This is a genomic window from Nocardia sp. NPDC051929 (genome assembly GCF_044548645.1).
GTDB classification, from domain to species: domain Bacteria; phylum Actinomycetota; class Actinomycetes; order Mycobacteriales; family Mycobacteriaceae; genus Nocardia; species Nocardia sichangensis.
Window position 1 is genome coordinate 1 of record NZ_JBIUCG010000001.1, and the last position, 115343, is coordinate 115343.

Here is a 115343-nt window from a genome sequence, read left to right on the forward strand (position 1 = left end):
CCCGCGGCGTTCACCGCGTACATGCCGACCACCAGGTCGATCGAGCGGCGCATGCCCAGTGCCACATACGATTCCGGGCCGACGCCGTTGACCTTGAGCCAGCGCGCCAGTTGGTGCACCCGGCGGGCGAACTCGGCGTAGGACAGACTCGTCCCCTCGAACGTCACCGCGGGACTGTCCGGAGTGCGCGCGACCTGCGCCTCGAACAGCGAGACCAGGGTCGCGGCGGCGTCGCCGACCGGCGAGGTGAGCGCGGCGTCGACCGGGAATTCGGTGGCGTTCCAGCGCTCGATCACCAAGGCCCGCTCGGCGTCGTCGAGCAGGTCGATGTCGCCGACGGTGACCGACGGATCGGCGGCGATGCCGTGCAGCACGCGCACGAACCGCTCGGCGAACGTCCCGGCGAAAACGCCGTCGAACAGGTCGGTGGCATAGACGAGTTCGGCGTCCATCGCCGTCTCGGCCCCGGGGACCTCGCTGAGTGTGAGCTGCAGGTCGAACTTCGCCGTCGGCTGGTCGATGCCCAGCTCGGAGACGGTGAGACCGGGCAGTTCCAGCGCGGTGCGGCCGAGGTTCTGGAACGACAGCATCACCTGGAACAGCGGATGCCGCGCCTGCGAACGCGCCGGGTTGAGCACCTCGACCAGCCGCTCGAACGGCACGTCCGCGTGCGCGAACGCCTGCAGGTCGCGTTCGCGGACCCGGGCGAGCAGATCGGCGAACGGCTCGGCGGTGTCCACCTCGGCGCGCAGCACCAGGGTGTTGACGAACATGCCGACCAGATCGTCGAGCGCCTGCTCGCCGCGACCGGCGACCGGGATGCCGATGGCGATGTCCTCGGAGCCGCTCAACCGCGCCAGCAGCGCGGCGAAGGCGCCGTGCACCACCATGAACAGCGTGCTGCCGTGCGTCTGCGCGACCCGGTTCAGGTCTTCGATCAGCTCGCCCGGCACCCGGAACCGATAGGTGCCCGCGCCGTAGGAGGCGACCGCGGGCCGCGGACGACCGGCCAGGCGCAGTTCGTCGGGCAGCCCGGCCAGCGTCTCGCGCCAGTAGTCGAGCTGCTCGGAGATCAGCGAGGTCGGGTCGTCCTCGGAGCCGAGCGTGTCGCGCTGCCACAGCGCGAAGTCCACGTACTGCACCGCCAGCGGCGGCCAGCCCGGCTCAGCCGCCGAGGTCCGCGCCACGTAAGCGGTCATCAGGTCGCGCACCAGCGGACGCATGGAGAAGCCATCCGCGGCGATGTGGTGCACCACCACGACCAGCACGTAGTCGTCCGGGGCGAGCCGGTAGGCGCGCAGGCGCACCGGCGGCTGGGTGGTCACGTCGAAGCCGCGCTCGACGAACTCGTAGAGGACGCCGAGCAATTGCCCCTCGGCCACCTCGACCACGTCCAGCTCGGGAATCGCCCTGGTGGCGTTCAACACCCGCTGGTAGGCCACGCCGTCGCGAGACGGGTAGATGGTGCGCAGCGATTCGTGGCGCCCGACCACGTCGGCGACCGCGCCGCGCAGCGCGTCCAGATCCAGCGCGCCTTCCAGCCGCACCGCGGCCGGGATGTTGTAGGTGGCGGAGGCCGCGCCTGATGTGGTCGCTGCGCTCCCGATGTCGAAGCGGTTGAGGAACCACATGCGCTGCTGCGCCAGCGACAGCGGCGGGTGCTCGGGACGCACCTGTGCCGTGAGCGCCTGGCGCGCACCGCTTCCCGCGTGCGACTCGATCCGCGCGGCGAGCGCGCCCACGGTCGGGGCCTCGAACAACACGCGCACGCCGACCTCGGTGTTCAGCGCGGCGCTGACGCGGGCGGTCACCTGGGTGGCGACCAGCGAGTTGCCGCCGAGCTCGAAGAAGTCGTCGTCCACGCCGACGCGCGGCACGCCGAGCAGGTCGGCGAAGATCTCCGCGACGATCTCCTCGATCGGAGTCGAGGGCGCGCGGAACACCCTGGCCTCGAACACCGGAGCGGGCAGCGCCCTGCGGTCCAGCTTGCCGGAGGCGTTCACCGGGAAGGCGTCCAGCACGACCAGCGCGGCCGGGACCATGTAGCCCGGCAGCGCCGCGGCCAGCGCGGACTTCACCTCGTCGATGTCCACAGCCACATACGGTTCGCAGACCAGGTAGCCCACCAGCTGATCGCCCGCGTGCGCGTCGGAGCGCAGCACGACCACCGATTGCGCGATACCCGGCTGCGCCAGCAGTGCGGCCTCGATCTCGCCCAGCTCGATACGCAGACCGCGCAGCTTCACCTGGAAGTCGGTGCGGCCCAGGTAGTCCAGTTCGCCGTCCGGCGTCCAGGCCACCAGGTCACCGGTGCGGTACATCCGCTCCCCCGGCGCGCCGTACGGGTTGGCCACGAACCGGTCGGCGGTCAGGTCCGAGCGGCCCAGGTAGCCGAGCGCCAGCTGATCGCCCGCGAGATACAGCTCACCCGCGACACCCGGCGCGACCGGGTGCAGGCGGCTGTCCAGCACGAAGACGCGGGTGTTCCACACCGGGCGTCCGATCGGCACCGACACCGTGTCGGCCTCGGTCGCCTCGTGGTAGGTCACGTCGACGGCGGCCTCGGTCGGGCCGTACAAGTTGTGCAGCCGCGCGCCGGTCAGCTCGCGCAGACGCTGCGCCGTCTGCGCGGGCAGCGCCTCACCGGAGGCGAAGACCTGCCGTAGCCGCGGCGCGGGCAGTCCGTCGCCGTTCTCGTTGCCGAGCGTGGAGACGAAGACCGAGAGCATCGATGGCACGAAATGCGCCGTGGTGATCTGCTTCTCGGCGATGATCTGGGACAGGTACACCGGGTCGCGGTGCCCCTCCGGGCGCGCCACGACCAGCCTGGCCCCGGTCTGCAACGGCCAGAAGAACTCCCACACCGACACGTCGAACGTGGCGGGCGTCTTCTGCAACACCGCGTCGTCGCGACCGATCGGGTACTCGTGCTGCATCCACAGCAACCGGTTCACGATCGCTTCGTGGCTGACCGCGACACCCTTCGGGCGTCCGGTCGAACCGGACGTGAAGATGACGTACGCGGTGTTCTCCGGCCGCAGCGGGCGCGTGCGCTCGGCATCCGTGATCGGCGCGCCGCTGGTCTCGGCGAAACCGGGCACGCCCTCGATGCCTTCCACCGACAGCGCGGTCACCGCGGGCTGCGGGTCCAGGCCGAATCCGTCCGCCGAGCGGTACAGGATCATCCGCGGGCGGGCGGTCTCGATGATGTAGTTGATCCGGTCGGCGGGCTGATCCGGGTCCAGCGGCACGTAGGCCGCGCCGGTCTGCACCACCGCGTACATCGCGACGACCAGTTCGGTGGAACGCCGCAGCGCCAGCGCCACCAGCGATTCCGGGCCCACGCCCGCGCCGATGAGCTGGCGGGCGATGCGGTTGGCCCGCTCCTGGAACTGGCGGTAGGTCAGCCGCTCGCCTTCGAAGTCCAGCGCGATCGCGTCCGGCGTCGCCGCCGCCTGCGCGTCGAACAGCGAGACCAGCGTCGCGACCTGGTCCACCGGATGTCCGGTGTCGTTCCAATCGATCAGCACCCTGGCGCGTTCCTCGGACGCGAGCAGGTCGATGTCGCCGATCGGGACGTCCGGGTCGGCGGTCACGGCCGCGAGGATGCGGTCCAGGCGCCGGGCGAACGCCGCGACCGTCGGCTCGTCGAAAAGATCCAGGGCGTAGGAGAATTCGGCCGACATGCCCGCCGAATCGCCGTGGTCGTCCTGCGTCTCCGACAGGGTCAGCTGCAGGTCGAACTTGGCCAGCCGGGCGTCGTAGTCGATGCCGTTGACCGAGAGACCGGGCAGTTCCAAGCTGGCCTGCCGGGTGTTCTGGAAGGTCAGCATCACCTGGAACAGCGGATGCCGCGCCTGCGAACGCGCCGGGTTGAGCACCTCGACCAGGCGCTCGAACGGTACGTCCGCGTGCGCGAAGGCGTGCAGGTCGGTTTCGCGGGAGCGGGCGAGCAGGTCGGCGAAGCTCATCGCGCCGTCCACCTCGGTGCGCAGCACCAGGGTGTTGACGAACATGCCGATCAGGTCGTCCAGCGCGGCTTCACCGCGACCGGCGACCGGGGTGCCGATGGCGATGTCGCTGGTGCCGCTGGCGCGGGCGAGCAGGACCGCCAGCGCGCTGTGCAGCACCATGAACAGCGACGCGTTGTGCCTGCGGCCCAGCTCGATCAGGGCGCGCTGGGTCTCGCCGGAGATCACGAACGGATAGGTGCCGCCGCGGTAGGAGGCGACGGCCGGGCGCGGCCGGTCCGACGGCAGCGTCAATTCGTCGGGCAGATCGGCCAGTTCGCGCGTCCAGTACCGGATCTGGTTGGCGATCAGCGAACTCGGGTCGTCCTCGGAGCCGAGCACCTCGCGCTGCCACAGCGCGTAGTCGGCGTACTGCACCGGCAGCGCCGACCACGCGGGCGCCTCCCACGACGTGCGCGCGGCGTAGGCCACCATCACGTCACGGGCCAGCGGGCCCATCGACCAGCCGTCGGCCGAGATGTGGTGCACCACCATGCCCAGCACGTACTCGGTCTCGCTGATCTCGAACAGCCGGGCGTGCAGCGGCACTTCGCTGGTCACGTCGAACGCCATCGACGCCAGCTCGACCAGGTGATCGATCAGGTTGTGCTCGGTCACCCGCACCGGGGTCAGGTCCGGCACGATCTGCGCCGCGTCCAGCACCACCTGCACGGGGCCGGTCTTGGTCTCCGGGAACACCGTCCGCAGCGACTCGTGCCGGTCGATCACGTCGATGACCGCGACCTGCAACGCGGCGATGTCCAGATCGCCGGACAACCGGATCGCGACCGGGATGTTGTTGACCGCCGAGGAGGTGTCGAAACGGTTGAGGAACCACATGCGCTGCTGCGCCAGCGACAACGGCACCTGCTCGGGACGGTGCCGGGCCACCAGCGCCTTGCGCGCGCCGTCCCCGGCGTGCGACTCCACCCGCGCGGCCAGCGCCGCGACCGTGGACGCCTCGAACAGCATGCGCACCGGCACCCTGGTGTCCAGCGCGATGCCGAGGCGGGAGGCCACCTGGGTGGCGATCAGCGAGTTGCCGCCCAGCTCGAAGAAGTCGTCGTCCACGCCGACGCGGGAGATACCGAGTACCTCACCGAAGATCTGCGCGACGATCTCCTCGATCGGCGTGGTCGGAGCGCGGAATTCGCGCACCTCGAACACCGGCGCAGGCAGCGCCTTGCGGTCCAGCTTGCCGGAGGCGTTCAGCGGGAACGCCTCGAGCACCACGATCGCCGAGGGCACCATGTACGCGGGCAGCGTGCGGTGCAGCGCGTTCTTGATGCTGTCCAGGTCGACGGGACCGCCGCCGGTGACCACGTAGGCGACCAGCTGGTCGCCCGCGACGGTGTCCATGACCAGCACCACGGCCTGGGTGACGGCCGGATGGTCGAGCAGGGCGGTCTCGATCTCGCCGAGCTCGATGCGCTGACCGCGGAACTTCACCTGGAAGTCGGTGCGGCCGATGTACTCCAGTACGCCCGCGCTGCCCACCTCCGGATCGCGCGGACGCACCCAGCGCACCAGGTCGCCGGTGCGGTACAGGCGGGAGCCGGGCGGGCCGAACGGGTCGGCGACGAAGCGCTCGGCGGACAGGTCGGGACGCCCGTGGTAGCCGCGGGCGGTCTGCACGCCGCCGAGGTACAGCTCGCCGGGCACACCGACCGGAACCGGGGCCAGGCCCTCGTCCAGCACGTAGGTCTGCGCGTTCCACACCGGGCGGCCGATCGGCACCGACGTGGGCGCGACCTCGTTGAGCTGCCAGGCGGTGGCGTGCACGGTGAACTCGGTCGGGCCGTACAGGTTGTGCACCGCGGCGGTGGAGAACTGCCGGAACGCGGTGACGGTCGCGGGCGGCAGCGCTTCACCGGCGACCAGAACCGCGCGCAGCGAGGCGCATTCGGCGGTGTCGGCGGACCCGGCGAACACCGACAGCATGGACGGCACGAACGAGGTCATGGTGACCCGGTGCCGTCCGATGATCTCCGACAGGTAGATCGGATCGCGGTGACCGTCCGGCGCGGCGATCAGCATGCGGGCGCCGACGGCCAGCGTGCCGAACAGCTCCCACACCGACACGTCGAAGGTGACCGGCGTCTTCTGCAGGATCACGTCGGCCGGTCCGATCCGGTATTCGGCGGTGATCCAGGCGATCTGGTTGACCACCGACGCGTGGCTGACCGCGACGCCCTTGGGGCGGCCGGTGGAGCCGGAGGTGTAGAGCACGTAGGCGGTGTTCGCGGCGCGCAGCGGGGCGCGGCGCTCGGCGTCGGTGACGGGCTCGTCGCCGAATCCGCTCAGGTCCAGGGTGTCCAGCGTCAGCACCGGGATGTCGGCGGCGGTGACATTGTCGCCGGTGGTGGTGAGCACGCACACCGGAGACGAGCTGTCGAGCACGTATTCGGTGCGCTCGGCCGGGTGGTCGGGGTCGATCGGCACGTAGCCGCCACCGGCGGTCAGCGTGGCGTAGATCGCCACCAGCATGTCCACCGAGCGGCGAATGCCGACCGCGACCAACGTCTCCGGGCCGACGCCCGCGTCGATCAGCTTGCGCGCCAAGCGGTTGACCCGCGCGGCGAACTCGGCGTAGGTCAGCTCGATCGGCGCGCCGAACTCCTCCGCGCCGCGCGTGCCGCCGTCGAACAGGACGGCCGGGTCGTCCGGCCTGCCCCGCACCTGCTCTTCGAACAGCTCGAGCACGGTGGCGGCGGGCACGTCGTGCCCGGTGTGGTTCCACTCGGTCAGCACCCGGGCGCGCTCGGCCTCGTCGAGGATCTCGATATCGCGCACCGTGGTTCCCGGCGCGGCGACGGCCGCTTCCAGCACGCGCAGGTAACGGCGGCCGAACTCGGCGACGGTGGGCGCGTCGAACAGGTCGGTGGCGAAGGAGATGACCGCGCCCATGCCTGCGGGCTCACCGTTCGCGCCGCGTTCCTCGGTGACCGTCCATTGCAGGTCGAACTTGGCGATGTCGACCTCGAGCTCGTCGGCGGTGACCGAGAGCCCGGGCAGTTCCAGGGTCGCGTGCGACATCTCCTGGAACGACAGCATCACCTGGAACAGCGGGTGCCGCGCCTGCGAGCGGGTCGGGTTGAGCACCTCGACCAGCCGCTCGAAGGGCACGTCCGCGAACGCGAACGCGGCGAGATCGGTTTCCCTGGTGCGGCCGAGGAATTCGGCGAACGACTCGCTGCCGTCCACTTCCGAACGCAGCACGAGGGTGTTGACGAACATGCCGATCAGGTCGTCGAGCGCTTGCTCGCCGCGCCCGGCCACCGGGGTGCCGATCGCGATGTCGCTGGTGCCGGACAACCGGGCCAGCAGCACGGCCAGCGAGGCGTGCATGACCATGAAGAGGCTGACACCCTGCGCGCGGGCCAGCGCGACCAGCCGCCGGTGCAACTCGGCGTCGATGTCGAAACTCACCCGGCTGCCGTGGAAGCTCTGCACCGGCGGGCGCTGGCGGTCCGCGGGCAGGTCGAGCTGATCCGGCAGACCCGCCAATGCCCTACGCCAATAGGCGATCTCGCGCGCCGCCATGGACGCGGGATCGGATTCCGCGCCGAGCAGCTCGCGCTGCCACACGCTGAAGTCCTGGTACTGCACCGGCAGCGGCGCCCAGCTCGGCGCCTCGCCCGCGCTGCGGGACAGGTAGGCGGCGGCCACGTCGCGCGCCAGCGGGCCGAAGGAGAAGCCGTCGGCCGCGATGTGGTGCACGACGAACGCCAGCGCGTAGTCCGCCGCGCCGTTGCCACGCCCGCCGGTGACCGCGAAGACCCGCACCCGGATCGGCAGCTCGGTCGAGACGTCGAAGCCGCGCGCGGCGAATTCGGCCAGCGCGCCGTGCAGTTCGGCCTCGTCGATCGGCTGCACCTCGATGCCGAGATCGACTTGGTCGACCGGGAGCACCTGCTGGTAGCCGCCGTCGCCGGACTCGGGGAAGATCGTGCGCAGCGACTGCTGCCGCTCGACCACGTCCAGCAGCGCCGACTGCAACGCTTCCAGGTCCACCTGGCCGCGCAACCGCACCACGAACGGCAGGTTGTAGGTCGGCACGGTCGGGTCGAACTGGTTGATGAACCACATACGCTGCTGTGCCAGCGACAGCGGCACCCGCTCCGGCAACTGCTGGGCCACCAGCGGCGGACGCGATTCGCCCACGGGCGCGGCGTTTTCCGCGCGCGCGGCGATACCGGCGACGGTCGGGGTCTCGAACAGCGCCCGCACCCCGATCTGGGTGCCGAACGCGGCGCCGATGCGCGCCACCACCTGGGTGGCGACCAGCGAGTTGCCGCCCAGGTCGAAGAAGTTGTCGTCGATACCGACGCGGTCCTGGCTGAGCACGTCGGCGAAGATGCCCGCCACGATCTGCTCGGCCTGGGTGCGCGGCGCGCGGAAGTCGCCGGCGTCGGCGCTGAACACCGGCTCCGGCAGCGCCTTGCGGTCCAGCTTGCCGCTGGTGTTGAGCGGGAAGGCGTCCAGCACCATGATCGACGCGGGCACCATGTAGCTGGGCAGCTGCTCGGCGGCGAACCTGGTCAGCTCCACCGGTTCCACGCTGTGACCGGGAGCGGGCACGACGTAGGCCACCAACTGCTGACCGGTCGCGGTGTCCACCACCAGCACGACGGCCTGGCTGACCGCGGGGTGGGCGAGCAGATCGGTCTCGATCTCCCCCAGCTCGATGCGCTGGCCGCGGAACTTCACTTGGAAGTCGGTGCGGCCGATGTATTCCAGCGTGCCCGCTTCGTTCCAGCGCACCAGGTCGCCAGTGCGATACATCCGCTCACCCGTGCTCGACAGCGGGTTCGCGACGAAGCGATCCGAGGTCAAGTCGGGACGGCCGCGGTAGCCGCGGGCGAGCTGACGCCCGCCCAGGTACAGCTCACCGGGCGCGCCGATCGCGGCCGGGCGCAACCGCGAATCCAGCACGTAGACCTGGACGTTCCACTCCGGGATACCGATCGGCACGGTCACCGTGTCGGCGGCCGTCGCCTCCCAGTAGGTCACCGAGACCGCGGCCTCGGTCGGGCCGTATAGGTTGTGCAGCCCCGCGTCGGTGATGGCGCGGAAGCCCGCCGCGGTCTCCGGCGGCAACGCCTCGCCGATCACGAAAACCGCCCGCAGCGTCGCGCATTGGGCCTGCGTAGCGTGTGCGACGAACACCGTCAGCATGGACGGGACGAAGTCGGTCACGGTGACGCCGTGCCGGGCGATCATCTCCGCCACGTACAGCGGGTCGCGGTGCCCGTCCGGCGACGCGATGACCAGCTTCGCGCCCACCATCAGCGGCAGGAAGTAACCCCACAGCGACACGTCGAACGTGGTCGCCGTCTTCTGCAGGTACACGTCTTCCGCGGTCAGCCGGTACTCGTCGAGCATCCACAGCTGCTGATTGACGATCGCGTGGTGGGTGACCGCGACGCCCTTGGGGCGGCCGGTCGAACCCGAGGTGTAGATGACGTAGGCGGTGTTGTCCGGACGCAGCGGGGCCAGGCGGTCGGCGTCGGTCACCGGGTCGGCGGAGTACGCCGAGGTGTCCAGGGTGTCGATCTCCACCCGCCGCACCGCCTGCGGCAGCTCCAGCTCGTCGGCCGAGTGCGTCAGCACGCACACCGGCGCGGCGCTGTCGAGGATGTAGGCGGTGCGCTCGGCCGGATGATCCGGATCGATCGGCACGTACGCGCCACCGGCCTTCAGCACCGCGTGCATGCCGATCACCAGCTCCAGCGAGCGGCGCATGCCCAGCGCGACCAGCGACTCCGGGCCCACGCCGTCGGCGATCAGGAAACGAGCCAGCCGGTTGACCCGCGCGTCGAACTCCCGATACGTCAGCGTCGCGGAGCGACTCGATGAGGGGTGGTGGTCGGGCGACGGGTGGGCCAGCGTCGCGCCCTCGAAGTCGAGGGCGATGTTGTCCGGGGTCCGCGACATCTGCGCGTCCAGCAGCGCCGCGAGCGTGGTCTCCGGAACGTCCTGCTCGGAGTCGTTCCACTCCAGCAGCGTCCGCTCACGCTCCTCGGCGGTGGCGACCGGAAGCCCCCACACGCCGGCGTTCGCCTCGGCGGCGAGGAAGCGATCGAAGAACTCCAGGAACCGGCCGTGGTGGCGGCGCGCCTCGTCCTCGGTGTAGAGGTTGGGGTTGGTCTCGAAGTCGATGTGCGATCGCGTGCCCGCGACCGACTGGTAGAAGTTGACGCCGAGATCCTCGATGCTGCCGGTCGACAGCACGCTGAGCTGCCCGACCATCGGGCCGAGCGCGATCTCGTCACCGAACAGCATGATGTTGACCCACGGCCCGAAGAACTCCGTGGTCACCACACCGTCACCGGCCGCGTCGCGGCGGATGTCCTCGTGCCGGTACCGCTGGTGCCGCAACGCGCCGGACACCTCGATCGCCACCTGCTTGAGCAGCTCCGACACCGTCGTGTCGTGGCCCACGTGCAGCCGCAGCGGCACGATGTTCGACGACACGCCGCCCGAGCGGCGCATCGCCGCGGTAGTGCGCGCGGTCACCGGCAGGCTGAGAATGACGTCCTCGACGCCGTTCCACTGCGCCAGATACGCGGCGAAACCGGCCAGCAGCAGACCGGCGGGCGAGGAATCGTGCCGCGCGACCGCCGCGTCCAGCAGGGTGTTCTGCTCGTCCGACAGCGCGGCGCTGGCGATGCCGTTGATCGCGGCGGGCGGCGCGGAACGGCCGGTCAGGCTGGTGCCTTCCTCCAGCCCCGCCACCCGCTGCGCCCAATACTCCTTGTCGGAGGCGAAGCGGGAACTCTCCCGATAGGCGATCTCCTGCTCATACAGCGTGTGCAGGTCGGTCGCCTTGGAAACAGCCGGTTCGACCCCGTCGACGTAGGCGGTGTAGAGCTCAGCGATGCGATTCACATAGGTCATCGCGCCGAAGCCATCGAGCGCGACGTGATGCGAGCGGGAATACCAGTACCAATGATCGTCGGCCAGCTGCAGCGCCGCGACCTTGATCAACCGGTCGTTCAGCAGGTCGAACGGACGGCTGTACTCCGCGCGCATCCACGCCATCGCGGCGGCGGCCGGATCGGCCTCGCCGCGTAGATCGACGTACACCACCTTGTCGTAATCGGCGATCGAGTGGTCGACGAACTGCAGCGGCTCGCCATCGCGCTCGACGATCCGCAGGAACCCGGAACCCAACTCGTGCGACGCGTCGATGCTGGCCCGCTCGAGCACATCGACATCCAGCTCACCGTGCAGGTCGACGTACTGCGCGATCGTGACCGGCACCTGCGGGTCGACGTGCTGCGCGTACCAGATGCCCAGCTGAGCGGGAGACAACGGGAACGCACCCGACACCTCGGGTGCTACCCCAGACGCAGCGTGTGCCCGTTCGCTACCAGTTTCGCCGTTTCCGCCGAAATCCAGCCGGTCCAACCGTAACCTCGCTTCCGGAACACCACGCAAGCGCTCCCCGACCACACCCGGAGAGGGCGCTCCACCTATCCGAGCGTGGCGCCTGCGTCTCCAGGTTCAGTTCTCACATCAAATCAGGCAAAAATGTTCAATTGAACTATCTGTCCAACCGGCCGGGCTCGTTACATGGGCTCGCCCGTGCCCAGCACCCACCGACCGGCTCCGCCGGGACCTTCTTTGCGAATCACCGGATCAATCTACCGTCGCCCCCGGCAGCCGACCAACCAATCGTCATAGCCGCTGCACATCAACGCAGGTAGGTAGGTCGTAAGAGGTTTGCCAGGGGGATGTTGCGGTTCTCACATGCGTCACCCCCGCCCCAAACCGGCGCTTTCGCGCCGCGGGAGGCGGCCGCCTATGGCACCCGCCGTCACGACCCGCGCACCCGCGCCGGGTCATAGAGGTGGGATTCCGCGCACGACACCGCCGGCGTGAGCGCGCGGCCAACCAGGATCACCGCGGCCTGCCGCAGTCCGGCGGCCTCGACCTGGTCGGCGATGTCGGCCAGGGTCCCACGCAGGATCAATTGCTCGGGCTGGCTGGCGCGGTAGACGACAGCGACCGGGCAGTCCGGGCCGTACTCGGCGGCCAGTTCGGCGGCCGTCGCGCGGGTGCGAGTGACGGCCAGGTGCAGCGCGAGGGTGGCGCCGGTGGCGGCGAAATTCGCCAGCGCTTCGGACTCGGGCATCGCGGTGGAGCGGGCCTGCGCCCGGGTCAGCACGACCGACTGGACCAGCTCCGGCACGGTCAACTCCGCACCGAGCACCGCCGCCGCGGCGGCATAGGCGGGCACGCCCGGTGTGACATCCCACGGCACCCCGTGCGCGTCCAGCCTGCGGGTCTGCTCGGTCAGCGCCGAATACAGCGACGGGTCGCCCGAGCACAGGCGGGCCACGTCCTGTCCGGCCCGGTCCGCGCGCACCAGACGCTCGGTGATCTGGTCGAGGTCCAAGCGCTGGGTATCGACCAGCTCGGCGTCGGGCGCGCAGTACGCCAGCGCGCCGGGATCCAGATAGGTCCCCGCGTACAGGCACACCGGCGACGCGCGGAGCAACTCGACCGCGCGCACCGTCAACAAATCGGCCGCGCCCGGCCCGGCCCCGATGAAGTGCACGGTCATGCGCGCGAGTGTATTGACCCCCGCTCAGGCGGTGGCGTCGAAGTGGGCGATCACCTTCTCGGGGCGAAGGCGGACGACGAGTTCGCCGGGGACGCCGTTGCGCTTGCCGAATTCCTCGGCACGGTCGGCGCCCATGTAACGGCCGCCGATCTCGGTGGCGGTGCGCAGCAGTTCGTCCGGGTCTTCCGAGAGCGTCACCGTGCCCCGCAACTGGACCGACGCGTAGGGCGGTTCCTCCAGGTCGACGCACACCGAGACGCGGCCGTCCCGGGCGAACGCCTTGCCCTTCGCGGTGGACTTGCCGGTGTTGAACACCAGTTCGTCGCCGTCGACGATGAACCACACCGGCGTCACCATCGGCCTGCCGTCAGCCGTCACGAACGCCACCTTGCCGGTGCGGGTGCCATGGGTCAGAAACTCGCGCACTTCGGGATCGGAAAGAGAGGCCATCCGCTCACCCTAGGTGGTGACTCCCGACAGCTCGGCTCGGTTGGTTCGATCGGCTCCGTTCGGCTGAGTTCGGTCGCGCGATTCACTCGTTGCGGCGGTATCGACCGCGGTGGAAGGCGATCAGCGCGCACCGTGCCGGACTGCCGACTCACTGGCTGTCTCCGGTGGACTTTCGTCAGCGCTGCCAGTTGGAGTTGGGGTGGGGAGCGGACTGCTGGGGCCACTGGGCGTTGGGGCCGCCCGCGGCGGGCTGCTGGTACTGGGCGGGGCCCATGCTCTCGGCGTTCGCGCGGGCGAGGAGGTCGGGCACCTGCGGTCCGGCGACCGGTGACGATGCGCCGCACCACGTGCACTCCAGGTGATGCTTGGTGCTGAGCGGGAAGAGCGGAATGAAGAAGAGCGTGAACTTCGTGACGAGCTTGCGCAGCGCGTGCGCGGCGGGATTGCCGCAGCGGCCGCAGATCAAGGTGATCATGGCGAGCGTGTGGATACGCTTCTGCCAGCCCCAGATCAGCATGTGAAACCCCCGAAAATAGAAAATCCGATGTCGGTCACAGTAGTCGATCGGCGGAGCTTCGACTCCGGTGAAGAACGGCCGTTCCTGCGCGCGTCCGCGTCACAGCATGCCGCGCTCGCGGGCCCGCGCCACCGCGGAGGTACGCGAGCGCACGCCGAGTTTTCCGTAGATATGCACCAAGTGGGACTTGACGGTGGTCTCGCTGAGGAACAACTGTTTGGCGATCTCGCGGTTGGACCGACCGTCGGACACCAGCCGCAATACCTCGATCTCGCGCCTGCTCAGCGTGGTGTCGGCGCGGCGCACCCTGGTCATCAACTTGGACGCGACCGCGGGCGAGAGCACGCTGTCGCCCGCCGCGGCCGACCGCACCGCGGAGAGCAATTCGCCGGGCGGTGTGTCCTTGAGGATGTAGCCGCACGCGCCGGCCTCGACCGCGCCGAGGATGTCGGCGTCGGTGTCGTAGTTGGTGACCACGAGAACGTTCGGCGGGCTCGGCAACTCACGCAGCCGCGCGGTCGCCTCGACTCCCGACCGGCCGGACCCGAAACTCAGGTCCATCAGCACGAGGTCGACCGGCGTGGTCGCGCAGAACGCGACGGCGGCCTCCGCGGTGGCCGCCTCGCCGACGACGGTGATGTCGTCGGCGACGTCCAGCAGCGCGCGCAATCCGGCGCGGACGATCGCGTGGTCATCGGCGAGCAGCAGGCGGATCACTCGGAACCCTCCGCGCCGAGGTCGCGCGAGTCCGTGCCTCGGGTGTTCGTTCCGCCCTGGCCGGGCGGACCGGTCTCGGGCCCGCCTTGACTGCCGGACACCGGCCCGACCGGGTCCGAGGCAGTTGATTCCGTCCGGGCCGGTTCCGTGCGCGGCCGATGTGCCATGGCGAGCGGCACCGCGCCATGTTCGCCCGCTTCGAGTTCGGCGCAACCCGAGACAGTGTCGAGCGGAAAGGACACGGTGACTGCCGTGTGCCCCGGCTCGGACTCGACCGCCATGACTCCGCCCTGCTCGTGTACCCGCGATCGCATGGCGGCCAGCCCGAACGATCCCGACGGGCTGCGCTCGAGTACTTCGGGAGCGATGCCGACACCGTCGTCGACCACGTCGAGATGGATCGCGTCGTCCGCATACGTGAGCGTCACGCGCATCCGGCCCGCACCGGCGTGCCGGATCACGTTCGAGACCGCGCCTTGCGCGATCCGGACCAGCGCGGCCTCGATCGGCATGGGCAGTCGCTCCGGCGGACCCTCCACAACGAACCTGGTATTCAACCCGGGCGCGGCGGCGCGCTGAGTGATCCGCTCCAGCGCCTCGGCCAGTGACTGTCCCTCCAGCGCGGCGGGAGCCAGTTCGGCGATGAGTCGCCTTGTCTCGGCGAGGTTTTCCGCGGCCGCCTCCCTGGCCAGCCGGATCCGTTGCAGCGCGGGGTGATCCGGCGCTTCCCGCTCGGCCGCGTGCAGCAGCAGTTGAATGGAACTCAGCCCCTGCGCGACCGTGTCGTGGATCTCGGCGGCCAGCCGCTCCCGCTCGGCGAGCTTGCCCGCCGTGCGTTCCCGCTCGGCCAGTATCGCTCTGGTGCTGAGCAATTCGTCGATCAGTCGCTGTCGTTCCGCGGCCTCGCGGAACAACGCCTGATAACCGAGCCCGATCCCGACCGCGACGGCGGCTCCGATGACCGGGCCGACCACACCGGCCACCGACCAGCCCCGATGCAGGCCGAAGCCGACTACCGCCACGGCGGTCGCGGCGGCCACGGCGCAGAGATTCCATGGGCGCGGCAGCAGGTGCAGGTACAGGAAGAACAGGCCGAACGCGAGATAACCCGCGTCCGGCGCGAGTACGGCCAGCCCGAGCCACAGGGCCGTCAGCGCACCGAGCCACACCGGAATCGCGCGCCGTTTCCCCGCGAACCCCGCACCCGCGAAATAGGTCACGAGGAAGGCCGCGGCGAGACCGACGGTCGCGGCCGGATGTGCCGCGCCGGGCAGCACCGCGCGCACGGCGACCACTACCGCCAAACCGGTCATCAGCACGTGCAGGCCGAGCCGCAAGGTGGTGAAAACCGGGGTCAACGGGGACGAGTGCACGGTGTCAGCTTATGTACGGCTATCGCCGGGGCATCCATCGAAAGGTGGAAAACCGCCGCCGACTTTCGCTCATCCGCGCTTCCTCCCCCGGCGCGATGGAAACGGCCCGGCGCGGCGTGAGGGTGGAGACATGTTCGTCGCACTCCGAGACCTCCGCGCCGCCCGCGGCCGGTTCGCACTGATCACACTCGTCGTCACGCTGGTGGCGGTGCTGGTGAGCTTCCTCAGCGGGCTAACGGCCGGGCTCGCGCACCAGAACGTCTCGGCCGTCGAGTCGTTGCCCGGCGATACCGTCGTCTTCGCCGACACCGGCGGCGCTCCCTCGTTCGACGGGTCCATGCTGACCGGAGAGCAGATCGCGACTTGGCGCGCCGCCGCCCGCGGCGTGACACCGGTGGGCATCGCCCGCGGCAAAGCGAACGGTGACGGCTCCGCCCCCGCGCAGGTCGCCCTGTTCGGCACGGACACGGCATTCGGCAACCACCCAGCGACCGATGCGGGCACGGTGCTGCTCAGTACCGGCGCGGCCGCCGATCTCGGTGCCGCGCCCGGCGGTTCCGTGGTGATCGGCGGCCGCGCGTTCGTCGTGTCCGCCGTGCGTGGCGACGACTGGTACAGCCATACGCCCGTGGTCTGGATGACGCTCGCCGACTGGCAGGCGCTCAACCCTCGTTCCGGCGCGGCCACCGTGCTCGCGGTGTCGGGGGCGACCGATCCGGAAGCGGTGAACACCACCGCACACACCCGGACCACCGACTTGTCGGGAGCGCGCTCGGCGATCGGCTCCTACCAGGCCGAAAACGGCTCGCTCACCCTGATGACCGCCCTGCTGTTCGCCATCTCCGCGCTGGTGATCGGCGCGTTCTTCACCGTGTGGACGATTCAGCGGATGCCCGACATCGCCACACTGAAAGCGCTGGGGGCGACTTCGGGGTCGCTCGTCCGCGACGCACTCGTCCAAGCCGCCACCGTGCTCACGGCCGGTATCGCGACCGGCCTCGGGATCACCGTCGCCGCGGCGGCATTGCTCGGCGACGCGGTGCCGTTCGTGCTGAGCCCGGCCACCACGCTGCTTCCCTCGCTCGCGCTGATCCTGCTCGGCTTGCTCGGCGCGGCGTTCGCCCTGCGCTTCCTGCTCACCGCCGACCCGCTCACCGCGCTCGGCGCGGGCCGCTGAACCGCAGGCCTCCGCACGGCACGATCGCCAACCGCCGCACCCGGATCGCCTCATCAGCGCACCCGAACCGCCCGACCGCCCTCAGCACGGAGTTTCGATGACACCCACCACCATGCTCACCCTCGCGGATGTGACGCTCACCTACCCCGACGGCACCGGCCGGCTCACCGCCCTGGACCGAGTGAACCTGCGGGTCTCCGGCGGCGAGATCGCCGCCATCACCGGCCCGTCCGGCTCCGGCAAGTCCAGCCTGCTAGCTGTGACAGCCACTCTGATCCGCCCGGAATCCGGGCGCATCCGTCTCGTAACGCCCCGGGACACAACCGATCTCGCTGACGTGACCCGTCGCGAAGCCGCCGCACTGCGTCGCTCGTCGATCGGCATCGTCTTCCAACAACCGAACCTGATCCCGGCACTCACCGCCGTCGAGCAACTCGAGGCGATGGCGCATCTCGGGCAGCGGATCATCACGTCACGCCGACACCGCCGCACGACCCGCGAACGCGCACTGGCACTACTGGACTCGGTCGGGCTCGCCGACCAGCGAGACAAGCGCCCCGCGCAACTGTCCGGCGGTCAACGGCAACGAGTGAACATCGCCCGCGCCCTGATGAACGCACCGTCCCTCCTGGTGATCGACGAACCCACCAGCGCACTGGACACCGAACGCGGCGCCGCGGTGATCGACCTGATCCTGTCCGTCGCCCACGAACACGAGGCCGCCACCCTCCTGGTCACCCACGACCGCACCCACCTGCACCGCATGAACGCCGTCTACCAGATGGTCGACGGACGCCTCACTCCGGAAACCGTTCCAGCCGCCGCCCTAGTGACCCCATAGGTCGCCAACAGACGGACCACCCCGGTGCCGACAACAGAACCCAGCGGTCTCCGGACTCGGGATACCGGCTGAGCTGACCGAGGACAAGCGGCGTGCACCTGCGGGGGAATGACATTAGTGCTCAGCCCGCGGACTGGGCTATCTTGTCGCCCACGAAGGAAGAGGCTCACGCGCGAGCAGCCACTGTTGTGGTATTCCGCAGACGTGATCTCGATTCCCTATTCCCGTGTGGGCTGCCACGATGCCACCGACGATCGCTGCTGTGGTGTCCACATCTCCACCCGCTTCAACGCATGCGGTGATGGCGGCCGGATAGTCGGCGAGATAGGTTGCTGCCGCCCACAAGGTGAACGGCACCGTGTCCTGAGCGCTGACCTGGGCGCCGTTGCCGAGTTCGTAGGCCGCTTCGGCTACCGTCTTGCCCAGTAGTTTTCGAGCTCCGCGGACACCTGTCGCGGTTAGTCCGTCGACCAGGTATGGCTCGACGGCGGATAGCAACTCCATTGATGTACAGCCAGTTTCGCGAGTGGCCGCGGCATGGCTCGCCGCGACGGCGATCGCCATGGCGCCGATGATCGCTTCGGGATGCCGATGGGTGACTTCGGCGGACAACGCGGCCTGCGCTGCGGCCCGGTCCGGGTTCCCGGCGAAGTACGCCCCAAGTGGGGCGACCCGCATCGCGGCTCCGTTTCCCCACGAACCACGACCGTCGAACGATGAGCCTGCGGCCTCGGCCCAGGGGCGTCCGTCACGTATCTGGTGCAGCACGACGACTGTGCCGCCACCGTAGCCGCGATAGGGCTTGCAGCGGTCGGCGAATACGGCCGCGAGCGCATCGCGGTCTATGTAGCTGCGGTTGCGAATTTCCGAATAGACCGAGCAGGCCATCTCGGTGTCGTCGGTCCATTGCCACGGGGCCGTCGGCGGGCGCCCGGCGAGAAGGTCGGATAGGGAACGGTCGGGCACGAAGAACTGGGCGCCCAATGCGTCGCCAACGGATAGACCGTCGAGGCTGTCGAGGGCGATATCAGGAGTCAGGGGCATACGGAAGCAATAGTGCCGACTCTGACCGACTACAGCAAGACGCCCGCTGTGCGACCACTCGGATCCAGTCGATCGATAGACAAATCGGAGCACTGCCGGTGGTAGGCGCGGGACGGTGCGGGTTCGATGTACCACCGGCCGCGAAGACCAGAAGGTAAGGGTTGGCAATTCAATAAGCGAGTGCATATCATCTACTCATGCTTACTAACTCTAGCGAGAACCGTTCCGGCGACCGGCACAGCGGCACGGATGAACAGCCGTTTTCCGACGGAACCGTGCTGATGCCCTGGCAGGCCGGGCCGCTGCACGACAGCCGGGGCCCGGTGTTCGTCAGCGTGACCGACTTTCTGGCCGCCTCCGAAGAGGACGTCCAGGCGATCTACAAGACGGGAATGCGGCTGGGCCGGAACTGGCCGGTGATGCACGGCGCGGTCGGCCTGTGGTTGTGGGCCCGGCCGTCGGAGTCGCGCGGCGGCTCGATCTCGGTGTGGGAAACCGAGCAGGACATGCGGCGGTTCGTGCGCTGGCCGGTGCACGCCGACATCATGCGGAAGTGGCGCGGCCGAGTCGGTCTGGCCACCGACTCCTGGCAGGCCGCGGAATTCGAAGCGGAGGAAGTGTGGGCACGGGCGCGGAACACGATCGAACGGCGCCCGCACCCGCAGGCCGGATGATCCAGCGGATCAGGGTGGCAAGACCCTGGCGTCGGCCGGGATCATGCCGAGCTCGCGTATTTTCTCCAGTCGGGTCACCGCACCGTTGACGGCATTCTCGTGCAGACCGGCGTCTCCGAGCGCCGCTCGAAATCGGTCCATATCCACGCCTTGGACCGCGCGGAGCACATCCCCTTCGAGGCGCTCACCCTTCTGCGCCATGACGAAATCGGAATCGATATTGATCTCCAGCGGTCGGGTCGACAGGGGAAACGATCGACCGTGGTCGATAGCGACCACTTCCAGCTGCCCGTTACGTTCCACGGTGCGGTAGTTGCCGGGATGCCGGTCCATGGCGCCGATGATGTAGTCGAGCACCGCGACCTGCTGTTGCTGCGTTTTCGGATATTCGCCCACCGGCTTGGCAGGCTCGGACTTGACGAACTGCTGGATCATGCCGGGGCCGGACGCTCTGCCGTCGGGTCCGATCACACCGTCCGTCCGAGCCGTCGGAGGCACCCGACCGAAGCCCAGTAGTTCATCGACGCGATATGCCGCGATCTCCCGGCTCGTCAGCGCGCCGGGAGCGTGCACGAAGGGCAATCCCGCGTCGTATTGCTCACCGTGGATCGGTTTGTAGACGTTGAGTTCACCGTCGTCGGAAAGCATCTTCTGCACTGTCGTGGAGCTTCTCAGCGCTTTGTCCCGCATGTCACCGTCGAACCCGACGTCGGTGGTCAGCCGACGCGCGCTCATCGCCGATTCGGTCGCGCTCGGCTGGTAGTCCCGCGTTCGCTGTCGAGCCACCTGTGCCGGATGCGGCTGTACCTGGGTGCGCGCCTCTTCCACCAGATGCGAGGACCGCTCGTCGACGTCCCGGAACTCACGAGCGCCGAGGTCGAGCGTGCGGCTGGTGCGCCGGTAGGTGCCCGCCGCGGTCTGGGTGCCCAGATCGAGGGTTCTGGTCAAGCGCCGGGTGATGTTGCGAAGTAGAGGGGTGACAGCGTCTCTCACCGAGAGGGCGGCGGGGCCGCGCCATCCGAAACCGGTGCGGGCAGCGCGGACCAAGGCGTGTGGACGCCGGGCCGCTTCGGCTCGACCGGGGTTTCATCGACGACGCGGTAATAGCTCATCTCCGGCGCGTCGAGCAGCGCACGCAGGAAGGACGGACCTTCGTCCGGCGTTATTCGCCCGGGCGGGTCGAAAACCTTGACACCGCGCTCGTACAACCTTTCGGCGATCGGGCATCCGTCACGATCGGTCACCGTGAGCGTCACGCCACCGCCAGGAACCAACCTGAATTCGGCTACTCGGCGTTCCGGCGAAAAACCGACGTCATAGATCGCGACCAGAGTCGGCGTGCACTCGGCCATGAACCCTCACCTTCACCTGCGACGAACCGCCCGGCAGCGGCCCGGCATCCGGCTGGAGCAAAGCTCCGGCCGGATGCCGACGTCTCATGAAGGGCAACCTACTACCGAACGGTCTGTTCCTCGCGGCGAGGCTCACGCCCGCGCGGGCCGTGAGATTCGGGTATCAGCGACCGCGCGACGAAGCGAGAGCGGAAGTGCTTTCGATCGACTACGCGCGGCCCGGGAAGCCACGGTGCGGCGCGGAGGGCGAACGCCGAGCGAAACCACGCGGCGGGGCGTGCCGCGATTCGAGAGTGATCAGCGCGCACACCGCCATGATCTCGTCCGCACGGAATTCCACATGGTCGAGCGCGGGAGTGATCACCGCGAACGCATCGACGCGGCCGACCACGGTGAGCAGCGCAGCGAGCGAAGCGGGCGCGGTCGGGCCCGCGACCAGCGTTCGCGCCAGGTCGAAGCCCGACGCCTTCGCCAGCGCCCGGATTTCCATTTCGTGCCTGCGCGTGCGCTGGCCGGAGATGTCGCGGCGCAGGTACCCGACCACTTTCGGCTTCATGATCACCTCTCGTTCGATGGGAGCGCCCGCCGCCGGGGGCTTTCGCCACCGCTCGCGGCTCACCGCGTCCGGAGTGCCGTGCCGCGCACGGCATCACCCCGGCGGCGCGCGTACCTCGAGCCTCGAGGAACGGAAGGGACACCGCCACGCTGTCAAGCGCACGAGACCAAGTGCGCGATATCTGCGGTTGCCCCTCCTCGCCTGCGCGACCGTGCTTAAGTCCGCTCAGGACATCGAATTTCGAGTCAGGGGGATCGAAGGTGACGGACAAAGAGATCGACGGCGTATGGGAGTCGCCGCGATTCCGCAAGTTGCTCGCCGAAGGACGGCCCGGTCAGGCCCTCGCCCTCGTCCGCAAAGAAATGGGCCTGTCCCAAGCCGATTTCGGAGCACTGCTGCACTGGGACCGCACCCACGCTGGACGAGTCGAGCGCGGAGAAGTAGGAACCATCTTCGTCATTCGCGAACTGGTCCGCGCCGCCGACGCGCTGGGCGTTCCGCGCACCGCGTTGCTGCCCCTCTTGCTCGCTACCCCCGATACGGGGACCATCGACAACGGGGCCTGCGAAGGAGTCGACGACGTGGACCGCAGACAATTCGGCCTGGCAGCGACAATGACCGCGGTGGCGGGTGTCTCCATACCGCCGACCAGGAACGCGGAACCGATTCGGGTCGGCACCGGGCATATCACGTATATCCGCATGCTCACCGAACGACTCTGGGAGCACGACCATCATCGCGGTGGCGGCGCGATATTCCACTACGCAGCAGGGCAATACGCCTCCGTACGGCGGCTACTGGACTCGAGGTCCTACGGCCACCGCATAGGTGCCGAATTGGTCAGTGCGACGGGATGGCTGTCGAATACCGTTGCATGGTTGGCTCGCGACAGTAATCGCCCCGGCACGGCCCGGCGGCACCTCACGGAATCGGTCTTGCTCGCCGAACAGTGCGGTGACAATGCCTTATTGGCCGCCGCCCTCGGCGATCTCGCGAATCTCGCCGCGTCCTCGCCCGCTTCCTTCGCCGAGCCCGTGCGCCTCGCACGACGTTCGACAGAACTCGTCAGGGGCATACCGTCGGCTCGTATGAACGCGCTGAAGGCCGCCGAGGAGGCAACGGCCTACGCGGCCGTCGGCGACGAGCAGGAGTTCAGCCGCGCGATGGTGCGAGTCTGGCGCGAAGCCGATCGCGGGCTCGACAGCCCGGACGACCCGGCATGGCTGGAGCACGTCACCGAGGCCGAACTGCGCGCCCACGAGGCGCGAGGACTCGGCATGCTCGGACACCACAGCCGGGCGGTGCAGCTGTACCGCGAGAGCGTCGGCCATGAGAGCTGTTTCCCCCGCGACGAAGCGTCGTACCGCGCCTACTACGCCGCAGCCCTCGCGGGCCTCGGCGACACCACCTCCGCCATCACCGAAGCACACACCGCCCTCACCCTCCTCGAAGGCCCCGTCAACTCCCCACGCCTCCTGGCCGAACTACGCCCCGTCCGCGCCGCCGCCACCCGCACCCACGGCGAGGACGCCGAACACCTCCGCCACCGCTTCGACACACTCGCCCGAACGGCGTGACCTGGCTCGACAAGACATGTAACTGCGCAGCGCAGCCGCCGAGACCAAATGCGTCAGATCGGCGGTTGTCCCTTCAAACCTGCACGATTGTGCTCAAAGACGGCTCATAACACCGGGTTCGGGTCAGGAGGCCGAAGCGGCGGATAGTTCAGTGTTGCACCAGAATAATTATCCGTAGCTTTCTTGCAATGTTTCTCCGAAATGTAGCATACTGTGACGGTCGGCACGCATTCCGAGACAACCGCAGGGAGGTGCGCAGGATGCCAAGGCAGGACCCCCACTCCGCCGACACACCGTTGCGGCGCCATCTCGACGGCACCGCGACGTCGCGTCCGACCGCTCTCGACGCCTTCCGCGAAGCCCGCAAAACCTTCCTCGCCGGCGACCGTGTGGACATGCAAGCGCTGGCCAAGGAGCTCGCCGTTGACCGCGCCACCCTGTATCGCTGGGTCGGCTCCCGCGACCAATTGCTCACCGAGATTCTCTGGTCACTGATCGAACCGACCCTCACCCGCTCGCGGAAGACCCACTGCCACTCCGGACCTCCCGCCGCGCCCGGTCAGTCCCCCGCCGCAGCCGTCATGAACGAGGCCATGCGCGCCGTCAACACGAATCCGGGCATGCAGCGCTTCATCGACCGCGAGGGCGAACTGGCCCTGCGCCTGCTGACAACCAAAGCGTCCGGTTTCGAGGCTCGACTGATCGAGCTGATCGCCGAGATCGTGCGCGAGGAGACCGCCGCCGGTCGCCTGCAGTCGTCGATTCCTTCCGAAGATCTGCCGTACGTACTGGTCCGCGTCATGGAGTCCTATACCTACCTCGGGCTCATCACCGGCCAGCAGCCCGACCATGATCGTTCCGCCAGGGTTGTCAACGCACTCCTACCCTGCGAGAAGACCAGCGGTCCGGATGCGGAGTAGGCCACCGGAAGCTGCGTGACGACAGGTGTACACCTCTTCAGCGGAATCCCCGCTTCCCCGCGAACCCGACGTCCACATCAGGTTTACCGGACCTGCCGGCGTATTCGACTACGTAGCTTGTCGAACAGCAGTCCGAAACCTGTTGCGAAAATGGTCCGAGAGTCACTGTCCGGAAGTATCGGCATCCGAAGTCGGCGATCCAAGCATTGAATATGATCGGCTGCCTTGTGAACGACTGTGGCTACTTCCCTGACTCCTATCGCGCCTACTACGCCGCCCGGTACCACGAGGAGCTGACCAGGCTGCCGCGGCATAGGGAGCCGCACTGACAGTTCACTCAGCGCGTCGCAGCTTCTACCGCTGTCGCGTGCGTCCTCGGCTAATTGCCGTATTGCTTGGTTTCCGGCCGTTCGATCATGATCGCGTGAGCTGGTTCCTCGGCCACCGGTCGGTGTTCGACTCCGCGAGGAACCACGAAGATCTCGCCGGGACCAAGTGTTACCGCCGCATGGTCCTGCATTTCGATGCGGAAGGTGCCGTTCCAGCAGAGGAACAGCTCGTCTTCGTCGTGGTGATGCCAGGGGAATGCGCCGTGCAGGCGAGCGATGCGCACCACGGCGTCGTTGGCGGTGGCCAGGTCGCGCGGCTGCCAAGGACCGCTCAGGTCGTCGACGACATCGGTAATGGAGATCTTGCTCATGGGTTCATCGTCGCCGTGGCGAGGTCGGGACCCTAGAGCCAATCAGGCAGAATTGGTTTGCATATGGAGCCAATGGAACTTGCTGATCGGCTCGGTCGCTGGTCGACCGACCGAGGTCCGCTCTATGTCCTGCTGGCGCGGCGACTGCGGGCGTTGATCGATGACGGTGAGCTGCGGTCGGGCATGCGGCTGCCGCCCGAGCGCAAACTGGCGAAGGCTCTCGCGGTCGGGCGCAGTACGGTGGTAGCGGCATACGATCTGCTCGGCGCGGATGGTCGCGTGGTGCGCCGCCAGGGCAGTGGCACCCGGGTCGCGGGAACCGAGACGGTCCCGGCTCGCGAGACCACCCATTCCCCGGCCTTTTTGCAACTGCTCGAGCCGAGCGCCGATGTCATCGCGCTCGCTTGTGCCGCTCCGGGGAAACCGCCGCCCGAGTTGGCCCAGGCATATCGGCGCATCGCGCCCGAGCTCGCCGCGGTCGAGGGCGACATCGGGTACCACCCAACCGGACATCCGCTGTTGCGCAGGGCGATTGCCGACCGATATCGAGCGCGTGGCGTGCCAACCGATCCGGAGCAGATTCTCGTCACCGGCGGCGGACAACACGCGCTGTCGCTACTCGCCCGCGCACTGCTCCGGCCCGGTGACCACGTCCTGGTCGAGGCGCCGACGTACCCGGGCGCGCTCGAGGCGTTTCGCGAGGCCGCGACGGTACTGCGGACAGGCCCGGTCGGCTTGGGCACGGTAACCTCGGCGGCGCTCGCGTATGTCGTTGCGACATGCCACAACCCCACAGGTACGGTGCTTCCCGCGTCGGGACGGCGGGTCCTGGTCGAGTCGGCGAGAAGGGCCGCGGTGCCTTTGGTCGATGACGAGGTGCTGGCCGATCTCGGATTCCCTGGCACCGATCCGCCACCACCGCCGTTGGCCCACTATGACGAATCGGTGATATCCATCGGTTCGCTCAGCAAGGTCGTCTGGGGCGGGTTGCGTGTCGGTTGGGTGCGGGCACCGGTCCCGGTGATCGCCCGGTTGTCTCGGCTGCGCGCGGTGCACGACCTCGGCGGCAACATCCCAGCACAGTTAGCCGCCACCTGGCTGCTCCGCGATCTCGACCGATTGCGGGAACGAATCTCGCAGCAGCGCAGAGAAGGTCACGACCTGCTGGTGGCCGAACTGGCCGCGCGTCTGCCGAAATGGGACATCCCCACGGTGTCCGGTGGCCAGACGCTGTGGATCCGACTGCCCCATGGGGACGGCGCCTCCTTCGCTCAGCGCGCACTGCGACACGGGGTCGCGATCTTGCCCGGTGCCGGGCTTGATGCCTCCGGCGGCAGCATCGACCGCATACGGATCAGTTTCGTCGCCGAACCCCACGACCTGCGCGAAGCCGCACGCCGATTAGCCGAGGCATGGCGGACCTACGAACCACCTGACCAGCCCGTCGCGGTGTCACCCCCGCTTGCTATTTGAACGGACTTCCGTTCCGGCTGCGCTGCACCGTCCGAGTGGCGCGAACGCGTGCCGACCCGCACGCACGGCGTAAGCGGCCGACCCGCACTCACTCGTTCCGCATACGTTGACCGGACCGGTTTTCCGGCCGTGTGGTCGAGTGGGTAGGTCGCGGGCGGCGAACGTCGTGGTCCGACGGGCCGCCGCCCGGTTGCCGACGCGAACCCCGGCCGCGGCCCAGCCGACGACCTCGCGACGGGGTCGTCCGCGACTCGCCGATGTCCACCGCGTCCGCCGAAAAGGGAAGCAGGTCGCTCGGCCATCGCGCCGCAGGTGGGGCGGCCACCGTGGCCCTTGCCGGTCGAGGCATGAGGGTCGCGGCGAGTGTGGCGCCCGAGGCGAACAGGGCCGAGCAGATCCACATGGCCGCGCGGTAGCCCGCGCCGAACGCGACGCCGTCGGTGAGCGGCGTACGGGAGATGCCGACCAGGCCGGGGATCGCGGCGATGGCGAGTAACTGGGCGATGCGGGCGATCGCGTTGTTGACCCCGGAGGCGATGCCCGCCTCCTCGGTCGGCACCGACGCGAACACGGATTCGGTCAACGGAGCCACGAACATCGCCATGCCCGCGCCGAGCAGGAGGACACCGGGCAGCACCGCGGTGGCGTACGAACCGTCTGCGCCGATCCCGGCCAGCGACATCGATCCGGCGGCGGACAACAGGAGCCCGATGGTCATCGGCAGGCGCGCGCCGTGCCGCTGCGTCCACCGCCCGATCCAGCCTGACGACAGCAACATGATCGCGGTGATCGGGATCGTGGCGGTCCCGGCGACCAGAGGGGAATACCCCGCGACGATCTGCAATTGGAGCAGCAACAGGAACAGCACACACCCCAAGGCGGCATACACCGGCAACGTCACCAGATTGACCGCGGTGAATTGCCGCGACCGGAACAGCGCGGGCGGGACCAGCGGGTTGCGGACGCGGGTCTGCACGATCACGAAGACGGCCACGAGCGCGGCGCCGGGAACCTGCATCCCCGGGTGTCCTGCGATGAACCCGTAGGTCAGCGTCACCAGGCCCGTGACCACCACCGCCGTGCCGATGAGGTCCGGCCGCGCCGGCGCGTACGGATCTCGGGACTCCGGGACGCGGCGCATCGACACGACGGCCACGGCCACGGCCAACGGGACATTGATCAGGAACACCGAGCGCCATCCGGCCAGTTCCACCAGCCAGCCGCCGACGATCGGCCCCACCGCACCCGCCACGCCCCCGAGACCGGACCACATGCCGATCGCCGCGCCTTGATCGCGCGGATCCAGCGACGCCGCGATCAGCGCGAGACTGCCGGGCGTGATCAGCGCACCCGCGACCCCCTGCACCACCCGCGCCGCCACCAGCGTCGCGACGTCCGGCGCGACTCCGCACCACGCCGAGGCCAGCGCGAAGACCACACTGCCCCAGACGAATACCGCGCGACGGCCGTACCTGTCACCCAACGCCCCGCCCACCAGGATCAGCGACGCCAAGGCGAGGGTGTAGCCGCTCACCACCCATTGGAGATCCACCATGTCGGCGCCGAGGTCCGCCCCGATCCGCGGCACGACGAGATTGACCACGGTGGTGTCGAGGGAGACCAGCGCCGAACCGAGCACGGCGGCGGCCATGATCCACCGGCCCGTGCCGGACCGCAGCCGGGGACGTTCGGCGAACGTCGCCCCGCCCGCCGCGATGACGTCGCTCATCTGCCCGCGAGCACCACGGCGAAGCGCTCGGCGGGATCGGTCCAGGATCGCTGCGCCGGGAGCCCGGCAGCGGCCAGCTCGGCGTGGAAGTCCGCCAGCCGGAACTTCGCCGAGATCTCGGTGCGCATCTGCTCACCGGCGGCGAACTCGAGCATCAGATCCAGGTCCGCGACGGTCACCGTCATGTCGGCGGTGGCCTCCAACCGCATCTCGATCCACCGGTTGCCGGGATCCCACACGGCGACGTGCGCGAACCGCGAGGGTTCGAAATTCGCGCCGAGCCGGTTGTTCACCACGTGCAGGATGTTCCGGTTGAACTCGGCCGTTACGCCCGCGGCGTCGTCGTAGGCGGGCACCATGACGGCCGGATCGGTCACCAGGCCCACGCCCAGCAGCAACTGTTCCCCCGGCTCGAGCACGTCGTGCAGGCGCCCGAAGAACTCGGCCCGCTCCGCCGGGACGAGGTTGCCCAGCGTGCCGCCGAGCAGCGCGACGATCCTTCGCCCACGGCGTGGCAGCCAGTCGAGCCCGTTGGTGAAATCACTGACCAGGCCGTGGACCTCGAGCCGGGGGAACTCCGCGTTGATCCACCCGACCGCGTCCCGCAGAGCGGACTCGGAGACGTCCAAGGGCACATACGAGCGCAACGAGCCGTGTGCACTGAACGAACGCAGCAGCAGACCGGTCTTCTCCGAGGATCCCGAACCGAGTTCGATCAGCTCCGTCGCGTCGGAGGCCCCGACCGCGATCTCCTGAGCGCAAGCGTGCAGCAGCGCGCGCTCGGTGCGGGTCGGATAGTACTCGGGCAGGTCGGTGATCGCCTCGAACAGTTTGCTGCCACGGGTGTCGTAGAACCACTTGGGCGGCAGCCATTTCCGCGGTCCGGACAGTCCGGTCATGACATCCGTGCGCAGTGCTTCGGCCAGATCCGCCTCGGTGATCCGGATGTCGATCGTCGCTTCCATCGGGATGGTTCCTTCCAATGCCAGTACCGGGGTTTCGCGTCCGGCTTCACGACGCCGGAGCGAGCGCGTACCTGTCGCGGGTCGATTCGGCCCAAGCGACGACGAGGGGGGAAAGCAGCCCGGCGGCCAGCAGGACGAATCCCGTGATGTACCAGCCGACGACGCCGACATCGACGCACAACCAAGCGAGCAGCGCCGGGCCGACGGTGTCGGCCATTCGTAAGCCGATGCTGAAAACACCCAGGTACGCGCCGATTTCCCGCGGCGGGGCGAGCAGGTTCGACGCTTCGAAGCCGCCCGCCGTCTGCCACAGCTCCCCCACGCTCAGGATCGCGCCGCCCGCGACCAGGATGAGCACCGCGATCCAGCCGCCGTGGCCGCGCGCGGCCGCGAACAGGACGCAGGCGATCAGGAACGCCCAGCCGCAGCGCCGCAGCGCCGCGCCCGCCGCTGGGACGTCGAGGACGCGCCTGCTGGCGCGGACCTGGAATAACACGACGATGGCGATGTTGAGCATGTCGAGCGTGGCGATCGACCAGCGCGGCGCCGTGGTCGCGCCGATTATCCACAAGGGAATGGCGACCGACTGGACGCGGTACTGCAGCGACAGCACACCGTCGAGCGCCGTCAATGCCAGATACGGCCGGTCGCGCAGTGCCGCCCACCGGCTGCGGCCGCCTGGCGACTCGGCATCGACGGATCGCAGCGCGGGCAGTCGGCCGACCAGCAGCGCCGCCAGGGCGAGAAATACCGCTCCGACGACGATCGCCGCGCGATAGAGCAGGGCGGAGTCGAATTGCACCGCCAGCGCGGACATCCCGATGCCGACGGCGATGCCGACGTTGAGCACCGACCGCGTGTACGCCCGGAACTCGTTGGCCCGGTCGGTGCCGATCTTGGTGATGATCGCCGTGGTCAGCAATTGCACGCAGGCCTGCCCCGCGGCCGCCGCGGGAACGACGAGCAAATACATCGCGAATCCGTCGACCGCGAGAAATCCGAGCGTGGCGAGAGCGGCGACGATCAGACTGCGACGCAATACCAGCAGCGGATCATGCCGATCCGAGAGTTTGCCGACGAGTACTCCGCCGACAACGCAGGCGGCGCCGGCGACGCTCAGCCCCACGCCGACCCGCATCGGCGAAATCCGCACGATCCTGGTGAAATACAGGACCACGGTGGACAAATAGATTCCGCTGGAGACAGCGGACGCCGCGGTGATCAGGGTCAGCATGCGCTGCGGACCCGGCGGCGGTAGAGCTACGGAGAGCCGAGACACGAGAGAAGTCCGAGCAGATCAGGCGACCGCCGCCGCGACAGGTGAATCGAGCGCCGTGCACATCATTCGGAACCCGGCCACGGTGCGGCGCACCGATTCCAGTACTTCCGCGGTCGACTTTCCACGGATGCGGAATGCCGCACCGATATCGGCATAGCCGAACGTTTCGGTGATCACCGACCCCACCTGCGGAATCGAGCAGTGGTACGGGGCGTAGGCCTCCGGGACCGCCCAGTGCACGGCCACCACCCGGCACGGCGGCGTCACCGGCGGGTGGATGAGCAGTTCGGCGACCACCTCGCCGTCGGTGAGCGGCGCCGTGGCGGGCGTCCGGCCGAGCTGGATGTCGACCGCCGCGCCGAGCAGGTCGTATCGGTGCACCTCGCGCCACATGTGGGTGGTTTGCCCGCCGCACGCGCGCGCCGCGACCTCCAGAAACTGGACGCGGGGAGAATCGCCGTCTCCGCCGACGAAGAATTCCAGATGGAATACGGTCGGGACACCAGGGCTGAGTGCGGAAAGAACCGATTCGGCGAACTCGGTCAATGTACCGGTCAATGCGGGATCGTCGACCTCGATATAGCCCAGGCTTTCCGCTTCGTTGGCGAAATCGAGGCATGTTCCGAGATATTTCGAAGCACGCCAGGGCCCGAGTTGGGAACCCGTCCACACGCCGTCGATGGCGCCGACTTCGTCCGGGCAGAATTCTTGGACCAGAAATGGTTCGGACGCGAGGTCCGGCAATGCGGCGAGATCCGCTTCCGAATTCAGCTTGACCACATCGCGGCTGCCGGCGCCGAATCTGGGCTTGACGATGATCGGGAAACCGGACTCCGCGGCGAATTCGGCGACCGAGGACAGGTCGGGTGCGGCGCGGAATGCGGGAACGGAGACGTTCCGCGCGGCGACCGCTTGGGCCATTGTCAGCTTGTCGCGGAACCGGGTGACGTATTCCGCCCGGTCACCGGGGATGCCGAATTCCGCGCGCAGTTCCGCCGCCGGGAGTAGGTCGAACTCGTGCAGTGCGACAATGCGTTCCGGCGTGCCGAACCGTGCCGCGAGATCGCGCACGGCACCGTGCACCGGAGTCGCGCCGTCGAGAACCGTGACCGCCGCCGCCTGCTCGGGTATCCCGTCGGGCAAGCCGCTCGCGCAAACATAGGTGACAAGATTGCGAACGTGATCGATACGCTCGGTATACGGAACATCGACACCACGTACGCGGTGGATCACGGTCACGTGTGGTAGCACAGATTCCTCCGTTTGAAGTCGGCTCACTGAACTCAAATAAGGCGCCGGAGACGAAGACAGAGTTACGACTCCGCCAACGCCCGGCAGCGCGGCGGAGAAACATCTGGTCAGGAGAATGATTGTGCGTTCACGTAGCGCGTGATCTATGCCTCATACTGCTGAGTATGCACCTTCCCAACACTGGCAATTCTTCCCCGAAATGAGAAATGCCTGCATGTCTGACCACGTTGTACGCTGGCCTGTTCACCTCACCGGCGTCGCTGGCGGCGACAGCATGAAAACATCTGTTCAGCGATTGCTGTGAGTTTTCTTTGAGATAGCTGTGCGCTGTCCAGATGGTCGGAAACCAGTAATTTGGATCACAGCGCGCCGCCAGGCCGGACACCTCGCCCGCTGAGCCACCGAAGCCGCACGGGCAGGAGTGAGGCCGAGCATGCCGCCAGGAGCGGACGAAGACGACTCGCATCGCCCCCGGGGCCGGAGTCGACCGTCAGTGCCGACGACCGAGGAGGATGTCGCGCTGATCGGCGACCACGGCGCGGATCGCGGCGACGACGGCGGCCACTTCCGGGCGGCGAAGGGTTTCGGTGCGCGCGACGAGCCAGTAGCCGAGGGTGACGGTCACCGAATCGGCCAGCACGCGAACGAGGTCCGCGTGGCGATCGGCCATGAAGCACGGCAGCAGGCCCAGGCCCGCGGAGGCGCGCGTGGCCTCGACGTGCACGAAAACATTGGTGGACGTGACCGATTCGCGCATCGCGGGTACGAAGCTGGAGGCCAAGTCGAGATCGTCGACTTGCAGCATGGAATCGATGAAGTAGACCAGCGGATACCGGGACAGGTCGTCGATCGTCGCGGGTGCGCCGTTCTCGTACAGGTATTCGCGGGAACCGTAGAGGCCGAGACAGTAGTCGGCCAGATGCGTGGCGGTGGCGCGGTGCACTTGCGGCTCGCCCACCACGATCTCGAGATCCAGCCCCGAACGCTGCTGCGAGGCGCGCCGGGTGATCGCCACGATTTCCACCGAGATCTTGGGGTGCCGCCGCTGCACCTCCGCCGCCGCGGGCGCGGCGATGTAAGCGCTGAAGCCGTCGGTCGCCGAGAGCCGGACCACCCCCTCCAGCACCCGGTTTCCGTCGGCGTCCGCGGCCAGCGACTTCACCGCCGACTCCACCGCCTCGGCCGCGGCCAGGGCTTCCCTGCCGAGATCGGTCAGCTCCCAGCCACCGGTCACCCGGGTGAGCACCCGGCCGCCGAGGGTGTGCTCGAGCGCGGCGATGCGCCGGGAGATGGTGGTGTGGTTGATGCCGAGTTCGTCGGCCGCCGTCACGAATCGGCCGGAGCGCCCGACGGCCAGGAGGACGAGGAGGTCGTCCGCGCTGGGACGACCAGGAGTGGCCGGGCGCATATCTGCATCTTTGCAGAGACGCACTGCATAAATGGTCATTGCGGCGTAATTCCTCTGCACCAATACTCGGTGCAGCCAACGCATTGTGGGGGCCGTCACATCGGGAACGAAGTGTGGCCCCGGGCACGAAGGAGAAGTGCGATGAGGGAGCACAACGCCGTAGCGGCGGATTCGGGCGGCACGACCAGCGGCCTGCGCCGCGTGGTGGCCGCGTCGATGGCGGGCACGGTGGTGGAGTGGTACGAGTTCTTCCTGTACGGCACCGCCGCCACGCTGGTGTTCAGCAAGGTGTTCTTCGCCAAGGGCACCAGCGACCTGGACGCCATCCTCGCCGCGTTCATCACCTACGCGGTCGGTTTCGCGGCGCGGCCGCTGGGCGGCGTGGTGTTCGGGCACTTCGGCGACAAGTACGGCCGCAAGAAGCTGCTGCAGTTCAGCCTGGTGCTGGTGGGCAGCGCGACGTTCCTGATGGGCTGCCTGCCGACCTTCGGGCAGATCGGCTACTGGGCGCCCGCGCTGCTGGTGGCCCTGCGCTTCATCCAAGGCTTCGCGGTCGGCGGAGAGTGGGGCGGCGCGGTGCTGCTGGTCGCCGAGCACAGCCCGAGCCGCAGCCGCGGATTCTGGGCGAGCTGGCCACAGGCAGGCGTACCCGCGGGCAACCTGCTGGCGACGGTGGTGCTGCTGGTGCTCACCTCCACGCTGTCGGACGAGGCGTTCCTCGGCTGGGGCTGGCGGGTCGCGTTCTGGTTGTCGGCGGTCGTGGTGCTGATCGGCTACTACATCCGCACCAAGATCACCGACGCGCCCATCTTCGTCGCGGCGCAGCGGGAAGCCGAGCAGATCAAGGCGACCTCGCTGAGCGTGGTGGAGGTGCTGCGCCGCTATCCGCGCGGCGTGCTCACCGCGATGGGGCTGCGTTTCGGCGAGAACGTCATGTACTACCTGGTGGTCACGTTCACCATCACCTATCTGAAGACGCAGGTGCACGCCGACACCCAAGTGATCCTGTGGTGGCTGCTGGCCGCGCACGCGGTGCACTTCGTGGCGATCCCGATGGTGGGCAACCTGTCCGACCGCATCGGCAGGCGGCCGGTCTACCTGATCGGCGCGCTCACCGCGGGCACCTGGGGCTTCTTCGCCTTCCCGATGATGGACAGCGGCCACAACGTGGTCATCATGTCCGCCATCGTCATCGGCTTGATCTTCCACGCCTTCATGTACGCCGGGCAGCCCGCGATCATGGCCGAGATGTTCCCCACCCGGATGCGCTATTCCGGTGTGTCCCTCGGCTACCAGGTGACCTCGATCGTGGCCGGTTCGCTGGCGCCGATCATCGCCGTCCGGCTGCTGAACACCTACCACTCCGCGGTGCCGATCGCCTGGTACCTGGCGGGCGCGGCGGCGGTGAGCGCGATCGCCGTGCTCGTCGCACGAGAGACGAAGGGACTGACCTTGGAGAGCATCGATCACGCCGATGCCGAGACCCTCGGCGCGCGCACCGAAGTGACCGTGCGATGAGCGATCTGGCGGGGCGCAGCGCCCTGGTCACCGGCGGCGCGAGCGGCATCGGCGCGGCGTGCGCCCGCGCGCTCGCGGCGCGGGGGGCCACGGTCACGGTGGCCGACGTCGACGACGTCGGCGCGAAGACCGTGGCCAGGGAGCTGGGCGGCAAGTCGTGGGCGGTGGACCTGCTCGACGTCGCGGCGCTGGAGGAGCTGGAACTCGACGTCGACATCCTGATCAACAACGCCGGGGTGCAGCACGTCAGCCCGATCCAGGACTTCGCGCCGCAGCGCTTCCGCGACCTGCTCACGCTGATGGTCGAGGCCCCGTTCCTGCTGGTGCGCGCGGCGCTGCCGCACATGTACCGGCAGGGCTGGGGACGGATCGTCAACATCTCCTCGGTCCACGGCCTGCGCGCCTCCGAATACAAGGTCGCGTACGTGACGGCCAAGCACGGCCTGGAGGGGCTGTCCAAGGTCACCGCGCTGGAGGGCGGCCCGCACGGCGTCACCAGCAATTGCGTGAACCCCGGCTATGTGCGGACGCCGCTGGTGGACAAGCAGATCGCGGATCAGGCCAAGGCGCACGGCGTGCCCGAGCAGGAGGTGGTGGAGAAGATCCTGCTCACCGAGAGCGCGATCAAACGGCTCGTCGAGCCGGAGGAGGTCGCGTCGCTGGTGGCCTGGCTGGTGTCGCCGGAGGCGGGCATGGTCACCGGCGCGGCCTACACGATGGATGGCGGGTGGAGCGCGCGATGAGGGCGCGCTCACCCGAGCGCGGTCAGCGCCATTCCGCGCAGCACCGGCCGGGCGCGTGCCGCGGTCGCCTCGCTCGCGCTGTGCGGGGTGGAGTTGATCAGACCGAAGGCGGCGTGGGCCTGCACCCGCGCCGCCTCCTCGGGTAGTTCGGGATGCAGCTCGCGCAACACGCTCACCCAGATCTCCACGTACTGGCGCTGGGTGCGGCGGATCTCGCGGCGGGCCGCAGCGGGCACGTTGTCCAGGTCGCGGTCCTGGATGCGGATCAGCTCCGGCTCGCCGAGCGCGAAGTCCAGATGGTGATCGACCAGCCCGGCGAGCGCCTCCTCCGGGGAGTTCGTGCCCGCGACCACCTTCTTGCCGCCGTCGAGCAGGCGCTGACTCACCCCGACCAGCAGCTCGATCAGCAGCGCTTCCTTGTTCGGGAAGTGCCGGTAGACCGCGGGGCCGCTGATGCCGACGGCGGCGCCCAGGTCGTCCAGGCGCATGCCGAGGAAGCCGCGATCGGCGATCAACCGCGCTCCCGCCTCCAGCAGTTGCATCCTGCGTTGCGCCTTCAATTGCTCACGACGCGTCGGCGCGACGGATTCGGCACTGGTCACACGCGGTCCTTTCGGCCGATCTGGACAACTCGGTTAATCAAGACTAACCTGAATTTCAGTTATCGTCGACTAACTGGACGACAGGATTACGTGATGACCGTTACCGAAGAGGTCGTCGGGAACCGCGCCGCGCACGCGGCGTTGGTCGACGATCTGCGCGCCCGGCTGGCCGCCGCGGCGCTGGGCGGGCCCCAGAAGGCACGCGATCGCCACGTCGCGCGGGGCAAACTGCTGCCCAGGCAGCGCGTGGACCAGCTGCTGGACCCGGGGAGCCCCTTCCTCGAGCTGTCCCCGCTGGCCGCGACCGGAATGTACGGCGACGACTCCCCCGGCGCCGGGATCATCACCGGGATCGGCCGGGTGTCCGGCCGGGAATGCGTGATCGTGGCCAACGACGCGACGGTCAAGGGCGGCACCTACTACCCCATGACGGTGAAGAAGCATCTGCGCGCGCAGGAGATCGCGTTGCAGAACCAGCTGCCGTGCGTCTACCTGGTCGACTCCGGTGGCGCGTACCTGCCGCACCAGGACGAGGTGTTCCCCGACCGGGAGCACTTCGGGCGCATCTTCTACAACCAGGCGACCATGAGCGCCAAAGGGATTCCGCAGATCGCCGCGGTGCTCGGCTCCTGCACCGCGGGCGGCGCCTACGTGCCCGCGATGAGCGACGAGGCCGTGATCGTGCGCAACCAGGGCACCATCTTCCTCGGCGGCCCGCCGCTGGTGAAGGCCGCGACCGGTGAGGTGGTCACGGCCGAGGAACTCGGCGGCGGCGAGCTGCACTCGCGCACCTCCGGCGTCACCGACCACCTGGCCGAGGACGATCAGGACGCGCTGCGCATCGTGCGCCGCATCGTGGCCACGCTCGGCCCGCGCACGCCGGTCCCGTGGGAGGTGCGGCCCGTCATCGCGCCCGCCGCGCCGGAATCCGAGCTCTACGACGTGGTGCCGACCGACCTGCGCACTCCCTACGACGTGCGCGAGGTGATCCATCGCCTGGTCGACGGGACCGTCGAGGGCGAGAGCGGGTTCCACGAGTTCAAGGCCGAATACGGCAAGACCTTGGTCACCGGGTTCGCGCACATCCACGGACATCCGGTGGGCATCGTCGCCAACAACGGCGTGCTGTTCAGCGAATCCGCCATGAAGGGCGCGCATTTCATCGAGCTGTGCGACAAGCGCAGTATCCCGCTGCTGTTCCTGCAGAACATCACCGGCTTCATGGTCGGCCGCGACTACGAGGCAGGCGGCATCGCCAAGCACGGCGCGAAGATGGTCACCGCGGTGGCCTGCGCCCGCGTGCCGAAGCTCACCGTCGTCATCGGCGGCTCCTACGGCGCGGGCAACTACTCGATGTGCGGGCGCGCGTATTCGCCGCGGTTCCTGTGGATGTGGCCGAACGCCCGGATCTCGGTGATGGGTGGCGAGCAGGCGGCGTCGGTGCTGGCGACGGTGCGCGGCGACCAGCTCGACAGCAGCGGGCAGCCCTGGTCGGCCGCGGACGAGGAGGCGTTCAAGGCCCCGATCCGGGACCAGTACGAGAGCCAGGGCAACCCCTATTACTCGACGGCCAGGTTGTGGGACGACGGCGTGATCGATCCCGCCGACACCAGAACCGTGCTCGGGCTGGCGCTGTCGGTGTGCGCGCAGGCCCCGCTCGAACCCGTCTCCTACGGCGTTTTCCGGATGTGATGACGATGCTGAACAGATCCGTTCCCGTCGGATTCGACACCGTGCTGGTCGCCAACCGCGGCGAGATCGCGGTGCGGGTGATCCGCACTCTGCGCGCCTTGGGGATTCGCTCGGTGGCCGTCTACAGCGACGCCGACGCCGACGCCCGCCACGTCCACGAAGCCGACACTGCGGTGCGTCTCGGCCCGGCCCCCGCCCGGGAGAGCTACCTCGCCATCGACCGGGTGGTGGCCGCCGCCGTGCGCACCGGCGCGCAAGCGGTCCACCCCGGCTACGGGTTCCTCTCGGAGAACGCCGCTTTCGCCGCCGCGCTGGCGGAGGCGGACATCGTCTTCCTCGGACCGCCGGCCCGCGCCATCGAGGTGATGGGCGACAAGATCACCGCGAAGAACACCGTGGCCGCGTTCGGTGTCCCCGTGGTGCCCGGCATCGCCACCCCGGGCCTGACCGATGACGAGCTGATCGCCGCGGCCGCCGAAGTCGGCTATCCGGTGCTGGTCAAGCCGTCCGCGGGCGGTGGAGGCAAGGGCATGCGCCGGGTGGACGATCCGGCCCGCCTGCCGGAGGCGCTGCGCAGCGCCCGGCGCGAGGCCGCCGCCGCGTTCGGCGACGACACGCTGTTCCTGGAACGGTTCGTCACCCGGCCGCGGCACATCGAGGTGCAAATTCTCGCCGACCAGTTCGGCAACGTGCTGCATCTGGGCGAGCGCGAATGCAGCTTGCAGCGCCGCCACCAGAAGGTGATCGAGGAGGCTCCCTCGCCGCTGCTGGACGCGGCCACCAGGGCCAGGATCGGCGCGGCGGCCTGCAACACCGCGCGCAGCGTGGACTACGTGGGCGCGGGCACCGTGGAGTTCATCGTCTCCGCCGACCAGCCGGACGAGTTCTTCTTCATGGAGATGAACACCCGCCTGCAGGTAGAGCATCCGGTCACCGAGCTGGTCACCGGCGTCGACTTGGTGGAATGCCAGGTCCGGGTGGCGGCCGGGCAGAAGCTTGCGGTGGCGCAGGACGACATCCGGATGGTCGGGCACGCGATCGAGGCCAGGGTGTACGCCGAGGATCCGGGGCGCGGGTTCCTGCCCACCGGCGGCACGGTGCTCGACCTCGACGAGCCGGAAGGTCCCGGCGTCCGGGTCGACTCGGGCCTGCGGATCGGCACGCGCGTCGGCAGCGATTACGACCCGATGCTGTCGAAGGTCATCGCGCACGCCGGTGATCGCGCCGCCGCGCTCGCGAAACTGGATCGCGCGCTGGCCGACACCGTGCTGCTCGGCGTGACCAGCAATATCGAATTCCTGCGTTTCCTGCTCGCCGACCCGGACGTGGCCGAAGGACGGCTGGACACCGCCCTGCTGGACCGGCGGGTCGCCGACTTCCGGCCCGCCGCCGTGGGCGACGACGAGTTCGTCGCCGCGGCGGCCTGGCACTGGGTGCGCCGCTGGCCCGCCGCGCCGCGCGACCCCTGGGAGGTGCCCTCCGGCTGGCGGATCGGGGCCGACGCGCCGACGCCGATCCGGCTCGCGGGCGGCGAGCGGGTCGAGCACGTCTACCTGTCCGGCACGCCGGACGACGGCACGGTGCGGGTCGACGAGGGCGAAAGCCGCGCACTGACCGCGGTATTCACCGCCTCCGGCGATCGATGCGCGGGCGAACTCGCCCTCACCCTGGACGGCCTGCGCCGCACCTACCGGGTCGCCGAGCAGGACGGCTTGTTGTGGGTGGCCGGACCGTCCGGCATCGCGGTGCTGCGCGAAGTGGCCGAGGTCAACGTGCGCGGCGGCGACGAGCACGTGGGCGACGCCGAGATCCGCTCCCCCATGCCCGGCTCGGTGATCGCGGTGCCGGTCGCCTCCGGCGCCGCCGTCGCGGCGGGCGATCCGGTGGTCATCGTGGAGGCGATGAAGATGGAGCACTCGCTCACCGCGCCGGTCGCCGGAACCGTCGAACTACTGGTCGAACCCGGCGCGCAGGTGCGCCTGGACCAAGTGCTGGCGCGCGTCGTCGCGCAGGCCGCAACGAATCCCACCGAACGAGAAGGAATCCCCGCATGACCGACTTCCTGTCCACCGGCACGCTGCCGGAGGAGTACCGCGATCTCGCGCTGACCGTGCGCGACTTCGCGCGGTCGGTGGTCGCTCCGGTGGCGGCCGAGCACGACGCGAACCACACCTTCCCGTACGAAGTGGTCGCGGGGATGGCCGAGATGGGCCTGTTCGGCCTGCCGTTCCCGGAGGAGTACGGCGGCATGGGCGGCGACTACTTCGCGCTGTGCCTGGCGCTCGAGGAACTGGGCAAGGTCGACCAGAGCGTGGCGATCACGCTGGAGGCGGGCGTCTCGCTCGGCGCGATGCCGATCTACCGCTTCGGCAACGACAAGCAGAAACAGGAATGGCTGCCGCGGCTGACCAGCGGCCGCAACCTCGCCGCGTTCGGGCTCACCGAACCGGGCGCGGGCAGCGACGCGGGCGGCACCAGGACCACCGCGGTCATCGACGGCGGCGAATGGATCATCAACGGCAGCAAGCAGTTCATCACCAATTCCGGCACCGACATCACCAAGCTCGTCACGGTGACCGCGGTGACCGGGAACACCGGCGGCAAGAAGGAGATCTCGACGATCCTGGTGCCGACCGACACACCCGGTTTCGTCGCCGAGCCCGCGTACAACAAGGTCGGCTGGAACGCCTCCGACACCCATCCGCTCAGCTTCACCGACGTCCGCGTCCCCGAGGAGAATCTGCTCGGCGAGCGCGGGCGCGGTTACGCGAACTTTCTGCGCATCCTCGACGAGGGCCGCATCGCCATCGCCGCGCTCGCGGTCGGCGCCGCGCAGGGCTGTGTGGACGAGAGCGTGCGCTACGCCAAGGAGCGCGAGGCGTTCGGCCAGGCGATCGGGCGCAATCAGGCCATCGCGTTCAAGATCGCCAGGATGGAGACGCGGGCGCACGCCGCGCGCACGGCCTACTACGACGCGGCGGCGCTGATGCTGGCGGGCAAGCCGTTCAAGAAGCAGGCGTCCATCGCCAAGCTGGTGGCCAGCGAGGCCGCCATGGACAACGCTCGCGACGCGACGCAGATCTTCGGCGGCTACGGCTTCATGAACGAATACGCCGTCGCCCGGCACTATCGCGACAGCAAGATCCTGGAAATCGGCGAGGGGACGACGGAGGTGCAGCTGATGCTGATCGGACGGGAGCTGGGCCTGTGACCCGGCGGACGATCGTGCAGCGCGGCCTGTGGTTCGAGGAGTTCGACACCGAGGTGGTCTACGAGCACCGCCCCGGCCGCACCATCACCGAGGCGGACAACGTCCTGTTCACCACGCTCACCATGAACACCCAGGCGCTGCACCTGGACGCGGCGTTCAGCGATCGATTGCCTCCGTTCAATCAGCGGTTGGTGAACTCGATGTTCACCCTGTCCACGTTGATCGGACTGTCGGTGGCGCAGCTGACCCAGGGCACCATCGTGGCCAACCTCGGCTTCTCGGAGGTCGCTTTCCCCAAGCCGCTGTTCCATGGCGACACCATGTACGCCGAAACCGTGGTCACCGACAAGCGCGAATCGAAGAGCCGTCCGGGCGAGGGCATCGTGACCTTCGCGCACACGGCGCGCAATCAGCACGGCGAGGTCGTGGCAACGGCGGTGCGCAAGACGCTGGTGCGCAAGGCTCCGGAGGGCGTGGCATGAGGCGTCCGGTCCGGGTGAGACAACCCAAGGTCACCACGAACAGCGATGCGGATGCCCACAACCGACCCAGCATGAGCGGCCCGGCCCTGAGGCAGCACAGCGGCACTACACCGGGCTCCGTGGGTATCCACAACCGACACAGCATGAGCGGTTCGGCCCGGAGTCGGCAGGGTCGCGCTCATGCCGGAGGCGATGCAGCATGAATTGGCAGATGGCAGGTCCGGCCTGGTTGTTCTGCCCGGCCGATCGTCCCGAGCGCTTCGCGAAGGCGGCGGCTGCGGCCGACGTCGTGATTCTCGACCTCGAGGACGGCGTCGCCGCGCACGACAAAGCGGCGGCGCGCAAGGCGCTGCTGGATACACCGCTCGATCCGGCGACCACGGTGGTGCGCGTCAACGCGGCGGGTACCGAGGACCACGCGCTCGATCTGGCGGCACTCGCCGACACCGCCTACCGCAGGCTCATGCTGCCGAAATGCGAGTCCGCCGAACAGGTCACCGCGCTGGCGGACTACGCGGTGATCGCGCTGATCGAGTCGCCGCTCGGCGCGCTGACGGTCGGCGAGGCGATGACGGCGGCCAACGCGATCGGCGTCATGTGGGGCGCGGAGGACCTGGTGGCCGGGCTCGGCGGCACCGCGAGCAGGCACGCCGACGGCAGCTACCGCGACGTGGCGCGACACGTCCGCTCCCGCGCGCTGCTGGCCGCCAAGGCGTACGGCAAGTTCGCGCTGGACTCGGTGTATCTGGACATCCGCGATCTGGACGGCCTGCGAGCAGAGGCCGAGGACGCGGTCGCGGTCGGATTCGACGCCAAGGTCGCGATCCACCCCAGCCAGGTGCCGGTGCTGCGGGCCGCCTACGCGCCGTCCGAGGAGCAGATCGATTGGGCCCGCCGAGTGCTGGCGGAAGCGCCGAACCACCGCGGTGTCTTCGCCTTCGAGGGCAGGATGGTCGATGGCCCCGTGTTCCGGCACGCCGAGCAGATCGTGCGGCGCGCCGACCGCGCCTGAACGCAGAGTTTCCCCAGTCGAGAGGACCGCGATGCAACCACAATGGGTGCCGACCGAAGAAGACATCGCCGAGGCGAGGATCACCGACTTCGCCCGATTCGTCGCGGAACGCACCGGTGTGCACGCGACCGACTATCACGCGCTGTGGCAGTGGTCGGTCGACGATCTCGCCGGGTTCTGGCACGCGGTCTGGGACTACTTCGAGCTCGGTGACATCGCGGGCGAAGTGTTGGCGAGCGCGGAGATGCCGGGCGCGCAGTGGTTCCCCGGCACCCGGTTGAACTATGTGGACCAGGTGATCCGGCAGCTGCGCACCGACCGGCCCGCGATCAAGGCGGTCAGTGAGGACGCTCCGATCCGCGAGGTGTCCTGGGCCGAACTGATCGACCACACCGCCGCTTTCGCACAGACGCTGCGGTCGCTGGGTGTGCGGCCCGGCGACCGGGTGGCCGGGTATCTGCCGAACATCCCGGAAGCGGTGATCGCGTTCCTGGCCACCGCGAGCATCGGCGCGATCTGGAGCGCCTGCGGACAGGACTACTCGCCGAAAGCCGCGCTGGACCGTCTCGGGCAATTGGAGCCGACTGTCCTGGTCACCGCCGACGGCTACCGCTTCGGCGGCAAGGCGCACGACAAGCGCGACGACATCGCCGCGTTGCGTGTGGGCCTGGACTCGCTGAAGGGCACGATCGCGGTCTCCCGGCTCGGGCTGGACGTGCCGGACGCGACCTCGTGGGACGAGGCGGTGACCACCACCGACGGGCTGCCTCCGGTGATCACCACGGAGTCGGTGGATTTCGACCATCCGCTGTGGATCGTGTTCTCCTCCGGCACCACCGGCCTGCCCAAGGGCATCGTGCACGGCCACGGCGGCGTGCTGCTCGAACACCTCAAAGCCGTTGCCCTGCAATCCGACATCGGACCCGAGGACACTTTCTTCTGGTACACCAGCCCGAGCTGGATGATGTGGAACTTCCAGATCGCGGGCCTGCTGGCCGGGGCGACCATCGTCACCTACGACGGCAGCCCTACCGCGCCGACCCCCGACGCGCTGTGGCGGATCGCCGCCGAGGTCGGCGCCACCGTGCTCGGCGCCAGCCCCGGCTATGTGCTGGCCTGCATCAAAGCGGGGTCGGTGCCGCGCACCGAGCACGACCTGTCGGCCCTGCGCACCGTCGGCATCACCGGCTCCTCGCTGCCCACCTCCTCGGCGCTGTGGCTGGGCGAGAACGTCGGCGAGCACGTCCAGGTGTCCTCGATCAGCGGCGGCACCGACGTGGTGTCCGCGTTCATCGGGGGCGCGCGCACCGTGCCTGTGTGGCCGGGTGAGCTGTCGGCGCCCTTCCTCGGCGTCGCGCTGGACGCCTACGACCCGGCGGGGCAGCCGGTGCGCGGCGAAGTCGGCGAGCTCGTCGTCACCGCGCCGATGCCGTCCATGCCGGTCTCCTTCTGGCGCGACGAGGACGGGAAGCGTTATCACGACGCGTATTTCGACATGTTCCCCGGCGTGTGGCGGCACGGCGACTGGATCACCATCACCGACCACCACAGCGTGGTCGTGCACGGGCGGTCGGACTCCACGCTCAACCGGCACGGCATCCGGATGGGCAGCGCCGACATCTACCAATCCGTCGAACGGCTCCCGGAGATCGCCGAAGCGCTGGTGATCGGCGCCGAGCAGCCCGACGGCGGATACTGGATGCCGCTGTTCGTGACCCTCGCGCCCGGCGCGGAACTCACCGACGAGCTGAAAGCGCGCGTCAACAGCACCATCCGCACCGAGGTATCCCCCCGCCACGTGCCCGACGAGATCATCCTGGCCCCCGGCATCCCGCACACCCGCACCGGGAAGAAGCTCGAGGTACCGATCAAGAAGCTGTTCCAGGGCGCCGACCCGACCCGCGTCGTCGAACGCAGCGCCGTGGACAACCCGGACCTGCTCGACTGGTACGGCGCGATCCGGCCCGGCGCGCAGGGCTGAGGGCGCTCCCGACTTCGGCTGCGGACGATCCCGATCAGTTGTCGGACGCAGTGCCGGGAGCGCCCGAATCGGACGCCGCGATCCGGAACGGGCGCGGCTGTGTGCGTCGCGAGTTCGGCTGCGGCGCAGGATTCTATCGGCGGTAGCCGCGCCCGCCGATGGACGCGGTGAAGACCGCCGCCCGCGCGCCGCGGGCGGCTTCCAGGTTGCGCTTCTCCTGCGGGGTGAGCCGATAGCGCGCCGTGATCCGCCGTACCGCGGCGACCACGGCGCCGAGCACCGGGATGGGGTCCACCGGGCGCAAAGCCGACGCCATGACGAACTCCTTACCAGAAAGACGCACCGGTACAAGCGGTTTCGGACAAACGGAGTATTGGAAGGTGAGCCGGGGTACGCGAGCGGCGGGCATCGGGCATGGACCGGCGTCCGGGTTTCTCCTAGCGTGGAGGCGACAGCCGGTTCGACATGCGCGTGGAGGTGGCATCGTGGCCGCACAGGACGTCCGAGAACGCACGGAGCCCGCGGGTTTTCCGCCTGGGCCCGCGCTGCCGCCGCTCGTGCAGAGCGCGTTGTTCCAGCGGGACCGGGCCCGGTTCCTCACCGCGATGGCGCGCCGCTACGGTGACGTCTTCACCCTGCGGATCCCGCCGTTCGCCGACCGCGTCGCGGTGTACTCCCGCCCCGAGCACATCAAGGAGATCTTCGCGGGCGATCCGCACGACCTGCACGCGGGCGAGGGCAACCAGATCCTCGGTGCGATCATGGGCCCGCACTCGCTGCTGCTGACCGACGAGGCCGAGCACGCGCGGGCGCGCAGGCTGCTCATGCCCGCGTTCAACGGCGCCGCGCTGCGCGGCTACCGAGCGCTGATCTCCGAGATCGCGGCCGCGGAGATCGGCGGTTGGGCGTCCGGATCCACGGTGCGCATGCTGGACCGGATGAACGCGCTCACCCTCGAGGTGATCACGCGGGTGGTCTTCGGCGTCACCGACGAGCGGACCAGGGCCGAGCTGAACCCGCGCCTGAACCGGATCGTCCACCTGAATCCGCTGGTGTTCCTGGGTTTGAAGAGCGACCGATTGCGGCGGGTCGGCCCGTGGAAGAGCTTCGCCGAGAACCTGGCCGCGGTCGACGCCTTGCTCTACGCGGAGATCGCCGAGCGGCGGCGGGCGACCGATCTGGCCGGGCGCACCGACGTGCTGTCGCGCCTGCTCGAGGTCGGCGCGGGCGACGGCGACGCGCCGCTCACCGATGCCGAACTGCGCGACCAGCTCATCACGCTACTGCTGGCCGGGCACGAGACCACCGCCTCGGCGCTGTCCTGGGCACTCTACGAACTCGCCGCCGACGCCGAGATCCAGCGGCAGGCCTCGGAGGCCGCGCGCACCGGCGACGACCGATACCTGGACGCGGTGCTCAAGGAGGCCATGCGGTTGCACACCGTCATCTCCGGCACCAATCGAAAACTGACCAGGGACATGACGATCGGCGGACAGCGGCTGCCCGCGGGCACCGTGGTCGCCACGTCGATCGTCCTCGCACACCGCCGTACCGAGGCCTACCCCGACGTCGCCGTGTTCCGCCCGGCCCGCTTCCTCGACGGCGAAGTGGCGCCGAACACCTGGCTGCCGTTCGGCGGCGGTGTGCGGCGATGCATCGGCGCGGGGTTCTCACTGCTCGAGGGCGCCACGGTGCTGCGCGAAATCCTCGTCCGCGACACGCTTTCGCTCCCGGCGGGCAGCGCGCCCGAGCGCGGCAAGATCCGCAACATCACCACGGTGCCGCGCGGCCGGGCGCGGGTGGTGGTCGACCGGCGGTCAACCAGTATGTGAACAATGATTCTGTGTTCGATCAGCACTTGTACTGGATTTATATTCGTGTAAGTTTATCTCTGTTCGACAGCTAGTCCCGGCACGGCGCGCATCGTGCCCCGCGCTTCGGCCGAGTCCAGCTGTCGACTTCCGGACGCACCGGCGCGCACATCCCGCCTCGTCGCATGCCGGCGCGCACCGGAGAACAGGTACAGCTCCCGGGGGCCGCTCATCCCCGGGAGCCGTATCCCGTGGCACGGCCAGCCCGGCCATACGGCCAGGTCGTTACGATGTTCGTCATGAGTGTCGACAATCGCCGTACGGCGCGGAAGGCGAGCAGCGGCGACTCGGCACCTCGCGAGATCCGGCGCAGACCGAAGAACCGCCGTGCCCAGATCGCCGCCGCGTCGGCCGCCGCGTTCGGCGCGCTCGGCTACCACGGCGTCAGCATGGACGACATCGCCTCCGGGCTCGGCATCAGCTCCGCGGCGCTGTACCGCCACTACCCGAGCAAATACGCGCTGTTCCGGGAAGAACTGCTGCGCGTCGGCCAGGCGATGACCGAATCGGTCGAGCTGCCCGAGGAGGCGGCCGACTGGCCCGCCGAACAGCGGCTGCGGCACGTGCTCGACGCGCTCATCGCGGTCACCATCGACAACCGCCCCACCGTCACGCTGGTGCGCTGGGAAGTCAGGTACCTCGAGCCGGACGACCAGACCACGCTCAACGACCAGCAGGCCACGGTACTCGGCGCGCTGGGCAGCCAGCTGGCCGCGCTGCGCCCGGAACTCATCGAGGAGGACGTGCGCGTGCTGCGCGCCGCCTTGCTCAGCACGATCACCAGCATCGCCGACCATCACGCCGCCCTCCCGGCGAAACCCCTTGCCCGCCTGCTACATTCGGCGTGCTGGTCGGTCGCCCACGCGAAGCTGCCCGCGACGCGCGCGGTCGAGCCGGTCGCGGTGGTGGAGATCCCGGATTCGTTCAAACACGAACTGCTGCTGCGCAAAGCGGTCGAGCTGTTCCACGAACGCGGCTACCCCAACGTCAGCGTGGAGGACATCGCCACCGCCGCAGGGCTTTCGGCGGCCTCGGCGGTGTACCGCTTCTACCGCGGCAAGAGCGACATCCTGGCCGCCGCGTTCCGCCGTGCCGCCGAACGGGTTTCCGGCGCCGTCGGCCCGGCCGTGGCGGCGGCCGGCGATGCCGAGGACGCGCTCACCGCGTTGATCACGCAATACGTCGCCGGATCGTTCGCCGAACGCGCCCTCACCTTCGTGTACTACACCGAGTTCCAGCATGTCCCCACCGAGGACCGCACGGTGCTGCGCAATATCCAGCGACTCAGCGTCGAGGAGTGGGCCCGGCTGCTGCGCGAGGTGCGTCCGGAGCTCGCTCCGGCGGAGGCGCGCATCCTCGTCCACGCGGCTTTCGCGGTGGTCGTCGACCTGGGCCGCGCCTTCGGCAACGAACCGCTGGCCGCCCAGGACCGGGTGCGCTTGCTGATGCAGCTGGTGCTCTTCGGACGGCCCGCGCGATAGTCAGGTAAGTTAGCAGAGATTCTCGCTTCGATCGGCGCATTGCGGGAGATTGAAGGCGGATCACCAGATTTTTGTGATCTACCATTCATTTCTTCCCGGGAGCGGGTAGCGTCGCTGTACCGAACGTTGTGTTGGGCTACCATCGCGGCATGGGTGCCCAGGACCGCCATGCCGCGGACAAGGCGGCCGACGGGACACCGGCACGCGTGATCCGGCGCCGACCACGTGACCGCCGCGCCCAGATCGCGGCGGCGTCGGCCGAGGCGTTCGGGGCGCTCGGCTACCACGGCGTCAGCATGGACGACATCGCCTCTCGGCTCGACATCAGCTCCGCGGCGCTGTATCGCCACTATCCGAGCAAGTACGCGCTGTTCCGCGAGGAAGTGTTGCGGTTGGGCGCGGTCAGCGCCGAAGCGGTCCGGCTGCCCGAAGCCACGGACCTGTCCGCCGAGCAGCGGCTCGCGCGGGTGCTCGACGCCTTGATCGAGGCCGCCATCGTCAACCGGCGCAGCGCGGCGCTGTTGCGCTGGCAGCGGCGCTACCTGGAGGAAGACGACGCGGACACGCTGGCCGATCAGCTCGCGGGCGTGAACGCGACGCTCACCGCACTGCTCGCCGAGACCAGGCCCGCGCTGTCGAAGGCCGATCGCGCCGTCCTGGCCGCGGCGGAACTGAGCGTGCTCAGCAGCATCGGTGATCACCATGTGTCGATCCCGGTGCGGACGCTCACCGCGCGGCTCACCGCGGCCTGCCACGCACTCGCCGCGTGCGAGCTGCCGCCGCCCGGCAGCGCCGAGGCCGAGAACTTCACCGCGACCGAGATCCCGCTCACCTTCAAACACGAATTGCTGCTGATGCGCGCGGTCGAACTGTTCCACCAGCGCGGATACCCGAACGTCAGCGTGGAGGACATCGCCAACGCCGCCGGACTGCCCGCATCCTCGGCGGTGTACCGGTTCTACCGCGGCAAGGGCGACATCCTCACGGCGGCGTTCCGCCGGGCCGCGGATCGGGTGTCGGCCGCCATCGGGCCTGCCGTCTCCGCGGCCGAGACGCCCCAGCAAGCGCTCGACACCCTGATCGAGTTGTACGTGGCCGGCTCGTTCGCCGAGCGCGAGCTGACCTTCGTCTACTACGCCGAGATCAGCAACGTGCCGCCGGAGGAGCGCACGGTGCTGCGCAATATCCAGCGCCTCAACGTGGAGGAATGGGCCAAACTGCTGGGCGGCGTGCGGCCCGAGTTGTCCGCCGCCGAGGCGCGGCTGCTGGTGCACGCCGCCTTCGCCCTGGTCGTCGACCTGGGCGAACGCTTCGGCTCCACCGACCCGGCCTGCTCCCCCCGGCGCGTGGTGCGCCTGATGCAGGCGATCCTCTTCGGCCACCTGACGCCGTAGCGCGGGTGGCCCACGGTCGTGGGCGACAGCGCACCGTCGGTCCGGTAACGGCGGCCGACCGACCGGCGAACCGGCTCGACGCCTTCGTTCGCGAGTGGGCACACGGCCGCGGCGAATCGTGTGTGGCCACCGCGGCGAGGTGCCACTCGATGGCACGAGTATCGCCGAGTCGGCCGAGCGCGGGAGTCGGCGCGCGTTGTACCGGCGGAATCGTGGCGGAAGCTTTCGTTCGCGGCTGGTCGCTCGGGGTGCTCGATTCCCGAGTCCGAGTACGGTGGGATCCGTGCCGACTACGTGGGCGTTGCCGATAGGCCGGACATCGGGCGCGGGTCCTGGGCCAGTTCGAGGGCACGGCCGGTTTTCGCCACCGGCGAACGCCGGGGCGGAATCGGCCTCGGGGCAATGCTGTTGCGGTAGAAAGGCCCGCGTCCGGTCCCGGCGCGACATTCGCAGGGCATCGGCGCAGTCTCCGACTTCGGAAAGAAGATTCTCATGAGCACAGATCTCGACGCGCAACCCGCCGCGGCATCCGGAACCTTTGCCATCGGCGGCGATCTTCCGGTGCATCGGCTGGGATACGGCGCGATGCAGTTGACCGGCCCCGGCGTCTGGGGTGACCCCAAGGACCCGGACGAGGCGGTACGGGTGCTGCGCCGGGCGGTGGAGCTCGGCGTGAACTTCATCGATACCGCCGACTCCTACGGTCCGTTCGTCAGCGAGAAACTGATCCGCAAGGCCCTGCACCCCTATCCGGAGGGCCTGGTCATCGCCACCAAGGCCGGTCTCACGCGGCAGGGTCCGAACGAGTGGCGCCCGGTCGCGCGGCCCGAATACCTGCGCCAGCAAGCGGAACTGAGCCTGCGCCATCTCGGCGTCGACCGGATCGATCTGTACCAGCTGCATCGCATCGACTCGCAGGTGCCGCTGGCCGACCAGATCGGCGAGCTGGTCGCACTCCAGCAGGAGGGCAAGATCCGGCACATCGGCCTCTCGCAGGTGACCGTCGAACAGCTGCGCCAGGTGCGCGAACTCGCCACCATCGTCTCGGTGCAGAACCTGTACAACCTCGCCAACCGCGCCGACGAGGACGTGCTGAACTACGCCGAGCAGGAGAACATCGGCTTCATCCCGTGGTTCCCCATCGCCACGGGCGAACTCGCCGCTCCCGGCGGTCCGCTGGCCGCCATCTCCGCCGAGCACGGCGCGACCCCCGCCCAGCTCGCCCTGGCCTGGCTGCTGCGCCGCTCCCCCGTCATGCTGCCGATCCCGGGCACCTCCAGCGTCGCGCACGTCGAGGAGAACATCGCCGCCGCGCGAATCGAGCTGACGGACAAGGAATTCGAGGAACTGTCGGACGCCGCCAGGTCGACCGGAAACTGACCGCCGCGGCTGTCGGCTGAGCGCCCCGCGGCGGGGTGCTCAGGCGGCGGCCGACGCGACCGCGACTTCACCCGGTCATGACTCATGCGCCCTGGCTGTCGTGGCGGGCTGGGTATTCATGACGCCGCGGCAATACGAGCAGCGATGGGGACGGCCACCAGATATCGACCGGCCCCGCGAGTGGCACATAACGGCCCGCATCAGAAGCCGCGGAACACCCCGTCGGCGTCGACGTTTTCGGAGAAGTCCTCGAAGTCCATGTTCGACAGCGACAGGTTGTTCTCCACGGCAGGCATTTCGGTGGGCACCACGCGGAAGGTCTGGAAACCGACGACGTCCGTGTTGCCCCGGCTCGTATCCACGACGAGTATCGGGCGTTCGGGATCGGTCATCGTTCGCTTGTCCGCCAGGAAGAGGTAGTAGGGCGGTGGCGCTGGAACGATTTCTTCCAACTTCTCCACCGTCAGACCTTCGAAGCGACGGTCATCGACCGGCGTGATATCCGCATAGGCGAGTATCCCGTCACCGAGGTCCCACGGCTGCAGCGCGGCATCCAAAGTTTCGGACCAGGCGGCGTCGTCGGCGAAATACGTTCTGATGAACAGGGAATCGCCGTCGGGCAACAGCATCGCGTTCTCCTCCCTCGCCGAGATCGGGCCCCTGTCGGCCGAACACGCAGCGATCACCACCACGGCCAACGCAGTGACCGCTATCGGACCGAACCTCACGTGCCGGAAGCCTACTCACTCCGTGCTCGGTCCCCCGGCGAGGCTGCGGTGGGTCGCACTCCCGCCGATTAGCGTCCCTTGCGGATATCGTTGATTCCATGGGAGATGTCGAGTTCCCTGCGGGCTCCGGTGACAACTGCTGCGACCCTGGGTGTGGTGGCGATTGCCACGCGGCACGATGCCACCACGCGGATACCACGACGGGCTTGGAATTCATGTCGCCGCAACGGTACGAGCAGCGATGGGGACGGCCGCCCGAAATCGACTGACACCGCGAGTGGCACATCACCGAGGGCCCACTCGGGTTCGCCGCGGCCGTATGCCACTCGCTCAGGTCGATGTACCCCTCCGACATCGACTCGGTTCCGCGGGCACCGGGAAGTCCTCGTACCCCGTCGTACGGGGTACGAGGACTTCGGCGCTGCCGGGGCTCCCTCGCCGTAGTCCCGTGCAGGGGATGAACGTCGTTGGCGGGCGGATCACGCTGCCGGCAACGAGTTCGGTGCGCTGACAGTCGGTCAGCGCGAGTATCCGTCGGCCCTGCTGTCGGGGACGACGCGGCCGGATGCGACCAAGGTGCGGAAGGCCGCTTGTTTGCGGGGGCAGGCGTCGGCGCGGCAGGGGCGGTGGCCCTGCATCACGCGGTGCGCCTGCTCGACGGTGAACGGCTCATCGGGCGGTCGGTGCGCGTCCTCCGCGCCGCCGTGCGGCAGGCAGGAGCCGACGCCGACGATCGCGGCCACCAGCAAGGTGCACGCGCCGAGCATGCTCAGCAGCGGATTCACGGCCGCTCACTGGTCGGCGGCCTGCCGGGAACAGAACGCCGACGCGGTTAGGTATTGCCTGCAGTGTGCGCCGTGCCCGGCGTGGACGGCGCACAGGAACCGCGCGCGGTCATAGGTCAGGCCGAGCGGTTCCTGCGAGCAGTCGCGGCTCTGAATCAACCACAGCTCTCGGACATCCGAGTGCAACACGTCCATCGTTCACCTCCATAAGCGCAGTGCACCCGGCACCGAGAAGGCGCCGCCGGAGCCGCGCTCGACACGGATGGATCGGGCCGTGTCGGGACCGTGCGCCGGGTTCCGGACAACGGGCGCCCTCGACAGGGTTTGGGCGGACCCCCGATGCCGGGTGCGATTCAACAGTGCGCGTTGCGATTCGGTAGATAACAGACCCGAATGCGGTAATTGCGAGTACTTTCCGTTTGTAGCGGCCTGGAGCGAGGAAGAGAGACCTATGGTGGAGGTCGACTGGACGGGCGAAGCTGTACATGCGCTTCGCACGGCGATGAAGCGAAGCCGTTACGAATTCGCGCGTCTGGTGGGCGTCACACCGCGCACCGTGGTCCTGTGGGAGAACGGCCGGACAACCCGGATGCACGCCGCTAGCCAGCGTCTCCTGGACAGGGTCTTGTCGGGCGTCGATTCCGTCGTCGCCGAACGATTCGAGCGCGCGATCACCACGCGCCAGGAGCCGGCCCCCGACTACGAACGCGCCGATTCGGCGCCCGAAAGGCACACCAAGCTCGGTAGGGAAATCGGGCTCGACAAGGAAGTCGAGGAAGACGACGTGAGAAGGCGAGAACTGCTGGCCTGCATCGGCGCGGGCATGGCAGGCCAGGCGGCGGACCTGGTGGCGAGCGAACCGGAGAGGATGCTGGCAACCCTCGACGCGGGGTCGATCAGCGAACGGCGACTGGCGTTCCTGGAGCAGTCGGCCGAGGTCCTGGGCACGCGGGTGGTGCAGGTTCCGCCCCACGAGCTGTTGCAGACGGGGCTCGAGCAATTCCGGCTGGTACGTGGCTGTCTCGGCGAACGGCAGCCCACCCATCAGCAGGTCCGATTGGTGCGCACGGCCGGACGGCTGGCGAACGTGGTGGGCGAGATCCTCTTCAACGAAGGGCATTTCGGTCAGGCGCGCATGTGGTATGCCACCGCGATCCACGCCGCGCAGGACATCGGCGACCGTTATTCGGAGGACATCGCCCTGGCCGGGCTCGCGTATTTGCCGACGTATAGCGATAAACCGAAGGAAGTTTTGCAGTTACTCGACGGCCGCTTGCAAGAAAATCCGTCTTACGGCCCGGCCGCCGCATGGTTGTGGGGAATGGCGGCGCGTGCGCACGCCAGTCTCGGGCACGCCGATGAATTCGCGCGGTGTATCGCACGATCGGCATCGGCTTTGGAAGACGTCGGGTCCGAAGACCTTTCGGTCGGTATTTTTTCTTTCCGCCCGGAGAAACTCGCTTTTTATCAGGCGATCGGATATTCCCGGCTCGGCCGCGCCGAGGAGACCGCCGTGGCGGCCGCCCGCGCGATGGCGTTGTACGACCCGTCGGAGACCATGGAGCCCGCCTTGGTCCGCTTCGAGCACGCCACGGCGCTGCTGGCCTCGGGCGAGGTCGAGGAGGCCTGCGCGGTGGCGACCAGCGCCATCACGAACGCGCACACCTACGTGGGGCTCACGGTCACCAAGCGCGCGAAACAGTTCGACTCGGCGCTCGGCGGCCTGCGCACCAGAGCCGTCGCGGAATGGCGGCAGCACGCGCACGCGGTGATCGACGCGGCGCACGCCGAGGTCTGAGCCCGGAGACGAGGCGGGGCGCACCGGTCGGCAGGGGGATGTGGACCGGCGCGCCCCGCGTATTCAGGTGGTCAGTTCGCCTCGGTGGACATGGCTTCGATGAGCGACTTGGGACGCATGTCCACCCAGTGCGTCTCGACGTACTCCAGGCAGGACTTGCGGTTGGCGGCGCCGTAGGCGATGGACCAGCCGCCGGGAACGGCGGCGAAGACCGGCCATAGGGAATGTTCGCCTTCTTGGTTGATCAGGACGTAGAACTTGGCGTTGTCGTCGTCGAACGGGTTGGTCATTTCGGATTTCCTTCTTCCTGGTCAGATCAGGTTGGGGGGTCTAAGGGCGGTCGGTGTCGGCCAGCGCCGCGGTGAGGACGTGGCCGATCCGTGCCAGCGCGGATTCGGAGGTCATCCGCCAGTGCGAGGCGTGCACCGCGTGGTTGTGCACGGTGCCGTCCACGGCGTCCGCCCAGCTCGCGGCGCCCGCGGCACCGGTCGGATCGTCCAGCGCGGCGGTGAAGTACACGAGGTTGCCCTTGTAGGGGCGGGGGCGGTAGCGCCGGATCAACTCCAGTGACCCGGCGCCCGCGCCGAGCACACGGTCGAGGCGGTCGGCGCCGAACGAGGCGAACGGCTCGGGCAGGTCCGCGAGCAGGCGCGCGAGCCGAGGCGGGTCGAGTTCGGCGTCCTCGTCGTCGGCCGCTTCGCCGAGCAACCCGCCGAGCAGATCGGCGACCGGCAGCGCGATGGCCGCGTGCGCGGCGACCCGCAGCGAGCTGTCCATCATGGCCAGTACCGCGACCCGCTGGCCCTGCTCCTGGAGCCGCACCGCGACCGCGTGCGCGAGTACGCCGCCGAGCGACCAGCCGAGCAGGTGATACGGGCCCTCGGGCTGCACGGCGCGGATCTCGCGCACGTAGCGGCTCGCCCAGTCGTCGATGGACTCCGGCATGGCCTCCGAGTTGAGCACCGGCGACTGGATGCCGTACACGTCGCGCTCCGGGTCCAAGTGCGCCGCGAGGCCCGCGAACGACCACGCGACGCCGCCGGCCGGGTGGAGGCAGAACAGCGGCTCCCGCGCGCCGCCGGTGCGCAGCGGAAGCACGACGTCGAACGCGGCGGTCGCGTCCACCCGGCCGCGACCGGACCGGTGCTGCTCCAGCTGGGCGATCAGGCGGGCCGGTGTCGGCGCGGCGAACAGCCACAACACGGGAATCTGTTCGCCGAGCGCCGCGCTCAGCCGGACGGCCAGGCGGGTGGCCAGCAGCGAGTTGCCGCCGCGCTCGAAGAAATTGTCGTCCAGGCCGACCCGCTCGACGGCGAGTATCTCGGCGAAATCCGCGCACACGGCATGCTCCAAGTCGGTGCCGGGGGCGCGGAATTCCCGGGCCTGTGTCTCGGGTCGGGGCAAGGCGGAGCGGTCGACCTTGCCGTTCGCGGTGAGCGGCAACGTCGCCAACTGCCGCAGCACGGCGGGCACCATGTAGCTCGGCAGGATCTCGGCCAGCGCGGCGCGCAACGCGGCCGGGTCGAGCCGCTCTGCGGCGGTGAAATAGCCCGCCAGCACGGCGTTCGCGCCGTCGGTGTCGTAGGCGACGACAATCGCCTCGCCGATCTCGGGCCGCGAGCGCAGGGCATGCTCGATCTCCGCGAGTTCGATGCGGTAGCCGCGGATCTTCACCTGGAAGTCGCGCCGCTCGACGTACTCGAGGTGGCCCCCCGCGGACCAGCGCACCATGTCGCCGGTGCGGTACAGGCGACTGCCCGCGGGTCCGAACGGGTCGGCCACGAACCGCTCCGCGGTGAGCTCGGCGCTGCCGTGATAGCCGCGGGCCAATTGCGCGCCACCGAGATACAGCTCGCCGGTCACCCCGGCGGGCACCGGGTGCAGACGGTCGTCGAGCACGTAGACCCGGTTGCCGGATTCGGGTGTGCCGATGGGCACCAGCGCTTGCCGGTCGCCCGCGGCGGTGCGGAAGCGGGTCACCGACACCGCGGCTTCGGTGGGTCCGTAGAGGTTGTCGATCCTGGCCGCGGTGAGCGCCTGGACCCGCCGCACCGTCGCGGCGGGCAACGCCTCGCCGATGACCAGCAGTCGGCGCAGCGAACGCGGCAGGCGGCGCTCGCCGGACGCTTCGGCCAGCATCGCCAGCAGCGACGGCACCAGCGTCAGCGTCGTCACCGAGGCACGGCGCACCAGGTCGAGCAGCCCCGACGGATCGCGCTGCGCGCCCCGAGGTGCGAGCACGAGCCGCGCCCCGGCCCGCGGCGCCCACCAGTACTCCCACACCGACAGGTCGAACGCGGCCGAGGTCAGCACCAGCGCCGCGTCGTCTTGGCCGAGCGCGTATTCCGACTGCATCCAATCCAGCTGGTGCGCGACGGCGGCGTGCGGCATCGCCACGCCCTTCGGCGCGCCGGTGGAACCGGAGGTGAAGATGACATACGCGGTGTTCGTTGGCGACAGCGCGGCGATCCGTTCGTCGTCGCGCACCGGACCGTCGGCCACCGTGTCGGCGACGGTCGAGATATCCAGCACCACGCTGTGTTCCGACGCCGTCGCGGGCAGCATCGGCTCCCGCGCCGAAGTGAGCACCAGCCGCGGCGCTGCGGCGGCCAACACGCTCGCGGTGCGTTCCAGCGGATGCGCCGGGTCGAGCGGCACGTAGGCGCCACCGGCCGTCACCACCGCGTACATCGCGACGAGCAGGTCGACGCTGCGCGGAATAGCCAGCGCCACCAGCTTTTCCGGGCCGATGCCGCGCGCGATGAGCACCCGGGCCAGGCGATTGACCCGCGCGCCGAACTCCTGGTACGTGACCGTCGTGGCGTCGTCGACGATCGCGATGGCCTGCGGCGTCCTGGCCACCCTCGCCTCGAACGCGGCGGCCAGCGTGGCAGGCGTGCGGGCGCGCCCGGACTGGTTCCAGGTGACCAGCACGCGCTCGGTCTCCGCCGGGTCCAGCAGCGCGAGATCCCCGACCGGCAGTCGCGGGTCCGCGCACACCGCGCCCAGCAGCCGTTGCAGGCGAGTGGCGAAACCGGCCACCGTCGACTCGTCGAACAGGGCGGTGGCGTAGGTGATCGAAGCCGCCATGCCAGCCGGGGTTCCGTCGGAGCCGTAGCGATCGGTGACGATCAAATGCAGGTCGAACTGGGCGACTTCGGATTCGAAATCGGCGGCGGTGACGGTCAATCCGTCCAGCGAGAAATCGGCCTCCGCCTGGTTGTGGAAGGAGAAGCCGACCTGGAACAGCGGGTGACGAGCGGTGGAGCGCTCCGGGTTGAGCACCTCGACCAGACGCTCGAACGGCACGTCGGCGTGCGCGAAGGCCGCGACGTCGGCGGCGCGCACGCGCGCGAGCAGGTCGGTGAAGCCCTCGCCCGCGTCCACCCTGGCGCGCAGCACCAGCGTGTTGACGAACATGCCGACAACGTCGTCGAGTTCGGCGGCGCCGCGCCCGGCCACCGGGGTGCCCACCGCGATGTCCGAGGTGCCCGACAGGCGGGCGAGCAGCACCGTGAACGCCGTGTGCAACACCATGAACAGCGTGGCGCCGCAGGACCGGCCGAGATCGGCCAGCCGCGTGTGCACATCCGGGGTGATCGCGAAATCGACGTGCCTACCGCGCGTGGAGACGACCGCGGGACGCGGGCGATCGGTGGGCAGGCTCAGCTGCGCGGGCAGCTCGGCCAGCGTCTCGGTCCAGAATCGGATCTGCCGCGCCAGCAGCGAGGCGGGATCGTCCTCCGCGCCGAGCAGTTCACGCTGCCACACGCTGAAATCGGTGTACTGCACGGGAAGCGGTGCCCGGTCCGGTGCGACGCCGCGTTTGCGTGCTGCGTAGGCGGACATGACGTCGCGCGCCAGCGGCGCCAGCGACGAGCCGTCCGCGGCGATGTGGTGCACCACCACCACGAGCACGTGTTCGGTCCCCGCCGCGTCGCCGTCGACCGGCGCGAACAACCGGGCGCGGACCGGGACGGTCTCGGCGACGTCGAAGCCGCCGCCGACGAAATCGGCCACCGCCGCGGCCAGGTCGTCGGCCGGGACGGCGATGGGCGCGAGCACCGGGGTGGTGTCCGCGACGGGCAATACGACCTGCACCGGTCCGGACGCATGCAGCGGGTAGACGGTGCGCAGCACGTCGTGGCGAGCCACCACGTCCCCGATCGCGGCGTTCAACGCCGCCACGTCCAGCTCGCCGGTCAGGCGCACCGCCAGCGGGATGTTGTAGGCGGTGGACTGCCGATCGAGGCGGTTGAGGAACCACATGCGCTGCTGCGCGAGCGAGAGCGGCACGGGACCGGTCACCGCGCGCCGGGTGAGCGCGGGACGCGCGGACCCACCCGAGGCGTCGTCCAGCGCGCGGGCCAGCGCGGCGACGGTCGAGTGCTCGAACACCGCGCGGACGCCGACGGCGACCGAGAGCCGGTCACCGAGCCGCGCGGCCAGCTGGGTCGCGGTCAGCGAATTGCCGCCTCGGGCGAAGAAATCGTCGTCCAGGCCCACGCCGCCGTCGAGTCCGAGCACCTCCGCGACCGTGTGCGCCACCGCCCGCTCGGTCTCGGTACGCGGCGCACGGAACGGAGCAGCGCGAAACTCGGGCTGCGGCAATGCTCTACGGTCCAGCTTGCCGACCGGGGTCAGGGGCAGCTCGTCGAGCGCCAGCACGCGGCTCGGCACCATGTACGCGGCGAGCGAGCGCGCGGCATGAGCCAGCAGGTCGGCGGCGTCGATCGTGTGGCCCGCGGCCGCGACCACATAGGCGACCAGCGATACCGCACCCGAGGCATCGGTGTGGCCGACGGTGACGGCCGTGCGCACCGTCTCGTGCGCCGCGAGCGCGGCGTCGATCTCACCGAGTTCGATGCGCAGGCCGCGCACCTTCACCTGGTGGTCGGAACGCCCGACATAGCGCAGTGCGCCGGATCCGGTCCAGCGCACCAGATCACCGGTTCGGTACAGCCGTCCGCCCGCGGGACCGTAAGGGTCGGCGACGAACCGTGCGGCCGAAAGCCCTGGTCGCGCATGGTATCCCCGGGCCAGGCCTGGACCGCGCAGGTACAGCTCGCCGGTGACGCCGACCGGCACGGGCCGCAGCCTGCCGTCCAGCACCACCGCTGACATGCCGTGGATCAGCGTGCCCAGGTCGAGCGGGTCGCCGGGCCGCAGCGCGGCGCTGATCGTCGCGATGACGGTGGTCTCGGTCGGGCCGTAGGTGTTGTGGAACGACCGGCCGGGGGCCCAGCGGCGCACCGTGTCCGGGCCGTAGGACTCGCCGCCGACGGTGAGTTGCCGTAAGCAGTCCAGCTCGGCCGGGTCGAGCGTGGGCAGGACGGCCGGGGTGAGGAACGCGTGCGTCACCCGCCGGTCACGGATGAGCGCGGTGAGTTCCGCGCCGCCGTAGACGCCAGGGGGCGCGATCACCAACGCCGCGCCCGCGGACAGAGCCAGCAGCAGTTCCAGCATGGACGCGTCGAAGCTGGGCGAGGCCACGTGCAGCACGCGCGCGTCCGCGGTGACCAGGTACCGGTCCCGCTGGGCGAGGGCCACTCCGGCGAGGCCACCGTGCGTGGCGACCACGCCCTTGGGCGTCCCGGTCGAGCCGGAGGTGTAGATCATCCAGGCCGGGTTCGCGCACCGCACGGGACGGACGAGTTCGGCGGGGTCGATCGGCGCCGTGCTGTTGCGGCGCATCCGCGCGGCCGTGGACGGGGCGTCCAGCACCAGCCAGTCGACGGCACCGGGCAGCGCCGCGCGGCAGGTGGCGATCGTCAGGCCCAGCGCCGCACCGGAATCGGTCAGCATGTGCGCGATCCGCTCGGCCGGATAGGTCGGGTCGACCGGAACGAACGCGGCGCCGGTCTTGGCCACCGCCCACACCGCGAGCACGGAGGTGATCGAGCGCGGCGCCGCGACGGCCACCACGTCCTCCGCGCCGAGACCGTGGCCGATGAGCATGCGCGCCAGCCGCGACGACTGCTCGTCCAGCATCCGGTAGGTCAGCTGCCGTTCGCCGCCGACCAGTGCGACCGCGCCGGGGTCGAACGCGACGGCGGCGGCCATCAGTTCGGCCAGCGTGCGCGCCGGCGCCGGCGCGTCGCCCCGGCGGCCGAGCAGGTCGGCGCGTTCGGCGGGGGCGAGTAGATCGGCGGCGGCGATCGGCGCGTCCGGTCGCGAGATGAGCGTGCCGAGCAGCCTGCCGAAGCGGCGCAGCAGAGCGCGCGCGGTGGCGGCGTCGAAGAGGTCTGTGGCGTAGTCCAGTTCGACCGCGAGGTGGCCGTCGGCGTCGGGCTCGGCGGCGACGGTGAATTGCAGGTCGAAACGCGCCACCTGTTCGTCGAACGCGACGGCGGTGAGTTCGAGACCGGGCACGGTGAAGGCGTCGGCGGCGGTGTTCGGGTAGCTCAGCGCCACGGTGAACAGCGGATGCCGATCCTGGGAACGCTCGACGCCGAGTTCGTCGACCACCCGATCGAACGGCACGCTCGCGTGCTCGAACGCCGTGAGATCGACGGCCCTGACCCGGGCGAGCAGGTCGGTGAAGGACTCGTCGGCGTGCACTTCGGCGCGCAGCACCACGGTGTTGACGAACATGCCGACCAGGTCGTCCAGGGCCGCCGCGCCGCGTCCGGCCACCGGGGTGCCGATCGGGACGTCGCCGGAACCCGACAACCGGGACAGCAGGACGGCGAGAGCGGCGTGCACCACCATGAACGGCGTCGCGTCGTGGCGCAGCGCCAGTTCACGGACCCGCGCCGCGATCCCGTCGCCGATCCTGGCCCGCACGCTGGCGCCGCGCTTGCTCGCGACGGCGGGACGCGAACGGTCGGCGGGCAGCTCCAGCTCGCCCGGCAGATCGCGCAGCGTCTCCGCCCAATACGAGAGTTGGTGCGCGGCAGTGGTTTCCAGCTGAGCGTCCTGCCACAGGGCGTAGTCGGCGTACTGGGCGGCGAGCGCGGGCCAGACCGGTTCGGCGCCGAGGACGCGGGAGAGATAGGCCGTCAGCAGATCGCGCAGCAACGGGCTCATCGAATAACCGTCGGCCGCGATGTGGTGCACCACCGCGACCAGCACGTGGCTGGTGGCGTGCTCCCGCAGCAGCACCGCGCGCACCGGAACGGCGGCGGTGACGTCGAAACCGGCGTCGAGGAACTCGGCGATCCGGTCGTCGGCGGCGCGACCGTCCAGCGCTTCGACCGTCAAGCGCACCGAAGCGCCGTCCGCGGGCAGGATCACCTGATGACCCGCGCCGGTCGCGTCGGCCGGATACACCGTGCGCAAGGTCTCGTGCCTGGCCACGACGTCGGCGAACGCGGCGATCATGGCGTCGGTGTTCAGCTCTCCCTCTATGCGCAGCGCGACCGGGATGTTGTGCGCGGCGGACGCCGGATCGAGCCGGTTGAGGAACCACATGCCACGCTGGACCGGCGCGAGCGGAATCCGTTCCGGTCGCGGTCCGGCGACCAAGGGCACCACCTGTTCGGTCGCGGCGGCCTCCGCGGTGAGCAGCGCGGCCAGCGCGCCTATCGTCGGCGCTTCGAACAGCAGCCGCACCGGGACGCAGCGACCGAGCCGGTCGGCCAGCCGGGCCGCGACGCGGGTGGCGCTGAGCGAGTTGCCGCCGAGGGCGAAGAAGTGGTCGTCGACGCCGATCGGCCCATCGCCCAGCACCGTTTCGAAGGCCTCGACCACAACGCGCTCGGCCAGGGTGACGGGGGCGAGATAGGCGGCGCGGTCGAAAACCGGATCCGGCAGCGCTTTCCGGTCCAGTTTGCCGGAGGCGTTGAGCGGGAAGGCGTCGAGCGTGACCAGAGCCGAGGGGAGCATGTACGACGGCAGCGTGCGCGCGGCGGCGCGCAGCACCTCGGCATCCGCAGGCACCGCGCCCGGCTCGGTGGTGACGTAACCGACCAGGTGATCGTCGCCGGTGACGGTGGTGACCACCCGGGCCGCCGCCTGCGCCACCCCGGGGGCGGCCGCGAGCGCGGCCTCGATCTCGCCGAGCTCGACGCGCTGGCCGCGGAACTTCACCTGGAAGTCGGTGCGGCCCAGGTACACCAATTCGGCGGTGTTCCCTCGGGTCTCCCAGCGCACCAGGTCGCCGGTGCGGTACATCCGCAGCCCCGGCGCGCCGAACGGATCGGCCACGAACCGGTCCGCGGTGAGATCCGGCCTGCCGTGATAGCCGCGCGCGAGCTGGACGCCCGCGAGATACAGTTCGCCCGCGACGCCGGGCAGCGTCGGGCGCAGCCGCGAATCCAGCACGTAGACGCGGCTGTTCCATTCCGGATTGCCGATCGGCAGCGCGGTGCGGTCGCTCTCGCCCGTCACGTCGCGGTGGGTGATGCTCACCGCCGCTTCGGTGGGGCCGTACAGGTTGTGCACCCGTGCGGCGCTCACCGCGCCGAATGCCCGCACGGTCTCGGCGGGCAGCGCCTCGCCGATCACGAACACCGTGCGCAGCGACGCGAGTGCGGCGCCGCGCCCTGCGGCGGCGACGTGCCCGGCGAAGACGCTCAGCATCGACGGCACGAAATCGGTGACGGTGACTTGCCTTTCGGCGATCACGCCGGTGAGATAGGCCGGGTCGCGATGGCCGTCCGCAGCCGCCAGCACGAGGGTGGCGCCGACCCGCAGCGGCAGGAAGTAGCCCCACAGCGACACGTCGAACGTGGTCGCCGTCTTCTGCAGGTAGACGTCCTCGGCGGTGAGACCGTACCGCGACTGCATCCAGGTCATCTGGTTGACGATCGCGGCGTGCGACACGCTGACGCCCTTGGGTTTCCCGGTGGAGCCGCTGGTGAAGATCACGTACGCCGGGCTGCCCGGGTGGATCGGCGCGCGACGTTCGTCGGCCGCGATCGGGTCGTCGGCGTAACCGTCCAGCGCGACGGCGTCGACCAGGACGGTGGCGACGGAATCGCCGAGGTCGATCCGGTCGGCCGCCGTGGTGAGCACGGCCACGGGCGCGGCGGTGTCGAGGATGTGGGCGATGCGCCGCGCGGGGTGGTCCGGGTCGATCGGCACATACGCCCCGCCCGCCTTGAGCACCGCGTACATCGCGACCACCAGCTCCGGTGAGCGCCGGATCGCCAGCGCCACCAGCGCTTCCGGGCCGACGCCCGCCGCGATCAGGTGGCGGGCCAGCTGGTTGGCGCGCCGGTCCAGCTCGCCGTAGGTCACGGTGACGGGAGGCATCGCGCTGTCGGGCACGAACACCAGCGCGGGGTCGTCGGGCGTCGCGGCGGCCTGCGCCTCGAATTCGTCGAGCAGCAGTTCGTCGGCCAGGGCGGTGTGCGTGGAGTCGTTCCACTCGGTGACCACGCGGCGCAGTTCGCCCGCGCCGAACAGGTCGATGTCGCCGACCACCTGTTCCGGGTCGGCGGTCACCGCGGCGAGCAGACGGGTGAAGCGCAAGCCGAACGTCGCCACGGTGTCGGCGTCGAACAAGTCGGTGGCGTAGGTGAAGCGCAGCGCGTCACCCGTGACGGTGAGCTGGAGGTCGAACGGCGTTGCCTCGTAGTCGAAGTCGTGCTCCGCCACGGCGACGCCTGCCATGTCCAGGGTGACCGGCCCGAGGTTCTGGAAGAACAGCGCGATCTGGAACAGCGGGTGCCTGGCCTGCGAACGCGGCGGGTCGAGCAGCTCGACCAGGCGCTCGAACGGTACGTCGGCATGGGCGAAGGCGTCCAGGTCGCGCTCGCGCACCCGGCGCAGCACGGCGGTGAAGGTGTCCGAGCCGGGGACCTGCGCGCGCAGCACCAGGGTATTGACGAACATGCCGACCAACTCGTCCAGCGCCGCGTCACCGCGGCCCGCGACGGGCGCGCCGATCGCGATGTCCTCCGTGCCGGACAGCCTGGCCAGCAGGGTGGCCAGCGCGGCGTGCACGACCATGAACGGTGTGGCCTCGTAGCGCGCGGCCACCTCGGCGATGCCCGCGCCTATCTCCTGCGGGAGAGCGACGGTCGTGCTCGCCGCCATGTGCGAGGCGACGGCGGGGCGCGGCCGGTCGGCGGGCAGGTCGAGCTGGGCGGGCAGAGCCCGCAGCGTCTCGCGCCAGTACGCGAGCTGGCGTGCGGCCACCGAGTCCGGGTCGTCCTCGGCGCCGAGCACCTCGCGCTGCCAGAGCGCGTAGTCGGCGTATTGCAGGTCGAGTTCGGTCCAGACCGGGGCGGTTCGCGTCGCGCGAGCCGCGTAGGCGGCGGCGAGATCGCGGGCCAGCGGGCCCATCGAGAAGCCGTCGGCCGCGATGTGGTGCACCACCAGCGCCAGCAGGTGGTCGCGATCGGACCGGGTCACCAGGCCGACGCGCAGCGGCACTTCGGCGGTCAGGTCGAACGGGGCGGCGACGAACTCCCGCAGCGCGCCCGTCGCTTCCAGCATTCGGATGACGGGTACCTGATCGGCGTCGAGGATGCGCTGGTACCCGACGCCCTCGTGGTCGGGGTACACGGTGCGCAGCGTTTCGTGCCTGCCGACCACGTCAGCGACGGCGCCGGCGAGGGTGTCCGGGTCCAGGTAGCCGGTGAGGCGGACCACCACCGCGATGTTGTGCACGGTTTCGGCGGGATCGAAGCGGTTGAGGAACCACATCCGCTGCTGCGCGGGCGAGAGCGGGATGCGCTCCGGGCGCGGCCGGGGCGCGAGCGCCGGTTTGGCGCCCGTCCCCGCGAGCCGTTCGGCCCGCGCGGCCAGCGCGGTCACGGTCGGCGCCTCGAACAGCAGGCGCACCGGGATCTCGGCGTCCAGTTCGGCGCCCAGCCGGGCGGCGACCCGGGTCGCGAGCAGCGAGTTTCCGCCGAGGGCGAAGAAATCGTCGTCCGCCCCCACGCGCTCGACGCCGAGCAGAGCCGCGACGATCCCCGCGACGGTCGCCTCGGTCCGAGTGGCCGGAGCTCGGTACCCCACGGTCGCGAACCGCGGCGCGGGCAGCGCGGCGCGGTCCAGCTTGCCGGAGGCGTTGACCGGGAACCGCTCGAGCAGGACGAACGAGGTGGGCACCATATACGCGGGCAGTTCGGCGCTCAGTGCGGCCCGCACGTCCTCGATGTCGATCGGGTGGCGGCGCGAGGCAACCAGGTAGGCGACCAGCTGAGCGCCCAACCGCTCGTCCGAACGGACCAGCACCACCGCCTGGGCAACCGCGTCCAGCGCCGACAGCGCCGACTCGATCTCGCCCGGCTCGATGCGCAGACCGCGCAGCTTCACCTGGAAGTCCGTGCGACCGAGATACTCCAGCTCACCCTTGCCGGTCCAGGAGACGAGGTCGCCGGTGCGGTACATCCGCGCCCCGGCGGGTCCGTACGGGTTGGCCACGAACCGGTCGGCGGTCAACTCCGGGCGCGCCACGTAACCCTGGGCCAGCTGTGCACCGGCGAGGTACAGCTCCCCCGGAACGCCGACCGGGACCGGCCGCATCCGGGCGTCCAGCACCAGCAGGCGGGTGTTGGCCACCGGTCTGCCGATCGGCACGGACACCAGGTCCTGATCGGTCACCTCGTGATAGGTGACGTCGACGGCGGCCTCGGTAGGGCCGTACAGGTTGTGCACCCGCGCTCCGATCACCTCTCGCGCCCGCTGCGCGGCAACCGCGGGCAATGCCTCGCCCGATGCGAAGACGTTGCGCAGCGTAATGCACTTTTCTGTGTGCGGATCCGCCAGGAAAACCGCCAGCATGGCGGGTACGAAGTGCACCGTCGTGACGCGTTGCTCGACGATCAGGCGGGCCAGATAGGCGGGGTCGCGATGCCCATCTGGACGTGCGACCACCAAGCGAGCGCCGAAAGCCAAGGGCCAGAAAAATTCCCAGACCGAGACGTCGAAGGTGGCGGGGGTCTTCTGCAGCACCACATCGTCCGCGACCAGCGGATAGGCCGACTGCATCCAGGTGAGGCGATTCACGATCGCCGCGTGGGTGACGGCCACGCCCTTCGGGCGACCGGTCGATCCTGAGGTGAAGATCACATACGCGGTGTGGCCAGGGGCGGGCGCACCGAGCCGGTCTCCGGCGGTGAGCGGATCGGCGGAGTATCGGGTCAGGTCGAGCCGGTCGACGCGGACCTGCCGCGCCGCGCCCGCGTCCAGGTCGAGGCCCGAGGTGAGCACGCACACCGGCCGGGCGGTCGACAGCACGTACTCCAGCCGCTCGGCCGGATGGTCGGGGTCGAGCGGGACGTACGCGCCGCCCGCGAGGGTGACCGCGTAGATGCCGACCACCAGATCCAGCGACCGTCGCATGCCGAGCGCGACCGGCGCGTCCGGGCCGACGCCCTGACCGACCAGCCAGCGCGCCAGCCGCCGCGCCCGCGCGGCGAACTCGGCGTAGGACAGGGTGCGCCCATCGACCGTGACCGCAGGCGCGTCCGGGGTCCTCGCGACCTGCGCCTCGAACAACGAGATCAGCGTGGCGGCCGGGTCGACGGGGACGGCGGTGTCGTTCCAGCGGTCGAGCACCAGTGCCCGTTCCGCGTCGTCCAGGATTTCGAGGTCGCCGACCCGCACCGAGGGGTCGGCCACCGCGGCCCGCAGCACGCGCGTGAAGCGCGCCCCGAACGTCTCGACGGTGGCTCGGTCGAACAGGTCGGTGGCATACCGCAGCACGCCGCGCAGCGCGTAACCGGTCGCGACGCGGTGTTCGGTCAGTTCCACCGCCAGGTCGAACTGCGCGACGCGGTTGTCCAGCGGATAGGCCGTCACCGTCAGGCCGGGCAGGCGCAGCACGGTGTCGTCGTGCTGTTCGAAGGTGAGCAGTGTCTGCACCAGCGGCGAATGAGACTGCGAGCGAATCGGGTTCAGCTCCTCGACCAAGCGCTCGAACGGCAGGTCGGCGTGGGCGAAGGCCCGCACGTCGATCTCCCGGACGCCGCCGAGAAAGGCGGCGAACGACGCGTCCGGCGTGATCGGCGTGCGCAGTACGAGGGTGTTGACGAACATGCCGACCATGTCGTCCAGCGCTTGTTCGCCCCGTCCCGCGACGGGGGTGCCGATGGCGACGTCGCCGACTCCGGCCAGCCGGGCGAGCAGCGCGGCGTAGGCGGCGTGCAACACCATGAACATCGAGACGCCGTGCCGCCGGGCGAGTTCCGCGATCGACCCGGTGAGGTCGGCGGGAATCGCGAAGTCGACGGTGGCGCCGCGCCCCGAGGCCACCGCCGGGCGAGGACGGTCGGCGGGCAGTTCCAGCACCGGGGCGAGTCCGTCGAGTTCCGAGCGCCAGTAGGCGATCTGGTTCGACACCGGCGAGTCCGGATCATCCGCGGAGCCGAGGGCCTCGCGCTGCCAGAGGGTGAAGTCCGCGTACTGCACGGGCAGCGGCGGCCACGACGGCCGCTCCCCCGCGACGCGCGCGGTATAGGCCGTCATGAGGTCGCGGGCCAGCGGTGCGGTGGAGACGCCGTCGGCGGCGATGTGATGGACCACCACGGCCAGCACATGTTCTTCGGGCGCGACGCGGAACAGGCTCGCCCGCACCGGGATACGACTGCGCAGATCGAAGCTCTCGCCGATCGACGCGAGCACCGCGTCCCGCAGGTTCGGCTCGGTCACCTCGATCGGATGCAGTGGCAGTTCGGGCACATCCGCGTCGGTGCGGACGACTTGGGCGGGGCCGTCCGCGTCGGCGGGGAAGACGGTGCGCAGCGATTCGTGCCGATCGATCACGTCGCGCACGGCCGCGCGCAATGCCGCGAGGTCCAACGCGCCGGTGAGCCGGATGGTGATCGGGATGTGATAGACCGCCGAATCCGGATCGAGCCGGTGCAGCAGCCACATCCGGGTCTGTGCCAGGGACAACGGGATCCGCTCCGGCCGTTCGCGGCGAACGAGCGCGGGCCGGGTGACGTCCGGCCGTTCCGATCCCGCCACTCGCAGGGCGAGTCCGGCCACGGTCGGCGCTTCGAAGACCTCGCGCACCGTCAGCGCGCACCCGAAGGCCGCGTTGACCCGGGCGACCAGCCGCATGGCCAGCAGCGAGTTGCCGCCGCGGGCGAAGAAGTCGTCGTCCGCGCCGATCCGCTCCGCGCCGGTCAGGTCGGCGACCAGGGTGGCGAGCACCGCCTCGGTCCCCTCCCGCGGTGCGCGGAAGTCTCCCGTGGCGCCGGTGAGCTCGACAGCGGGCAGCGCCGACCGATCGAGCTTGCCCACAGTGGTCAGTGGCATCTGGTCCAGCACGACGATGTGGGCGGGCACCATGTACGCGGGCAGTTGTGCCCGCGCGTCGTCGAGCACAGCATCGGGCGTCGGGTCGGCTCCGGTGACGTAACCGACCAGGCATTCCTGTCCAGAGTTGTCGCGAGCCACGAGCACCGCCGCGTTGGTCACGCCGGTCGCGGCGGCGAGGACGGACTCGATCTCGCCCAGCTCGATCCGCTGGCCGCGCAGCTTGACCTGCAAATCGTTGCGGCCCAGATACACCAGATCGCCGTCGCGGTTCCAGCGCACCAGGTCGCCGGTCCGGTACATCATGCGGCCGGGCACGCCGAACGGATCGGCGACGAACCGCTCGGCGGTAAGTCCGGGGCGGGCGTGATAGCCGCGCGCCAGCTGGTCGCCCGCGAGATACAGCTCGCCCGTGACGCCGATCGGCACCGGGCGCAACCGGTCGTCCAGCACATAGGCCCTGGTGTTCCAGCACGGACGGCCGATGGCGACGTCCCGCCCGGATTCGGCGTCGCTGTCGGTGAATTCGTGGTAGATCGCCGAAATCGCCGCCTCGGTCGGGCCGTAGGCGTTGTGCACCGCGCCGTCGAAGCTGCCGCGCAGCGCGGCGAGCAGGTCCGGGGTGAGCGCCTCGCCTCCGCAGTGCAGATGCCGGAACGACCGCAGCGCGTCGCCCATGCCCTCGCCGATCAGCGCGGCCAGCACCGAGGGCACGTACTCCGCGATGGTGATCCGGTGTTCGCGCAGCAGATCCGCGAAGTAGGCCAGGTCCAGGTGCCCGCCGGGCCGGGCAATCACCAGCGGCGCGCCGACGGCGATCGGCAGGAAGCATTCCCACACCGACACGTCGAAGGTCAGCGGGGCCCGTTGCAGGATGCGGTCGGACGCCGTGACCTGGTAACGGAATTCCAGCCAGCGCAGCTGGTTCATGATCGCGCGGTGGGTCACCGCGACGCCCTTCGGCCGCCCCGTGGAGCCGGAGGTGAACAGCACGTAGGCCGTGTTGTCCTGGCGCAGCGCGGTGATCCGCTCGGCGTCGGCCACCGGTCCGTCGGCGAAGTCATCGAGGTCGAGAGCGTCGAGCTCGAGCACGGGGACGCCGTCGAGCGGGCGCAGCGTCACGTCACCGGCGGTCAGCACCAACCGGGGCTCCGCGCTCGCGACGACCTGCGCCAGGCGTTCGGCCGGGTGCGCCGGATCGATCGGCAGATACGCCGCGCCCGCGCGCACGATCGCGTACATCGCCACGAGCATGTCGATCGAGCGCGCCGCGGCCAGGCCGACGATGTCCTCCGGGCCCACACCTGTCCGGATCAGCTTGCGGGCCAGACGGTTCACGCGAGAGGCGAACTCCGCGTAGGTCACCGCTTCGTTCTCATAACGCACGCCGACACGGTCGGGCGTGGCCGCGACACGGGCGGTGAGCAGGTCGTCCAGCGTCTCGGCGGGCAACGGGTGCGCGGTGGCGTTGCGATCCGACAGCAGCAGGCCGCGTTCGGCCACCGACATCAGCTCGACCGCGCCGACCCTGGTGCGGGCGTCGCGCACCATGGCGCGCAGCACGCGGTCGAAGGCGGCGAGGAACCCTGCGGCAGTCGGTTCGTCGAACAGGTCCAGCGCGTAGTGCAGGTGCACGTCGATGCCGGCGGGCGCGCCGTCAGCGGTGTAGCGGTCGGTCAGCGTCCAGTCCAGGTCGAGCTGGATCGGCGCCGCGCCGATCTCCAGCGCCGCGATGGCCAGCCGGTGCAGCCGGAACTCCGGCGCGGTCTGGTTCTGCAAGGTCAGCGCGACCTGGTACAGCGGAGCGTGCGCCTGTGAGCGAACCGGGTTCACCACCTCGACCAACTGCTCGAACGGCACCGCGGCGTGATCGAAGGCGGCCAGGTCGGCCGCGCGCACGGACGCCAGCAACTCGGCCAGAGTCGCGTCCGGGCGAACCTCGGTGCGCAGCACCAGCGTGTTGACGAACATGCCGACCAACTCGTCCAGCGCTTCCTCGCCGCGCCCGGCGACCGGCGCGCCGATCACGACGTCCTGGCCCGCGCCGTAACGGCTCAACAGCACGGCCAGCGCGGTGTGCAGCACCATGAACGGGGTCGCCCGGTGCGCGGCGGCCAGTTCCTGGATCCGCTCGTGCAGGGCGGCGTCCAGCCGTCCGGTCAGCGCGCCGCCCCGGTTGGTGGCGACCGCGGGGCGGGGCCGGTCGGACGGGAGTGTCAGCACCTCCGGCAGCCCGGCCAGCCGGTCGGTCCAGTAGGACAGCTGGCGTGCCAGCACCGAGGCCGGGTCGTCGGCGGAACCCAGCGCGGTGCGCTGCCAGATCGCGAAGTCGGCGTACTGCACCGGCAACGCTCCCGGCGCGGGAGCCGTGTCCGCGCACCGCGCGACGTAAGCGTTGGCCAAATCCCGGGTGAGCGGCGCGAACGACCAACCGTCCGCGGCGATGTGGTGCACGACGAACAGCAGGACGTGCACCTGGTGGCTGCCTGCCGCGGCGTCGTCCTCCACGCGCAGCAGGCGCACGCGCAGCGGGACCTCGGCGGTCACGTCGAACCCGGCTCGCGCGGCGGCGGCGACGAGTTCGGGCACCTGCGGCGCGGGAACCGGCCGTGCGACCAGCTCGACCAGCTTCGTCCCCGCGGGCAGCACCAGCTGCGTCGCACCGCCGTCCTGCTCGGGATAGATCGTGCGCAAGGTTTCGTGCCGGGCGATCACGTCGGCGATCGCCGCCTCCAGGGCGGGCACGTTCAGCGCTCCGGTGAGGCGCAGCGCGAACGGGATGTTGTACGCGCCGCTGGTGGTGTCGAACCGGTTCAGGAACCACATGCGCTGCTGGGCGATCGACAGCGGGATCGACCGGCCGCGCTCCTGCGGCGTGAGCGGCGGCAGCGCGACGGGCCCGATCTCGGCCGGAGCGTCGACCGTGATCCGCCGCGCCAGCGCCCGCACCGTGGGCGCGTCGAAGATCGTGCGCACCGCCACTTCCCCGCCGGTGGCTTTGCCAAGCCGCGCGGCGAGCTGGGTGGCGCTGAGCGAATTGCCGCCCAGGGCGAAGAAATCGTCCTCGGCGCCGACCTCGTCCACCCCGAGCAGAGCCGAGAATGTCTCGGCGACGAGTTCTTCCGCCGCACCGCTCGGCGCCTCGAACACCGTGCCGGCGATCACCGGCGCGGGCAGCGCCGATCGGTCCAGCTTCCCGGACGCGTTCACCGGGAACCGGTCCAGCACCACGAACGCCTGCGGCACCATGTAGCCCGGAAGCCGTTGGGCCACCGCGTCACGCACCGCCGCGATCTCGACCGGTCCGTCCGTCACCAAATAGGCGACCAGGCGCTCGCCCACGCCGCGATCGTCCCGGACCAGTACGGCGGCCTGGGTCACGGCGGGCGTCGCGAGCAGCCCCGACTCGATCTCGCCGAGTTCGACGCGCAAGCCGCGGATCTTGACCTGGAAGTCGTTGCGGCCGAGGAACTCCAGCTCTCCCGAAGCGTTCCACCGCACCGAGTCGCCGGTGCGGTACATCCGTTCACCGGGCGGGCCGAACGGGTCGGCGACGAACCGGTCGCCGGTGCGGCCGGGGCGGTCCAGATAGCCGCGCGCCAGTTGCACGCCCGCGAGATACAACTCCCCCGGCGCACCCGCAGGCACCGGCCGCAGTCGCGCGTCGAGCACATATGTTCTGGTGTTCCAGATCGGTTCGCCCATCGGCACGGTCTCGAAGTCGGTGTCACGCACCTCGTGGAAGGTCACCTCCACCGCGGCCTCCGTGGGGCCGTAGCCGTTGTGCACCCGCGCGCCGGTGAGTTCGCGCATCCGCTGGGCCACGCCGACGGGTAGCGCCTCGCCGGAGCAGAACACCTCACGCAGCGACGGCACGTCGAACTCGCCCGCCACGAAGACGGCCAGCATGGACGGCACGAAGTGCGCCGCGGTGACGCCCTCGGCGCGGATGAGGCGGGCCAGATACGCCGGGTCGCGATGCCCGTCCGGCCGCGCCAGCACCATGCGCGCGCCGACCTGCAACGGCCAGAAGAACTCCGGCACCGAGACGTCGAAGGTGGCGGGCGTCTTCTGCAACAGCACATCGCCCGGCCCGAGCGCGGCATACGCGGACTGCATCCAGCACAACCGGTTCACGATGCCGCGGTGGCTCATCGCGACACCCTTCGGCTTGCCCGTGGAGCCCGAGGTGAACAGCACGTAGGCGGTGTTCGCCGGGCGCAGCGGAGCGCGCCGGTCGGCGTCGGTGAGTGGGGTGTCCCGGTAACCGGACAGGTCCAGCCGGTCGATCCGCGTCTCGGGCACGCCGCAGCTCAGGTCCGCGCCTGCGGTCAGTACGCACACCGGCGCGGCGGTGGCCAGGATGTGGGCGGTGCGTTCGGCGGGGTGGTCGGGATCGAGTGGCACGTATCCGCCGCCCGCGACGGTGACCGCGTACATGCCCACCACCAGGTCGAGGGATCGGCGCATACCGAGCGCAACCAGCGTTTCCGGGCCGACGCCCTGTGCTACGAGCCACCGCGCCAGCCGGTTGACCCGCCCGGCGAATTCCGAATAAGTAAGCGTCGCGGAGCGACTCGTTGGGGGGTGATGGTCGGGTGACGGGTGGGCCAGCGTCGCGGAGCTACCCGCCGAGGGGTGGCCGGGTGACGGGTGGGCCAGCGCCGCAGAGCTACCCGCCGAGGAGTCGTGGCCGGGCAATAGCTGAGGCAGGACAGCGGAGCCACCCGCTGAGAGGTCCTGGTCGGGTGACGGGTGGGCCGGCGCCGCAGAGCCAGCCGCTGAGGAGCTGTGGTCCGGCGACGGGTAGGCCCGCGTCGTCTCCTCGAAGGTGACCGCGGGCGCGTCCGGTGTGCGTTCGACTTGCGCGGCGAACAGGGAGGCGAGCGTGTCGGATTCGGGGAACGGGCGGTCGGTGGCATTCCACACCCGCAACACCCGTGTGCGTTCGGCGTCCGAAAGCAGTTCGATGTCACCGATCCGCGCACCGGCGTCGACCGCGACGGCGGCGAGCATCCGCTGGAAGCGGTCGGCGAACGACTCGACGGTCGCGGCGTCGAACAGATCGGTCGCGTAGCGCAGGGTGCCCGACAGTCCCGCCGAATCCGCGCGCTCCGCCACCACCAGGTGCAGGTCGAATTTCGCTCCGTTGTCGGGGATCTCGACCGGGTGCACCGACAGCCACGGCACCTCCATGGCTTTCCCGCCGAATGCGGGCGTCGCGGTCTCGAAGCTGAACATCACCTGGAACAGCGGATGCGCGCCCGCGGAGCGATCCACCGCCATGACGTCCACCAGGCGCTCGAATGGCAGGTCGGCGTTGGCGAACGCGGCCAGATCGGCCTCGCGCACCTCGCTCAGCAGCGCGGCGAACGAGGCGTCGGCGGCTACTCGGGTGCGCAACGCCAGGGTGTTGACGAACATGCCGACGAGTGCGTCCAGCGCCAGCTCCCCGCGTCCGCCGACGGGCGAGCCGATCACGATGTCGGCGCTGCCGCTCAACCGGGCCAGGGTGGCGGCGAAGGCCGCGTGCAGCGTCATGAACAACGTCGCGCCGCCGCGCCGGGCCAGCGCGCGCAAGCCGGCGACGACCTCGGGCTCGATCACGAAATCGACGCCCGCTCCCTCGTGCGAGGGGATCGCGGGCCGTGGATGATCGACCGGGAGGGGCAGTTGCGCCGGCGCGCCGGTCAGCACGTCGCGCCAGAAGCGCAGCTGCTGGTAGGCGAGATCACCGGGGACGTCCTCGGCGCCGAGCAGGTCCCGATGCCAGAGGCTGTAGTCGGCGTACTGCACCGCCAGCGGCTCCCAGTCCGGCCGCCGCCCGGTCAGGCGCGCGAGGTAGGCCCCGACCAGGTCGGTGACCAGCGGGACCATCGACAAGGCGTCGGCGGCGATGTGGTGCACGACGAACACCAGCACGTATTCGTCGCCGGTGACGCCGCGCGCCTCGTCGACCCGCTCCACCGCGAGCAGCGCGACCCGGCAGGGCAACTCGGCGGTCACGTCGAACCCGGCGCCGACGATGCCTGCCACGGCATCCTCCAGTGCGGAGCGGTCGATCGGCACCGGATGCAGGCTCAGGCCGATGTCGGTGGCGTCGCGAACGGATTGGCAGGGGCCGTCGTCGGTTTCGGGGAAGGTGGTGCGCAGCGTCTCGTGCCGGGCGAGCACGTCGAGTACGGCGCGCTCCAGCGCCGTCACGTCGAGGCGGCCGGTCAGCCGCAGCACGATCGGCAGGTTGTAGACGCTGTCGGCGCCGTCCTGGCTCTCGACGCGGTTGAGGAACCACAGGCGCTGCTGCGCGGGCGAGAGCGGCACCCGCTCGGGCCGTGGACGGCGGACCAGTGGGAGTCGCGGCGCCCCTGCGGCGCCGAGCCGCTCGACGGCGGCGGCGAAGCCCTCCACCGTGGGCGCGTCGAACAGCGCGCGCACCGGAACGCGTACTCCCATCGCCTCACCCGTGCGGGCGCTGACCTGGGTGGCGTCCAGCGAGCTGCCGCCGAGAGCGAAGAAATCGTCGTCCAGCCCGGCCCGCTCGACCCGCAGCACCTCCGCGACCACCGCGGCGACCAGACGTTGCGCGGCGCTCACCGGCGGACGGAAGCGCTCGGCCGCGAGCACCGGGATCGGCAGGGCGGCGCGATCGAGCTTGCCGCTGGTGTTGCGGGGGAATTCGTTCAGCTCGACCACTGCGGTCGGCACCAAGTAGCTGGGAAGACGCTGAGCGACACACGATTTCACCGCGTCGAGATCGAGCGTCGCGCCGGGCGCTGCGATCACGTAGCCCGCCAGGAACTCCCCCGCCGGTCCGGTGACCAGCCGCGCCGCGGCCTGGCCGACCCCGGCCGCCGCCAGCAGCGCTGTCTCGATTTCGGCGAGTTCGACGCGCCGACCGCGGAACTTCACCTGGAAGTCGCTGCGGCCCAGATAGATCAGCTCGCCGTCGCGGCTCCAGCGCACCAGGTCGCCGGTGCGGTACATGCGGGCGCCCGGCGCACCGAAGGGATTGGCGACGAAACGATCGGCGGTGAGGTCGACGCGGCCGTGGTAGCCGCGCGCCAGCTGCGCTCCCGCCAGGTACAGCTCGCCCCGCACGCCGATCGGCGCGGGCCGCAACCGTCCGTCCAACACGTAGACCTGCGAGTTCCACTCCGGCTCGCCGATCGGCACTTGCGGCGAGTTCACCTCGGTGACCTCGCGGTTGGTGATGGACACCGCCGCCTCGGTGGGGCCGTAGAGGTTGTGCAGGCCCGCGTCGCACACCTGCCTGAAGGCGGCGACGGTCTCCGGCGGCAGCGCCTCGCCGATGACGAACACGTCGCGCAGCGAGTCGAGTTCGCCCGGCGCGGCGTGCGCGGCGAACACCGCGAGCATCGATGGCACGAAGTCGGTGAGCGTGACGCCATGGCGTGCGACGGTCTCGGCGAGATAGCGCGGATCGCGATGTCCGTCCGGTGCGGCCAGCAGCATGGTCGCGCCCGCTCGTAGCGGTAGGAAGTAGCCCCATAGCGAGACGTCGAAGGTGCTCGCGGTCTTCTGCAGGTAGACATCGCCGGTGCGCGGACGGTACTCCGCGTGCATCCAGGCCAGCTGGTTGGCGATGGCCTGATGACTGACCGCCACGCCCTTCGGCTTTCCGGTGGACCCGGAAGTGAAGATCACGTAGGCGGGATGCTGCGGGTGCAGCGCGCCGTGGCGTTCGCGGTCGCCGATCTTGCCGGAGGGGTAGGCGGAGAGATCGAGTTCATCCAGGTGATACACCGGAACGGAAACCTGCGCGGCGGCGTCGAAACCGCTATCGCTCGTGGTCAGGACGGCATGCGGTCGCGCGGTGTCGAGGATGTGGCCGATGCGTTCGGCGGGATGTCCTGGGTCCACCGGGACGTACGCGCCGCCCGCCCGCGCCACCGCGTACATGGCGACGACCAGTTCCACCGAGCGCGGCAGGGCCAGCACGACCAGCGCTTCCGGACCGACGCCGAGCCCGATCAGCATCCTCGCCAGCCGGTCGGCGCGGTCGGACAGCTCGGCGTAGGTCAGCCGCTCGCCGTCGGTGACCACCGCGACGGCATCCGGGGTACGGCGCACCTGCGCGTCGAAACCCTCGTGCAGGAACCGATCGGGCACTCGGTGCCCGCTGGCGTTCCAGCTCGCGGTGACATAGTCCAGCTCGCCCGCGTCGAGCAGCGGGAGATCCCCGACCGGTGCGTCCGGGTCGTCCACCGCCGCGCGCAACAGCCGGACGAACTTCGCGGCGAACTCCCGCACCGTCGCGGCGTCGAACAGGTCGGTGGCGTAGGTGAATTCGGCGCGGTAGCTGTCGGCGGCTTCGGACACCGTGAGCTGGAGGTCGAACTTCGCGAAACCGGAGTCGAAGTCGACCTGCTCGGTGTCGAGACCGGGCATGGTCAGCGCGATCGGCCCGATGTTCTGCATGAACAGCGCGACCTGGAACAGCGGATGCCTGGCGGCCGAACGCGGCGGGTTCAGCGCCTCCACCAACTGCTCGAACGGGATGTCGGCGTGCGCGAAGGCGCGCAGGTCGCGGTCGGCGGCGTGCGCCACCAAGTCGGCGAAACCGCTCGCGGCGTCCACTTCGGTGCGCAGCACGAGGGTGTTGACGAACATGCCGACCACGTCGTCGAGTACGGCCTCGCCCCGGCCCGCGACCGGTGTGCCGATAGCGATGTCCTGGGTGCCGGACAACCGGGCCAGCAGGGCGGCCAGCGCCGCGTGCAGCACCATGAACGGCGTCGCGCGAACGCGCGCGGCGATCGCCTCGACGGCGGAGCGCAGCGCGGCGTCGACGGCGAACTCGTAGGTGGCGCCCTGGTACGAGGGCGCGGCCGGACGCGGCCGATCGGCGGGCAGATCCAATTGCGCTGGCAGCTCGGCCAACTCGGCGCGCCAGAAGGCGAGCTGGCGCGCCGCCACGGAATCCGCGTCGGTCTCCGCACCGAGGACCCGTTGCTGCCACAGCGCGTAGTCCGCGTACTGCACGGCCAGCGGAGTCCACCCCGGCCCGCGACCGTCGCGCCGCGCGGCATAGGCCGTGGCCAGGTCGCGCATCAGGGGCACGAGCGAGACGCCGTCGGCCGCGATGTGGTGGACGACGAGCACGAGCGTGTGGTCCTCGGGTTCGCAGCGCAGCAGGCGCACCCGCACCGGGATCTCCTCCGCCACGTCGAAGCCCTGGCTCGCCGCCCGGCGGATCGCCGCGGCCAACCGCTCCCGCGGCACTTCGGCGGGCGTCAGGTCGAACACCGCGTGTACGCGTCGCACCGATTGCGCAGGCCCGTCGGCGGTCTGCGGATACACGGTGCGCAGCACTTCGTGCCTGGCCACCAGATCGGTGACCGCCGCCGACAGCGCGGCGACGTCCAGCGGGCCGCGCAGGCGCAGCGCCACCGGGATGTTGTCCACGGCGGCGGCGCCCAGCTCGCGGGCCTGATCGGTGTCGGCGCCGAATCGGTTGAGGAACCACATGCGTCGCTGCGCGGGCGAGAGCGGAACATGCTCCGGGCGCGGACCGGCCACCAGCGGCGGACGCGCCGCGGCCGGGCGCGCCGACGCGACCACCGCGGCCGCGGTGGGACGAGCGAAGAAATCGCGCACGTCCACGGTCGCGCCGATGGCCGCGGCGATCCGGGCGATGGCTCGGGTGGCGAGCAGCGAATTGCCGCCCAGCGCGAAGAAGTCGTCGTCCGCGCCCACGCGCGGCACGTCCAGCAGTTCGGCGAAAATCGCGGCGACCGCCGTCTCCGCCTCGGTCTCCGGCGCCCGATAAGCCGTCGTCCCGGAATCGAATTTCGGCTCAGGAAGCGCTCTGCGGTCCAGCTTGCCATTGGCGTTCAACGGCATCGCCGCCAGCGCGACGAGCAGCGTCGGCACCATGTACTCGGGCAGCTCGCGGCGGACGGAGTCCAGTACCTCGGCGGTCTCGACAGCGTCGCCGACCACGTAGCCGACCAGATGATCGCCGCTCGCGTGCCGGTGCAGCACCACGGCGGCCTGGGTGACGCGCGGGTGGCGCAGCAGCGCCGCCTCGATTTCGCCGAGTTCGATCCGCAGGCCGCGCAACTTCACCTGGAAGTCCGTGCGGCCCAGATACTCCAGCTCCTCCGGCCCGCCCTCCACCCCGGGCGCCCAGCGCACCAGGTCGCCGGTGCGGTACATCCGCTCCCCGGCCGGTCCCTCGGGGTTCGCCACGAATCGCTCGGCGGTCAGGCCTGGCCGGGCGACATAACCGCGGGCCAATTGCACGCCTGCCAGGTACAGCTCGCCGACGACGCCGCGCGCCACCGGACGCAGGCTGTCGTCGAGCACCAGCAACTCGGTGTCGTCGGCGGCGACGCCGATCGGCACGCCCGCCACGTCCGCGCCGGTCACCTCGTGCGCGGTCACGTCGACCGCCGCCTCGGTGGGCCCGTACAGGTTGTGCAGCGTCGCCCCGCAGACGTCGCGGAAGGCCGCGGCGGTGGCGGCCGCAAGCGCCTCACCCGAGGCGAAGACCAGCCGCAGCGAGTCCACCGCGACCGACTCGGCGACGAAGACCGCGAGCATGGACGGCACGAAATGCGCCACCGTGACCCCGTTTTCGGCGATCGCACGCGCCAAGTACGCCGGGTCCCGATGACCGTACGGCTCCGCGACGACCAGCCGGGCGCCGACCTGCAACGGCCAGAAGAACTCCCACACCGACACGTCGAAGGTGAACGGCGTCTTCTGCAACACCACGTCGTCGGCACACAGCCGGTACATCCGTTGCCGCCACCGCAGATTCGCCACGATCGCGCGGTGCGACACGGCGACGCCCTTCGGCCTGCCGGTCGAGCCGGACGTGAAGATCACGTAGGCGAGGTCGTCGGCCGACCGGGCGACCGCGGGAGCTTCCGGTGTGGGCGAGCCCACGAATTCGTCGATCCGCAGCGTCGCGACCGCACCGCCGAAGTCGGGCTCGTCACGCAGGGTGGTCAGCACGAGCACCGGCTCGGCGACCGCGAGCACGTAGCCGATGCGGTCGGCCGGATGGTCCGGGTCGATCGGCAGGTACGCGCCGCCCGCCCGCAGGATCGCGTACATGCCGACCAGCAGGTCGATCGAGCGCCGCACGGCCAAGCCCACCAGCGAGTTCCGCCGCACGCCGAGTTCGACCAAGTGGTGGGCCAGCGCGTTGACTCGGCCGTCGAATTCGGCGTAGGTGAGGGTGATTCCCGCGTATTCGACGGCGATCGCGTCCGGAGTCCGCCACACCTGCTCCTCGAACAGGCTCACCAATGTCTCGACGGGCGCGGTGGTGGTCGCCGGAAGGTCGGGCGCGGCCGCGAGCGCGTCGACGAGCAGTGCGTCCAGCACCGCGCCGAGCGCGCCGTCACCGGATTCCAGCAGCGCGGGCAGTCGACCGGAGACCACCACCGGAACCAGCGCCTCCGCGCCCACCCCCGCGCCCATGGCTTCGGACAGGGCCGCGAGTTCGTCGGCCAGCGCCGCGTAGGTGACGGTGAGCTCTCCGTGCCGCAACGCCACGCGCTGCGGGTCCAGCCCGGCAACAGTCGCGATGAGACCGGGCAGGTCGTCGATGCCGTAGCCGCGGCGCACGGCGTCTGCGTGGGTCATCAGCGGTTTCCTTCCGAATCGAGGGCCGCCGCCGAGTCGGCGAGCAGCGCCTCGGCGGTGGCGGGCAGGGTCCGCAGCAAGGCCGCCAGACCGCTGCCGCCGAGTGCGGCGAGCAGGCCGGGAACCAACCCGGCGAGCGAGACATGGATCAGGGCTTCGGGTTTGGCCGCCGGGCCCATCGCCTTCGCGACGGACGCGAGCTTCGCGTCGAGCTCGCCGAAGGAGACCAACCGATCGCCGTGCTCGAACGCGGTGGCGGCGGGGACGGCCCGGGCCGCCCGGGCGATCAGCGCGGGCAGGTCCGCCACCGACGCGGTGGGCCGGGGCAGCCGTTCGGCCGCGGAACGGATGTCGATCGCGCGAAGGGCTACCGCCGGATCCGCGGCCACCGCCTCCAGCACCCGCAGCAAGCGGTCACCGAACGCGTGCGCCGTCGGTTCGTCGAAGAGGTCGGTCGCGTAGCCGACGCGCAGCTCCATACCGGCGCGCGCACCGTCGGCGGCGAACTGCTCCAGCACGGTCACCTGGAGGTCGAACTTCGCCTCCGCCGACGTCAGGTCGATCGCCTCGACCGCGAGGCCGGGCAGTTCCACCTCCGCCCGCGGCAAGTTCTGGAAGGTGAGCAGTACTTGGCACAGCGGTGCGTACGAGCCGGAACGGGTGACGCCCAGCGCCTCGACCACCTGATCGAACGGGACGTCGGCGTGCGAGAACGCCGCCAGATCCCGCCGGGTGACCTGGCGCAGCAGCTCGCCGAAACTCGCACGGGGATCGACCTCGGTGCGCAACGCCACGGTGTTGACGAACATGCCGACCAGCTCGTCCAGCTCGCGGACACCGCGCCCGGCGACCGGCACGCCGACCGTGACGTCCGCCGCGCCGGACAGTTTCGCCAGCAGCACCGCGAGCGCGCTGTGCACCAGGGTGAACAGTGTGCCGCCGTGTTCGCGGGCCAGTCGCTCCAGGCGTACGGTGCGCTCGGCGTCGATCTCCCGGGTAACGCTTGCCCCCTTCATGCTTCGCCTGGCCGGTCGCGGTCGATCGGTGGGTAGGGCGAGCAGTTCCGGCGCACCGGTCAATTCGGTGCGCCAGAAGGCGAGTTGGCGCGCCAGCAGGCTGTCGGGGTCCGCGCCGTCGCCGAGCAGCTCGTGCTGCCAGGCGCTGTAGTCGCGGTAACGGATCGCGGGCGGGGCCGAGTCCGGCGCGTGTCCGGTGGATCTGGCCAGGTAGGCGCGCACCAGATCGGCGGTCAACGGCGCGATCGAGTATCCATCCGCACCGATGTGGTGCAGCACGACCACCAAGACGTGTTCGTCGGCGGCGGGGGTGAACAGGGCGGCACGCACCGGCGGCGCGGAAGCGAGATCGAAGGCGGGGGCCACGAATTCCGCGATCCGCCTGTCCATTTCCGCTCGGCCCACCGGAATCGGTGTCAGATCGACCGGCGACGCGAGCACCACCTCCTGGACCGGTCCGTCCTCGGTGTCCGGGTACCTGGTGCGCAGCGTCTCGTGCCGGTCGAGCACATCGCCGAGCGCCGCCGCCAGCGCCGCCACATCCAGCCGGCCGCGCAGCCGCAGCGCCGTGGGAATGTGATAGGCCGACGAGTCCGGTGCGAGCCGGTCGAGCACCCAGATGCGCTGCTGCGCGGGCGCGAGCGGCACCGGCCCGGCATCGGCGCGACGGACCAAAGCGGGCCGGGCCACGCCGCGCTCGGTGGCCGCGATGCGTTCTGCGAGTGCGGCGGGCGTCGGGGCTTCGAACACCGCGGCCACCGCGACATGGCCGCCGAGTGCCGCGCCGAGCCGGGCCGCGAGCCGGGTGGCCATCAGGGAGTTGCCGCCCCTGGCGAAGAAGTCGTCGTCGACGCTCACCGCGTCCACGCCGACGACCTCTGCGAACGCGTCCGCGACCAGGCGCTCCAACGCACCGGACGGCGCGCGGAAGGCCGCCTCGGCGAACGGCGGCTCGGGCAGCGCCGAACGATCGATCTTGCCGTTGGCCGTGAGCGGCAGCGCCGCCAGCACGACGACGGCGGCAGGCGTCATGTATCCGGGCAGTCGCGCGGCCACAACGGCGCGCAGCGACACGGCCAGGTCGGCGTACGCGACCGGATCCGCCTCCGGCACTGCGGCATACGTGATGAGCCGTGTTCCCGCGCGGTCGTCGGCCTTCGCCACCGCGACGGCCGCGGCCACCCCGGGTTGCCGCAGCAGCGCGGCCTCCACCTCGCCGAGTTCGATGCGGAAGCCGCCGATCTGCACCTGGAAGTCGGCGCGCTCGAGGTATTCCAGGGTGCCGTCGGGACGCCAGCGCACGATGTCGCCGGTGCGGTACATCCGCTCGCCGGGCGCCGCACCGAGTTCCACCGCGAACGGATCGGCCACGAAGCGGTCGGCGGTCAGCGCCGGACGGCGCTGATAGCCGCGCGCCAGCTGCGCTCCCGCGAGGTACAGCTCGCCGGGCACTCCGATCGGCGCGGGCCGCAACCGCCCGTCCAGCACGTAGACCCGGCTGTTCCAGACGGGCGACCCGATCGGGACGGTGTGCTCCGGCTGAGTGTCGAGCGCGAACGCGGTGATCGACACCGCCGCCTCCGTGGGGCCGTAGAGGTTGTCCAGCGCGGTCGTGCCGCTATGGCGGCACAGGAAGTCCACGGCCGTGGCCGACGGCAGCGCCTCGCCGATGGCCAGCACGTGGCGCAGCGTTTCCGGCAGCGCGCCACCCGGCTCGGCCGCCAGCAGCATGCCGATCAGGGCGGGCACCGCGTGCAGCACGGTGACGCCGTGGCGGCGCAGCAGCGCGCGCAGCAGGTCCGGGTCACGTTCGGCGCCGGGCGCGGTGACGATCAGCGACCCGCCGGTGATCAGCGCGGACCAGAACTCCCACACCGACAGATCGAAGGTCGCGGGCGTCTTCAGCAGCACCCGATCGTTCGCGCCGAGGCCGAATCTGTCCGCCAGCCAGGCGAGTTGGTTGACGATCGCGGCGTGCGGAACCGTCACGCCCTTGGGCACGCCCGTGGAGCCGGAGGTGAAGACGACGTACGCCGGATGCTCGGGACGCAGCGGACCGATCCGGTCCGCGTCGGTGATCGGCGTCGCGGCGAGCCCGGCGACGTCGAGCCGATCGATTTCCATGACAACGCAGTCGGTTTCGAACGGGAACCCGTCGCGCGAGGTGGTCAGGACCACGACCGGCGCCGCGGTGGCCACGATGTGGGCGATCCGCTCGGCCGGATGGTCCGGATCGATGGGCACATAGGCGCCGCCCGCCCGCACCACGGCGTACATCGCGACGACCAGTTCGAGCGAGCGGCGCATCGCCAGCACGACCGTCGACTCCGGTCCGACACCGGACGCGATGAGCCTGCGCGCCAACCGGTTCACCCGCCCGTCGAACTCGGCGTAGCGCAGCTCTTCGCCGGTCGCCGCGTCCACCAGCGCGACCGCGCCTGGGCTGTGCGCGGTCTGCGCGTCGATCAGATCCGCCAGCGTGGCCCGCGGGACCGGCCGCCGGGTCCGGTTCCATTCGGCGAGCACCTGCGATCGGTCGGTCCCGAGCAGCTCGATGTCACCCACCGGCAGATCCGGCCGCGCCGCGATCGTTTCCAGCACCCGGCGCAGTTGGGCGGCGAACCGGAACGCGGTCGCGCGCTCGAACAGATCGGTGGCGTAGCCGAGGGACAGCTCGATGCCGTCGGGCGCGCCCTCGGCGTCGTAGGCGTCCACCGCGAACAGGTGCAGGTCGAATTGCGCTACGCCGTTGTCGAACTCGAATTCGCGAATCTCGAGTTCGGGCAGCCGCAGCTGTCCGCGCTCATGGTTCTGGAACGAGTAGCCGACCTGGAACAGCGGGTGGCGTGCGGTGGAGCGCACCGGGTTGAGCACTTCCACCAGACGTTCGAACGGCACGGTCGCGTGTTCCAGCGCCGCCAAGTCGGCGGCCCGCGCCCGGGCCAGCAGTCCGGCGAACGATTCGCCGCCGTCGACACCGACGCGCAGGACGAGAGTGTTGACGAACATCCCGATGACGTCGTCCAGTTCGGCGGCGCCGCGTCCGGCCACCGGCGTGCCGATCGCGATGTCTCCTGCGCCCGACCACCGCGCGAGCAGCACGGCGAACGCGGTGTGCACCACCATGAACAGCGTCGCGCCATGCCGTCGGCCGAGGGCGGCCAGATCCGCGTGCAGCCGCGCGCCGATCGTGAGCGGAACCTTGTCCCCGCGCAGGGTCTGCCTCGCGGGGCGGGGGCGGTCGGTCGGCAGCGCCAGCTGATCCGGCAGTCCGGCGAGTGTCCGGGTCCAGAAACGGATCTCGCGGGCCGCCACCGATTCGGCGTCGTCCTCGGCGCCGAGCAAATCGCGTTGCCACAGTGCGTAATCGGCGTACTGCACGGTCAGCGGTGTCCAGTCCGGCGCAGCGCCACCACGGCGCGCGGTGTAGGCGACCATCAGGTCCCGCACGAACGGCGCGATGGACGAGCCGTCGGCGGCGATGTGGTGCAGCACCGCGGCGAGCACGAACTCCGGCCGCGCGCCCGTGCCGACCACGCGGAACAACCTCATCCGCACCGGAATCTCGGCGGTGACGTCGAAGGTCGTCTCCGCCAGTTCCCTGACCCGCTGTGGTAGTTCGTCTTCCGGGACATCGATCGGCCGCAGCGCCGGAACGGTGGCGGGTTCGACGAGTTGCACCGGTTCGCCGTCGATCTCCGGATAGCGAGTGCGCAGCGCCTCGTGCCGGGCGACCACGTCACCGAGCGCGGCGCGCAACGCGGGCACGTCCAGCCGACCGGACAGCCGCAGGGCCACCGGGATGTTGTAGGCGGTGGAGGACCGGTCGAACCGATTGAGGAACCACATGCGCTGCTGCGCGGGCGAGAGCGGGACCCGCTCCGGGCGCGGCGCCGCCACCAGCGCGGGCAGGGCGCCTCCCATGGCCACCGCGCTCGCCGCCGCCGCGAGGTCCGCGACCCTGGGAGCTTCGAACAGCGCGCGCACACCGACCGTCCGGCCCAGCGCCGCGCCGATCCTGCTGACCGCTTTCGCGGCCAACAGGGAGCTGCCGCCGAGCGCGAAGAAATCGTCGTCGGCGCCGACGGCGCGCTCCGCGCCCAGCACTTCGGCGAACACCTCCGCCACGACCCGTTCGCTCGGCGTGGACGGCGCCCGGTAGGTGGTCGATTCGAACCGTGGCGCGGGCAGCGCGGCGCGGTCCAGCTTCCCGTTGACCGTCAACGGGATGCGCGGCAGCGGGACGATCGCGGCGGGCACCATGTGCTCGGGCAGGCGATACACCAGGGCTTGTCGTAGCGCGGCGCTGTCGACGGAGTCGTCCGCGACGACCGCGTACGCGACGATGCGCGGTTCGTCCACCAGATCGGTGCGCACCACCGCGGCCACTTCCCGGACCGCTTCGGACGCCTCGAGCAGCGCGGCCTCGATCTCACCGAGCTCGACGCGGAAGCCGCGCAGGTTCACCTGCTGGTCCGCGCGCCCGAGATACTCCAGCTCGCCGTCGGCGGTCCAGCGGGCCAGATCGCCGGAGCGGTAGGTGAGCGCTCCGTCGCCCGCGTACGGGTCCGCGACGAAGCGGCCCGCGGTCAGGGCGGGACGGTGCAAGTAGCCGCGCGCCAATTGGCCGCCGGAGACGTAGATCTCGCCGGGCACGCCGACCGGGACCGGCCGCAACCGGTCGTCGAGCAGGCGGACGGTCAGTCCGGGCAACCCCGCGCCGATCACCCCGGTCGAGCCGGTGTGCCCGTCGATCTCCCGATAGGACACGTGCACCGTGGTCTCGGTGATGCCGTACATGTTCACCAGGCGCGGCGCGTCCGGGTAGCGGGCGAACCAACCACCGAGGCGCTGCGGCTCCAGCGCCTCGCCGCCGAAGACGACGACCCGCAACGCGAACGCGGCGGGTTCCGGCTCGGCCAGATCGGCGGCGACGAGCTGATAGAACGCCGACGGGGTCTGGTTGAGCACGGTGACCCGCTCGGCGATCAGCAGCTCACGGAACTGCCGCGGCGAGCGCGAGGTGTAGTAGTCGACCACCACCACCGTCGCGCCGGACAGCAGCGGTCCCCACATTTCCCAGACCGAGAAGTCGAAGGCGTAGGAGTGGAACAGGGTCCACACGTCCGCCGAGCCGAAGCCGAAGCGCCGCCGCGTGTTGTCCAGCAGCCGCAGCACGTTGCGATGCGGCACCACGACGCCTTTGGGCCTGCCGGTGGAACCGGAAGTGTAGATGACGTAGGCAACGTGACCGGAGCGCAGCGGGGCGCGCCGATCCACATCGGTGACCGGCTCGCCGCCGAACTCGACGAGGTTCGGTGCGGCGACGTCGATCACCGGTCCGCCGAACCAGCCGCGCGGCAACTCGGTGGCGGCCCCCGCGATCGCGCAGATCGGCCGGGCATCGTCCAGGACGTATTCGATCCGGTCGTCCGGGTAGGCCGGATCGATCGGCAGGTATCCGCCGCCCGCTTTGAGCACCGCGAGCAGGGCGACCACCAGTTCCGCCGAGCGGGGCAGCGCGACGGCCACCAGTGTTTCCGGCCCGACGCCCGCGGCGATCAGCCGCCGCGCCAGCCGGTTGGACCAGTCGTCGAGTTCGGCATATGCCAGCGACCGTGCCCCGTCGCGCACCGCGACGGCGGCCGGGTCCAGCGCGGCGGCCCGCGCGAAACGCTCGGCCACACTGCCGGTGGCGTCCGCGACGTCGGGGCCGCCGACCGGCCACTCGTACAAAGCGCGATGCTGCTCCTCGGCGCTGAGCAACTGGATGTCGCCCACGACCACCGTGGGATCGGCGGCGATGGCGGCGAGCACCTGGGTGAACCGCCTGCCGAGAACGGCGACCGACGGCGCGTCGAAAAGGTCGGTGGCATAGCGGATCTCGATCTGCATGCCGTCGGCGCGCCCGTCCGGGTCGTTCGATTCGAGCACGGTGAACTGGAGGTCGAACTCGGCCACCGGCGCGTCGAACTCCTGCGCGCGCACCCGTAGATCGGGCAGCTCGAGCTCGGGCAAGGCGAAGTTCTGGAAGGTCAGCGCCACCTGGAAGAGCGGATGACGGTTGCGCGCGCGGGTCGGAGCGAGCATCTCGACGAGCCGCTCGAACGGCGCGTCGGCGTGCGAGAGCGCGTCGAGGTCCTGGTCGCGCACCGCGTCCAGCACGGTCTCGAACCTGGCTCTGGAGTCGATGGCGGTGCGCAGCACCAGCGTGTTCACGAACATGCCGACGAGCCGGTCCAGCGCCGCGTCACCGCGTCCGGCGACCGGGGTGCCGATCGCGATGTCCGCGCCGCCCGACAGCCGGGCCAGCAGTACCGCCAAGGCCGCGTGCACCGTGCTGAACAGCGTGGTCTCGCGTTTGCGCGCCAGCTCGCCCAGCTCGCTGTGCAGGTCGGAATCGATCCGCAAGCGGTACGTCGCACCGCGATGGGAGGAGATCGCCGGACGGGGACGGTCGGTGGGCAGTTCGAGTTGCTCCGGCAGGCCGTCCAGGGCGCCGCGCCAGTAGTCGAGTTGCCGCCCGGCGTCGGCGAGATCGGCCTGCCAGAGCGTGTAGTCGGCGTACTGCACCGGCAGCGGATCCCACGCGGGCGCTGCCCCGGCCCGGCGCGCCGAGTAGGCGGTCATCAGATCCTCGGCCAGCGGACCGAGCGAGAAACCGTCCGCGGCGATGTGGTGCAGCACCAGGGCGAGCGCGTATTCCGCTTGTGGCGCACCGTCGATCGCGAACAGCGCTGCCCGCAGCGGTGTTTCCGTGGTCAGATCGAAAGGCGCTGCCGCCAGCTCCCGAAGCTGTTCCACCAGTGCGGTTTCGGCCACACGCGTGACCAGGAGGTCGGGCGCGGACTGCGGCAGTACCAGTTGTTCCGGCCCGTCCGAGCCGTCCGGGTAGACGGTCCGCAGGATCTCGTGCCGGGCCGCCACGTCGGCCAACGCCGTGGTCATCGCCGCGACGTCGAGCTCACCGGCGAGGCGCAGCGCGACCGGGATGTTGTCGATCGCGGCGGCGGGCCCGGCCTGCTCGTCGGCGTGGAAGCGGTTGACGAACCAGACGCGCTGCTGGGCCGCGGACAGCGGGACGCGCTCCGGCCGCGGGCGGGGGCGCAGCGGGACGCGACCGCCGTCGCCCCGATGCGTTTCGGCGCGAGCCGCCAACGCGGCGACCGTCGGTGCGTCGAACAGCGCCCGCACCGGAATCCGGGTGTCGAGCGCGGCGCCGAGCCGGGCCGCGACCCTGGCGGCGGTGAGCGAGTTGCCGCCGAGGGCGAAGAAATCGTCGTCCAGGCCCACCCGGTCGACGCCGAGCAGCTCGCCGAACGCCGCGGCGACGAGTTTCTGCACGGGCGTCGCGGGCGCGCGGAACCGCGCGGGCTCGATCGCGGGCGCCGGTAGCGCTCGGCGGTCCAGCTTGCCGGAGGCGTTGACCGGGAATTCGGGCAGCACGACGTATGCCGACGGGATCATATACGCCGGGAGACGCCGGGTGAGCGTCGCTTCGAGCGCACCGGGGTCGAGGTCCGCGCCGGACGCGGAGACCAGGTAGGCGACGAGCCGCTCGCCGGTCTCGGTGTCGTCGCGCAGGACCACGACCGCCTGAGCGACTTCCTCCAGACCCGTTAGCGCCGACTCGATCTCACCCAGCTCGATACGCAGACCACGCAGTTTCACCTGGAAGTCGGTGCGGCCCAAGTATTCGAGTTCACCGTCTTCGGTCCACGCCACCAAGTCACCCGTGCGATACATCCGCGCACCCGGCTCCCCATACGGGTTGGCGACAAACCGATCACTGGTCAGATCCGGACGCGCGACATAACCCCGCGCGAGCTGAACGCCCGCCAGATAAAGCTCACCCGCGACACCCACCGGCACCGGACGCAACCGCGCATCCAACACGAACACCTGCGTGTTGAACACCGGCGCACCGATCGGCACCGACTCGATATCGGCATCCACGACCTCGTGGAAAGTGACGTCGACCGCCGCCTCCGTCGGGCCGTACAAGTTGTGCAGGGACGCGCCGGTCAACTCACGCAACCGATGCGCAGGCTTGGGCGGCAACGCCTCACCCGAAGCGAACACCAGACGCAGCGAATCACACTGCGCGGCAGCCGCGTCAGCCACGAACACCGCCAGCATCGACGGCACGAAATGCGTGACCGTCACCTTCTCGGCGCTGATGATCTCGGCCAGGTAGGCCGGGTCGCGATGACCGTCCGGCTTCGCCACGACCAGGCGGGCACCGACCTGCAACGGCCAGAAGAACTCCCACACCGACACATCGAACGTCGCAGGCGTCTTTTGCAACACCACATCAGCCGAGGTCAACTGGTACGCGGTCTGCATCCACACCAGGCGATTGACGATCGCCGAATGCGAAACCGCCACACCCTTCGGACGACCCGTCGAACCCGACGTGAAGATCACATACGCCGCATTCGACGGTGCGAGCGTCCCGAGACGATCCTCGTCGGTCAGCGGTTCGCCGGAATAGTCCCCGGTATCGAACAGGTCGACGTCCAGCACCGCCCACATCCCGGTGGCCCGCCCGGACAGGTCGAGCCCGTCCGCGGAGCGGCTCAGCACGCACACCGGCCGCACCGTTCGCAGCATGTCGGCGATCCGCCCGGCCGGATGCTCCGGATCGATCGGAACGTAGACTCCCCCGGCCGCGAGCACCGCGTACAGGGCCACCACGAGATCGACCGACCGCCGCATGCCCACCGCCACCGGCTGGTCCGGCCGCACGCCGACGGACACCAGTAGCCTGGCCAGCCGGTGCACCCGGCTCGCGAACTCGGCGTAGCTGAGCGATGCACCGTCGAAGGTCACCGCGAGCGCCTCGGGCGTCCGCGCCGCCTGCGCCTCGAACAGCGACACGAGCGTCGCGGCCGGATCCACCGGGTGCACGGTGGCATTCCAGGTGCCCAGGATGCGGGCACGTTCCCCTGGGCTGAGCAGGTCGATCGCGCCGACGGGCACCCTCGGGTCGGCGGCCACCGCGTCGAGCACCCGGCGCAAACGCAGGGCGAACGACGCGACGGTAGCCGAATCGAACAGATCGGTCGCGTATTCGAAGACCGCGGCGAGACCGGAACCGTCCGCCGCCTCTGTCACCGACAGGTGCAGATCGAATTTCGCCGTCCCCGTGTCGATGTCGAGCCCGGAGACGGTCAGGCCGGGCAACTCGAGTTCGGTGCGCGCGGTGTTCTGCAAGTCCAGCATCACCTGGAACAGCGGATGCCTGGCCGCCGACCGCTCCGGCGCGAGCACTTCGACCAAACGCTCGAACGGCGCGTCGGCGTGGGCGAAGGCGGCCAGGTCGCGCTCGCGCACCGCCGCGACCAGGCCGGTGAACGTCAACCCGGCCCGCACATCGGCGCGCAGCACGACGGTGTTGACGAACATGCCGACGAGCTCATCGAGCGCACGCTCGCCGCGACCGGCCACCGGGGTGCCGATCACGATGTCCTGCTGCCCGGTCAATCCGGCCAGCAGCGTGGCGAACGCCGCGTGCAGCACCATGAACAGCGAGGCGTTCGCGCTGTCCGCGATCTCGCGCAACCGGCGCCGCGTAGCGGCATCGATGGTGAAGACGTGGCGCGCGCCGCGACCCGACGCGACGGCCGGACGCGGCCGATCGGCGGGCAGCGTCATCACGTCCGGCAGACCGGCCAATTCGCCCCGCCAGAACCGGATCTGCTCGGCCAGCATCGCGTCCGGGTCGTCCTCGCAGCCGAGGACCTCCCGCTGCCACAACGCGTAGTCGGCGTAGTGGACGGACAGTGGCGTCCAGTCGGGTGCGCCACCCGCACGGCGAGCGTCGTAGGCGCGCATGAGGTCCCGGGTGAGCGGTGCCAGCGACCAACCGTCGGCGCTGATGTGATGCAAAGCGACGACGAGCACGTGCTGCTCCGCGCCGAGGCGCAGCAGGGCGAGGCGCACCGGCGGCTCGCGATCGACCCGGAAGGGCGTGGCCACCAGTTCGCGAATCCGTTCCGTCAGCCGCCGCTCGTCGACCGATTCCGCGACCAGCTCGACCCGCGCCTCCTCGACCGGGAGCACCAGTTGATACGGAATACCCTCCGCCGCCGGGTAGACCGTGCGCAGCGACTCGTGCCTGGCGAGCACGTCGACCACCGAGTCCGCCAGCGCCGTCTGATCGAGCGCGCCGCGCAACCGGATGGCGGCGACCAGATTGTCCGCCACCGAGGCCGCGTCGAACTGGTTCAGGAACCACATGCGCTGCTGCGCGTAGGACAGCGGGATCAGTGTGGGGCGCGCCCCGGCGACCAGCGGCGCCCGTCTACGCGCCCGGCCGCCGGACAGGTGCGCGGCCAGCGCCGACACGGTCGGGAACTCGAACAGCGCCCGCACCGGCACCTCGGTGTCCAGCGCGTCCGCCAGGCGGGCCGCGATCTGCGTCGCGACCAGCGAATTCCCGCCCAGCGCGAAGAAATCGTCGTCCGAGCCGACCGGATCAATCCCCAGCACCTGCCCGAACACGTCGGCGACGGTCCGCTCCACCGGCGTGCAGGGCGCGCGGAAAGTCTTCGTGACCGGCACCGGGTCGGGCAGCGCCTTGCGGTCCAGCTTGCCCGACGGAGTCAGCGGCATCGCGGTCAGCGGGACGTACGCGGTGGGCACCATGTACGAGGGCAGCACCGGGCGCAGCCGCTGCTCCAGCTCCGCGGCAAGCCGATCGGGGGCGATCGCGCCGACCACGTAGGCGGCCAGCGTCTCGCCGGAGGGCTGCGCGACGATCCGCACCGCCGCCGCCCGCACGTCGTCCATGGCGAGCAAGGCGGCCTCGATCTCGCCGAGCTCGATCCGCTGCCCACGCAGCTTCACCTGGAAGTCGCCGCGGCCCAGGTACTCCAGCGCGCCGTCGCGGCGGCGGCGCACCAGATCCCCGGTCCGGTACATCCGGCTGCCCGCAGGCCCGTACGGGTCGGCGACGAAACGCTCCGCGGTCAGGTCGGCCCGGCCGAGGTAGCCGCGCGCCAGTTGCACGCCGGACAAGTACAACTCGCCGACCACGGCGTCCGGAACCGGTCGCAACCGTTCGTCCAGGACCATGGCACGGCTGCCCGGCACCGGACGCCCGATCGGCGCCGGACCGCTCGCGGCCGGGTCGACCGGGGCGTACGTGGCGTGCACGGTGAATTCGGTGGGCCCGTACAGGTTGTGCAGCTGCGCGGGGCTCACCGCGGCGAACGCGGCGGCGGCCTCACCGGTCATCGCCTCCCCCGCGACCAGCACGGTGCGCAGGGACGCGATCGCACCCGGCGCGCCGGCGTCGGCGAACACCGTGAGCATGGACGGAACGAAGGAGGTCATCGTCACCCGGTGCGCGGCGATGGTCGCGGCGAGATACCGGGGATCGCGGTGCCCGTCGTGGTCGGCGACCACGATCCGCGCGCCCCGGGTGAGCGGCGCGAACAGCTCCCACACCGACACGTCGAAGGTGGCGGGGGTCTTGAACAGCACGACGTCGTTCGCGTCGATCCGGTATTCGTCCGCGATCCACCTGACCTGATTGACCGCCGCGTCATGCTGCACCGCCACGCCTTTGGGACGGCCGGTCGAACCGGAGGTGAAGATGACGTACGCGGTACCGGAAGCGCGCAAGGGGGCGAGACGATGCGCGTCGCCGACCGGCGCGGCGGAGTATTCGGCGACCTCAGGGGCGTCGGCCGTGAGCACCCGTGTCGCGGGTAGCTCCGCGAGCGCGCATCGATCGGCGAATTCCCCCGCCTCCGCCCGGGATCGGGTCAAGACGCACACCGGGCGGGCCGCGGCGATCACCTGCGCGATCCGGGCCGCCGGCTGGTCCGGGTCCACCGGCACGTACCCACTGCCCGCGGTCAGCACCGCGTACGCGGCCACCACGAGATCGACCGAACGCGGCATGCCGAGCACGACCAACCGCTCGGGCCCCACCCCCGCGGCGATCAGCCGACGCGCCAGCCGGTTGACCGCACCCGCGAACTCCGCGTAGGTCAGCCGCCGCTCGGCGTCGAGCACCGCGACCGCGTCGGGGGTGCGCCGCGCCTGTGCCTCGAAGGCGGTGAGCAACGTCTCCGCCGGGTCCTGTGCGCCCGCGACGGCCTGCCCCGCCGCGAGTGCGCGCGCTTGCTCGTCGCGGTCCAGGAGAGGCAGGTCGCGCACCGCGATCGCGGGATCGGCGGTGATCGCCCACAAGAAGCCGATCAGCCTGCCCGCGTAACCCGCGATGGTGGCTTCGTCGAAGAGATCGGTGGCGTAGGTGAATTCCGCGGGAACCCCCGCCGGTGCCGAACCTTCCCCGAGTCCGGCACCGGCGGCGTTCTCGGTGACCGTGAGCTGGAGATCCAGCTTGGTCACTCCGGTGTCCAGGGTACTGGTGGCGACCGACAGTTCGGGCAGTTCGAAAGCGATTGCCTCGGCGTTGTCGAAGGCGAGCAGCACTTGGAACAACGGGTGGCGCGCCTGCGAGCGCGGCGGATCCAGCGCCGCGACCACCCGCTCGAACGGCAGTTCGGCATGGCCGAAGGCGGCGAGGTCGTCCTCGCGTACCCGCGCCAGCAAGGCGGTGAAGGGCTCGGCGGCGTCCAACCGGGTGCGCAGTGCCAGGGTGTTGACGAACATGCCGATCAGGTCGTCGAGCGCGCGGTCGCCCCGACCTCCGACCGGGGTGCCGATCACGATGTCGTCGGCGCCGGACAGCCGCGCCAGCAGCGCGGCCAGTGCGGCGTGCGTCAGCATGAAGGTCGAAACGCCGTGCGCGCGGGCGAATTCGTTCATCCGGGCGACCAGTTCGCCGGGGAACTCGAAACCGAACACCGCGCCACGGCCGGAGGCGACCGCAGGGCGGGGCCGGTCGGCGGGCAGGTCGAGCTGGTCGGGCGCGCCCGCCAGCGCGTCGGTCCAGAACGACAGCCGATCGGCCGCGAACGAATCGTCCGAGGAGCCCAGCAACTCGTGCTGCCAGAGGCTGTAGTCGGCGTACTGAATCGGCAGCGGGGCCCATGCGGGCGCGCTGCCGCCGCGGCGCGCCCCGTACGCGGTCATCACGTCGCGGGCCAGCACGCGCAGCGACAGCCCGTCGGCGGCGACGTGGTGCAGGACCAGCGCGAGGGCGTGACTGCCGTCGTCCACCGCGAAGATCCGCGCCCGGATCGGGATCTCACGTTCCAGATCGAAGCCGCGGGCGGCGAACGCGCTCAGCCGCTCGTCGAGGTCGGCGGCGCCGATCGCCTCCGGCGCGGCGGCGATCGGCGCCACCGACAACACGACCTGCCGTGCCGCGAGCCCCGCGCCGTCGGCGGGCAGGAGCGCGGGGAAGATCGTGCGCAGCACTTCGTGCCGGAGAACCAGGTCATCGAGCGCCTGCCGCAGCGCGGTGACGTCCACCGCCCCGCGCAGCCGCACCACGAAGGGCATGTTGTAGCTCGCGCCGGCGCGCTCGAACCGGTTGAGAAACCAGATGCGCTGCTGCGCCGGAGAGAGCGGAACCAGCGGCGGCCGTGGCCGTGCCCGCAGCTGCGCGACCAAGGACGCGCCGCCGGATCCACCGGCCCGCTCGACGAGCCCGGCGAGTTCGGCCACCGTGCAGGCGGCGAACACGTCGCGGACTCCGAGCGGGCAGTTCAGGTCGGCGGACAGCCGCGCGGCGACCTGCGTGGCCACCAAACTGTTTCCGCCGAGTGCGAAGAAGTCGTCGTCGCGACCGACCAGCTCGTTACCGAGCACTTCGGCGAACACCCGCGCGACCGCGAGTTCCACAGGGGTGGCGGGCGCGGTGTAGCCCGTCGAAGTTCTGCTCGGGGCAGGTAGAGCGGCGCGATCCAACTTTCCGGACGCGTTCACCGGCAATGTGTCGAGCACCACGTAGGCGGCGGGCACCATGTACCCGGGCAGCGCCTCGGCCGCCACGGCGCGCAGCCGCTCCTGCCGCACCGCGCCGGGCTCCGCCGCCACGACGTAGGCCACCAACTGCTCGCCGATCCCCGCGTCGTCGCGCACCACGACCACCGCGCGGGCCACCTCGTCCACCCCGGCGAGCACGGCCTCGATCTCGCCGAGTTCGATGCGCAGACCGCGCAGCTTCACCTGGAAGTCCGTACGGCCGAGATACTCCAGCTCGCCGTGCGTGGTCCATCGCACCAGGTCACCGGTGCGATACATCCGGTTCCCCGCCTGTGCGGGCCCGCCGAACGGATCGGCTACGAACCGCGCCGCGGTCAGTTCCGGTCGAGCCACATAGCCCCGGGCGAGCTGTACCCCCGACAGATACAGCTCACCCGGCGCCCCGACCGGCACCGGCCGAAGCCGCGAGTCGAGAACATGAAGCCTGGTGTTGAACACCGGCGCGCCGATCGGCACCGAGAGGGTATCGGTGTCGGCGACTTCGTGAAAGGTGACGTCGACCGCTGCTTCCGTCGGACCATACAGATTGTGCAGGCGAACGCCGGTCATGGCGCGCAGCCGCTGAGCGAGCGCGGCGGGCAGCGCCTCCCCGGAGGCGAACACCGTGCGCAGCGGCGTGCGGAACGCGACATGCTGATCGGCGAGGAACGCCGCAAGCATCGAAGGCACGAAATGTGCTGTGGTGACTCCGTATTCGTCGATGACCCGACGCAGATAAGCGGGATCGCGGTGCCCGTCCGGCTGGGCGAGCACCAGCGTCGCGCCGATCTGCAGCGGCCAGAAGAATTCCCACACCGACACGTCGAACGTGGCCGGAGTCTTCTGCAGCACAACGTCTTGCGCCGATAGTCGGTAGGTCTGCTGCATCCACACCAACCGGTTGACGATCGCGCGGTGGGTGATGGCGACGCCCTTGGGCAGACCGGTCGATCCGGAGGTGAAGATCACATACGCCGGATGCTCCGGTCGCAAGGCCGCGACTCGTTCCCGGTCCCAGATCGGCCCCGCCCCGACCGTCTCGTCGGCTCGGTCCACCCGCACCACCGGCAGACCGGACAGCTCCGGCGGCCGCTCGTCCCCGACGATCAGCACGCAGGCCGGACGGGCCGTGGCCAGGATGTGCGCGGTGCGCTCGGGCGGGTGATCCGGATCCAGCGGCAGATAGGCGCCGCCCGCGGCGAGCACCGCGTACATCGCGACGACCAGCTCCGGCGAGCGCGGCAGGCGCAGCGCCACCAGCGTTTCGGGCCCGACGCCGAGCGCGATCAGCGTGCGGGCGAGCCGATTGGCGCGCGCGGCGAGGTCCCGGTAGGTCAGGTCCGGCGCACCGGCGGCCCGCAGCGCCACCGCGCTCGGCGTGCGGGCCGCCTGCGCCTCGAACATCGACACCAGCGTCGCCACGGGAGCGAAGGCCGCGGAGCGACCCGGCAGCTGCGCTTCCACGTCGAAACCCGTCTCGTTCCAGATCCGGGTGCTGACCTCGAGTTCCAGCTCGGTCGCGACGTCCACGGCGGCGAGCGCGGTGTCCGGCTCGGTGGCGACCAGGCGCTCCAGATAGCGGAGGAACCGGGCGTGCTGCCTGGCGACGTCGTCGGCGGTGTACAGGTGCGGATTGGCCTCGAAGTCGACGTGCACCCGGTCCCGGTCGCCGTAGTAGACGTTGAGACTCAGGTCCTCGACCGGACCGGTGGACAACACGTGGTACCGCCCCACGGTGGCGCCGAGGGTGAGATCGCTGCGGAACAGCATGATGTTGGCCAGCGGACCGAACAGCCCGCGGCGCGCCGGACCGGCGGCGCGCTCGGTGTCGCGCTGGATGTCCTCGTGACGGTAGCGCTGGTGGCGCAGCGCCCCCGCGACCTCGACGCGGGTGGCGCGCAGCAACGCGCCCCAGCTGCCGTCGACCGGCAACCGCAGCGGCACGATGTTCGACAGCATGCCGGCCGAGCGCCGCAGCGCCGCGGTGGTGCGCGCGGTCACCGGCAGGCTCAGCACCGCCTCGTCCCGGTCGGTCAGTCGTGCCAGGTAGGCGGCGAACGCCGCGAGCAGCACCACGGCGAGCGTCGAATCCTGGCTCGCGGCAAGCGCGTTCATCCGTTCGACGAGTTCCGGCGTGAGCGCTCTCCCGGCGATCAGGTTGGTCGCGCCACGGGGTGCGGAGCGACCGGCGAGGCTGGTCGCGCCGTCCAGCCCGGCCACCCGCCCGGCCCAGTGCGCGCGATCGGACTCGAACCGGGGGCTGCTCCGGTAGGCGAGTTCGACCTGCGTCAACGAGGCGAGCGTCCCCGGCCGCACGGCCTCGGGTTCGGTGCCGAGCATCCGCGCGGTGTACCGCTCGGCCACCCGCGTGGTGTTGGTGAGCGCGCCGTAGCCGTCCAGCACGATGTGATGAGCCCGCAGGTACCAGAAGTACCGTCGCTCGGCGACGCGCAATAGTGCGCCCGCGAACAGCCGGTCGGTGCGCAGGTCGACCGGCGCGCTCGCGTCCGCGCGCATCCAGGCGTGCGCCGCGGCCACCGGGTCGGTCTGGTCGCGCAGGTCGACCAGCGGAATGTCGACCGAGAGGCCGAAGTCGACGTACTGGTGCGGGACGCCGCCGGATTCCCCCAGCCGCACCAGCACCGACTCGTACTCGCGCGCCGCCTCCACCGAGACCTCTTGCAGCAGAACTGCATCCAACTCGCCGTGCACGTCCACGTACTGCGCGACGTTGATCGGCGCGTCCGGGTCGAGCAGCTGCGCGTACCAGACGCCGAGCTGCGCGGGCGCCAGAGCGAACGGTTCGGGTGCGATCCGGGACGACTCCGGCTCGACGGAACGCGGCGGCAACGCGCTGGCCCCACCCAACTCCGTATCGTGCACCAGAGCCTCCTACTCGGCGGAACAACGGCTGTCCGAACGCTTTCGAGCAGCACGAACAAGCCGCTGCACCCGGCTGCCCAGCCCGGGCGCATGGCGTCGACCACCACGTGCGATTCGATGAGAGCGCGAGCGGTGCTCGGGCACGCTCGCGCGGAAAGCCGCCAATCCTCCAACGTCATCGCCGTGGAGCGGGCGCCACGGCTATGTCAGCTACGTCACACGGTCGTGATCCGTGCATTGCGAACATTAGGCGCTTCGTTAATAAAAGGGAACAATTTGCACTAAAAACTTCTGGACGCTTGTCCAACGCGGCTACCAGGGCCGGAAGTCCAGGGCAAAGCGTATTGCGCGATCACATCGACCGCGGCGACGCCGATGGCTGTGCAGACTATGAGCCGAAACGTTGCATTCGCGTTGCATCGGCGCCGAGGCGGCGATCCAGTACCCGGATCTTGGCCTCGATCTGCGCGTACAGCGGCGAGTCACGATCGACCGTGGCCCGGTAGGCCGCCCACGCCGCGGCGTCGTCGCGCCCCTCCGGACACGCGGTCCACCGGCGCAGCACCGCCGGGTCGCCCGAAGCCAGCACCGCTGTGCGCAATCGAACCCGCAGTTCGTCGCGAATATCGATGATGCCCGGCGCGGTCGAACGCGGCAGCACCGGCCCGGCATAGAGCCGTAATGCGGAATCGACATCACCGGAGTCGAGCGCCGCGCGCAAAGCCTCCACATCGGTTGCGACCGGAACGCGCAAACGGTAAGGCCGCGAACCGAACACGGTCGGACCGACCACCGAACGCAAGCGGGACACGGCCGCGCGGATGGTGCCGTTGTCCAGATCGGTGTCATCGAGCAACAGCGCGAGATGATCGGCGCCGAGTCCCTCCGGATGTTCGGCCAGCAGCAGCAGGATCTCGGCATGCCGCTGCGACAGGGGCACTCGATCATCCGCGACGCTCAGTTGCGGCTGACCGAGGCCGAGCACGTCGAGCGCGAGCCTGCCCGCCGGGTGCGGCTGCGCCGGGTCACGCCTGCCGCGACCGTCGTTCCGACGCTCGCCGGACCGTATCGCGGTGAGCAGCAGGTCCATCTCCGCGGCCGTGGCGGTGGCTTTGATCAGGGCGAGAATCTCCGGCTTGGCCACCCGGACGCCGCCCGCGATCATCAGCACTCCCACCAGCCTGCCGTCCGGATCGTGCACCGGGGCCGCGGCTCCGGTGATCTGGTGCATCCGGTGCAGGAAGTGCTCCGGGCCGTGGATCCACGCGGCGCGCCCGGTACGCACCACCAGGCCGACCGCGTTCGTCCCGATGCGGCGCTCGCTCAGGTCGTCACCGGCGCGCAGGCCGATCTCCGCGGCGGCCGCGACCTGTTCGTCACCACCGTGCACCGAGAGCACCCGGCCGAACTGATCGGCCACCACGACGATCAAACCTGTTCTGGCCGTGTCCTGTACGAGCAATTTGTCGATCAGCGGCATCAGCGGGGCGATCGGATGTGCCTGGAGATAGCGCTGCAGATCGGCGCCGCGCAGACCGCGGCCGTCGACCGCGTCCATCGGATCGACCCCGCCGCGCAAGCTGCGCAGCCAGGACTCCAGCACGGCGGGACGCAGCAGACCGGCGAGGCGGGCAAGTTGATCGCCACCCGCGCCGAGATATCCGTGCGCCTGCGCGGCGTAGACTTCGAGCGCACCGAGTTGGGCGCCCGGCTCCACGCCCGGCCGTGGGGGTCGCCCACCTGCGATGTTGCTGACCATTTGCCTTTCTTTCCGCCCCAAACTGTACCGGCGCACTCAGGGCGGGAACGACCGATGTTCGGCTTTGTCCGCCAGGTCACACCCGGTGCGCATCCCGGCAAATTGTGACCGAACCGTCTTTCACTTCACGAGCACAGGTGTGCGGCCGCCTTTTCCGCGATCACCATGGTCGTGGCCTGCGGTCCACGACCGAGCGGCACCGGCACCACGGAGAGATCCACCACGGACAACCCGGTAACTCCGCGCACCCGGCAGCGCTCGTCCACCACGGCAGCCGCATCGTTTTCCCGGCCCATTCGACAGGTTCCGGACAAATGTTGCGAAGTGGCGAGATTCGCGCGTAACCAGGCATCGAGATCCGCGGGCCGCGGAATCGGATCGACCGGCCGCGCGTTCATTCGTCGCAGCAGCCCGCCCGCGGTCGCCACCGCGTCGCGTAATCGGGCGCGATCCTGGTCGGCGGTCAGGTAGCGGTAGTCGATCAGCGGCGCGGCGCCGGGGTCGGCCGACCGCAAGCGGAGCACGCCGGAGGATCGCGGCCGCATCAGTGTGACGCCGAGCCTGCGCACCCCGGGTGTGAACGACACGGCGTACGGCCGGATTTCGACATCGTCCACCTCGAGCACCGTCTCCAGCGGGACGCTCGGCGGTTCGGCCAGGTGCAGCAGATAGGAGATGCCCACTTCCGGATGGTCGCTGAGCCAGGAGCCCACCGGGGCGGCGTGCACGACCGGGATACCGAGGGGGCGCAGCCGTTCCGGGTCGCCGATGCCGGAGCGCAACAGCAGCGTGGCCGACTCGATCGCGCCCGCGCAGAGCACGATCCGGTCGGCCCACTCGATGCCGCTCTCGCCATCGCGTACGTACTCCACGCCGACCGCACGGGTTCCGTCGAAGCGGATGCGCGTGACCGACGTTTCCCCGGCGACGGTCAGGTTCGGGCGGGTCAGCGCGGGCAGCAGATAGCCGATCGACGGGCCGATGCGCCTGCCTCGGTCGCAATTGCACGGCACCGCGCCCACCCCCTCCCCGCTGCCGGGGGCATTGAGATCGGGCACCTCGGCGAACCCGGACGCGAGGCAGGCCTCCGTGAACGCCGCGCTGACCGGCGAGGGATCCGAGCTGCGCACCACGGGAATCGGGCCGCGGTCGCCGTGCCAGGGCTGTTCGCCGAAGTCGAGGTCACGCTCGATCCGGCAGTAGAGCGGAAGCACGGAATCGAACGACCAGCTGTCCGAGTCGCCGAGCACCCGGCTCCATGCGTCGAAATCCGCCACCGTGGCACGGACGAAGTAACCGCCGTTGACCGCCCCCGAGCCGCCGATCACCTTGCCGCGCACGATGGTTGCCGGCACCGGCGGGTCGTCGGCGAGGACCACCTCGTAACGCCACAGCCACGGGGCCTCCGGACCGATCGGCAGCGACGCGGCGTCCAGCAACTCGGCGGGCATCGCCTCGCGACTGCTCCACATCCGACCGGCTTCGAGCAGCCGCACCGTGTGCGCCGGATCGGCGCTCAACCGCTCCGCCAGGACACACCCGGCGGTACCGCCCCCGACGATGAGCGTGTCGGCCATTCGGACTCCCGTTCAGTATCTCGGCGCGGTCCGCGTAGCCGGACGGCGGCGCGGCGAGGGTGCGGGCAAGATCCAGGTCATCGCGGGTGATTCGGGTCGATCAACGGGATGGTGTGGTGGGTTTCAGCGCTTCCACGCTGCGCGCGCGGAACGCGCCGAGCCACAGGCCGGTGCCGTAGGCGATGTCGTCGAGGCGCTTGTAGACGGTGTAGCGGACGGGATCGAGGCCGCCCGAGTCGCGGTGGGTGAACCAGTCGGCCAATCCGTCCGCGACGGCCATGGTGATCGCGATGCGCCGCACCCGACGGGAGAAGAACATCGCCAGCACCGTGATCGGCCAGTAATGCCTGCACATCGCCGAGGCCAGACGCCACAGTCCGGCGAAGAAGCCGCGCGCCAGATAGATCGCGGCGATCCGGGTGGAGTTGTCCAGCCCGGCGAAGACGCGGCGCAACCGGGCCAGCGCGGTGATCAGGGTGACGATGCCGCCGAACAGTCCCCACTTGGTGAGCGTCGCGAACAGGAACGCGGCCAGCAGCGTCCAGGACGGCACCGACAGCGGTGACACCGTTCCCGCGTGCCGCTCGCCCAGCGGCGCCGCGCCGGTGCCGTAGAACAGCTTTCGGCCGAACCACGCGCGGAAGCACACCCGGTGGTCGTGCGCCACGTGGGCCGCGGGCTCGTAGCGCAGCCGCCAGCCCGCCCGCTCCAGCCGCCAGCACAGGTCGACGTCCTCGGCGACGTGCATCGACTCGTCGAAGCCGCCTTGTTCCAGCAGCGCCCTGCGCCGCGCCAGCAGCGCCGCGCTCGGCACGTAGGACACCAGCCCGCGCGAGTGCACCGCAGCCTCGCGCCTGCCCAGGTCGAGCGAGGAGCGGGTGTGCTCGTAGCGCGCCAGCGCGTTGGACTCCGGGTCCAGCGCGACGATCCGCGGGGCGACCAGCGCCACCCCGGGGTCGCTGAAATGGCCGAGCATCACTTCCAGCCATCCGCTGCGCGGCACCACGTCGGAATCCAGGAATGCGACGAAGTCGGTTGTCGCCGCCCGCAAGCCGGCGTTGCGCGCGGCCGCCGGTCCCTGCTTGCGGTCGTGCCGCAGCACGGTCACCCGGCACCTGGTGCCACGGTTGCGCGGTATCCGCACCGGCTGGTCGGACCCGTCGTCGACCACGATGACGTTGTGCCCGCGCAACGCGGCGAGCAGCCGCGCCAGTCCCTCGGCGTTGTTGTGCAGCGGCACGATGACGGTGACGTCGTCCGGCGAAGGCAGCAGCCGGGGGCGGGGGTTGGCCACTCCGGAGTCGAGCAGCCGTCTGGCAACGACGGCGGACTTCGGGCCGGTCACCTCGAGGTACCCGTCGCCGATCATCTCGGCGGCCTCCGGGGCAAGTCGCAGCAACCTGGCCGGCGAACCGCCGATCAGAACCCGCCCGCCGGAGTATGCGCGTACCCGGGGATCGATCCGCACCCCGAATCCATCGGGCAGGCGATCATGGCGCATTCCTGGCATGCTAGGCGGAGTTTCGCGGGTAGACATCAACAGTCCGGAAAAAACGGCAGATTTCCGGGCGAAACCGGCCCGCCACCGGAACGGCCGCGCGCCGTACCCGATGCCGAGTGTTCGCTCGCACCCGTTTCCCAGCATCCGGCAACGGAGCGGCTATCGCCCGGTCGACGACCGGACGATAGCCACACCCGTGCTCTCAGCATACTTTTGGCAAACTTCATGGCTTCATGCCAGCGGGCTCTCGTCGCAGGCCCGCGCCGGGCGGCGTTCCGGCGTGAATCCGGCCGGGCGCGTCGCGCTCAGCGTCAGCGGAACCGGTCCGCCCTTGCGCCCGCCCGCGCGCGGGGCGACCCGGCGGGAATGGTCGACCGACGAACGCGGGATCATCCGCGCCGTGTCGGCCAGCGCCGCTTCGCCGTACCCCTGGACGCACTCCGGATCAGGCCCGTCGGCGGGCAGCCCGGTGAAGAACTTCGCCGCCATGCAGCCGCCGCGGCAGGCGTCGTAATGGCTGCACGAGGCGCACGCGCCGCCGCCACTGGGCTCGCGCAGCTCCCCGAACAGTTCCGAGGATCGCCATACCGCCTCGAAACCGCCGTCGGCCACGACGTTTCCGGCGTGGAACCGATCGTGAATGGCGAACGGGCAGGCATAGACGTCACCCACCGGGTCGACCAGACAGACCACCCGTCCCGCACCGCACATGTTCAGCCCCGGCAGCGCCGCGCCGAACGCCGACAGGTGGAAGAACGAGTCGCCGGTGAGCACGCCCTCCCCGTTGCGCAACAGCCAGTCGTAGAGGACGCGCTGCTGATCGGGCGTGGGATGCAAGTCGTCCCACACGTCCGCACCCCGGCCCGACGGCCGCAACCTGGTCAAACGCAAGGTGGCGCCGTACTTTTCGGCGATGGCGCGGAACTCGTCGAGCTGTGCGATGTTGTGCCTGGTCGCCACCACCGACAGCTTCGCGTCCCGGAAACCCGCCGCGGCGAGATTCTTCAGCGCGCGAATGGCCATGGCGTAGGAGCCAGGCCCGCGCACGGCGTCGTTGACCTCGGCGTCGGCGCCGTCCAGCGACACCTGCACGTCGACGTAGTCACTGGCGGCCAGCCGGGCCGCGACCTCGGGCGTGATCCGCACTCCGTTGGTGGAGAACTTCACGCCCACATGGTGCGCGGTCGCGTAGTCGACCAGTTCCCAGAAGTCCGGGCGCACGGTGGGCTCGCCACCGCCGATGTTCACGTAGAACACCTGCATACGTTCGAACTCGTCGATCAGCGCCTTGCACTGCTCGGTGCTCAGCTCGCGGGGATCCCTGCGCCCCGAAGACGACAGGCAGTGCACGCAGGACAGGTTGCAGGCGTAGGTGAGTTCCCAGGTCAGACAGATCGGCGCGGCGAGACCGGACTCGAAGCGGTCCACCAGGCGAACCGCCGCGTCCGACGGCGGGACCACCCCCGCCGTCGACGGCGGCGCCGTGGCCGCGCTCGCGACGGAGGGCGCCGTCGGTGCGCCGGCCGGCGCACCGATGATCATGTCGGATTCGGCCAGCTGTGTCAGCGCTTTGACGTAAGCCGCGGCGTTCTTCTCCGGCACGCCCGCCGCGCGCAGGGCGGTGCGCGCCGACGTGTGCTCCGGCAGCGACCGGACGATCTCGACGATCCGCGGATTCTTCAGGAAGGAGAGCTTGCGCGTGCCGAAGTGGTAGAGCAGCGCGCCGAACGGCTCCGGACGCAGCGCCACTCGCGGATGCAGCTGCCAGCGGGTATCGAGATCGAGCATCGTCATCGACCGCCCGTCAGTAGACGCCGCACATGCCGTCGATGGACACCTCTTCGATGAGGCTCTCCTCGACCAGCGGCGCTTCTTCGGCCGACCGCGCGGCGGCGGCCTCCATCCGTCCGGTGTTGTCGGTGTCTGCGTGTCCGGTGGACCCGTATTCCGGCATGGCTACCTCCGCGAGGACGATCCGTGTGCGAACTGCCCGGTGCAGTCCGTGCTCACACAATAACGTCATGAACTGACAAAACAACAGGTTTCACTTATCCGGCGATCCGGGAGGTCCCAGCCGCCGCGCGCGCCGAGCGAGGAGCCGATTCCGCCGCGAGCCGAGTGGAACAGGCGGCGACGGGACCGATGCCCGGCGCTCTAGACTGCGGGTGGCAAGCAGCTGAACAGAATGTGACGGGCAGCACGCCCGCAGTGGTAGAGGTGGCATGGGAGTCGGACGAATGCAGACGAACGGGGGCGGCAGCACGCTGTCGGAGTCCGAGATCGTCGAGGCCGCGCTGCGGGTGGTACGCGAGGACGGCGTGGAGAAACTGTCGATGCGGCGACTCTCCCGCGAACTCGGCGTCTCCCCGATGGCGCCCTACTACTACGTCGCCGACAAGCGCGAGCTGCTGGATCTGGTCGCCAGCGCGGCCCTCACCGGAGTGCGCACGCCACCGGCCGAATCCGGCACGTGGCAGCATCGGCTGCGCGATCTCGTCGACCAGATCGACGAGAAGCTGCGCAAGCATCCCGGCCTCGGCGACATCCTGATCGAGCAGATGCTGGGCAAACAGCTGGACCTGATCGCCGCGATCATGGACATCCTCGACGACGCGGGGTTCGGCGATCGCAACATCCTCGCCGCCTACGCCACCATCCACACCTACCTGTTCGGCCGCAGCCGGGTGAACCCGCGCGACCGCTCGGCGCCTGCCGATGTCACGCTGCCACCGGTTGTCGATCGGGCCACCCGGTACATCGGTGACCTGCGCGGACGCTACTCCTACGACTTCGGCATGGAGGTGCTGATCGCCGGTCTGGAAGCCCAGCTTGTCCGCCAGGCGACGACCGACGTACGATGAAACTGAAACACGTTCTAGTTTTTGCGTCGCGGGTTGCCCGTGCCAGGTTCGAGAGGACGACATGACCACTGTCGAGGTTCCCCACGGCTCGCGCTCGGTCGTGCTGCGGGTGTCCGCGGTCATCGCCGAGACGGCCGACACCCGCTCGCTGGTCTTCGACGTTCCCGACGAGCTGGCCGAGAAGTTCCGTTACCAGCCGGGACAGTTCCTCACCCTGCGCATCCCCAGCGACCGGACCGGCTCGGTGGCGCGGTGCTACTCCCTGGCCAGCTCGCCCTACACCGACGACCGTCCGAAGGTGACCGTCAAGCGGACCGAGGGCGGCTACGGGTCGAACTGGGTGTGCGACAACGTGAAAGCGGGCGACCAGATCGAGGTGCTGCCGCCCTCCGGCGTCTTCACCCCGAAGGATCTCGACGACGACCTGCTGCTGTTCGGCGCGGGCAGCGGCATCACGCCGGTCATGTCCATCCTCAAGTCGGCTCTGGCCCGCGGAAACGGCCGCATCGTGCTGGTATACGCCAACCGCGACCACGAGTCCGTGATCTTCGCCGGTGAGCTGCGCGATCTGGCGGACAAGCACCCGCAGCGGCTCACCGTGATCCACTGGCTGGAATACCTGCAGGGCCTGCCGACGGCCGACGCGCTGGCCACACTCGTCGCCCCGTATCGCGGCTACGACGCGTACATGTGCGGGCCGAAGCCGTTCATGGACCGGGTGCACGACGCGCTCGGGCAACTGGGCGTGCCGCGCACGCGCACGCACGCCGAGGTGTTCAACTCGCTGGCCGGCGATCCGTTCGCCGATCAGGCGCCGGTCGAGGTCTCCGACGAGGAGGCGGCCGACGCGGCGACCGTGGAAGTCGAACTCGACGGCGAAGTGCACGAACTGAAGTGGCCGCGCAAGCAGACGCTGGTGGACATCATGCTGGCCAAGGGCTTGGACGTGCCCTACTCCTGCCAGGAAGGCGAGTGCGGCTCGTGCGCGTGCACGGTGCTGGAGGGCAAGGTCGAAATGGACAACGCCGAAATTCTCGACCCGGAGGATATCGAGAACGGTTACATCCTCGGCTGCCAGGCGCACCCGGTGACCGACCACCTGAAGATCCAGTTCTGAGCGCGCTCGCCTGAAATAATTCGCCGATCGTTTGCTTCGCCTATCGCGCGCGGTATTCCGCGCGAGCCCCGTGCGGCAGATGCTCGGTCGCGTAGCTCAACGCGGTGCGTCCCATGGCCGGGGCGTGCCGGTCGAGGAATCCGGTCAGCAGGCCGCGGTCGACGCGCTTGCCGACTTCGCGCAGCATCCAGCCCAGCGCCTTCTGGATCAGGTCGCGCCGGTCGTCGAGCAGCAGTTCACACAGCGCGAAGGTAGTCGAGGCATCACCCGCCTTGATGAACGCGAACGTGGACAGCAACGCCACCCGCCGCTCCCACAGCGACTCGGTGGCCGCCAGCTCGAACAGCAGGTCACGCGGTTTGTCCAGCAGCCACGGGCCGACGATGTTCTCCGCCGACACGTCCACCAGATCCCAGTTGTTCACCCGTCCGCGGCGCACGGCCGCCAGATACAACCGCACCATGGCGGCGCGGGCGGCGTCGTCGAAGGAGCGCGGCTGGGACGCCTTGGCGAATCGCGCGTTCAAGATCACCAGCGCGGCGAACCGGTCTTCGTGCACGTCGCTGTCGAGCAGCCGGTCGATCTCGTCGAGCGGAAGTGTCGCGAAGCGCTTGGCGACCCGGCGGCTCGCCGGTACCCGGACGCCGAGGAACACGTCACCCTCGCCGTATTCGCCGGGACCGGTCTTGAAGAACCGCTGTAGCTGCGTCGCATCAGCCGGATTCGCCAGTTCCCGCAACGCCGCCCGCACGTCGGCCGCGGTCACCGAGTCGGTCATCGAACCATGCTCCTGTTCCGAGAAGTGGCGGACGCGCCCGCGCCGGGCAGCGGTTCACCCCTGCGCGCCCAGTACGCGGCCGGACTCGAAGGCGGCCGCGCTGGTGGGCAGCGCACCGGGCCGACCGCTGTTGAGCACCCGGATCACCCCGGTACCCGTGGTGGGGCGGCCCAGCGCCTCGATGCGCCGAATGGTCTGCGCGGCAACGGCTTGCGCGCTGTCGAAGAGCCGGACGCCGTTTGGCAACGCGGCCACGATCGCGTCGGTCACCAGCGGGTAGTGCGTGCAGCCGAGCACCACGCCTTCCACGCCGGGCGGCGTCCGCTCCGCCGCGCTGCCGATCGCTTCGTGGGCGGCGGTCAGGTCGCCACGGTCGATCGCGTCCGCCAACCCGTGACACGCCACCCCGACCACATCGGCGTCGCCGCCGAATTTCGCGATCAGATCGGCCTGGTACCGGCTCGCCGTGGTCGCCGCGGTGGCCCAGACCGCCACCGACCGGCACACGGCCGCCGCGGGCTTGATCGCGGGCACGGTGCCGATCACCGGCACGCCGGGCCCGACCTCCGCGCGCACGTGCTCCAGCGCCGTCACGCTGGCGGTGTTGCACGGCAGCACGATCACCTCCGCGCCCGAACGAAGCGAGGCCCGCGCGGCGTTCACCACCCGCTCGACCACCCAGTCCTCCGGCTTCGGCCCCCACGGCGCCCCGTCCGGATCCAGCTGCAGCAGCAGATCCACGTCGGGCCGCAACTTGCGCAACCAAGCGGCAGTGGGCAGCAACCCCAGACCCGAGTCGATGAGCGCGACGATCACCGCACCACCGTATTACAGCCCCATGACACCCCCACACGCCGCGCGCGCCGCGGCGCACGCTCCGCAACCGGCGCGCGCACGCGGGCCACGGCGGCCATAGTCGCGGAGGATTCGGCGACCGGTACCCGTACCTGCTCGATGCCGTAGCCGCCGTTCCGCGGCTCCCGCCGGGCGCGCCCTCAGCTGGGTGCGAGCAACTCGGTCACCGGCGCACCGGACGCGATCTTGGCACGGGCCTTCATCACCTGTGCTGTCATGCCCGCGCCGACGACGCCGGTGAGGTTGCCGCCCTGGGCGTAGTAGGCGAGGAATTTGCGGCCGTCGTCGGAGGCGATGTGCACCTCGTCGGTCGCGCCGGGAGTGCCGAGGGCCTGGATCTTGACGTCGTACTGGTCGCTCCAGAAGTACGGGACGCGCGCCGCCGTGGGCGGTTCGGCGCCCAGCAGCGCGCAGGCGACCAATTTGGCCTGTTCACCGGCGTTGGTCCAGTGTTCGACACGCTTGCGGAGTCCGGTCTCGTGCAGCCAGGCCGCCACGTCGCCGACCGCCCAGACGCCGTCGGCGGAGGTCCGTCCCACCTCGTCGGCGAGCACGCCGCCACCGGCCGACGGTTCGGCCAGCGCGATCCCGGAATCGCGCAGCCATTCGGTCACCGGCCGCGAACCCACGCCGATCACGACGAGGTCGGCGGCGATCTCGGTACCGTCGGACAGCCGCGCACCGCGCACCCGCCCCGACTCGTCGCCGAACAGGGTGTCCACGCCGATGCCGCAGCGCAGATCCACCCCTTCCGCGCGATGCATCCGCGCGACCAGTTCGCCCACCGCTTCGCCGAGCACCGAGGCCAGTGGCGTCGCCTGCGGTTCGACCAGCACGACATCCACTCCCGCCGCCCGGAAACTCGCGGCGAGTTCGCAGCCGATGAAGCCGGCGCCGACGACCAGCGCGGTGCTCGCGCCGCTCAGATCGGCGCGCAGGGCTACGGCGTCGGAATGGCCGCGCAGCACGTGCACGCCGCGCAACTCGGGCAGGCCGGGCAGACGGCGCGGGCGCAGACCCGTGGCGATGATCAGCTGGTCATAGTCCAGCGTGGCGCCGTCGGCGAGGCGAACGCGGCGCGCACCGGTGTCGACCCCGACGGCTTCGGTGCTCAGGCGCAGATCGATCTGCTTCTCGGCGTAGAACTCGCTCGGACGCAGTGTGGTGTCATCGGTTTCGCCGCGTACGAACTGCTTGGAAAGCGGCGGCCGGTCGTAGGGCAACCGCGACTCGTCACCGATGAGCACGAGGTCGCCCGCATAGCCCGCGCGGCGCAATTCCTCCGCGGTGCGCAGGCCGGCGAGGCCGGCTCCGACGATCACGATCGGCGCGGTCATGCGGCCATCCCTTCAGTGGAATCCGGCCGCCGATTCCGCGGAACCGGCGGTGCGACGAAGCTCACCCTAACCTCTGCTTGGTTCATTCCTCTGTGAGGACCGTCACGCGGAGCGGCCGGTCAACCGTCGCACAACCGTGTCCGTTCCGATGTTGATCGGGCGGTCAATCAGGACTAGACCGAGGTCAGGACATACGCACAGCCTGAGGAGGTACACATGTTCACCGAGAGCCGCGCGCAGGATCTCCTGGCCGTCGTGCTCGGAGCCTTCGCCGCACTGTCACCCCTGTGGGTCGACCACAACAACAACGCCATGTGGGCGCTGATCGTGCTCGGCGTACTCATCGCGCTCACCGGTCTGGCGCAGATGGCCCGCCCCGACATGGCGTCGGCGGACTACGCGATGGGCCTGTGCGGCCTGCTGTTGTTCATCTCGCCGTGGGCCATGGACTTCACCGCGTACCGCAGCGCATCCTGGACCGCATGGGTAGTCGGGGTGGTGACGGCGGTGGTCGCGGTCGCGGCGCTGCCGACGGTGTCGGGGCGTCTGCACGACATGGCTCCGCATCACTGATGCAGCGACCGGGAACCCGGCGCGCCGGACGCCGCCGCAGCGCGAAAGCCGACGGCGACGCTCGGCAGTTGATCCTCGACGCCGCGGAGGACCTCTTCGCGGCACAGGGATACGACGCCACCGCGACGGCGGCCATCGCCGCCGCGGCCTGCGTCCCCAAAGGACTCGTCTTCTACTACTTCCCGACCAAGGATTCGATCCTGTCCGCCTTGATGTCCGAGCGGGTGCCCGCGCGGCCGATCGACGACATCGGCACCGTGGTCACGCCGGGAGATCCGGCGGCGAGCCTGGTCAACCTCGACGCCGCGCTGAACCTGCGCGACCACCACTCGTCGGTACTGCGGGTGATCCTGTGGCGGGAGGCCGACACCCATCCCGACGTGCGGCGGCAACTGCGCCGCCTGCGCGGCCAGATGCTGGAGGTGACCGCGAAGGTGCTCCAGGCGAGCGCCCCCGGCCCGGTCCGTCCCGGAACCCTGCGCGCGTGCGCCGCGGCCTGGGTCTCGGCGATGTTCGCGATCGCCAGCACCGACCGGCTGCACGCGCTCGACGGCGTGCCGCTGCCCACCGCCGACGAAGTGCTGAACGTAGCCCAGGTGGTCGCGGCCGGAATGACCCAGATGGGCTGACTCCCCGGAGTTGTCCACAGCCCGCGCGTTGTCCACATGCGCCGCCGCGCGGGGGTTTCCCGGATCGCCGGTCGATCACGATCGTCGGTATGGAAGCACCACAACTGATCTCGCGTCAGCAGGCGCTGGCATCCGGTCTGTCCGACAAGACATTGCACCGGCTGTGCAGAACCGGGAAATGGCAGCGCCTGCGCGCCGGGCACTATCTGAGCGCGCCGGGCTCCGGTCTCGGCGCCACCGGCAGGCATCTGCTGATGACGCTGGCCACCGCGGAGTCCACGTCCGAGTCCGCCGTCACGAGCCACTGTTCGGCGGCGGTGCTGCACGGGATGACGACCTGGGGCATTCCGCTCGACCGGGTCCATCTGACCAGGAACCGGATCAACGGCGGCCGGCTGAGCCGACGGGTGGTAGTCCATTCGGCTCGGATGGAGCCCGACGAGATCACCTTGGTCGACGACATACGGGTGACCACCCCGGCGCGGACGGTCTTGGACATCGCGCGCTCGGAAGGATTCGAACAGTCCGTCGCTCTCGGGGATTCCGCGCTACGCCAGGGCTTGACCACCACGGCGGAACTGCGGGAACACCTGCGCCGGGCCCGGCGCAGGCCCGGATGCCGCCGTGCCGCTCTCGTCCTGGACTTCCTGGACGGGCGCAGCGCGAACGTCGGCGTGTCCCTGAGCCGGATCCTGCTGCACCGGGCGGGTCTTCCGGCTCCCGAAGTGCAGGCTCGGGTCTTCTCCGATGACGAGATCTGTGTCGGCCGTGTCGATTTCCTGTTTCCCGATCTCGGTGTGATCGGCGAATTCGACGGAAGCGATCACCGCCGAGCCGCGCCGCCCGCCGCTCGGGTGGTCACGGCGGAGAACGTCCGCGCGGATCGGCTCCGCGCACTCGGCTGGGTGGTCGTGCGCTGGACCTGGGGCGATCTGTCCGCTCCCGCCCAGTTGACCGATCGTCTCCGCGCGGCGATCCGCACGGCCGCGGTACACCACCGTGCCGGCTACTGGACTCCTACCCCCGAACCGTGAACGCGCCGAACCCTTTCAGCGTCCCGCGGGCCGTCACCCGGCCCAGCCGAGAGGAACAGCCGACGACTATCCAGGCGCACAGCGGTGGCGAGTCAGGGCTGGTCGAGAAAGTTGACGACGTCGATGGCGAAGCGGGGGCGCCTGAGCGCGCTCACGTGCCCCGCGCCCGGATAGATGGCGAGGTGGGAATCGGGGATGCCGTCGGCGGTGCGGCGGAAAGTGGCGAGGCTGTAGGCGGCGTCTCGTTCGCCTCCGATGACGAGCGTCGGGGCCTGGATCTCACCGAGGCGCTCGGTGATGTCGAATTCGTCCTCCGCGCGGAGAAAGGCGTACGTGTCGGCAGGGTCGCGCGGGCGGCTCAACGGGTCCAGCAACCACATGGCGGCCGCCGCGAGACGAGCGGCGGCGGGCGAGGAGACGCTGCTCGACGCCAGGTGGTGCATCGCGCGGCGCCCGTGCAGAACCGCTTCGGCGTAACGCATCTGGCCTTCCTTGGCGACCGGATCCAAACGGCATCCGGACGACGCGACGACGAGGCGGCGCACGACCTCGGGATGGTCGGCGGTGAGTTGCAGCGCCACCGACCCGCCCGAGGAGATGCCGAGCACGTCGACCGGCTCGCCGAACTCGGCGCGCAGCGCGTCGGCGTGCTCGGCCGCGATCTCCGCCATCGTGATGCCCTGGGCCATGCCGGGCGCGCGGCCCACCGCGTAGACCCGGAAGCTCCGCGCCAGCGGCCGCAGAACTCTCACCTCGGAGTCGAGCATCCGACCGCGGGGATTCGCGTGGTCGGGACTGAACCACCGGAGAAAGACCAGCGGCCGACCGGAACCGATCGCGAAGTACGGCATGCCGTGCTCGAGCACGCCTTCGGTGATCTCGGGCCGCGCGGCCCGCCTGGTCCCGACCACAGCGCCCTCCGCTCAGATCTCCGTCCGTCTTCCCGACGCTAGCGGAGCCTGCCGCGAGCCGCGATTACCTCGGTGGTCAAATCCCACCGTGATGTTCTGCACAGCCTCGCGGAAGAGCGCACGGAGCATACTGGCCCGGTGAGTCAGGAGCCCTCTTCGCGTGGAGCCGAGACGCGGCCGTTCCCGCTGGACCCCACGCCTATTCATGTATCCGACGACGTGCTCGCCGACCTGCGGCGGCGATTGGAACTGACCCGCTGGCCGGTCGACGCGGAAAACGACGACTGGTCCTACGGCGTGTCCCGCGACTATTTGCAGGAGCTGGTCGAGTACTGGCGCACCGATTACGACTGGCGTGCGGCCGAGGCCGCACTCAACGCCTATGACCACTACTTCGTCGAGATCGACGGGGTGCCGGTGCATTTCCTGCGGAAGCCGGGCGTCGGACCCGACCCGACGCCGTTGATCCTCACCCATGGTTGGCCATGGACCTTCTGGCATTGGGCCAAGGTGATCGACCCGCTGGCCGACCCGGCGGCGTTCGGCGGCGACCCCGCCGACGCCTTCGATGTGATCGTCCCGTCGTTCCCCGGATTCGGATTCTCCGCACCGCTGCCGAAGAACCCGGACATGAACTTCTGGAAGGTCGCCGACCTCTGGCACGTCCTGATGACCGAGACCCTCGGGCACGCGAAGTACGCCGCGGCGGGCTGCGACGTCGGCGCGCTGGTCACCGGGCAACTCGGGCACAAGTACGCCGACGAGCTGTACGGCATCCATATCGGCTCCGGTCAGAAGCTGACCCTGTTCAGCGGCGACCGTGCCTGGGACATCACCGGCGGCAATCCCATCCCGGAGGGCCTGCCCGCCGCCGTGCACGACCGGATCCTCGAACTGGAACGACGTTTCGCCGTCCACCTGACCGCACATGTGCTCGAACCGAGCACTCTCGCCTACGGGCTGTCCGACTCACCCGCCGGGTTGCTGGCCTGGATCTTGCAGCGCTGGGTGAGCTGGAGCGACAACGGCGGCGACATCGAGTCGGTCTTCGGCAAGGACGACCTGCTCACCCACGCGATGATCTTCTGGGTCACCAATTCCATCGGCACGTCCATCCGCACCTATGCCAACAACAATCGCTATCCCTGGACGCCGTCGCACGACCGGCAGCCGCCCATCGAGGCTCCGACCGGCATCACCTTCGTCGGCTACGAGAACCCGCCGGGCGTCGACACCGACCGGCGCGTGCAAGCGTTCCTCGACAGCGACCGCGGCGATTGGTACAACCACGTCAACCTCACCGCCCACGACCACGGTGGTCACTTCATCCCGTGGGAGATTCCGGCCCAGTGGGTCGACGATCTGCGCCGCACCTTCCGCGGCCGCACCCCGTCCACTGCCGAGTGAGCAGCCACGCGCTGCGCGGACGGCCTTCGCCGGGATGCGAACGCGGCCGGACGGACCGAACCCGCGCGTTACGGCGGCGGCAGTCCGGCTGGATCGCGGGGGGCGTGCGTGTTATCGGCGCGGCACCGGAATCGACGTGGCGTAGGAGAGGTATGTGAACTCGCCCAATGGAAGCCGCCTCGTCGGATCCGGGCCGTAAGGTACCGATCATGGTGCCCAGCGAGAGGTCCCAGTCGGTGCAAGCGGTCGTCGAGTCCTATCTGCTCGACGGTGCGCGCCGGTACAACCGCACCGAGGTCGCCGAACAGTCGGGGACGACGACGGCGCTCACCCGTCGATTGTGGATGGCGCTCGGTTTTCCGTCGAGCATCGGTGACGAGGCGGTGGACTACACCGACGCCGACGTCGCGGCGGTGCGCAACTTCGAGCAGCTGACCGTTTTGTCCTCGGCCGACACCCGGCAGCAGTCGGCGACCGCGCGCACGCTCGGCCAAGGGATGGCGCGCCTGGCGGAGTGGCAGGTCGACCTGGTGCTCGCGGAGATCGAGGAGCGCATCGCCCGAGCCGATCCCGGCGCCGACCCCGAAGAGACGGTGCGCACCGCCACCGAGGGCGCCATAGCCACATTGGAGCAGCTGAACACCTATGCCTGGCGGCGGCACCTGGCCGCGTCGCTGTCGCGGTCGCTCGACCCGGGGACGAGCGCGGGCGAGTCGGTGCGCGAACTGGCCGTCGGTTTTGCCGACATGGTCGGCTACACCAGGCTGACCAGGCATCTGCATCCCGACGAGCTGTCCATGCTGCTCGAGGCGTTCGAGTCCACCACCACCGCCGCCATCACCGAGAACGGCGGATGGGTGATCAAGAACGTGGGCGACGAAGTCATGTTCGCCACGGAAAGCGCCGCCGAAGCCGCGCGCATAGCGCTGGCCATCCAAGAGTCCACCATGATGGTCGGGGGCACGCCGGAGTTGCGCGTCGCCCTCGCTTACGGCCCGGTATTGCAACGGTTCGGGGATCTGTACGGTTCGGTGGTGAACATCGCCTCCCGGCTCACCGGCGTCGCGCGGCCGGGCACGGTCCTGATCGATGACCACGCCGCCACGGAGTTGAACGGCGACCCGGCATTCGCGATCAAGCAGTTGCGCAGCGTCCGAGTGCGCGGCTTCAATCGCCTGCGTCCGCACCTGCTGCGCCACAACGGCAGGAACGGCGGATAGCCCCGATCTCCGCCCGACGCCGACGGCCGCCCTAGGCTCGTCCGGTGGACAAGGACTGGTCACAGCTGCGCGCGCGTTGCCTCGTCGAGGAGGACGCGGCGATTCTCGCCCTGCACAAACCCGCCGGGATCTCCGTCATGGGCGAGCGCCACGACACCGATCTCGTCGAGCTGGCGGCGGCCGAGGGAGAAACGCTGTATCCGGTGCACCGGATCGACAAGGTGACCTCCGGCTTGATCCTCTTCGCGAAGGAGCTGTCCGCCCACGGCGAGCTGACCAGGCAGTTCAACAAGCAGACCGCGGACAAGGCGTACCTGGCCGTCGTCGCGGCCACCGGCCTGCCCGATACCGGCGTATTCGACCTGCCGCTCAGCGTGGGGCGCAAGAACCGGGTGCGGATCGCGGCGCCGCGCGAAAGCATCCGTCAGGAGGCGGGCCGCTGGTTCGTGGACGACGCCGACTTGCTGCCCGCCAAGAACTACCCCTCGCTCACCCGGTTCGCGACGGTGCTGCGGGGTCCCGCGCATACCGTTCTCGCGCTGCGCCCGGTGACCGGCCGTCGCCACCAGATTCGCGTCCATTTGGCCTGGACCGGCCATCCGATAGTCGGCGATCCCCTGTTCGACCGCTCCGGCGCCCCCTCGCGGACCTACCTGCATTCCTGGCGTCTCGGCCTCACCGCTTCCTGGCGCACCCCGCCGGAACTGGTCTTGGCCGCCGAGCCCGACGCGGGCTTCTGGGCCCCGCTACACGAATCCGCCGACCCGGCGGCCTTGGAACGCGCAACCGACCTGTTGCGGACTCTCGACTAGCCGGGCCGCCCGATGCGGTCTTCGCACAGCCCGTTGCCTGGGCGTCGACCGCTGCGAAGAACGTCGACACTGTGCCCCGGCACGATAACCGCGCCGAATCTCGGCCAGGGCCGTACGGGAATCGGCCCACAGTCAGCACCT

60 protein-coding genes and 1 pseudogene are annotated in these 115343 nt (G+C 70.1%); 27 read left to right on the forward strand and 34 right to left on the reverse strand.

Features of this window, described 5'->3' with window-relative positions; translation table 11 throughout:
• From ACIHAX_RS00005 to ACIHAX_RS00030, 6 genes are all read right to left on the reverse strand, one after another.
• A partial coding sequence (locus ACIHAX_RS00005; RefSeq protein WP_397274960.1) for an amino acid adenylation domain-containing protein occupies nucleotides 1-11423 on the reverse strand: 11423 nt, incomplete at its 3' end.
• Between the two features lie 409 nt (nucleotides 11424-11832).
• Nucleotides 11833-12582 (reverse strand): precorrin-4 C(11)-methyltransferase, encoded by a 750-nt coding sequence (gene cobM, locus ACIHAX_RS00010; protein ID WP_397274962.1) that lies wholly within the window; start codon nucleotides 12580-12582, stop codon nucleotides 11833-11835.
• Between the two features lie 24 nt (nucleotides 12583-12606).
• Complete coding sequence (locus tag ACIHAX_RS00015) at nucleotides 12607-13032, reverse strand: PPOX class F420-dependent oxidoreductase (RefSeq protein ID WP_355074764.1); 426 nt, start codon at nucleotides 13030-13032, stop codon at nucleotides 12607-12609.
• Nucleotides 13033-13207: 175 nt separating this feature from the next.
• Entirely contained in the window at nucleotides 13208-13549 is a 342-nt protein-coding gene (locus tag ACIHAX_RS00020; RefSeq protein WP_364424884.1) for a hypothetical protein, read from the reverse strand.
• Between the two features lie 99 nt (nucleotides 13550-13648).
• Entirely contained in the window at nucleotides 13649-14266 is a 618-nt protein-coding gene (locus tag ACIHAX_RS00025) for a response regulator transcription factor (RefSeq protein ID WP_355074768.1), read from the reverse strand.
• The gene (locus ACIHAX_RS00030; protein WP_397274965.1) at nucleotides 14263-15639 is read right to left on the reverse strand and encodes a histidine kinase; all 1377 of its coding nucleotides are present in this window, start codon (nucleotides 15637-15639) and stop codon (nucleotides 14263-14265) included. The genes ACIHAX_RS00025 and ACIHAX_RS00030 overlap by 4 nt, the downstream gene beginning before the upstream one ends.
• 130 nt (nucleotides 15640-15769) lie before the next feature.
• Here ACIHAX_RS00030 and ACIHAX_RS00035 point away from each other — a divergent pair, with 130 nt between their 5' ends.
• Together ACIHAX_RS00035 and ACIHAX_RS00040 are read left to right on the forward strand one after the other, a co-directional pair.
• Entirely contained in the window at nucleotides 15770-16816 is a 1047-nt protein-coding gene (locus ACIHAX_RS00035) for an ABC transporter permease (RefSeq protein ID WP_397274967.1), read from the forward strand.
• 97 nt (nucleotides 16817-16913) lie between these two features.
• A complete protein-coding gene (locus tag ACIHAX_RS00040; protein ID WP_397274969.1) occupies nucleotides 16914-17657 on the forward strand; it encodes an ABC transporter ATP-binding protein in 744 nt (247 codons plus the stop codon).
• A 138-nt stretch (nucleotides 17658-17795) separates the two neighbouring features.
• Here ACIHAX_RS00040 and ACIHAX_RS00045 read toward each other — a convergent pair whose 3' ends face one another.
• Complete coding sequence (locus tag ACIHAX_RS00045; protein ID WP_397274971.1) at nucleotides 17796-18794, reverse strand: ADP-ribosylglycohydrolase family protein; 999 nt, start codon at nucleotides 18792-18794, stop codon at nucleotides 17796-17798.
• A gap of 104 nt (nucleotides 18795-18898) precedes the next feature.
• Between ACIHAX_RS00045 and ACIHAX_RS00050 the strand changes: the two genes are divergently transcribed.
• Complete coding sequence (locus ACIHAX_RS00050) at nucleotides 18899-19375, forward strand: hypothetical protein (protein WP_355074777.1); 477 nt, start codon at nucleotides 18899-18901, stop codon at nucleotides 19373-19375.
• Between the two features lie 9 nt (nucleotides 19376-19384).
• Here the strand turns inward: ACIHAX_RS00050 and ACIHAX_RS00055 are convergent, their stop codons facing one another.
• The 3 genes from ACIHAX_RS00055 to ACIHAX_RS00065 form a co-directional block, all read right to left on the reverse strand.
• Nucleotides 19385-20323, reverse strand: coding sequence for a hypothetical protein (locus ACIHAX_RS00055; RefSeq protein WP_397274974.1), 939 nt, complete (start codon nucleotides 20321-20323; stop codon nucleotides 19385-19387).
• Between the two features lie 41 nt (nucleotides 20324-20364).
• On the reverse strand, nucleotides 20365-20727 hold the full coding sequence (locus ACIHAX_RS00060; RefSeq protein WP_364424890.1) for a hypothetical protein: 363 nt from the start codon (nucleotides 20725-20727) through the stop codon (nucleotides 20365-20367).
• Nucleotides 20728-20935: 208 nt separating this feature from the next.
• Nucleotides 20936-21283 (reverse strand): hypothetical protein, encoded by a 348-nt coding sequence (locus ACIHAX_RS00065; protein ID WP_397274976.1) that lies wholly within the window; start codon nucleotides 21281-21283, stop codon nucleotides 20936-20938.
• Nucleotides 21284-21543: 260 nt separating this feature from the next.
• On the opposite strand from ACIHAX_RS00065, the gene ACIHAX_RS00070 reads away from it, so the two are divergent.
• Nucleotides 21544-22860, forward strand: a complete 1317-nt coding sequence (locus ACIHAX_RS00070; RefSeq protein WP_397274978.1) for a helix-turn-helix domain-containing protein — start codon at nucleotides 21544-21546, stop codon at nucleotides 22858-22860.
• A 260-nt stretch (nucleotides 22861-23120) separates the two neighbouring features.
• Nucleotides 23121-23780: a QsdR family transcriptional regulator gene (locus ACIHAX_RS00075; RefSeq protein ID WP_397274980.1), complete on the forward strand. Its 660-nt coding sequence runs from the start codon at nucleotides 23121-23123 to the stop codon at nucleotides 23778-23780.
• 379 nt (nucleotides 23781-24159) lie between these two features.
• Here ACIHAX_RS00075 and ACIHAX_RS00080 read toward each other — a convergent pair whose 3' ends face one another.
• Complete coding sequence (locus tag ACIHAX_RS00080) at nucleotides 24160-24480, reverse strand: cupin domain-containing protein (protein ID WP_355074789.1); 321 nt, start codon at nucleotides 24478-24480, stop codon at nucleotides 24160-24162.
• A gap of 72 nt (nucleotides 24481-24552) precedes the next feature.
• On the opposite strand from ACIHAX_RS00080, the gene ACIHAX_RS00085 reads away from it, so the two are divergent.
• Nucleotides 24553-25953, forward strand: coding sequence for a PLP-dependent aminotransferase family protein (locus ACIHAX_RS00085; protein WP_397274982.1), 1401 nt, complete (start codon nucleotides 24553-24555; stop codon nucleotides 25951-25953).
• Between the two features lie 88 nt (nucleotides 25954-26041).
• Here ACIHAX_RS00085 and ACIHAX_RS00090 read toward each other — a convergent pair whose 3' ends face one another.
• The 5 genes from ACIHAX_RS00090 to ACIHAX_RS00110 all read right to left on the reverse strand — a co-directional run bounded on the left by ACIHAX_RS00090 (nucleotide 26042) and on the right by ACIHAX_RS00110 (nucleotide 32624).
• Nucleotides 26042-27682, reverse strand: coding sequence for an MFS transporter (locus ACIHAX_RS00090; protein ID WP_397274984.1), 1641 nt, complete (start codon nucleotides 27680-27682; stop codon nucleotides 26042-26044).
• The gene (gene egtD, locus ACIHAX_RS00095; RefSeq protein WP_397275317.1) at nucleotides 27679-28653 is read right to left on the reverse strand and encodes an L-histidine N(alpha)-methyltransferase; all 975 of its coding nucleotides are present in this window, start codon (nucleotides 28651-28653) and stop codon (nucleotides 27679-27681) included. Before egtD ends, ACIHAX_RS00090 begins: the two co-directional genes overlap by 4 nt.
• A gap of 40 nt (nucleotides 28654-28693) precedes the next feature.
• Entirely contained in the window at nucleotides 28694-29881 is a 1188-nt protein-coding gene (locus ACIHAX_RS00100; RefSeq protein WP_364424900.1) for a hypothetical protein, read from the reverse strand.
• 63 nt (nucleotides 29882-29944) lie between these two features.
• The gene (locus ACIHAX_RS00105) at nucleotides 29945-31165 is read right to left on the reverse strand and encodes an acetyl-CoA carboxylase biotin carboxylase subunit family protein (protein WP_397274987.1); all 1221 of its coding nucleotides are present in this window, start codon (nucleotides 31163-31165) and stop codon (nucleotides 29945-29947) included.
• 502 nt (nucleotides 31166-31667) lie between these two features.
• On the reverse strand, nucleotides 31668-32624 hold the full coding sequence (locus ACIHAX_RS00110; protein ID WP_397274989.1) for a LysR family transcriptional regulator: 957 nt from the start codon (nucleotides 32622-32624) through the stop codon (nucleotides 31668-31670).
• Between the two features lie 102 nt (nucleotides 32625-32726).
• Here ACIHAX_RS00110 and ACIHAX_RS00115 point away from each other — a divergent pair, with 102 nt between their 5' ends.
• A complete protein-coding gene (locus ACIHAX_RS00115) occupies nucleotides 32727-34103 on the forward strand; it encodes an MFS transporter (protein ID WP_397274991.1) in 1377 nt (458 codons plus the stop codon).
• Nucleotides 34100-34846 (forward strand): 3-hydroxybutyrate dehydrogenase, encoded by a 747-nt coding sequence (locus ACIHAX_RS00120; protein WP_364424903.1) that lies wholly within the window; start codon nucleotides 34100-34102, stop codon nucleotides 34844-34846. Before ACIHAX_RS00115 ends, ACIHAX_RS00120 begins: the two co-directional genes overlap by 4 nt.
• Before the next feature lie 8 nt (nucleotides 34847-34854).
• On the opposite strand, the gene ACIHAX_RS00125 is transcribed toward ACIHAX_RS00120, so the two are convergent.
• Nucleotides 34855-35388 (reverse strand): TetR/AcrR family transcriptional regulator, encoded by a 534-nt coding sequence (locus ACIHAX_RS00125; protein WP_355075038.1) that lies wholly within the window; start codon nucleotides 35386-35388, stop codon nucleotides 34855-34857.
• A 153-nt stretch (nucleotides 35389-35541) separates the two neighbouring features.
• On the opposite strand from ACIHAX_RS00125, the gene ACIHAX_RS00130 reads away from it, so the two are divergent.
• From ACIHAX_RS00130 to ACIHAX_RS00155, 6 genes are all read left to right on the forward strand, one after another.
• Nucleotides 35542-37140, forward strand: coding sequence for a carboxyl transferase domain-containing protein (locus tag ACIHAX_RS00130; protein ID WP_397274993.1), 1599 nt, complete (start codon nucleotides 35542-35544; stop codon nucleotides 37138-37140).
• A 5-nt stretch (nucleotides 37141-37145) separates the two neighbouring features.
• Nucleotides 37146-39194, forward strand: a complete 2049-nt coding sequence (locus ACIHAX_RS00135; protein WP_397274995.1) for a biotin carboxylase N-terminal domain-containing protein — start codon at nucleotides 37146-37148, stop codon at nucleotides 39192-39194.
• Nucleotides 39191-40351, forward strand: coding sequence for an acyl-CoA dehydrogenase family protein (locus ACIHAX_RS00140; RefSeq protein WP_355074811.1), 1161 nt, complete (start codon nucleotides 39191-39193; stop codon nucleotides 40349-40351). The genes ACIHAX_RS00135 and ACIHAX_RS00140 overlap by 4 nt, the downstream gene beginning before the upstream one ends.
• On the forward strand, nucleotides 40348-40833 hold the full coding sequence (locus ACIHAX_RS00145; protein WP_397274998.1) for a MaoC family dehydratase: 486 nt from the start codon (nucleotides 40348-40350) through the stop codon (nucleotides 40831-40833). Before ACIHAX_RS00140 ends, ACIHAX_RS00145 begins: the two co-directional genes overlap by 4 nt.
• A gap of 199 nt (nucleotides 40834-41032) precedes the next feature.
• A complete protein-coding gene (locus ACIHAX_RS00150) occupies nucleotides 41033-41845 on the forward strand; it encodes a CoA ester lyase (protein WP_364424906.1) in 813 nt (270 codons plus the stop codon).
• Between the two features lie 31 nt (nucleotides 41846-41876).
• The gene (locus ACIHAX_RS00155) at nucleotides 41877-43826 is read left to right on the forward strand and encodes an acetoacetate--CoA ligase (protein ID WP_397275000.1); all 1950 of its coding nucleotides are present in this window, start codon (nucleotides 41877-41879) and stop codon (nucleotides 43824-43826) included.
• Between the two features lie 133 nt (nucleotides 43827-43959).
• On the opposite strand, the gene ACIHAX_RS00160 is transcribed toward ACIHAX_RS00155, so the two are convergent.
• On the reverse strand, nucleotides 43960-44142 hold the full coding sequence (locus ACIHAX_RS00160) for a hypothetical protein (RefSeq protein WP_364424909.1): 183 nt from the start codon (nucleotides 44140-44142) through the stop codon (nucleotides 43960-43962).
• 169 nt (nucleotides 44143-44311) lie between these two features.
• Between ACIHAX_RS00160 and ACIHAX_RS00165 the strand changes: the two genes are divergently transcribed.
• The 4 genes from ACIHAX_RS00165 (at nucleotide 44312) to ACIHAX_RS00180 (ending at nucleotide 49952) form a co-directional block, all read left to right on the forward strand.
• Nucleotides 44312-45658 carry a cytochrome P450 gene (locus ACIHAX_RS00165; protein ID WP_397275003.1) on the forward strand — a complete coding sequence of 449 codons (1347 nt, stop codon included), beginning with the start codon at nucleotides 44312-44314 and terminating at the stop codon, nucleotides 45656-45658.
• Nucleotides 45659-45936: 278 nt separating this feature from the next.
• The gene (locus ACIHAX_RS00170) at nucleotides 45937-47178 is read left to right on the forward strand and encodes a TetR/AcrR family transcriptional regulator (protein WP_397275005.1); all 1242 of its coding nucleotides are present in this window, start codon (nucleotides 45937-45939) and stop codon (nucleotides 47176-47178) included.
• Between the two features lie 149 nt (nucleotides 47179-47327).
• Nucleotides 47328-48572, forward strand: coding sequence for a TetR/AcrR family transcriptional regulator (locus ACIHAX_RS00175; protein ID WP_364424913.1), 1245 nt, complete (start codon nucleotides 47328-47330; stop codon nucleotides 48570-48572).
• A gap of 492 nt (nucleotides 48573-49064) precedes the next feature.
• Nucleotides 49065-49952 carry an aldo/keto reductase gene (locus ACIHAX_RS00180; protein ID WP_355074830.1) on the forward strand — a complete coding sequence of 296 codons (888 nt, stop codon included), beginning with the start codon at nucleotides 49065-49067 and terminating at the stop codon, nucleotides 49950-49952.
• A 200-nt stretch (nucleotides 49953-50152) separates the two neighbouring features.
• Here ACIHAX_RS00180 and ACIHAX_RS00185 read toward each other — a convergent pair whose 3' ends face one another.
• The 3 genes from ACIHAX_RS00185 to ACIHAX_RS00195 all read right to left on the reverse strand — a co-directional run bounded on the left by ACIHAX_RS00185 (nucleotide 50153) and on the right by ACIHAX_RS00195 (nucleotide 51660).
• Nucleotides 50153-50644 (reverse strand): DUF6924 domain-containing protein, encoded by a 492-nt coding sequence (locus tag ACIHAX_RS00185; RefSeq protein WP_397275319.1) that lies wholly within the window; start codon nucleotides 50642-50644, stop codon nucleotides 50153-50155.
• A gap of 554 nt (nucleotides 50645-51198) precedes the next feature.
• On the reverse strand, nucleotides 51199-51465 hold the full coding sequence (locus ACIHAX_RS00190; protein WP_355074834.1) for a hypothetical protein: 267 nt from the start codon (nucleotides 51463-51465) through the stop codon (nucleotides 51199-51201).
• Nucleotides 51466-51471: 6 nt separating this feature from the next.
• On the reverse strand, nucleotides 51472-51660 hold the full coding sequence (locus tag ACIHAX_RS00195) for a hypothetical protein (protein ID WP_355074836.1): 189 nt from the start codon (nucleotides 51658-51660) through the stop codon (nucleotides 51472-51474).
• A 67-nt stretch (nucleotides 51661-51727) separates the two neighbouring features.
• Between ACIHAX_RS00195 and ACIHAX_RS00200 the strand changes: the two genes are divergently transcribed.
• Complete coding sequence (locus tag ACIHAX_RS00200; protein WP_397275008.1) at nucleotides 51728-53263, forward strand: helix-turn-helix domain-containing protein; 1536 nt, start codon at nucleotides 51728-51730, stop codon at nucleotides 53261-53263.
• Between the two features lie 71 nt (nucleotides 53264-53334).
• Here the strand turns inward: ACIHAX_RS00200 and ACIHAX_RS00205 are convergent, their stop codons facing one another.
• The 9 genes and pseudogenes from ACIHAX_RS00205 to mftA all read right to left on the reverse strand — a co-directional run bounded on the left by ACIHAX_RS00205 (nucleotide 53335) and on the right by mftA (nucleotide 103571).
• On the reverse strand, nucleotides 53335-53553 hold the full coding sequence (locus ACIHAX_RS00205) for an MbtH family protein (RefSeq protein ID WP_355074840.1): 219 nt from the start codon (nucleotides 53551-53553) through the stop codon (nucleotides 53335-53337).
• Between the two features lie 40 nt (nucleotides 53554-53593).
• On the reverse strand, nucleotides 53594-79042 hold the full coding sequence (locus tag ACIHAX_RS00210) for a non-ribosomal peptide synthase/polyketide synthase (RefSeq protein WP_397275010.1): 25449 nt from the start codon (nucleotides 79040-79042) through the stop codon (nucleotides 53594-53596).
• The gene (locus ACIHAX_RS00215; RefSeq protein WP_397275012.1) at nucleotides 79042-96831 is read right to left on the reverse strand and encodes a non-ribosomal peptide synthase/polyketide synthase; all 17790 of its coding nucleotides are present in this window, start codon (nucleotides 96829-96831) and stop codon (nucleotides 79042-79044) included. Before ACIHAX_RS00215 ends, ACIHAX_RS00210 begins: the two co-directional genes overlap by 1 nt.
• A 388-nt stretch (nucleotides 96832-97219) precedes the next feature.
• Nucleotides 97220-98590: a GAF domain-containing protein gene (locus ACIHAX_RS00220; protein ID WP_397275014.1), complete on the reverse strand. Its 1371-nt coding sequence runs from the start codon at nucleotides 98588-98590 to the stop codon at nucleotides 97220-97222.
• A 125-nt stretch (nucleotides 98591-98715) separates the two neighbouring features.
• Nucleotides 98716-100167, reverse strand: a complete 1452-nt coding sequence (mftG, locus tag ACIHAX_RS00225) for a mycofactocin system GMC family oxidoreductase MftG (RefSeq protein WP_364424925.1) — start codon at nucleotides 100165-100167, stop codon at nucleotides 98716-98718.
• A gap of 100 nt (nucleotides 100168-100267) precedes the next feature.
• Nucleotides 100268-101668, reverse strand: a complete 1401-nt coding sequence (gene mftF / locus ACIHAX_RS00230; protein ID WP_355074850.1) for a mycofactocin biosynthesis glycosyltransferase MftF — start codon at nucleotides 101666-101668, stop codon at nucleotides 100268-100270.
• 231 nt (nucleotides 101669-101899) lie between these two features.
• Complete coding sequence (gene mftC, locus ACIHAX_RS00235; RefSeq protein WP_397275321.1) at nucleotides 101900-103210, reverse strand: mycofactocin radical SAM maturase; 1311 nt, start codon at nucleotides 103208-103210, stop codon at nucleotides 101900-101902.
• A 51-nt stretch (nucleotides 103211-103261) separates the two neighbouring features.
• Nucleotides 103262-103462, reverse strand: a pseudogene (mftB, locus tag ACIHAX_RS00240) (mycofactocin biosynthesis chaperone MftB); the annotation flags it as partial.
• Nucleotides 103463-103472: 10 nt separating this feature from the next.
• Nucleotides 103473-103571 (reverse strand): mycofactocin precursor MftA, encoded by a 99-nt coding sequence (gene mftA, locus ACIHAX_RS00245; RefSeq protein WP_157170973.1) that lies wholly within the window; start codon nucleotides 103569-103571, stop codon nucleotides 103473-103475.
• A gap of 334 nt (nucleotides 103572-103905) precedes the next feature.
• Between mftA and mftR2 the strand changes: the two genes are divergently transcribed.
• Together mftR2 and ACIHAX_RS00255 are read left to right on the forward strand one after the other, a co-directional pair.
• Nucleotides 103906-104529, forward strand: coding sequence for a mycofactocin system transcriptional regulator MftR2 (gene mftR2 / locus ACIHAX_RS00250; RefSeq protein ID WP_355074852.1), 624 nt, complete (start codon nucleotides 103906-103908; stop codon nucleotides 104527-104529).
• A gap of 61 nt (nucleotides 104530-104590) precedes the next feature.
• Nucleotides 104591-105646 carry a ferredoxin--NADP reductase gene (locus tag ACIHAX_RS00255; protein WP_364424928.1) on the forward strand — a complete coding sequence of 352 codons (1056 nt, stop codon included), beginning with the start codon at nucleotides 104591-104593 and terminating at the stop codon, nucleotides 105644-105646.
• Nucleotides 105647-105686: 40 nt separating this feature from the next.
• Here the strand turns inward: ACIHAX_RS00255 and ACIHAX_RS00260 are convergent, their stop codons facing one another.
• From ACIHAX_RS00260 to ACIHAX_RS00270, 3 genes are all read right to left on the reverse strand, one after another.
• Entirely contained in the window at nucleotides 105687-106424 is a 738-nt protein-coding gene (locus ACIHAX_RS00260) for a DNA alkylation repair protein (RefSeq protein WP_364424930.1), read from the reverse strand.
• A 54-nt stretch (nucleotides 106425-106478) separates the two neighbouring features.
• Entirely contained in the window at nucleotides 106479-107240 is a 762-nt protein-coding gene (locus ACIHAX_RS00265; protein WP_364424932.1) for an aspartate/glutamate racemase family protein, read from the reverse strand.
• Between the two features lie 179 nt (nucleotides 107241-107419).
• On the reverse strand, nucleotides 107420-108616 hold the full coding sequence (locus ACIHAX_RS00270; RefSeq protein ID WP_364424934.1) for an FAD/NAD(P)-binding oxidoreductase: 1197 nt from the start codon (nucleotides 108614-108616) through the stop codon (nucleotides 107420-107422).
• 216 nt (nucleotides 108617-108832) lie between these two features.
• Between ACIHAX_RS00270 and ACIHAX_RS00275 the strand changes: the two genes are divergently transcribed.
• From ACIHAX_RS00275 to ACIHAX_RS00285, 3 genes are all read left to right on the forward strand, one after another.
• On the forward strand, nucleotides 108833-109189 hold the full coding sequence (locus ACIHAX_RS00275) for an SPW repeat protein (RefSeq protein ID WP_355074862.1): 357 nt from the start codon (nucleotides 108833-108835) through the stop codon (nucleotides 109187-109189).
• Entirely contained in the window at nucleotides 109189-109818 is a 630-nt protein-coding gene (locus tag ACIHAX_RS00280; protein ID WP_397275020.1) for a TetR/AcrR family transcriptional regulator, read from the forward strand. Before ACIHAX_RS00275 ends, ACIHAX_RS00280 begins: the two co-directional genes overlap by 1 nt.
• A gap of 89 nt (nucleotides 109819-109907) precedes the next feature.
• Nucleotides 109908-110852: a hypothetical protein gene (locus tag ACIHAX_RS00285; RefSeq protein WP_397275022.1), complete on the forward strand. Its 945-nt coding sequence runs from the start codon at nucleotides 109908-109910 to the stop codon at nucleotides 110850-110852.
• 92 nt (nucleotides 110853-110944) lie between these two features.
• Here the strand turns inward: ACIHAX_RS00285 and ACIHAX_RS00290 are convergent, their stop codons facing one another.
• Nucleotides 110945-111763 carry an alpha/beta hydrolase gene (locus ACIHAX_RS00290; RefSeq protein WP_364424941.1) on the reverse strand — a complete coding sequence of 273 codons (819 nt, stop codon included), beginning with the start codon at nucleotides 111761-111763 and terminating at the stop codon, nucleotides 110945-110947.
• A 138-nt stretch (nucleotides 111764-111901) separates the two neighbouring features.
• Here ACIHAX_RS00290 and ACIHAX_RS00295 point away from each other — a divergent pair, with 138 nt between their 5' ends.
• The 3 genes from ACIHAX_RS00295 (at nucleotide 111902) to ACIHAX_RS00305 (ending at nucleotide 115202) form a co-directional block, all read left to right on the forward strand.
• Nucleotides 111902-113170 carry an epoxide hydrolase family protein gene (locus ACIHAX_RS00295; RefSeq protein WP_364424943.1) on the forward strand — a complete coding sequence of 423 codons (1269 nt, stop codon included), beginning with the start codon at nucleotides 111902-111904 and terminating at the stop codon, nucleotides 113168-113170.
• 209 nt (nucleotides 113171-113379) lie between these two features.
• A complete protein-coding gene (locus ACIHAX_RS00300) occupies nucleotides 113380-114390 on the forward strand; it encodes an adenylate/guanylate cyclase domain-containing protein (RefSeq protein WP_364424945.1) in 1011 nt (336 codons plus the stop codon).
• Between the two features lie 44 nt (nucleotides 114391-114434).
• Nucleotides 114435-115202, forward strand: coding sequence for an RNA pseudouridine synthase (locus ACIHAX_RS00305; RefSeq protein ID WP_356963730.1), 768 nt, complete (start codon nucleotides 114435-114437; stop codon nucleotides 115200-115202).
• The last annotated feature ends 141 nt before the right edge of the window (nucleotides 115203-115343 follow it).

Coding starts and splice junctions, on each gene's coding strand:
- ACIHAX_RS00175 (WP_364424913.1), top strand. CDS start 47,328: ATGGGTGCCCAGGACCGCCATGCCGCGGACAAGGCGGCCGACGGGACA.
- ACIHAX_RS00220 (WP_397275014.1), bottom strand. CDS start 98,590: ATGGTCAGCAACATCGCAGGTGGGCGACCCCCACGGCCGGGCGTGGAG.
- ACIHAX_RS00275 (WP_355074862.1), top strand. CDS start 108,833: ATGTTCACCGAGAGCCGCGCGCAGGATCTCCTGGCCGTCGTGCTCGGA.
- ACIHAX_RS00015 (WP_355074764.1), bottom strand. CDS start 13,032: ATGGCCTCTCTTTCCGATCCCGAAGTGCGCGAGTTTCTGACCCATGGC.
- ACIHAX_RS00110 (WP_397274989.1), bottom strand. CDS start 32,624: ATGACCATTTATGCAGTGCGTCTCTGCAAAGATGCAGATATGCGCCCG.
- ACIHAX_RS00170 (WP_397275005.1), top strand. CDS start 45,937: ATGAGTGTCGACAATCGCCGTACGGCGCGGAAGGCGAGCAGCGGCGAC.
- ACIHAX_RS00065 (WP_397274976.1), bottom strand. CDS start 21,283: ATGAAGCCGAAAGTGGTCGGGTACCTGCGCCGCGACATCTCCGGCCAG.
- ACIHAX_RS00120 (WP_364424903.1), top strand. CDS start 34,100: ATGAGCGATCTGGCGGGGCGCAGCGCCCTGGTCACCGGCGGCGCGAGC.
- ACIHAX_RS00100 (WP_364424900.1), bottom strand. CDS start 29,881: ATGCTGACCCTGATCACCGCGGCGTCCGCTGTCTCCAGCGGAATCTAT.
- cobM (WP_397274962.1), bottom strand. CDS start 12,582: ATGACCGTGCACTTCATCGGGGCCGGGCCGGGCGCGGCCGATTTGTTG.
- ACIHAX_RS00180 (WP_355074830.1), top strand. CDS start 49,065: ATGAGCACAGATCTCGACGCGCAACCCGCCGCGGCATCCGGAACCTTT.
- ACIHAX_RS00260 (WP_364424930.1), bottom strand. CDS start 106,424: ATGACCGACTCGGTGACCGCGGCCGACGTGCGGGCGGCGTTGCGGGAA.
- mftA (WP_157170973.1), bottom strand. CDS start 103,571: ATGGAGGCCGCCGCCGCGCGGTCGGCCGAAGAAGCGCCGCTGGTCGAG.
- mftC (WP_397275321.1), bottom strand. CDS start 103,210: ATGATCATCGGTGCGCCGGCCGGCGCACCGACGGCGCCCTCCGTCGCG.
- ACIHAX_RS00300 (WP_364424945.1), top strand. CDS start 113,380: ATGGTGCCCAGCGAGAGGTCCCAGTCGGTGCAAGCGGTCGTCGAGTCC.
- ACIHAX_RS00075 (WP_397274980.1), top strand. CDS start 23,121: ATGCCAAGGCAGGACCCCCACTCCGCCGACACACCGTTGCGGCGCCAT.
- ACIHAX_RS00200 (WP_397275008.1), top strand. CDS start 51,728: ATGGATCGGGCCGTGTCGGGACCGTGCGCCGGGTTCCGGACAACGGGC.
- ACIHAX_RS00210 (WP_397275010.1), bottom strand. CDS start 79,042: ATGACCCACGCAGACGCCGTGCGCCGCGGCTACGGCATCGACGACCTG.
- mftR2 (WP_355074852.1), top strand. CDS start 103,906: ATGCAGACGAACGGGGGCGGCAGCACGCTGTCGGAGTCCGAGATCGTC.
- ACIHAX_RS00150 (WP_364424906.1), top strand. CDS start 41,033: ATGAATTGGCAGATGGCAGGTCCGGCCTGGTTGTTCTGCCCGGCCGAT.
- ACIHAX_RS00270 (WP_364424934.1), bottom strand. CDS start 108,616: ATGACCGCGCCGATCGTGATCGTCGGAGCCGGCCTCGCCGGCCTGCGC.
- ACIHAX_RS00160 (WP_364424909.1), bottom strand. CDS start 44,142: ATGGCGTCGGCTTTGCGCCCGGTGGACCCCATCCCGGTGCTCGGCGCC.
- ACIHAX_RS00020 (WP_364424884.1), bottom strand. CDS start 13,549: ATGCTGATCTGGGGCTGGCAGAAGCGTATCCACACGCTCGCCATGATC.
- ACIHAX_RS00285 (WP_397275022.1), top strand. CDS start 109,908: ATGGAAGCACCACAACTGATCTCGCGTCAGCAGGCGCTGGCATCCGGT.
- mftF (WP_355074850.1), bottom strand. CDS start 101,668: ATGCGCCATGATCGCCTGCCCGATGGATTCGGGGTGCGGATCGATCCC.
- ACIHAX_RS00155 (WP_397275000.1), top strand. CDS start 41,877: ATGCAACCACAATGGGTGCCGACCGAAGAAGACATCGCCGAGGCGAGG.
- ACIHAX_RS00135 (WP_397274995.1), top strand. CDS start 37,146: ATGCTGAACAGATCCGTTCCCGTCGGATTCGACACCGTGCTGGTCGCC.
- ACIHAX_RS00125 (WP_355075038.1), bottom strand. CDS start 35,388: ATGCAACTGCTGGAGGCGGGAGCGCGGTTGATCGCCGATCGCGGCTTC.
- mftG (WP_364424925.1), bottom strand. CDS start 100,167: ATGGCCGACACGCTCATCGTCGGGGGCGGTACCGCCGGGTGTGTCCTG.
- ACIHAX_RS00050 (WP_355074777.1), top strand. CDS start 18,899: ATGCTTACTAACTCTAGCGAGAACCGTTCCGGCGACCGGCACAGCGGC.
- ACIHAX_RS00080 (WP_355074789.1), bottom strand. CDS start 24,480: ATGAGCAAGATCTCCATTACCGATGTCGTCGACGACCTGAGCGGTCCT.
- ACIHAX_RS00085 (WP_397274982.1), top strand. CDS start 24,553: ATGGAACTTGCTGATCGGCTCGGTCGCTGGTCGACCGACCGAGGTCCG.
- ACIHAX_RS00115 (WP_397274991.1), top strand. CDS start 32,727: ATGAGGGAGCACAACGCCGTAGCGGCGGATTCGGGCGGCACGACCAGC.
- ACIHAX_RS00090 (WP_397274984.1), bottom strand. CDS start 27,682: ATGAGCGACGTCATCGCGGCGGGCGGGGCGACGTTCGCCGAACGTCCC.
- ACIHAX_RS00195 (WP_355074836.1), bottom strand. CDS start 51,660: ATGGACGTGTTGCACTCGGATGTCCGAGAGCTGTGGTTGATTCAGAGC.
- ACIHAX_RS00060 (WP_364424890.1), bottom strand. CDS start 20,727: ATGGCCGAGTGCACGCCGACTCTGGTCGCGATCTATGACGTCGGTTTT.
- ACIHAX_RS00040 (WP_397274969.1), top strand. CDS start 16,914: ATGACACCCACCACCATGCTCACCCTCGCGGATGTGACGCTCACCTAC.
- ACIHAX_RS00280 (WP_397275020.1), top strand. CDS start 109,189: ATGCAGCGACCGGGAACCCGGCGCGCCGGACGCCGCCGCAGCGCGAAA.
- ACIHAX_RS00255 (WP_364424928.1), top strand. CDS start 104,591: ATGACCACTGTCGAGGTTCCCCACGGCTCGCGCTCGGTCGTGCTGCGG.
- ACIHAX_RS00205 (WP_355074840.1), bottom strand. CDS start 53,553: ATGACCAACCCGTTCGACGACGACAACGCCAAGTTCTACGTCCTGATC.
- ACIHAX_RS00035 (WP_397274967.1), top strand. CDS start 15,770: ATGTTCGTCGCACTCCGAGACCTCCGCGCCGCCCGCGGCCGGTTCGCA.
- ACIHAX_RS00130 (WP_397274993.1), top strand. CDS start 35,542: ATGACCGTTACCGAAGAGGTCGTCGGGAACCGCGCCGCGCACGCGGCG.
- ACIHAX_RS00140 (WP_355074811.1), top strand. CDS start 39,191: ATGACCGACTTCCTGTCCACCGGCACGCTGCCGGAGGAGTACCGCGAT.